This window comes from Lentibacillus persicus, assembly GCF_900112705.1.
GTDB classification, from domain to species: domain Bacteria; phylum Bacillota; class Bacilli; order Bacillales; family Amphibacillaceae; genus Lentibacillus; species Lentibacillus persicus.
Map to the genome: position 1 here is coordinate 230,687 of NZ_FOMR01000003.1, position 115,343 is coordinate 346,029.

The 115,343-nt window shown below is 42.5% G+C and carries 114 protein-coding genes, 3 tRNA genes, 1 other RNA gene, 1 pseudogene and 1 other annotated feature (2 of these 120 running past the window's edge); of the genes and pseudogenes, 86 read left to right on the plus strand and 33 right to left on the minus strand.

Going from position 1 to position 115,343, the window contains the following annotated elements:
* The 7 genes from walK to BMZ22_RS05555 form a co-directional block, all read right to left on the minus strand.
* Nucleotides 1-508, minus strand: partial view of a cell wall metabolism sensor histidine kinase WalK gene (walK, locus tag BMZ22_RS05525; RefSeq protein ID WP_090082802.1) — the start only. It extends 1,313 nt beyond the left edge of the window; 508 of the gene's 1,821 nt are visible here — the first part of the coding sequence; its start codon is at nt 506-508; its stop codon lies beyond the left edge, outside the window.
* Between the two features lie 9 nt (nt 509-517).
* A complete protein-coding gene (yycF, locus tag BMZ22_RS05530; protein WP_090082805.1) occupies nt 518-1,222 on the minus strand; it encodes a response regulator YycF in 705 nt (234 codons plus the stop codon).
* A gap of 231 nt (nt 1,223-1,453) precedes the next feature.
* Nucleotides 1,454-2,740 carry an adenylosuccinate synthase gene (locus BMZ22_RS05535; protein ID WP_090082809.1) on the minus strand — a complete coding sequence of 429 codons (1,287 nt, stop codon included), beginning with the start codon at nt 2,738-2,740 and terminating at the stop codon, nt 1,454-1,456.
* A gap of 183 nt (nt 2,741-2,923) precedes the next feature.
* Nucleotides 2,924-4,297: a replicative DNA helicase gene (gene dnaB, locus BMZ22_RS05540; protein ID WP_090082812.1), complete on the minus strand. Its 1,374-nt coding sequence runs from the start codon at nt 4,295-4,297 to the stop codon at nt 2,924-2,926.
* A 46-nt stretch (nt 4,298-4,343) separates the two neighbouring features.
* Nucleotides 4,344-4,790 (minus strand): 50S ribosomal protein L9, encoded by a 447-nt coding sequence (gene rplI, locus BMZ22_RS05545; protein ID WP_090082815.1) that lies wholly within the window; start codon nt 4,788-4,790, stop codon nt 4,344-4,346.
* Nucleotides 4,787-6,760, minus strand: coding sequence for a DHH family phosphoesterase (locus BMZ22_RS05550; protein WP_090082817.1), 1,974 nt, complete (start codon nt 6,758-6,760; stop codon nt 4,787-4,789). The genes rplI and BMZ22_RS05550 overlap by 4 nt, the downstream gene beginning before the upstream one ends.
* Nucleotides 6,761-6,787: 27 nt before the next feature.
* Complete coding sequence (locus BMZ22_RS05555; protein ID WP_090082821.1) at nt 6,788-7,735, minus strand: YybS family protein; 948 nt, start codon at nt 7,733-7,735, stop codon at nt 6,788-6,790.
* A gap of 544 nt (nt 7,736-8,279) precedes the next feature.
* Here BMZ22_RS05555 and BMZ22_RS05560 point away from each other — a divergent pair.
* Genes BMZ22_RS05560 through BMZ22_RS05575 form a run of 4 tightly spaced genes read left to right on the plus strand, consistent with a single transcriptional unit; the run spans nt 8,280 to nt 10,816 of the window.
* A complete protein-coding gene (locus tag BMZ22_RS05560; RefSeq protein ID WP_245745225.1) occupies nt 8,280-8,714 on the plus strand; it encodes a DUF1189 family protein in 435 nt (144 codons plus the stop codon).
* An 11-nt stretch (nt 8,715-8,725) separates the two neighbouring features.
* On the plus strand, nt 8,726-9,502 hold the full coding sequence (gene modA, locus BMZ22_RS05565) for a molybdate ABC transporter substrate-binding protein (protein WP_090082828.1): 777 nt from the start codon (nt 8,726-8,728) through the stop codon (nt 9,500-9,502).
* Nucleotides 9,503-9,504: 2 nt separating this feature from the next.
* On the plus strand, nt 9,505-10,185 hold the full coding sequence (gene modB / locus BMZ22_RS05570) for a molybdate ABC transporter permease subunit (RefSeq protein ID WP_090082831.1): 681 nt from the start codon (nt 9,505-9,507) through the stop codon (nt 10,183-10,185).
* A gap of 13 nt (nt 10,186-10,198) precedes the next feature.
* On the plus strand, nt 10,199-10,816 hold the full coding sequence (locus tag BMZ22_RS05575; RefSeq protein ID WP_090082835.1) for an ATP-binding cassette domain-containing protein: 618 nt from the start codon (nt 10,199-10,201) through the stop codon (nt 10,814-10,816).
* 108 nt (nt 10,817-10,924) lie between these two features.
* On the opposite strand, the gene rpsR is transcribed toward BMZ22_RS05575, so the two are convergent.
* The 7 genes from rpsR to BMZ22_RS05610 all read right to left on the minus strand — a co-directional run bounded on the left by rpsR (nt 10,925) and on the right by BMZ22_RS05610 (nt 15,640).
* Entirely contained in the window at nt 10,925-11,155 is a 231-nt protein-coding gene (gene rpsR / locus BMZ22_RS05580; protein ID WP_090082839.1) for a 30S ribosomal protein S18, read from the minus strand.
* Between the two features lie 44 nt (nt 11,156-11,199).
* A complete protein-coding gene (ssb, locus tag BMZ22_RS05585; RefSeq protein WP_090083152.1) occupies nt 11,200-11,670 on the minus strand; it encodes a single-stranded DNA-binding protein in 471 nt (156 codons plus the stop codon).
* A gap of 14 nt (nt 11,671-11,684) precedes the next feature.
* Entirely contained in the window at nt 11,685-11,975 is a 291-nt protein-coding gene (gene rpsF, locus BMZ22_RS05590; protein WP_090082843.1) for a 30S ribosomal protein S6, read from the minus strand.
* 141 nt (nt 11,976-12,116) lie between these two features.
* Nucleotides 12,117-13,217 (minus strand): redox-regulated ATPase YchF, encoded by a 1,101-nt coding sequence (ychF, locus tag BMZ22_RS05595; RefSeq protein WP_090082848.1) that lies wholly within the window; start codon nt 13,215-13,217, stop codon nt 12,117-12,119.
* Between the two features lie 216 nt (nt 13,218-13,433).
* Nucleotides 13,434-13,631 (minus strand): DUF951 domain-containing protein, encoded by a 198-nt coding sequence (locus BMZ22_RS05600; RefSeq protein ID WP_090082851.1) that lies wholly within the window; start codon nt 13,629-13,631, stop codon nt 13,434-13,436.
* Nucleotides 13,632-13,645: 14 nt separating this feature from the next.
* On the minus strand, nt 13,646-14,527 hold the full coding sequence (locus BMZ22_RS05605; RefSeq protein ID WP_177183361.1) for a mechanosensitive ion channel family protein: 882 nt from the start codon (nt 14,525-14,527) through the stop codon (nt 13,646-13,648).
* Between the two features lie 102 nt (nt 14,528-14,629).
* Nucleotides 14,630-15,640, minus strand: a complete 1,011-nt coding sequence (locus tag BMZ22_RS05610; RefSeq protein WP_090082857.1) for a YkvI family membrane protein — start codon at nt 15,638-15,640, stop codon at nt 14,630-14,632.
* An 89-nt stretch (nt 15,641-15,729) separates the two neighbouring features.
* Between BMZ22_RS05610 and yyaC the strand changes: the two genes are divergently transcribed.
* A complete protein-coding gene (gene yyaC / locus BMZ22_RS05615) occupies nt 15,730-16,335 on the plus strand; it encodes a spore protease YyaC (RefSeq protein WP_090082860.1) in 606 nt (201 codons plus the stop codon).
* Between the two features lie 555 nt (nt 16,336-16,890).
* Here the strand turns inward: yyaC and BMZ22_RS05620 are convergent.
* The 12 genes from BMZ22_RS05620 to rpmH all read right to left on the minus strand — a co-directional run bounded on the left by BMZ22_RS05620 (nt 16,891) and on the right by rpmH (nt 28,661).
* On the minus strand, nt 16,891-17,595 hold the full coding sequence (locus tag BMZ22_RS05620; RefSeq protein WP_090082865.1) for a DUF554 domain-containing protein: 705 nt from the start codon (nt 17,593-17,595) through the stop codon (nt 16,891-16,893).
* Between the two features lie 24 nt (nt 17,596-17,619).
* Complete coding sequence (locus tag BMZ22_RS05625; RefSeq protein WP_090082869.1) at nt 17,620-18,771, minus strand: aminotransferase class V-fold PLP-dependent enzyme; 1,152 nt, start codon at nt 18,769-18,771, stop codon at nt 17,620-17,622.
* A 99-nt stretch (nt 18,772-18,870) separates the two neighbouring features.
* Entirely contained in the window at nt 18,871-19,710 is an 840-nt protein-coding gene (locus tag BMZ22_RS05630) for a ParB/RepB/Spo0J family partition protein (protein ID WP_090082874.1), read from the minus strand.
* On the minus strand, nt 19,691-20,464 hold the full coding sequence (locus BMZ22_RS05635; protein WP_090082877.1) for a ParA family protein: 774 nt from the start codon (nt 20,462-20,464) through the stop codon (nt 19,691-19,693). Before BMZ22_RS05635 ends, BMZ22_RS05630 begins: the two co-directional genes overlap by 20 nt.
* A gap of 211 nt (nt 20,465-20,675) precedes the next feature.
* On the minus strand, nt 20,676-21,536 hold the full coding sequence (gene noc / locus BMZ22_RS05640; RefSeq protein WP_090082879.1) for a nucleoid occlusion protein: 861 nt from the start codon (nt 21,534-21,536) through the stop codon (nt 20,676-20,678).
* A 273-nt stretch (nt 21,537-21,809) separates the two neighbouring features.
* On the minus strand, nt 21,810-22,526 hold the full coding sequence (gene rsmG / locus BMZ22_RS05645) for a 16S rRNA (guanine(527)-N(7))-methyltransferase RsmG (protein ID WP_090082882.1): 717 nt from the start codon (nt 22,524-22,526) through the stop codon (nt 21,810-21,812).
* 20 nt (nt 22,527-22,546) lie between these two features.
* Complete coding sequence (gene mnmG / locus BMZ22_RS05650; RefSeq protein ID WP_090082885.1) at nt 22,547-24,433, minus strand: tRNA uridine-5-carboxymethylaminomethyl(34) synthesis enzyme MnmG; 1,887 nt, start codon at nt 24,431-24,433, stop codon at nt 22,547-22,549.
* Nucleotides 24,434-24,499: 66 nt separating this feature from the next.
* A complete protein-coding gene (mnmE, locus tag BMZ22_RS05655; protein ID WP_090082888.1) occupies nt 24,500-25,876 on the minus strand; it encodes a tRNA uridine-5-carboxymethylaminomethyl(34) synthesis GTPase MnmE in 1,377 nt (458 codons plus the stop codon).
* 768 nt (nt 25,877-26,644) lie between these two features.
* Nucleotides 26,645-27,259 carry an RNA-binding cell elongation regulator Jag/EloR gene (gene jag, locus BMZ22_RS05665; RefSeq protein ID WP_090082896.1) on the minus strand — a complete coding sequence of 205 codons (615 nt, stop codon included), beginning with the start codon at nt 27,257-27,259 and terminating at the stop codon, nt 26,645-26,647.
* Nucleotides 27,256-28,014, minus strand: a complete 759-nt coding sequence (gene spoIIIJ / locus BMZ22_RS05670) for a YidC family membrane integrase SpoIIIJ (RefSeq protein ID WP_090082899.1) — start codon at nt 28,012-28,014, stop codon at nt 27,256-27,258. Before spoIIIJ ends, jag begins: the two co-directional genes overlap by 4 nt.
* 101 nt (nt 28,015-28,115) lie before the next feature.
* Nucleotides 28,116-28,460: a ribonuclease P protein component gene (gene rnpA, locus BMZ22_RS05675; protein WP_090082901.1), complete on the minus strand. Its 345-nt coding sequence runs from the start codon at nt 28,458-28,460 to the stop codon at nt 28,116-28,118.
* A gap of 66 nt (nt 28,461-28,526) precedes the next feature.
* Nucleotides 28,527-28,661, minus strand: coding sequence for a 50S ribosomal protein L34 (gene rpmH, locus BMZ22_RS05680; RefSeq protein ID WP_090082904.1), 135 nt, complete (start codon nt 28,659-28,661; stop codon nt 28,527-28,529).
* Between the two features lie 568 nt (nt 28,662-29,229).
* Between rpmH and dnaA the strand changes: the two genes are divergently transcribed.
* The 8 genes from dnaA (at nt 29,230) to BMZ22_RS05720 (ending at nt 39,589) form a co-directional block, all read left to right on the plus strand.
* Nucleotides 29,230-30,582: a chromosomal replication initiator protein DnaA gene (gene dnaA, locus BMZ22_RS05685; RefSeq protein WP_090082907.1), complete on the plus strand. Its 1,353-nt coding sequence runs from the start codon at nt 29,230-29,232 to the stop codon at nt 30,580-30,582.
* A gap of 195 nt (nt 30,583-30,777) precedes the next feature.
* Nucleotides 30,778-31,914 (plus strand): DNA polymerase III subunit beta, encoded by a 1,137-nt coding sequence (dnaN, locus tag BMZ22_RS05690; RefSeq protein ID WP_090082911.1) that lies wholly within the window; start codon nt 30,778-30,780, stop codon nt 31,912-31,914.
* A 173-nt stretch (nt 31,915-32,087) separates the two neighbouring features.
* On the plus strand, nt 32,088-32,324 hold the full coding sequence (gene yaaA, locus BMZ22_RS05695; protein ID WP_090083154.1) for a S4 domain-containing protein YaaA: 237 nt from the start codon (nt 32,088-32,090) through the stop codon (nt 32,322-32,324).
* A 12-nt stretch (nt 32,325-32,336) separates the two neighbouring features.
* The gene (gene recF, locus BMZ22_RS05700; RefSeq protein WP_090082915.1) at nt 32,337-33,449 is read left to right on the plus strand and encodes a DNA replication/repair protein RecF; all 1,113 of its coding nucleotides are present in this window, start codon (nt 32,337-32,339) and stop codon (nt 33,447-33,449) included.
* 16 nt (nt 33,450-33,465) lie between these two features.
* Nucleotides 33,466-33,744, plus strand: coding sequence for an extracellular matrix regulator RemB (gene remB / locus BMZ22_RS05705; RefSeq protein ID WP_090082918.1), 279 nt, complete (start codon nt 33,466-33,468; stop codon nt 33,742-33,744).
* 124 nt (nt 33,745-33,868) lie between these two features.
* On the plus strand, nt 33,869-35,794 hold the full coding sequence (gene gyrB / locus BMZ22_RS05710) for a DNA topoisomerase (ATP-hydrolyzing) subunit B (RefSeq protein WP_090082922.1): 1,926 nt from the start codon (nt 33,869-33,871) through the stop codon (nt 35,792-35,794).
* 80 nt (nt 35,795-35,874) lie between these two features.
* Nucleotides 35,875-38,373, plus strand: coding sequence for a DNA gyrase subunit A (gene gyrA, locus BMZ22_RS05715; protein ID WP_090082925.1), 2,499 nt, complete (start codon nt 35,875-35,877; stop codon nt 38,371-38,373).
* Nucleotides 38,374-38,713: 340 nt separating this feature from the next.
* Nucleotides 38,714-39,589, plus strand: coding sequence for an HD-GYP domain-containing protein (locus tag BMZ22_RS05720; protein ID WP_090082927.1), 876 nt, complete (start codon nt 38,714-38,716; stop codon nt 39,587-39,589).
* On the opposite strand, the gene BMZ22_RS05725 is transcribed toward BMZ22_RS05720, so the two are convergent.
* A complete protein-coding gene (locus BMZ22_RS05725) occupies nt 39,586-40,539 on the minus strand; it encodes a YaaC family protein (RefSeq protein ID WP_090082930.1) in 954 nt (317 codons plus the stop codon). The genes BMZ22_RS05720 and BMZ22_RS05725 overlap by 4 nt on opposite strands.
* 179 nt (nt 40,540-40,718) lie before the next feature.
* On the opposite strand from BMZ22_RS05725, the gene guaB reads away from it, so the two are divergent.
* From guaB to proC, 9 genes are all read left to right on the plus strand, one after another.
* Entirely contained in the window at nt 40,719-42,185 is a 1,467-nt protein-coding gene (gene guaB / locus BMZ22_RS05730; RefSeq protein WP_090082935.1) for an IMP dehydrogenase, read from the plus strand.
* Nucleotides 42,186-42,383: 198 nt separating this feature from the next.
* On the plus strand, nt 42,384-43,730 hold the full coding sequence (locus BMZ22_RS05735) for a serine hydrolase (protein ID WP_090082938.1): 1,347 nt from the start codon (nt 42,384-42,386) through the stop codon (nt 43,728-43,730).
* Between the two features lie 61 nt (nt 43,731-43,791).
* Nucleotides 43,792-44,676: a pyridoxal 5'-phosphate synthase lyase subunit PdxS gene (gene pdxS / locus BMZ22_RS05740; protein WP_090082941.1), complete on the plus strand. Its 885-nt coding sequence runs from the start codon at nt 43,792-43,794 to the stop codon at nt 44,674-44,676.
* A gap of 17 nt (nt 44,677-44,693) precedes the next feature.
* Nucleotides 44,694-45,284, plus strand: a complete 591-nt coding sequence (pdxT, locus tag BMZ22_RS05745; protein ID WP_090082943.1) for a pyridoxal 5'-phosphate synthase glutaminase subunit PdxT — start codon at nt 44,694-44,696, stop codon at nt 45,282-45,284.
* 33 nt (nt 45,285-45,317) lie between these two features.
* Nucleotides 45,318-45,535: a binding site (T-box leader), on the plus strand.
* Between the two features lie 91 nt (nt 45,536-45,626).
* On the plus strand, nt 45,627-46,904 hold the full coding sequence (gene serS, locus BMZ22_RS05750; protein ID WP_090082946.1) for a serine--tRNA ligase: 1,278 nt from the start codon (nt 45,627-45,629) through the stop codon (nt 46,902-46,904).
* A 563-nt stretch (nt 46,905-47,467) separates the two neighbouring features.
* Nucleotides 47,468-47,560: transfer RNA gene (locus BMZ22_RS05755), tRNA-Ser, on the plus strand.
* 198 nt (nt 47,561-47,758) lie between these two features.
* Nucleotides 47,759-48,265: an RNA polymerase sigma factor gene (locus BMZ22_RS05760; protein ID WP_090082949.1), complete on the plus strand. Its 507-nt coding sequence runs from the start codon at nt 47,759-47,761 to the stop codon at nt 48,263-48,265.
* Nucleotides 48,252-49,088: a hypothetical protein gene (locus BMZ22_RS05765; RefSeq protein WP_090082951.1), complete on the plus strand. Its 837-nt coding sequence runs from the start codon at nt 48,252-48,254 to the stop codon at nt 49,086-49,088. Before BMZ22_RS05760 ends, BMZ22_RS05765 begins: the two co-directional genes overlap by 14 nt.
* A 403-nt stretch (nt 49,089-49,491) precedes the next feature.
* Nucleotides 49,492-50,307 carry a pyrroline-5-carboxylate reductase gene (proC, locus tag BMZ22_RS05770; RefSeq protein WP_090082953.1) on the plus strand — a complete coding sequence of 272 codons (816 nt, stop codon included), beginning with the start codon at nt 49,492-49,494 and terminating at the stop codon, nt 50,305-50,307.
* Nucleotides 50,308-50,414: 107 nt separating this feature from the next.
* On the opposite strand, the gene BMZ22_RS05775 is transcribed toward proC, so the two are convergent.
* Both BMZ22_RS05775 and BMZ22_RS05780 read right to left on the minus strand, forming a co-directional pair.
* Nucleotides 50,415-51,098 carry a deoxynucleoside kinase gene (locus BMZ22_RS05775; RefSeq protein WP_090082956.1) on the minus strand — a complete coding sequence of 228 codons (684 nt, stop codon included), beginning with the start codon at nt 51,096-51,098 and terminating at the stop codon, nt 50,415-50,417.
* A 12-nt stretch (nt 51,099-51,110) separates the two neighbouring features.
* Entirely contained in the window at nt 51,111-51,758 is a 648-nt protein-coding gene (locus BMZ22_RS05780; protein WP_090082958.1) for a deoxynucleoside kinase, read from the minus strand.
* Between the two features lie 142 nt (nt 51,759-51,900).
* Between BMZ22_RS05780 and BMZ22_RS05785 the strand changes: the two genes are divergently transcribed.
* The 3 genes from BMZ22_RS05785 to BMZ22_RS05795 all read left to right on the plus strand — a co-directional run bounded on the left by BMZ22_RS05785 (nt 51,901) and on the right by BMZ22_RS05795 (nt 54,820).
* Nucleotides 51,901-51,973: transfer RNA gene (locus BMZ22_RS05785), tRNA-Arg, on the plus strand.
* Between the two features lie 243 nt (nt 51,974-52,216).
* On the plus strand, nt 52,217-53,932 hold the full coding sequence (gene acsA, locus BMZ22_RS05790; protein ID WP_090082961.1) for an acetate--CoA ligase: 1,716 nt from the start codon (nt 52,217-52,219) through the stop codon (nt 53,930-53,932).
* A gap of 372 nt (nt 53,933-54,304) precedes the next feature.
* Nucleotides 54,305-54,820 carry a type 1 glutamine amidotransferase domain-containing protein gene (locus tag BMZ22_RS05795; protein WP_090082963.1) on the plus strand — a complete coding sequence of 172 codons (516 nt, stop codon included), beginning with the start codon at nt 54,305-54,307 and terminating at the stop codon, nt 54,818-54,820.
* Nucleotides 54,821-54,865: 45 nt separating this feature from the next.
* On the opposite strand, the gene BMZ22_RS05800 is transcribed toward BMZ22_RS05795, so the two are convergent.
* Both BMZ22_RS05800 and BMZ22_RS05805 read right to left on the minus strand, forming a co-directional pair.
* A complete protein-coding gene (locus tag BMZ22_RS05800) occupies nt 54,866-56,155 on the minus strand; it encodes a glycoside hydrolase family 18 protein (RefSeq protein ID WP_090082967.1) in 1,290 nt (429 codons plus the stop codon).
* Between the two features lie 63 nt (nt 56,156-56,218).
* A complete protein-coding gene (locus BMZ22_RS05805; RefSeq protein WP_090082970.1) occupies nt 56,219-56,746 on the minus strand; it encodes a cysteine hydrolase family protein in 528 nt (175 codons plus the stop codon).
* Between the two features lie 68 nt (nt 56,747-56,814).
* On the opposite strand from BMZ22_RS05805, the gene tadA reads away from it, so the two are divergent.
* From tadA to rsmI, 24 genes and pseudogenes are all read left to right on the plus strand, one after another.
* Nucleotides 56,815-57,288, plus strand: coding sequence for a tRNA adenosine(34) deaminase TadA (tadA, locus tag BMZ22_RS05810; protein ID WP_090082973.1), 474 nt, complete (start codon nt 56,815-56,817; stop codon nt 57,286-57,288).
* 141 nt (nt 57,289-57,429) lie between these two features.
* Nucleotides 57,430-57,695: signal recognition particle sRNA large type (ffs, locus tag BMZ22_RS05815), an RNA gene on the plus strand.
* Between the two features lie 187 nt (nt 57,696-57,882).
* A pseudogene (locus BMZ22_RS05820) lies at nt 57,883-58,005 on the plus strand (response regulator transcription factor); the annotation flags it as partial.
* A gap of 171 nt (nt 58,006-58,176) precedes the next feature.
* Complete coding sequence (locus tag BMZ22_RS05825) at nt 58,177-59,091, plus strand: ATP-binding cassette domain-containing protein (protein ID WP_090082976.1); 915 nt, start codon at nt 58,177-58,179, stop codon at nt 59,089-59,091.
* Nucleotides 59,092-59,106: 15 nt separating this feature from the next.
* A complete protein-coding gene (locus BMZ22_RS05830; RefSeq protein WP_090082978.1) occupies nt 59,107-59,928 on the plus strand; it encodes an ABC transporter permease in 822 nt (273 codons plus the stop codon).
* A gap of 253 nt (nt 59,929-60,181) precedes the next feature.
* The gene (locus tag BMZ22_RS05835) at nt 60,182-61,114 is read left to right on the plus strand and encodes an ABC transporter ATP-binding protein (protein ID WP_090082983.1); all 933 of its coding nucleotides are present in this window, start codon (nt 60,182-60,184) and stop codon (nt 61,112-61,114) included.
* A gap of 12 nt (nt 61,115-61,126) precedes the next feature.
* Nucleotides 61,127-62,392 carry an ABC transporter permease gene (locus tag BMZ22_RS05840; RefSeq protein WP_090082986.1) on the plus strand — a complete coding sequence of 422 codons (1,266 nt, stop codon included), beginning with the start codon at nt 61,127-61,129 and terminating at the stop codon, nt 62,390-62,392.
* On the plus strand, nt 62,389-63,507 hold the full coding sequence (locus BMZ22_RS05845) for an ABC transporter permease (RefSeq protein WP_090082988.1): 1,119 nt from the start codon (nt 62,389-62,391) through the stop codon (nt 63,505-63,507). Before BMZ22_RS05840 ends, BMZ22_RS05845 begins: the two co-directional genes overlap by 4 nt.
* Before the next feature lie 158 nt (nt 63,508-63,665).
* The gene (dnaX, locus tag BMZ22_RS05850; protein ID WP_090083157.1) at nt 63,666-65,360 is read left to right on the plus strand and encodes a DNA polymerase III subunit gamma/tau; all 1,695 of its coding nucleotides are present in this window, start codon (nt 63,666-63,668) and stop codon (nt 65,358-65,360) included.
* Nucleotides 65,361-65,384: 24 nt separating this feature from the next.
* Complete coding sequence (locus tag BMZ22_RS05855) at nt 65,385-65,705, plus strand: YbaB/EbfC family nucleoid-associated protein (RefSeq protein WP_090082990.1); 321 nt, start codon at nt 65,385-65,387, stop codon at nt 65,703-65,705.
* A 100-nt stretch (nt 65,706-65,805) separates the two neighbouring features.
* Nucleotides 65,806-66,402 carry a recombination mediator RecR gene (gene recR, locus BMZ22_RS05860; RefSeq protein ID WP_090082991.1) on the plus strand — a complete coding sequence of 199 codons (597 nt, stop codon included), beginning with the start codon at nt 65,806-65,808 and terminating at the stop codon, nt 66,400-66,402.
* Between the two features lie 344 nt (nt 66,403-66,746).
* Nucleotides 66,747-66,965 carry a YaaL family protein gene (locus tag BMZ22_RS05865; RefSeq protein ID WP_090082994.1) on the plus strand — a complete coding sequence of 73 codons (219 nt, stop codon included), beginning with the start codon at nt 66,747-66,749 and terminating at the stop codon, nt 66,963-66,965.
* A 72-nt stretch (nt 66,966-67,037) separates the two neighbouring features.
* Nucleotides 67,038-67,301, plus strand: coding sequence for a pro-sigmaK processing inhibitor BofA family protein (locus BMZ22_RS05870; protein ID WP_090082996.1), 264 nt, complete (start codon nt 67,038-67,040; stop codon nt 67,299-67,301).
* Between the two features lie 165 nt (nt 67,302-67,466).
* A complete protein-coding gene (locus BMZ22_RS05875) occupies nt 67,467-67,658 on the plus strand; it encodes a sigma factor G inhibitor Gin (protein ID WP_090082999.1) in 192 nt (63 codons plus the stop codon).
* A 91-nt stretch (nt 67,659-67,749) separates the two neighbouring features.
* Nucleotides 67,750-69,168 carry an aminotransferase class I/II-fold pyridoxal phosphate-dependent enzyme gene (locus BMZ22_RS05880; protein ID WP_090083003.1) on the plus strand — a complete coding sequence of 473 codons (1,419 nt, stop codon included), beginning with the start codon at nt 67,750-67,752 and terminating at the stop codon, nt 69,166-69,168.
* A 13-nt stretch (nt 69,169-69,181) separates the two neighbouring features.
* Nucleotides 69,182-69,814: a dTMP kinase gene (gene tmk, locus BMZ22_RS05885; RefSeq protein ID WP_090083006.1), complete on the plus strand. Its 633-nt coding sequence runs from the start codon at nt 69,182-69,184 to the stop codon at nt 69,812-69,814.
* A 14-nt stretch (nt 69,815-69,828) separates the two neighbouring features.
* Complete coding sequence (locus tag BMZ22_RS05890; protein ID WP_090083009.1) at nt 69,829-70,158, plus strand: cyclic-di-AMP receptor; 330 nt, start codon at nt 69,829-69,831, stop codon at nt 70,156-70,158.
* Nucleotides 70,159-70,231: 73 nt separating this feature from the next.
* Nucleotides 70,232-70,672: a YaaR family protein gene (locus BMZ22_RS05895; RefSeq protein WP_090083011.1), complete on the plus strand. Its 441-nt coding sequence runs from the start codon at nt 70,232-70,234 to the stop codon at nt 70,670-70,672.
* Nucleotides 70,673-70,689: 17 nt separating this feature from the next.
* Nucleotides 70,690-71,679, plus strand: a complete 990-nt coding sequence (gene holB, locus BMZ22_RS05900) for a DNA polymerase III subunit delta' (RefSeq protein WP_090083014.1) — start codon at nt 70,690-70,692, stop codon at nt 71,677-71,679.
* Between the two features lie 4 nt (nt 71,680-71,683).
* Complete coding sequence (locus tag BMZ22_RS05905; protein ID WP_090083016.1) at nt 71,684-72,511, plus strand: PSP1 domain-containing protein; 828 nt, start codon at nt 71,684-71,686, stop codon at nt 72,509-72,511.
* Nucleotides 72,512-72,525: 14 nt separating this feature from the next.
* On the plus strand, nt 72,526-72,870 hold the full coding sequence (gene yabA / locus BMZ22_RS05910) for a DNA replication initiation control protein YabA (RefSeq protein ID WP_090083018.1): 345 nt from the start codon (nt 72,526-72,528) through the stop codon (nt 72,868-72,870).
* Between the two features lie 222 nt (nt 72,871-73,092).
* Complete coding sequence (locus tag BMZ22_RS05915; protein ID WP_090083021.1) at nt 73,093-73,839, plus strand: tRNA1(Val) (adenine(37)-N6)-methyltransferase; 747 nt, start codon at nt 73,093-73,095, stop codon at nt 73,837-73,839.
* Nucleotides 73,826-74,119: a GIY-YIG nuclease family protein gene (locus tag BMZ22_RS05920; protein WP_090083024.1), complete on the plus strand. Its 294-nt coding sequence runs from the start codon at nt 73,826-73,828 to the stop codon at nt 74,117-74,119. The genes BMZ22_RS05915 and BMZ22_RS05920 overlap by 14 nt, the downstream gene beginning before the upstream one ends.
* On the plus strand, nt 74,097-74,981 hold the full coding sequence (gene rsmI, locus BMZ22_RS05925; RefSeq protein WP_090083026.1) for a 16S rRNA (cytidine(1402)-2'-O)-methyltransferase: 885 nt from the start codon (nt 74,097-74,099) through the stop codon (nt 74,979-74,981). Before BMZ22_RS05920 ends, rsmI begins: the two co-directional genes overlap by 23 nt.
* Nucleotides 74,982-75,674: 693 nt before the next feature.
* Here the strand turns inward: rsmI and BMZ22_RS05930 are convergent.
* Complete coding sequence (locus BMZ22_RS05930; protein WP_090083029.1) at nt 75,675-75,953, minus strand: AbrB/MazE/SpoVT family DNA-binding domain-containing protein; 279 nt, start codon at nt 75,951-75,953, stop codon at nt 75,675-75,677.
* 545 nt (nt 75,954-76,498) lie between these two features.
* On the opposite strand from BMZ22_RS05930, the gene metG reads away from it, so the two are divergent.
* From metG to BMZ22_RS06055, 25 genes are all read left to right on the plus strand, one after another.
* Nucleotides 76,499-78,457, plus strand: a complete 1,959-nt coding sequence (gene metG / locus BMZ22_RS05935; protein WP_090083032.1) for a methionine--tRNA ligase — start codon at nt 76,499-76,501, stop codon at nt 78,455-78,457.
* Between the two features lie 73 nt (nt 78,458-78,530).
* Complete coding sequence (locus tag BMZ22_RS05940; RefSeq protein WP_090083034.1) at nt 78,531-79,304, plus strand: TatD family hydrolase; 774 nt, start codon at nt 78,531-78,533, stop codon at nt 79,302-79,304.
* A gap of 238 nt (nt 79,305-79,542) precedes the next feature.
* Nucleotides 79,543-80,781: a resuscitation-promoting factor gene (locus BMZ22_RS05945; protein WP_090083037.1), complete on the plus strand. Its 1,239-nt coding sequence runs from the start codon at nt 79,543-79,545 to the stop codon at nt 80,779-80,781.
* Nucleotides 80,782-80,918: 137 nt separating this feature from the next.
* On the plus strand, nt 80,919-81,488 hold the full coding sequence (rnmV, locus tag BMZ22_RS05950; protein ID WP_090083040.1) for a ribonuclease M5: 570 nt from the start codon (nt 80,919-80,921) through the stop codon (nt 81,486-81,488).
* Complete coding sequence (rsmA, locus tag BMZ22_RS05955; RefSeq protein WP_090083043.1) at nt 81,478-82,353, plus strand: 16S rRNA (adenine(1518)-N(6)/adenine(1519)-N(6))-dimethyltransferase RsmA; 876 nt, start codon at nt 81,478-81,480, stop codon at nt 82,351-82,353. The genes rnmV and rsmA overlap by 11 nt, the downstream gene beginning before the upstream one ends.
* Nucleotides 82,354-82,495: 142 nt before the next feature.
* Complete coding sequence (yabG, locus tag BMZ22_RS05960) at nt 82,496-83,380, plus strand: sporulation peptidase YabG (protein ID WP_090083046.1); 885 nt, start codon at nt 82,496-82,498, stop codon at nt 83,378-83,380.
* A gap of 243 nt (nt 83,381-83,623) precedes the next feature.
* Nucleotides 83,624-83,884: a biofilm formation stimulator Veg gene (veg, locus tag BMZ22_RS05965; protein ID WP_090083048.1), complete on the plus strand. Its 261-nt coding sequence runs from the start codon at nt 83,624-83,626 to the stop codon at nt 83,882-83,884.
* Between the two features lie 186 nt (nt 83,885-84,070).
* Nucleotides 84,071-84,238: a small, acid-soluble spore protein, alpha/beta type gene (locus BMZ22_RS05970; protein ID WP_090083051.1), complete on the plus strand. Its 168-nt coding sequence runs from the start codon at nt 84,071-84,073 to the stop codon at nt 84,236-84,238.
* A gap of 142 nt (nt 84,239-84,380) precedes the next feature.
* On the plus strand, nt 84,381-85,238 hold the full coding sequence (gene ispE, locus BMZ22_RS05975) for a 4-(cytidine 5'-diphospho)-2-C-methyl-D-erythritol kinase (protein ID WP_090083054.1): 858 nt from the start codon (nt 84,381-84,383) through the stop codon (nt 85,236-85,238).
* 69 nt (nt 85,239-85,307) lie between these two features.
* Nucleotides 85,308-86,114: a pur operon repressor gene (gene purR / locus BMZ22_RS05980; RefSeq protein ID WP_090083057.1), complete on the plus strand. Its 807-nt coding sequence runs from the start codon at nt 85,308-85,310 to the stop codon at nt 86,112-86,114.
* 176 nt (nt 86,115-86,290) lie between these two features.
* The gene (gene spoVG, locus BMZ22_RS05985) at nt 86,291-86,581 is read left to right on the plus strand and encodes a septation regulator SpoVG (protein ID WP_090083059.1); all 291 of its coding nucleotides are present in this window, start codon (nt 86,291-86,293) and stop codon (nt 86,579-86,581) included.
* A 318-nt stretch (nt 86,582-86,899) separates the two neighbouring features.
* Entirely contained in the window at nt 86,900-88,279 is a 1,380-nt protein-coding gene (gene glmU, locus BMZ22_RS05990; protein WP_090083061.1) for a bifunctional UDP-N-acetylglucosamine diphosphorylase/glucosamine-1-phosphate N-acetyltransferase GlmU, read from the plus strand.
* A gap of 15 nt (nt 88,280-88,294) precedes the next feature.
* Complete coding sequence (locus tag BMZ22_RS05995) at nt 88,295-89,248, plus strand: ribose-phosphate diphosphokinase (RefSeq protein ID WP_090083062.1); 954 nt, start codon at nt 88,295-88,297, stop codon at nt 89,246-89,248.
* 142 nt (nt 89,249-89,390) lie between these two features.
* Nucleotides 89,391-90,032 (plus strand): 50S ribosomal protein L25/general stress protein Ctc, encoded by a 642-nt coding sequence (locus tag BMZ22_RS06000; protein WP_090083064.1) that lies wholly within the window; start codon nt 89,391-89,393, stop codon nt 90,030-90,032.
* A gap of 123 nt (nt 90,033-90,155) precedes the next feature.
* A complete protein-coding gene (gene pth, locus BMZ22_RS06005) occupies nt 90,156-90,716 on the plus strand; it encodes an aminoacyl-tRNA hydrolase (protein WP_090083065.1) in 561 nt (186 codons plus the stop codon).
* 109 nt (nt 90,717-90,825) lie between these two features.
* Nucleotides 90,826-91,056, plus strand: a complete 231-nt coding sequence (gene fin / locus BMZ22_RS06010; protein WP_090083067.1) for an anti-sigma-F factor Fin — start codon at nt 90,826-90,828, stop codon at nt 91,054-91,056.
* 83 nt (nt 91,057-91,139) lie between these two features.
* Entirely contained in the window at nt 91,140-94,667 is a 3,528-nt protein-coding gene (mfd, locus tag BMZ22_RS06015; RefSeq protein WP_090083068.1) for a transcription-repair coupling factor, read from the plus strand.
* A 162-nt stretch (nt 94,668-94,829) separates the two neighbouring features.
* On the plus strand, nt 94,830-95,363 hold the full coding sequence (gene spoVT / locus BMZ22_RS06020; RefSeq protein WP_090083070.1) for a stage V sporulation protein T: 534 nt from the start codon (nt 94,830-94,832) through the stop codon (nt 95,361-95,363).
* A 189-nt stretch (nt 95,364-95,552) separates the two neighbouring features.
* Nucleotides 95,553-97,136, plus strand: coding sequence for a putative polysaccharide biosynthesis protein (locus BMZ22_RS06025; RefSeq protein ID WP_090083071.1), 1,584 nt, complete (start codon nt 95,553-95,555; stop codon nt 97,134-97,136).
* Entirely contained in the window at nt 97,136-98,587 is a 1,452-nt protein-coding gene (yabN, locus tag BMZ22_RS06030) for a bifunctional methyltransferase/pyrophosphohydrolase YabN (RefSeq protein ID WP_090083073.1), read from the plus strand. The genes BMZ22_RS06025 and yabN overlap by 1 nt, the downstream gene beginning before the upstream one ends.
* A 5-nt stretch (nt 98,588-98,592) precedes the next feature.
* On the plus strand, nt 98,593-98,850 hold the full coding sequence (locus tag BMZ22_RS06035; protein ID WP_090083160.1) for an RNA-binding S4 domain-containing protein: 258 nt from the start codon (nt 98,593-98,595) through the stop codon (nt 98,848-98,850).
* A gap of 55 nt (nt 98,851-98,905) precedes the next feature.
* Complete coding sequence (gene yabP / locus BMZ22_RS06040) at nt 98,906-99,205, plus strand: sporulation protein YabP (protein ID WP_090083075.1); 300 nt, start codon at nt 98,906-98,908, stop codon at nt 99,203-99,205.
* Nucleotides 99,202-99,801, plus strand: a complete 600-nt coding sequence (gene yabQ, locus BMZ22_RS06045; protein ID WP_090083076.1) for a spore cortex biosynthesis protein YabQ — start codon at nt 99,202-99,204, stop codon at nt 99,799-99,801. Before yabP ends, yabQ begins: the two co-directional genes overlap by 4 nt.
* Before the next feature lie 5 nt (nt 99,802-99,806).
* Entirely contained in the window at nt 99,807-100,187 is a 381-nt protein-coding gene (locus tag BMZ22_RS06050; RefSeq protein WP_090083079.1) for an FtsB family cell division protein, read from the plus strand.
* Between the two features lie 73 nt (nt 100,188-100,260).
* Entirely contained in the window at nt 100,261-100,650 is a 390-nt protein-coding gene (locus BMZ22_RS06055) for a S1 domain-containing RNA-binding protein (RefSeq protein WP_090083080.1), read from the plus strand.
* Nucleotides 100,651-100,796: 146 nt separating this feature from the next.
* Here the strand turns inward: BMZ22_RS06055 and BMZ22_RS06060 are convergent.
* A tRNA-Met gene (locus tag BMZ22_RS06060) sits at nt 100,797-100,870 on the minus strand.
* Nucleotides 100,871-101,528: 658 nt separating this feature from the next.
* Here BMZ22_RS06060 and spoIIE point away from each other — a divergent pair.
* The 12 genes from spoIIE to folB all read left to right on the plus strand — a co-directional run.
* A complete protein-coding gene (gene spoIIE, locus BMZ22_RS06070) occupies nt 101,529-103,979 on the plus strand; it encodes a stage II sporulation protein E (RefSeq protein WP_090083084.1) in 2,451 nt (816 codons plus the stop codon).
* 266 nt (nt 103,980-104,245) lie between these two features.
* Entirely contained in the window at nt 104,246-104,986 is a 741-nt protein-coding gene (locus tag BMZ22_RS06075) for a vWA domain-containing protein (RefSeq protein WP_090083085.1), read from the plus strand.
* Nucleotides 104,955-105,893, plus strand: a complete 939-nt coding sequence (locus BMZ22_RS06080) for a serine/threonine protein kinase (protein ID WP_090083089.1) — start codon at nt 104,955-104,957, stop codon at nt 105,891-105,893. The genes BMZ22_RS06075 and BMZ22_RS06080 overlap by 32 nt, the downstream gene beginning before the upstream one ends.
* Nucleotides 105,894-106,019: 126 nt before the next feature.
* Nucleotides 106,020-107,420 (plus strand): tRNA lysidine(34) synthetase TilS, encoded by a 1,401-nt coding sequence (tilS, locus tag BMZ22_RS06085; RefSeq protein ID WP_090083092.1) that lies wholly within the window; start codon nt 106,020-106,022, stop codon nt 107,418-107,420.
* Nucleotides 107,413-107,955: a hypoxanthine phosphoribosyltransferase gene (hpt, locus tag BMZ22_RS06090; protein ID WP_090083094.1), complete on the plus strand. Its 543-nt coding sequence runs from the start codon at nt 107,413-107,415 to the stop codon at nt 107,953-107,955. The genes tilS and hpt overlap by 8 nt, the downstream gene beginning before the upstream one ends.
* Nucleotides 107,956-108,137: 182 nt before the next feature.
* Nucleotides 108,138-110,171, plus strand: coding sequence for an ATP-dependent zinc metalloprotease FtsH (ftsH, locus tag BMZ22_RS06095; RefSeq protein ID WP_090083097.1), 2,034 nt, complete (start codon nt 108,138-108,140; stop codon nt 110,169-110,171).
* 178 nt (nt 110,172-110,349) lie between these two features.
* Nucleotides 110,350-111,132 (plus strand): type III pantothenate kinase, encoded by a 783-nt coding sequence (locus BMZ22_RS06100; protein ID WP_090083099.1) that lies wholly within the window; start codon nt 110,350-110,352, stop codon nt 111,130-111,132.
* Nucleotides 111,133-111,186: 54 nt separating this feature from the next.
* Nucleotides 111,187-112,068 carry an Hsp33 family molecular chaperone HslO gene (hslO, locus tag BMZ22_RS06105; RefSeq protein WP_090083101.1) on the plus strand — a complete coding sequence of 294 codons (882 nt, stop codon included), beginning with the start codon at nt 111,187-111,189 and terminating at the stop codon, nt 112,066-112,068.
* 16 nt (nt 112,069-112,084) lie between these two features.
* Nucleotides 112,085-112,987, plus strand: coding sequence for a peptidylprolyl isomerase (locus BMZ22_RS06110; RefSeq protein ID WP_090083103.1), 903 nt, complete (start codon nt 112,085-112,087; stop codon nt 112,985-112,987).
* Nucleotides 112,988-113,092: 105 nt separating this feature from the next.
* Nucleotides 113,093-114,019, plus strand: coding sequence for a cysteine synthase A (gene cysK, locus BMZ22_RS06115; RefSeq protein ID WP_090083105.1), 927 nt, complete (start codon nt 113,093-113,095; stop codon nt 114,017-114,019).
* 155 nt (nt 114,020-114,174) lie between these two features.
* Nucleotides 114,175-115,008, plus strand: coding sequence for a dihydropteroate synthase (folP, locus tag BMZ22_RS06120; RefSeq protein WP_090083108.1), 834 nt, complete (start codon nt 114,175-114,177; stop codon nt 115,006-115,008).
* Nucleotides 115,001-115,343: the 5' portion of a dihydroneopterin aldolase gene (folB, locus tag BMZ22_RS06125; RefSeq protein WP_090083110.1), read on the plus strand. Its footprint extends 29 nt past the window's final position; only the first 343 of its 372 coding nucleotides appear in the window; it begins with the start codon at nt 115,001-115,003; its stop codon lies beyond the right edge, outside the window. The genes folP and folB overlap by 8 nt, the downstream gene beginning before the upstream one ends.

Below are 115,343 nucleotides of genomic sequence, written 5' to 3' on the forward strand. Positions count from 1 at the left end.
GCGACGCTTCGATGTAAAGTGCCCCGACTTGAGTCTGTTCATCATCATATATTGGAACAACACGGCGGTAAATACGATTTCCATCCCTGTATACGTTGCCTTTATCTTCATCGCCAAATCGCAGAACGTTATTTATAAAATCATCTGTCGTTTTTTTATCAATATTGCTGCTCGACGTGTTGCTTGACGCAATAATGCGGCTTTGCATATTCACAACCCGAATTGTGTTGATGTCCTCTGTATCATTAACCCTTACGATATCCTGCACTTCCTGTGGCAGTGTCGGCTCATCATCATCTTCAGACCGTTCCTTACTGAAAGCTTGTTCGAGGTTTACTTCTAAAATACCGACACTGGCCTCCACTGATTCTTCAAAGTTCTCCCTCAGTTCAGTCTCCAGACCACGTACAAAGTACGTACTTATCACTTGAATCGTAATAAGCAGCAATAATATAAAAATAATGATAAATTTCAACTGGATCGACCGGAAAAAACCAACCTTATGCATTTGTGAAACCTACTCCTGTTCAGGATTACGCAAATAATAGCCAACGCCGCGCCGTGTTACGATCCACATCGGATTGCTCGGATTATCTTCTATTTTTTCCCTGAGACGCCGAATTGTGACATCAACCGTCCGGACATCACCAAAATAATCGTAGCCCCATACCGTCTCCAGTAAATGTTCCCGTGTCATCACTTGACCAATGTGACGGGCAAGATAATGAAGCAGTTCAAATTCACGGTGTGTAAGCTCGAGCTGTTCGCCATCGCGCGTCACGGCATATGCATCGGGATGGATGACCAGCCGTCCGACTTCAATATTTTTAGTTGTCTTAACGCCATCCTCAGGAATCTGCTGCTGTCTGCGCAAGTTTGCTTTGACGCGCGCAATGACTTCCCGATTACTGAAAGGTTTCGTGACATAATCATCTGCGCCGAGTTCCAGCCCGAGAACTTTATCAATCTCCGCATCCTTGGCTGTCAGCATAATAATCGGCATAAATTGCGTCTTGCGGATCTCGCGGCACACTTCATTGCCATCCTGACCCGGCAGCATGATATCCAGCAATATTAAATCAGGCGTTTCACTATTAGCGAGCTGAATGGCTTCATCGCCATCATAAGCGACAACAACTTCATACCCTTCCTTTTCAAGATTAAATTTCAAAATGTCAGCAATTGGTTGTTCATCGTCTACTACAAGTATTTTTTGTGCCATTTCATCACTTCCTTTTTCAAAGATTATCTATAAAGAACGATCGTATATCTATTTATATCATCATTTTTAGCAGGTGGTTTGAACCATCATTAATATAGAAACGTGTTACGCTTCCTGTGCTCTATTCTATCGTACTTTTGCTTAAATGTCTTATCTTAGAAGTAAATATCTGCGGAAGCTCAAAAAAACCCCCATCCCGGTTTTCGGAAGGAGGGCTTTTACGCTGCACATTTAGCTGTAAACACTTCGGACAATATTGGTCTGTGTGCGGTCGGGACCGACAGAAAAAATCGATAACGGAATCTCAGTCAATTGTGAAACACGTTCGAGATAATGCCTGGCATTTTCGGGAAGATCATGAATGCTTCTTACGTCCGTGATATCTTCATCCCAACCCGGCATTTCTTCATACACCGGCTCACATTCTGCCAGTTTCGCCAAGCTTGCAGGGAATTCGGTAATCGTTTCCCCTTTATACTTATAGGCTACACAAATTTTAAGCGTTTTAAGACCTGTCAAAACATCCAATGAATTAATTGTTAAATCGGTAATCCCGCTTACCCGCTGTGCGTGACGGACAACAACACTGTCAAACCAGCCCACCCGGCGCGGCCGTCCTGTCGTTGTACCATACTCATTTCCGGTTTCACGAATCGCCTCTCCAACGTCATCATGCAATTCAGTCGGAAAAGGGCCATCGCCTACCCGGGTTGTATAAGCTTTCGTTACACCGACGACATGATTAATTTTCGATGGTCCAACACCCGAACCAATCGTAACGCCACCGGCAATCGGGTTGGAAGACGTCACAAACGGGTACGTTCCCTGATCAATATCAAGCATTACACCTTGCGCGCCTTCGAATAGAACCCTGCGGCCTTCATCGAGCGCTTCATTGAGCACCACTGAAGTATCACAAACATATTGAGCCATTTGCTGGCCATATTCATAATACTCTTCCAAAATATCTTCAACCTGAATTGGATCAACTTCATAAACCTTTTCAAACAGACGATTTTTCTCTTTCAGGTTTTGTTCAAGCTTCTCACGAAATACGTCCTTATCAAGCAAATCCGCGATTCGGATACCGCTTCTCGCAGCTTTATCCATATAAGCCGGGCCGATGCCCTTTTTCGTCGTGCCGATTTTATGCTCGCCTTTATCTTCTTCCTGAAGCGCATCCAATTGCAAATGGTACGGCAAAATAACATGTGCACGGTTACTGATTCGTAAATTATCCGTTGATATATTCCGTTCATGTAAATAAGCAATTTCATCAGTAAATGCTTTTGGGTCAATAACCATTCCATTACCCAAAATACAAATTTTGTCATCAAAAAAAATTCCTGACGGGATCAAATGCAATTTATATGTTATATTATCAAATTTAATGGTATGGCCAGCGTTGTTGCCGCCTTGATAACGAGCAACGACTTCAGCATTCTGCGATAAAAAGTCAGTAATTTTTCCTTTCCCTTCATCGCCCCACTGTGTACCTACCACGACTACTGAGGACATAGCGCACCTCCAAGAATTCTTCATTATCTGTTTAACAACGTTATCTTATCAATAAAATAGAAACATGTCAAAACAAAACACGAATATTATATAGGTTTTTTAATTTAATGTTCGTTTTAAGTAAAGATAAAAAAACAGCTCAGTATCGATAAACCGAGCTGTATTCATCGCCTGCAAAATTTATCAAGCCTGGACAGGCTCTGGCGGCACGTCACTATCTGAATAGCGGTGGTCCAAATCAACAAACTTGTTATATTCTTTCACAAAAGCCAGTTCAACGTTGCCAACCGGGCCATTCCGCTGTTTGGATATAATGATTTCAATAATATTTTGTTTTTCGGATTCCTGGTCATAATAATCATCGCGGTATAAGAATCCGACAATATCTGCGTCCTGCTCAATACTGCCTGATTCACGTAAGTCAGACATCATCGGCCGTTTATCCTGCCGTGATTCTACTCCCCGGGAAAGCTGGGAGAGAGCAATCAAAGGCACATTCAGCTCACGTGCCAGTGCTTTAAGGGCACGGGATATTTCCGACACTTCCTGCTGTCGGTTTTCTTTAGAATTACCGCTTCCCTGGATTAGTTGCAGGTAATCGATCAATATCATCCCAAGCCCATGTTCCTGTTTTAACCGGCGGCATTTTGATCGTATCTCGCTGACCCGTATGCCGGGTGAATCATCGATGAATATGCCGGCATTTGACAGGCTTCCCATCGCCATCGTCAATTTACTCCAATCATCCGCTTCAAGCTTGCCCGTACGCAGCCGCTGCGCATCAATATTGCCTTCTGCACACAACATTCGCGACACAAGCTGATCAGCCCCCATTTCCAAACTGAAAATCGCAACATTTTCATCTGTATTGATGGAAACATTTTGTGCGATGTTTAAAGCAAAAGCAGTTTTACCTACCGATGGCCGGGCAGCAATGATAATCAGATCGTTGCGCTGGAAACCGGATGTAATCTGGTCCAGGTCTCTGTAGCCGGTTGGAATACCGGTTACATCGCCATCATGATTATGCAGCTGTTCAATATTATCGTAAACATCGATCAGGACATCTTTAATTGCTTTAAAGTTCCCGGTGTTCTTTTGACTGGATACTTCCAGAATATTTTTCTCAGCTTCATTTAACACTTCTTCTACATCGTCTTCAGAGGCAAAACCTGATGTAACAATATCTGTTGCCGTTCTGATCAGTCTGCGGAGCAATGCTTTTTCTTCAACGATTTTACTGTAGTAAACAATATTAGCAGCTGTCGGTACACTTCCGGCTAAATCAGAGAGATAACTGACGCCGCCTGCATCATCCAATTTTTTTTCGTTGGACAGCAAAGTTGTCACCGTAACTAAATCAATTGGTTCGCCTCTATCTGTCAACTTCAGCATCGTATCGAAAATCCGCTGATGGCTCGCACGATAAAAATCATCAGGCATTAAGCGTTCGGCAGCTGAGGATAGCGATTCTGGCTCCAGAAATATAGCACCAATGACGGCCTGTTCTGCTTCAATATTATGTGGCGGCACACGATCGTTCCAAAGTTCGCTCATCATCTCCCCCCTTTAAAGAGAAAGCTTACTCGATAACGCACTTTTATCATTTCTCCTCGACATGGACTTTAATGGTGCCCGTAACCTCTGGATGCAGTTTTACCGGAACATCTGTATAGCCAAGTGTTCTGATTGGATTATCAAGCTCAATTTTTCGTTTGTCGATTTTATAATTATGATCTTTTTTCAGTGTATCGGCAATATGTTTTGACGTGATCGAACCGAAAAGCTGACCCGAGTCACCGGATTTTGCCTTAATTTCAACAGTTGTATTCGCAAGTTCTTTTTTCAGCAGTTCTGCTTCTTTCTTTTCCTCTTCGGCTTGCTGCTGTTCTTTCTTCTTTTTCGCTTCCAGTTTTTTCATATTTCCCTGGGTCGCTTCTTCAGCCAGGTTATTCTTCAGCAAATAGTTCCGCGCATAACCATCTGAAACGTTTTTCACTTCACCTTTTTTTCCTTGTCCTTTTACATCCTCTGTGAGTATTACTTTCATTCGGTTTCCCCTCCAGTGAAATATTCTTCTATTATATCCTTCAAAAATGCTTCTGCGTCTTCAATTGTCGTATCTTCAATCTGAGTGGCAGCATTTGTTAAATGGCCGCCACCATTCATTTTTTCCATAATCACTTGAACGTTGATATCACCAAGCGATCGGGCACTTATTCCAATTCGTCCGTCGCTTCGTTCAGAAATAACAAACGAGGCATTTATTCCGCTCATTGTCAGCAGTGTGTCTGCTGCCTGAGCAATAAGAACACCACTGTAATCCTCCCCGCTCTTACCTTTTGAAATAGCAATCATATTGCGATGGATTTCTGCACGTTCGATAAGCTTGCTTCGTTTAACGTAAACATCCAGATCTTCTTTCATAAAACGCTGCACAAGCACTGTGTCAGCACCTTTGGACCTAAGATATGAAGCAGCGTCAAAGGTTCGGGATCCTGTCCTTAATGTAAAGCTTTTCGTGTCAACGATAATTCCGGCAAGTAAAGCCGTTGCTTCCAGCATTTTCAGTTTCAGGTTATGCGGCTGGTATTCCAAGAGCTCGGTTACAAGTTCCGCTGTTGAAGAGGCATATGGCTCCATATAAACGAGCGTCGGATTTTCGACAAATTCTTCCGCACGACGGTGGTGGTCAATAATCACTTTGTACTCTGTTTTATTAAGCAGTCTTTCGTTGGCTACCATTGACGGTTTGTGTGTGTCAACAACTACCACAAGACTTCGGCTCGTTACCAATGCTTCTGATTCTTCAGGATCGATAAAATGCTGCCATAACTCTTCTTCCTCTTTCAACTCTTCGACAAGCCGATAAACACCCGTATCAACATCGTCAGGGTCAAATACAATGTAACCTTCTACATTATTCGCTTTAACAATATTTAAAATGCCTATAGCCGCTCCAATGGAATCCATGTCAGGGGACTTGTGTCCCATAATTATGACATTATCACTGCCCTGAACCAAATCCTTTAAGGCATGTGAAATGACCCGGGCCCTCACGCGGGTGCGTTTTTCCATAGGATTTGTGCGGCCGCCGTAAAAGCGCACTTTTCCCAGATCATCTTTTATGACGACCTGATCACCGCCGCGTCCCAGGGCTAGGTCAAGACTCGACTGAGCCATTTCTCCAAGCTCCGGCAACAGATTATCACCGAGCCCTATGCCAATACTTAACGTAATTGGTATATTATGCTCCGCATTTAATTCACGGACCTCATCCAATATGTCAAATTTCGCCTTTTCCAGCTGGTCGAGCGTTTCTTTCGTTAAAACCCCAATAAAACGGTCCTGTGATGTACGTTTTAAATAAATACCATAATCGTTCGACCAATTATTCAACACAGAGGTCACTTTCGAATTCAGCTGACTCTTAAGTGTATCATCCATGTTTTGCGTAATTTCTTCATAATTATCAAGAAAAATTATCGCAATCACGGTTTTCTCATAGTTATAGCGTGTTTGAATTTCAGATTGTACTGTCCGGTCTGATAAATATAACAACCGATCATCTTTTTTTAGTGTCACCCGAAAATGATAGCCATCAAGCTTAAGCCACATTTCTTCGTCATTTTCTTTTATCATTGAAGAAAAATCATCTGATAAGGCATTCAGCGATTTGCCTACTAATGTATCATCTTCAGCAAATTCATTCATATATGGGTTAGCCCATTCAATTTTATACTCTTCGTCGTATAAAATAATACCGATCGGCATCTCCAATAAGGCTTCTTCCCCGACCCGTTTTACACGATGGGAGAGTGTTGCGATATAGTTTTCGGTTTCGTGCTGCTTTTTTCTTTCATTGTAGATACTGTAATACAGCACACCCGCCAGGATTACGGTCAATACCAACCCGGCAGTCCACTGAAAGTACCATACAAATCCAAGCAAAATCACTGATACAGCGTAAGTGACCCACAGGTGACTGCTTAGTGTTGGTTTCTTTTGCTTATCCTCCATATAATCAGCTCCTACTTTAACTCCCACTTACTTCTTATCATTGGAAATCCGATCTCGCAATGCAAACCCTATATCTATTATACCTAACAGACGTACAAGGTAAAGAAAGATAAACGGGAAGAATAACGTCAGGACGACACTTGTGATAGGCAATGCTTTCGACATCTTCTTGGCATGAGCATAGAAAAATATAAAGGAAAAACCTTGCAGCGCCATTAATATGCCTGCAAGCATCAATACATTATTAACCGCCAGAAAAACGATTCCCGATGGATCCAGATCGAAAAAGGAAACGATTAAAGAAAAGAAATAAATCCATATTAACGATACCGGTAATCTCAGCGAACGAAACGGCGGGAAATGCAGTTGCTTCGTTTCCAGCCGGTTGATGACTTTATAACTGATCCATTGACTCATGAAAGCAAGCGACAGTGCCACAAGTGCTATCCATGCAGGCAGAAGATCTGTCAGCATACCCATTTGTTCTGTCACCATATTCAGCTGATCCTCCGACAATTCACCCAGACCAAATTGCTCCATCGCTTCCCGGCTCATCGTAATTGACTCGTGTACCATAGCGTCAATTTCATTTACCAGGTTAACCTGAAAAGCATATTGGCTGAAAACAAAGATAAACACTAATCCGATGACAAAACCAATTGTTCCCCGTGCCCATGTTTCATACGGTGAAAGCTTTCTATAAACAGCACTCCCAATCATAATACCTCCAATTCCCATTAGTACAGGAATCGGCAAGGAGAAAATGGAAGTAAGCAATGATGATAAAATTACAGCAGCTATCAGCATGACAATTGATGGCTTCCAGTCATATCTGGAAGAAAATAAAATGAAGGGGACAGGCAGCAGGAATGTAGCGATTAATGTGATAACAGGAACAAAGGCTGAAATCAGCATTAATATCATAAAAACTGCTGTCAAAAGTGCACCGTCTGTCAGTTGTCTTGATTGATTCATTAATTGCACCCTCTTCAGTTAATTAGAAACAGTACCCCGGCAATGGTTAATATAAATCATCGCCTCGTTGTTACATGATAACATGATTTAAACTGTAATTGGTATTTGAAATAATGGAAAGACTGCACAGATTACCAAGCGTTCTACGTTACCGGAATATTCCCCGGGAAATATTTTCGGGAAATTTGTCGATTATTTATTTTTCACGTAATAGTCATAGTCAATGTGTGCCATGAACGCTATTTTTTATTATAATGAAACTATCACGTATGTAATGATCGATAACACGCCGAAGTACGGTGGGTAACTGTCCCTAAATGTCCGATTCTGTTCGGGCCCGCAGGACGCGGGTTACAAAGGCGTTGCCACAGGACAAGGAAAACTGCGACAGCGATACATCGAAAAAGAAAAAGAGCTTTTTTTTCGAGGATGTTGCAAACTTAGCCTTTGTTCCCGTTTTTGTATGATTTTATATCCGGAGTTGAAGTGTGTGGTTTTGTTACAAACATTTATTAAAAGTTTAAAGTTGCCGAATAAGCAAGCTATGTTTAAATTAAACCGAATTGGCATGGACATCACCGTTGTATATCTGTTTATACTGTTGCTGCTTGTTTCAGCTCCCTCACTGGTTAATCAGCTGACGAGCAGCGACAGTGCGGGTACAGTAATGAGCCTGCCATTTTTTCTCATCTACTTTTTTATCTTTTCTTATTTGCCGTTAACGATTGCTGTTTTTATATATATTTCACTGCTTTCTTACGCCGGGACAGGCATAGCAAAATTGCTGAGGCGCAAGATTAGATTTTCAATTCTGTGGAAGCTGAATGCTTATACAACAACGATCCCATTTATTCTTTATTCGATTATAGCATTTTTCTTTTCCATTACTGATGCATTTTTAGTATTATTCATCCTGTATTCATTCATTTTTATGTTTAAGATGATTACCGTTTATCCAAAACGAAAAAAACGACCATAGGAGTTTTATTCATGCGCTATCTCATAACTTGTTTTCTGATTGGTTGTGTACTCATAACAGCTGGCTGCTCAAGCCAGGAAAGTTCCGGTAATAAGGAAATACTTGTCGCTTCTGCTTCAAGTCTATCTGATACGCTTTCAGAATTAAAACGCGAATTTGAGTCGGAAAATCCGAATATAACATTAACATTAAATTACGGCTCCAGCGGAAAATTGGCCCAGCAAATCAGACAGGGGGCTCCGGTTGATTTATTTCTCTCAGCTAATCAATACTGGATGGATGAACTGGCTGAAGCGGATAGAATTATACCCGATTCACGCATCGACTTTATCCAAAACAAACTTGCTGTCATTTCAAGCCAAGGCACTTCCTACTCAGTAAACGCAATATCAGATCTCCCGACGCTTAATACTGAACAAATTACACTTGGCGATCCGGAGACAGTACCAGCCGGGAAATATGCTGAACAGGCATTACGTGAAAGTGGCGTGTGGGAAGAATTGCAAAATAAATTTGTCTTTACAGCAAATGCCCAGCAAACACTTACATATGTTGAGTCAGGCAATACCGAAATTGGCATTGTTTATGCCAGTGATCTTGAAAGGTCTGATTTAGTCAATGAACTTTTAGCAATTGATGCGAATTTGCACGAACCAATCCATTACCCTGCTGCGGTTGTCGAATCCAGCCAAGTAAAAGACGAAGCTAACAAGTTTATTCAATTTTTACAGAGTGACAAGGCACAGGCTATTTTACAGAAATATGGATTTACGCCTAAAGGGGTATAAACATGGATTTAACACCACTGTTTTTGTCTTTGAGGATAGCCGGAATCGCGACCATCGTTGTATTTGTTACCGGTGTATTTTTAGCCAGAGTTATTACACGCAGCCAATTTCCCGGGAAAAGAATCGTTGAATCGGTATTGATGCTGCCGCTCGTTCTGCCGCCTACCGTGGTCGGGTTTGGCCTGCTTTATCTGTTCGGTACAAATGGGCCCATTGGAAAATTACTTTTGCACTGGTTCGATTTTCAGGTTGTCTTTACCTGGACAGGTGCGGTTATTGCGGCTGTCGTTGTCGCATTTCCTTTGATGTATCAAAGTGCAGCCGCCTCGTTTCAAAAATATGACCATAATATTGAAAATGCCGCCCGTACAATGGGAGCGTCCGATTGGCGGATTTTTTGGACGATTTCTTTCCCGCTTGCATGGCCCGGGTTGCTTGCCGGACTCGTTCTTACATTTGCGAGGGCGCTCGGTGAATTTGGTGCAACCCTCATGGTTGCCGGCTACATTCCGAATAAAACAGAGACAATTCCACTTGCAATCTATTTTGCAGTCGAATCCGGGAATAGGGATATAGCATTGTTTTGGGTAATCAGTATTTTAATAATCGGATTCGCAGCTATCTTATGGCTGAATTGGTGGAGTGAACGAAACATTTTACGTTTTTCAAGTGATGACTTATAGGCGGGGATTAAAGATGCTTTCAATCAATATTCAAAAAAACCTTCAAGCCTTTATGCTGGATGTTCATTTTAATGTTAAGAGTGAAATTGCTGTTTTATTCGGGCCATCAGGATCCGGAAAGACAACCGTCCTGAACTGCATAGCCGGTCTGACACATCCTAATGTGGGTCAGATTACACTGAATCAGCGTGACTTTTTTCCGAAGAAGGGCAAACCCGTCCCCGCAGCCAAACGCCATATTGGATATGTTTTCCAGGATTATGCCTTATTTCCTCATATGACTGTGAAGAAAAATATTCAATACGGCCTGAAAGATCATCATTTAATGGATCGGCTTACAGACATGATGGGAATCGATCATTTGCTTGATAAATACCCTCATCAGATATCCGGAGGGGAAAAACAGCGCGCTGCCCTTGCACGAGCTCTGGTCACTAAGCCTGATGCTCTGTTGCTGGACGAACCCTTTTCCTCCCTGGACCACGAAACCAAAACCGAATGTCAGAATGAATTGTTGGAGCTTCATAAATTATGGCAAATCCCGGTCCTTCTTGTAACGCACGATAAAGAGGAAGCAAGCATACTGGGGGACCGCTTATTAAGAATAGATAAAGGAAAGCTTGTCACTTAAAAAGACGACCAAAGCGTTGTGTTTAACAGAGGAGATCCCGGACTGATTTATTGTTCCGGTAAATTAAAAAAACCGGTCCACATTGAAGTGAACCGGGTTTTTTAACGTTTACTCAGAAACATATGGCAATAATGCCATTTGACGAGCACGTTTAATTGCTATTGTCAATTTACGCTGATATTTTGCAGAAGTTCCTGTCACACGGCGAGGAAGGATTTTTCCACGCTCTGAAATGAACTTTCGCAATAGATCAACATCTTTGTAATCAATGTGTGTAATGCCGTTCGCTTTAAAATAACACACTTTACGACGTTTTGCGCGACCGCGACGAGCTGCCATTTATAACCCTCCTTCTAATTTTAGCCGAAATGTTATCTCAGCCTCTAGAATGGTAAATCATCGTCTGATATGTCAATAGGTTCTCCATTATCTTTGAATGGATTGTCATTCGTTTGGGTTTGATTTGACTGGTTCTGATTTTGGTTCTGGTTTGGCTGGAATCCTGATGACTGCTGATCTCTTGGTTGAGATGACCCTTTCGATTCCAGGAACTGAATATTATCTGCAACAACTTCAGTTACAAAGACAGTATTTCCATCCCGTCCTTCAAATGAACGTGATTGAATCCGGCCATCAACACCAATCATGCTGCCTTTTTTCATGTAGGTTGCCAAATTTTCAGCGGCTCTCCGCCATACAACACAATTAATAAAGTCAGCGTCACGGTTTCCCTGCTGATTGGAAAATGGGCGGTCAACTGCAATCCTAAAGTTAGCGACTGCCACGCCATTTGGTGTATAACGCAAATCAGGATCCCTCGTTAGTCTGCCAACGAGTACGACACGATTCATCAGAACCACTCCCTATTTTATTGATCTTCTTCTCGAATAGCCATATGACGGATTATATCGTCAGAAAATTTAGCTTGGCGATCAAATTCATTAATAGCATTTTCATCACCCCTGAAATTGATAACGACATAATAACCATCACGATAATCGTTGATTTCATATGCAAGACGGCGCTTGCCTTTTTCATCAACTTTTTCAATTTCCGCCCCGTTATTCGTCAGAACATTGCTGAAGCGCTCAATTAAATTTGTTTGAGCTTCCTCTTCGATGTCCGGGCGGATGATATACATGATTTCGTATTTTCTCATCCGTTACACCTCCTTTTGGTCTTAGCGGCTCTTTTTCAATGAAAAGAGCAAGGAGTAATATTAAGTTCATTACTCACAATGGTGTATTATATCAAAATATCATATGAAAAACAAGCATTCGAGAGATCCTGATTTGATACGTTAAACATTGAACCGGAAATGGATAACATCGCCGTCCTGGACGATGTATTCTTTGCCTTCCAGCCGGACATTCCCTGCTTCACGTGCCTTTACCATTGAGCCGGCACTTACCAGGTCTTCGTATGAGACCGTTTCCGCCCGGATAAAACCACGTTCAAAGTCGGTATGAATGATGCCAGCTGCCTGCGGGGCTTTCATCCCTTTACGGAAAGTCCATGCGCGGACTTCAGGCTCACCTGCCGTAAAGTAAGTTCCCAGTCCCAGTAGGTTGTAGGATGCTTTAATCAGCTGGTCAAGGCCGGCTTCAGCAATTCCTAAATCATCGAGAAACATTTCTTTCTCTTCGCCATCCAGTTCCGCAATTTCTTCTTCAATTTTTGCACAAATGACAATGACTTCAGCATTTTCTTTTGCGGCGTAGTCTTTTACCTTTTGGACGTGTTCATTTGAGTCGGAATCCGTGACATCTTCTTCGCTCACATTGGCTACGTACAATGCAGGTTTACTCGTTAGCAAATGAAGATCTTTTACCAGTTTCCACTCGTCATCTGACAGGTCCAAGGCTCGTGCTGGTTGTTCTGCTTCAAGACCTTCTTTCAATTTTTCCAGCAGATTATACTCTGCTACAGCTTCCTTATCTTTCTGTCTGGCCATTTTTTCAACCCGCTGGAGACGTTTATTTATTGTTTCAAGATCTGCAAGGATCAGTTCCAGGTTGATGGTCTCAATATCATCAAGCGGTTCCACTTTACCGGAAACATGGGTAATATTGTCATCCTGAAAACAGCGGACAACCTGAACGATTGCATCTACCTGGCGGATATGGGATAAAAACTGGTTGCCCAGCCCTTCTCCTTTACTTGCACCTTTCACAATCCCGGCAATATCGGTAAACTCAAATGTTGTTGGGATTGTTTTTTTCGGGTTTACCAATTCAGTTAATTTATTTAAGCGGTCGTCAGGGACTTCCACGATCCCCACATTTGGATCGATTGTTGCAAACGGGTAATTCGCTGCTTCAGCGCCCGCTTGAGTGATGGCATTAAATAGTGTCGATTTGCCAACGTTTGGAAGTCCGACAATTCCTGCTGTTAAAGACATGTCAACTTTCACTCCTTAAGGATTCCATTCATATGAACGCGTCAGTCATACCAATTATAGTTACAAGCTTCTAAAATGACAAGCAAATAAAAAGCCAAAATGAGCCCTTAAAACCTCTCATTTTGGCAGGGTTATGTCATATAATTCATTTTCTCTGTTTTCAGCGGTTTATAAAACGACACTTTAAAGCATATGAACATTATTTTGGAGAAATTTTTAACTTTCAGCTTTATCGATGATTTTTTTCATTTTTTTCGTAAACTCTTTCCGAGGAATCATAACGCTATGATCACAACCAAGACATTTGATCCGGATGTCCATCCCCATTCGGATTATTTTCCAGCGATTTTCGCCGCATGGGTGTGGTTTTTTCATTTCTATAATATCATTCAATTCAAAATTCTTATCCACCATACCATTTTCCTCCCTTACATTTCACGCTCTGAATCAATTTGCAATGAATTTGGTTCCTCATTTCTGGAATACATGACAAGACGTGGTGAAGGAATTTGTATACCCTGTTTAAATAGTTCGTCTTTGATTTCTTTGCGAATATTTCGGGAACCTTTCCATTGGTAGGAAGGCAGCACTTCAGCGATAACCCGAAGGACAAAATGCGACGACTCCAGCGCTTCCACACCGAAGACTTCAGGTACTTTAACAATTTCCTCATATTGATCGGGCAGCGTCTCAATAATATCCTCAATAATGGCTGCCGCAGCTTTTACATCATTTTCATACGGTATATTCACATCAACAACAGCCAGCCCATTATGAACTGAATAATTTGTGACTTGGGTTACATTGCCATTTGGGACAACATGCTGTTCACCGGTCCAGCTTTCAATCTTAGTCGTGCGTATCCCAATCTCCTCAACAAAACCTTCTACACCCGCCGTAACAATGTAGTCGCCAACCGAGAATTGATCCTCAAAAATAATGAAAAAACCGGAAATAATATCCCGGACCAGGTTTTGAGCACCAAAGCCGATCGCAAGTCCCGCTACACCCGCACCGGCGAGCAATGCACGGATTTCGAGACCAAACGCCCCGTCAAGCACCATAATAAACGCAATGAAATAAACGGTATATTTCATCGTGTTTTGAATTAGCTTTTTAATCGTCACTTCACGTCTTTCCGTGATGCGCAGCGGACCGCGGGATCTGCTGTCAAATACCCTCGCAATAATATTGTTGCCAACCCGGATAACAATTACCGCTATGACCATTATCAGAATCGCTTGTATGACTGCGGTACCAATACTCACCCAAAGTTCAGGGCCTGTTATGTACTCCCATAAATCACTCATTTGATTACTAAAAAAACTCACGATTATACCTCCGCCATGATACTATAAACAATTTTACAATAAGCGTTTCATTATGGAAAGAAAAGCGACATTATAAAACTTTCATTGTTTATTCCACAGCGGGTATAAAAGCAGTCGTGTTAAGACATATAAATTCAAAATGCCATATACCGGATATATATAGTTAATCAACGTGGAAAATCCCACCGTCGTCATAGGCACCATGGCTGCTACACTCAATCCGGCCAAAAGCCATATCGGAACATTCCACATGTTCTGCAAACGGGAAACAATCCCCAGGATCCCCGAGGCGGCTGTTGTAAATATTGCAAACCATAATAATATCGACATAAAAATAAGAATCTCAACCGGATAGCGATTCAGTATAGCAAATAGTGGTATTTCATATAATAAAAGTTCATCAGCAATCTGTATTAAACTGCTATTATAAATGAAGGAGATAAAGCCTAAGATCAGCCCGCTCCCGATTGCGGCTATATGTATCTCTGTTTTTGTTTTAACTTTGTTGCCGATTGCACCCAACACAGCAATCAAAGGTAAAATATTTAAGGCTGTAAAAGGAAAAGCGGCTGTCCAATTCCGCTGACCGTGCAGATCAGACATTATACTTATTTCTTGATCACTCATAAACAACAATAATATATAGAGAAGTCCGCCAAGCAATAAAGGCAATACAAGCTGATTCATCGCCAAAAATCCGCTGATATCTCTCATAAATAAGAGGATTAAACTGATGGCAATAGCCAGAACACCCCACCAGTATGATAGATCAAATGCTTGTCCAGTGGCACCGCTTCCTGCGATCATAATCACAGTCGTCGTGGATAAATACAAAAAAATCATAATATCATATAGCTTTGTCAGCTTGTCTCCTACAATATCGCGAAGAACCGGTAAATAGTGGCTTGATTGCTGACGGAAGCTTACATCCATAATCACATAGCAGCTTATCGAAAAAAATATCGTAAATAATAAAATTGCCAGACCGCTTTCGTGTCCGAAAAATTGCCATAGCTCTCTGCCTGATGCATAACCTGCTCCAATTGTTGTGCCAATAATTAAAAACATCCATTTCAAACCAGCACGAATCATAACTTCTCCTCCATTATCGTTATACAGACATGTATAGTTTGATAATTTTTTCCGTATACTAGTATCAATATGTTTGTGGAGGAAAAGCTATGAATCTAATGAACCGATTGGTCACAAAAAAAGAGAAAATTAAACTCAGATATACGGAGACGACGCTGAAGGAACAAATGAACGAGCGTATTCTTTCCTGGCTGCCGTCAGAGCCACATGAGTATATCATTGTGTGTATTGGAACAGACCGATCAACCGGCGACGCACTTGGTCCATTAACCGGCACTTACTTATCAGAGTTGAAACCTAAGCACCTGCATGTATATGGTACACTTTCAGACCCTGTTCATGCTGTCAATATAGAAAACAGAATAAATAAAATTTACAACAAGCACCAATCTCCTTTTACAATTGCGATTGATGCTTCATTAGGCAAATCTGCATCGGTAGGTCACATTATAGCCGATGTCGGGCCGCTCTCTCCCGGAGCAGCACTGAATAAAAAACTGCCCGCAATTGGGGACATTCACATAACCGGTGTTGTCAATATTAGCGGGTTTATGGATTATAATATTTTACAAAATACAAGACTCTTTGTTGTTGTCGAAATGGCACAGATCATTGCTTCTATACTCGCAAATATCGATCAGAAACTGACGTATGCCAATACACCTCGTTCAGATCAGGTTTTTATAAGAGACTGAGACAAAACCGAGTTTTCTCTAAGGCTTTTTTCTAAACTTTGTTGTTTTTTATTTTCGCAGTCTCCATAAACTGCGAACTAACTTAAAATTTGAGCTGGTGCGTCGTCCACCGCTACGGAAATACACGCCGCTTTCCGCGGGCGGCTGGTGAGCCAACTCGTGCCAAGGCACTTCGTTGTCTCACCTATGCCTATGCTCCCGCAGGAGTCGGCGTGTATTTCCTTCGCTGAGGTTGTTTATTCAATACTGCCAACGAATATTCAGTGAGCATTTTTTTAGCGCAGTCAATATGCGTAGACTCCAAGGGATGCGCACGTGTCCGAAGACCCCGCAAGAAAGCGGTAGGGTTCAAAGGCTAAGAACGCCACGTCAATAGCCAACGCCTATGTGACCAACATCATGTTGGCCCGAGGCCGTGCCCATGGAAAGCGAAGTATATTGCCGGAGCGGACTTCAGCACTTAGCGACAATTAGAAGGAAGAATTTACACTGTGTCGCAGTTTACATCCAGTACGAGACGGATATCAACAATTTATGCGAAAACAATCTCTTCTCCTAGAATAACAAATAGATATAATAAACGATTCCAACTGTCAATATTGATGGTAGAAGATTGCCCACTCTGATCTGAATAATTTTTAACAAATTAAACCCAATTGCTACAATCATTAAACCGCCTACTGCCGTCAATTCACCAATAAGCCCATTTAAAAAATCTTCGGGCACCCACTGATTGATTTGTGTTGCAAGCAATGCAATTGAGCCTTGATAAAGAACAACCGGGATGACCGAGAATATAACACCGAATCCGAGCGTAGTTGTTAACACTAACGCGACAAAGCCATCTATAACACCTTTTGTTATAAGCACTTCATGATCACCCCGAAGGCCGCCATCCAGTGCCCCAATAACCGATAAGGCCCCTATTACAAAGACGAGAGAGGCTGTTATAAAACCCTGGGCCACACTAATATCGTCAGTTGAGGTAGTAAATTTACCACCAATCCAATCACCCAGCCTATTAAGTCCTTCCTCGAGGTGAATAAACTCCCCGATAATAGCACCTGTTAATAAGCTTAACAAAACGACAATAATGGCTTCAGTTGACAATGCCATCTGTAAACCTATCAAAATAACCGCCAGACCGATTCCATGCATGACGGTTTGCTTATATCTTTCTGGGATATTAGTGAAAAATAATCCGATCAGACTGCCTGCAATTATACATACGCCGTTTACAATTGTACCAAAAAGCGCCATAATTCCATCTCCAATTGTTTTTCTCTATAGAAGTTTATATGATCCTACAATTTCATGAATGGCCTCTAAAAACCGGTCAACTTCTTCGTCTGTGTTGTATTTGCTCAAACTTGCCCTGATGACACCCTGAGCCGTTGTGTTAAGCGCTTCATGTGTTAACGGACTGCAATGGAGTCCTCCCCTGACGGCTATATCATAATGGGAATCCAAAACCATTGCTATTTCCTGCGACGGAACGTTCAGCACGTTAAATGCCACAATCGGCATGTTTTGCGGGTTTTCCGAGTTGGCATAACAGTGCACACCATCAATCTCCTGCAGACTTTTTGCAAGTCGCTTGCATAAGATTGTTTCACGTGGAACATTTCTGTCTTTTCTTTTTTCATAAGAAGTAAAGGCGGCATTTAAACCAGCAATTCCAGGTGTATTCAAAGTGCCAGCCTCCAGTCTTTCCGGCCATTGCGATGGTTGATCAGGGGTCTCTGAGAAACTGCCTGTACCGCCATGGTTGACTGGATTTAAATCAAGGTCACCATTTACAAGAAGCATACCGGTGCCCTGTGGCCCCAACAGCCCTTTGTGCCCTGGAAACGCGAGCATATTAATCTTCATTTCCTGCATATTAATTGATAGGTGGCCGGCTGTTTGTGATGCATCAACTAATAATGGGATATCGTCCTTAACATTAGCAGCCACCCTTTCAATGGGAAGAACACTGCCAGTAACGTTCGAAGCATGGGTCATTGCGATTAGCTTTGTTTCTTTAGTAACTGCTCGATTTACTTGTTTAATAAATTCGTCGTCGTCGTAATTCCACGATACATAAGTAACATTAACACCATATTGGTTTTTTATGTATTCAAGAGGTCTTCTAATTGAATTGTGCTCAAAATTACTGGCTATAACATGATCCCCCGACGACCAAGGCAACCCCTTAATTGCTTGATTCAAGGCGGCTGTTGCATTCGGATAAAACAATGCCTTTTTAGGATCGTTTATACCAAAAAGGGTTGCAGCCGTCTCACGTGTTTGCGAAACAATGTCAGCAGCCTTCCGTGCCAGTTGATGACCACCGCGGCCGGGATTCGCTCCAATTTGATTGACAGCTTCAACCATCGCTTCCCCCACTTCCGGAGGCTTTGGGAAAGATGAGGCAGCCTGATCAAAATAAATCATATATTTCACCCCGCTAATAGTTGCTTATATAAACAAAAAGACTGACCGTATTGCCATACACGTTAAGTCAGTCTTCCAATTTATAAAGGTCCATTTTAACTACTTTTCCAAAGAATCCATGATACGCTCAAGATCCTCATTAGAATAAAACTCGATTTCAATTTTCCCTTTGCGCTTTCCTTTATTAATCGATACAGCAGTTCCAAGACGCTCCTGCAGAACTGATTCCCGTTCCTGCAAAAAGATATCTTTTTTAGGTTTTTCTTTTTTCTTCTTCGGTTTTTCATTCATTTCAATGATAATCTGCTCAACCTGACGCACATTCAAATTTTCCCGTTGAATTTTATCTACCAACGGAATGATTTTGTCCTTATCTTTCACACCAAGCAAAGCTCTTCCATGCCCCATCGATAGTTCGCCATTATTAATATGTGCAGTCACTTGCTCTGGTAAAGAAAGCAACCGGACAATATTGGCAATATGTGATCTGCTTTTACCTAAACGTTTTGATAATTCATCCTGTGTTATACCAAGCTCATCCATCAAATTTTTATAGGCATGGGCTTCTTCAATAGCTGTCAGGTCTTCACGCTGCAAGTTCTCTAATAAGGCAACTTCCATCATCTTGTCATCTGTTAAATCTTTGACAACAGCTGGAAGTGTTTCCAATTCAGCCTCTTTAGCTGCACGAAAGCGCCTTTCACCGACAACGATTTCATAGCCTTTAATGCTCTTACGAACAATTAATGGCTGTATAATACCATATTCCAAAATCGAATCTTTTAATTCCTCAATAGCATCCGCATGAAATGTCTTTCTCGGCTGATAAGGATTTGGCCGGCATTCATTTACCGGTACTTCCTGTATGACATCATCGCCCTTTTCTTCCAATTCAGGCGGAAAAAACGCATTGATACCTTTACCCAACCCTTTCGCCATTGTTTATCACTTCCTTTGCTAATTCGAGATATACTTCAGCACCCTTCGATTTAGGGGCATATGTGATAATCGGTTCTCCATGGCTTGGCGCTTCGCCTAAACGTACATTTCTTGGGATGATTGATTGATAAACTTTATCCTGGAAGTATTTCTTAACTTCTTCAATAACTTGAATGCCAAGGTTCGTCCTGGCGTCAAGCATCGTTAGCAAGACACCTTCAATCATCAATGTCTTATTTAAGTGTTTTTGCACTAACCGAATAGTATTTAATAATTGACTTAATCCTTCCAGGGCGTAATATTCACACTGCACCGGAATTAAAACTGTATTGGATGCTGTAAGTGCGTTAATTGTAAGCAGCCCAAGTGAAGGCGGACAATCAATAATAATGTAATCATATTCATCTTTTAAGCTTTCCAGTGCTTTTTGCAATCGGATTTCACGTGAAATTGTCGAAACTAATTCGATTTCCGCACCTGATAGCTGAATTGTGGCAGGTATTATGTCTAAATTGGCAACTTCTGTTGGTACACAGACCTCTTCCGCAGGCAAATCCTCAACTAAGACGTTATAAATGCACTGGTCCATATCAGCTTTACTGACGCCTAAGCCGCTTGTCGCATTACCTTGTGGATCAGTATCAACAACTAAAACTTTATTATTCAGATGAGCAAGCCCTGCGCTCAAGTTTACCGCTGATGTTGTTTTTCCTACGCCACCCTTCTGATTTGCAATGGCCATAATTTTTCCCATGCTGTCACCTACCTCAAATCTATAGTTATAATTCTACCACTTTTTTGGAATTTACGGCTATAAAACACTATTTCATTTAAAAAGTATACTAACCTTCTAAAGAGTGGCTGATGTGATTTGTATGATTAAACTATTTTAGGATTTAAAAACCACCACTCATCTTATCCAGCAAAGATGAATGGTGTCTTAAATGATAATATAATACGATATATCAGTTCTTTTTAGGTATTTTAATTGTTATTTGATAAAAGTCATCAAGGTCCTCTTCATCTGTTTCCACATCAATTCCTGTGTCAGAAACCATATTCAAGGATTGACGAATCGTGTTCATAGCAATCCGTACATCTTTATTAACACCTTTTCGTTTAGGTGTTTTTTTGGCCGGTTTTTTATCTGGCTGATTCAATTTCTCAATATGTTCTTCGGTCTGTTTCACATTCAAATCTTTGCTCAGTATAAGTTCCAGCACTTTCAGCTGTATTTCCGGATCACTTACTTTAATGAGTGCTCGTGCGTGTCTTTCAGTTATTTGTTTATTTAAAACAGCCTGTTGAACCTCATCAGGCAGTTTTAACAATCTAATTTTATTGGCTATGGTGGATTGATTTTTGCCCAGGCGCTGTGCTAATGCTTCTTGTGTCAGGGAATGGAGTTCAAGCAAGCGTGCATATGCATTTGCTTCTTCGATAACCGTTAATTCTTCACGCTGGAGATTTTCAATTAAAGCCACAGAAGCAATTTCGGTATCTGTCATTCCGCGAATGATTGCAGGGACTCTCTCCCATTCAAGTGATTGTGCTGCACGCCACCTGCGTTCACCTGCAATCAACTCATATTTGTCTTCATCCTCGAGTTTACGGACGATAATCGGCTGAATCATCCCATGTGTATGGATTGTTTGTGCCAGTTCTTCTATTTTTTCTTCATTAAATACTGATCTTGGCTGGAATCTATTAGGCTCAATTTTTTCTAATGGAAGTTCAGTTACTTCATCCGGATGGTAACGCTCTTCCTCCTGAGAAGTATCATTTTTGCCGCCCATTCCAAAAATTCGGTTCAATGGACTCACCACTCCCAAACACCACCTTTACATACAAGCTCTTTACCGATAGGACGCATTCCACTAAACAAAAATTAAAAATGTTTCACGTGGAACATTTTATCTGGAATTCTATTTTATTAAACCAATCATATTTCCATAGATTAAAAACTGACTTAGCGAAAACGTGCTGAGAAAATTCTATCTTCATTCTATCATATAAATGACTTAATGAGTATCAAATTATAATCAAAAAGAAGTGTTATAGAGGAGTTGCTTTAATTAGCTGTTTGACTGCTGCGTTATTCAGCCCAATGGACTTTTATTTGGCAAGCCTGGCTTTCTTGGGTATTTTTTAGGCGTTATACGTTTTTTATGTATTTTAATAATTGAACGTTCACTGTTTTCTTCGGGTAATTGAAACGTATGTGTTAATTCCAATTGGCCGCCCAATATTTCAATAGCTTGCTCAGCATCATGTAATTCATCATGAGCCTGAGACCCTTTCATCGCTAGAAACAGACCGTTCTTTTTTGTCAGCGGAAGACATAACTCACTTAATACTGACATTCGAGCCACAGCTCTGGAAATCACAATATCAAATGTTTCTCTGAATTGTTTATTTTTACCAAATGATTCTGCCCGGTCATGATGAAACGCAACATTTGTCAGACCGAGTTGAGCAGCTAGTTGATTCAAGAAATTAATTCGCTTCTTAAGCGAATCAACAATTGTGATTTTCAACTCAGGAAAACATATTTTAAGCGGGATACTGGGGAAACCAGCCCCAGCACCCACATCACAAATTGACACGTTTCCGAAAAAGTCTTCATAAAAAGCCGCTGAAACAGAGTCATAAAAATGTTTTAAATAGACATCTTCTTCTTTCGTTAAAGTGGTCAGATTAATTTTTTCATTCCACGCCACCAATATCTGATAATAATCTGCAAATTGCTCTTGTTGTTTTTCATTTAATTCGATACCTTGTTCACGTAAGGCCTTTACAAACTGTTCCGGTTTCATGAATAATTTATCTCCTTAAATTAATTGGCTACACGAGCAATTTTACCCTGTTCAATATAAACAAGCAAAATGGAGACGTCAGAAGGATTGACCCCGGCTATGCGGGAGGCCTGACCTACTGAAAGCGGACGCACCTTTTTAAGCTTTTCTCTCGCTTCATAAGCAATGCCGTCAATATCATCGTAATCAATATTATCAGGGATCTTTTTATTCTCCATTTTAAGCATCTTTTCCACTTGTTCATTCGCCTTTTTGATATAGCCTTCATACTTAATTTGAATTTCAACCTGCTCTTTAACGATGTACGGCAGGTTTTCATCATTTTCAATAACGCTTTCCAGCATTGCATAAGTGACTTCAGGCCGTTTTAACATATCATACGCTTTGACCGCTTCTTTCAACGGTGTGCCATTTGCTTTTTCGAGCATCGCCTGTACCGGTTCTTCCGGTTTAAGAATGATTTTATCAAGACGTTTTTTCTCTTGTTCGACAAGGCGTTTCTTTTCCATAAATTGATTATAACGTTCTTCTGTAATCAGCCCATAGTCATAAGCTATTTCAGTTAAACGCATGTCAGCATTATCATGACGCAATAAAAGCCGATATTCCGCACGTGATGTGAGGAGACGGTACGGTTCTTTTGTTCCTTTAGTAACCAGATCATCAATCAGTACACCAATATATGCACGGGATCTGTCAAGGATCAGTGGTTCTTTGCCAAATAATTTAGCGGCCGCATTAATTCCAGCCATAATACCTTGTGCTGCAGCTTCTTCATAACCCGATGTGCCATTAATTTGGCCAGCAGTAAAGAGTCCTGGAATATTTTTTAATTCCATTGTCGGCCAAAGCTGTGTCGGTACAACAGCATCATATTCGATAGCATAACCGCCACGCATGATTTCAGCATTTTCAAGTCCAGGAACGGTTTTGACCATCTCATGCTGAATATCTTCCGGCAGTGACGTTGAAAGGCCCTGAACGTATACTTCTTCTGTATCTCTGCCTTCAGGCTCTAGGAAGACCTGATGACGCGGCTTATCATTAAATCGCACAATCTTATCCTCAATGGACGGGCAATAACGCGGTCCTGTACCACGCTTCATACCCGAATACATAGCAGATGACGACAGATTATCGTTAATGATCTGATGCGTTACTTCATTCGTATATGTCAGCCAGCATGGAATTTGATCTGTTATATATTCCGTTGTCTCGTATGAAAAGCTCTGCGGTTTTTCATCGCCAGGCTGAATTTCCGCTTTCGAATAATCGATCGAATGACTGTTCACCCTTGGTGGTGTACCTGTTTTAAAACGGGTAATATCCAATCCAAGATCTTCAAGGTTTTCTGAAAGTTTAATGGACGCTCGCTGATTATTTGGACCACTCTCATATTCGAGATCACCCATTAATACTTTACCCCGCATAAACGTACCCGTGGTAACAATCACCTGCTCGGCATAATAAGCGGCTTTTGTTTCGGTGATAACACCTTTACATACACCATCTTCCATAATTAATTCATTAACCATGCCCTGTCTCAATGTCAAATTCTCCTGATTTTCAAGGACATGTTTCATCTCTTTAATATAAAGCGGTTTGTCAGCTTGTGCTCTTAACGCTTGCACTGCCGGGCCTTTTCGGGTATTCAGCATACGCATCTGAATGTGTGTTTTATCAATTACTTTACCCATGACACCGCCAAGTGCGTCAACTTCACGAACGACAATGCCTTTGGCTGGCCCGCCCAATGACGGATTACATGGCATAAAAGCGACCATATCAAGGTTCAATGTCAGCATCAATGTTTTCGCGCCCATTTTAGCGGCTGCAATACCAGCTTCCACGCCTGCGTGACCGGCACCAACGACAATAACGTCATAACGTCCTGCATTATATACCATTTTTTCACCCTTTCTATTTTTGGTGGTATCATTTTAAACTTCATTATCTTACTTACGGCGATTCAATTACTTTCCTAGACAAAACTGCGAGAAAAGCTGGTCAATCAGGCTGTCACTGGCAGTGTCGCCAATAATTTCACCTAAAAATTCCCATGTGCGGGTCACATCAATTTGAACGATATCAAGCGGCATTTCCATTTCAAGACTTGCCACCGCATCTTCCAATGCTTGTTTAGCTTGTTTAAGCAACTGGATATGACGGATATTGGAGACGTATGTCATATCCCCTGTGTCGATATCACCAGAGAAGAACGTATCTGCAATAGCTGACTCCAATTCATCAATGCCCTCTTCCTTAATTAAAGAAGCAGAGATGACCGGCTTGCCGTCAGCCAGCGCTCTAACGCGTTCCATATCAAGTTTTTGCTCGAGATCAGTTTTATTAACGAGAATAATATAATCAAGACCCTGAACGGCTTCAAACAGTTTCTCATCTTCGTCGGTCAGTTCATCATTATAATTTAGAATAAATAAAATAAGATCGGATTCTTTCAATACTTGGCGTGAGCGGTCTACACCAATTTTTTCAACAATATCCTCCGTTTCACGAATTCCAGCGGTGTCAACAAGACGCAATGGAACACCACGGACATTGACATATTCCTCAATCACATCACGTGTTGTTCCGGGTACTTCAGTAACGATTGCTTTATTTTCCTGCACCAGTGTATTCATTAATGACGACTTTCCGACGTTCGGCCGTCCAATAATCGCTGTTGACAGCCCTTCGCGAAGAATTTTTCCTTGCTTGGCGACCTCCAGCAGGTGTTCAATTTCAGCATGAACTTCTTTCGACTTTTTTCGCATCATCTCGTGTGACATTTCTTCAACATCATCATATTCAGGATAATCAATATTCACTTCGACGTGTGCAACTGTTTCCAGCAATTCTTGCCTGAGCCGCCCGATTAATTCAGAGAGTCGTCCATCCATTTGTTTCAGGGCTACGGACATTGCTTTATCGGTTTTAGACCGAATCAGATCCATAACTGCTTCAGCCTGTGATAAGTCAATACGTCCATGCAAAAATGCGCGCTTTGTAAACTCACCTGGCTCTGCGATTCGTACACCTTGTTCCAGAACAATTTCCAGCACTCTGTTCACCGCAACCATTCCGCCATGACAATTGATTTCAACAATATTTTCACGGGTAAATGTTTTAGGCGCTCGCATAATTGTAACCATAACTTCTTCAGCAACATCATTTGTTTGTGGATCAATAATTTTTCCATAATGGATCGTATGTGAATCAGCTTCAAGCAAATTCGTTCCCTGGAACAAATTAGCTGTCACACGAATAGCCTCTGATCCGCTCAGCCGGACAATTGAAATGGCTCCTTCACCCATCGGTGTGGATATCGCCGTAATTGTATCTGTTTCCATCTATTTCACCTCCATCATACCCTGTATTTTTCATCTATATTCAACGTATTTTATTAATCAGTCAACAATATAATAGAATATCACAAATTCAATTAAAAATAAACTTATCCACAGTGTTAATATTATACAAACGAACCCTTTTATTATCCACATGTGGGTAAAAGAGTATTGTTGCTTTTTTATCATTACAATTTCCATAAACTGCGACGTAAAGTTTGATTGGATCGTTTGGGAAACTTTCTTGAGACGCAGCTGGAATATACTCGCTTTCCGTGGGCTCCCCACGAGCCTCCTCGTGAGCAAAAACCGCTCACTGCGGGGTCTCTTAGGCTCGCTGTCCCACAGGAGTCTCGCATATTCCAGCTGCTTACGTGAGTGTTTAAATAACGTTGCATTACTCGTTAAACAGACAAAACTACAGTAAGCACTTTTTAGCGCAGGCAATATACGAAGACTCCAATGGGAACAGCACGCGTCCGAAGACCCCGCAAGAAAGCGGTCTTTGCTTTCTGAGGAGGCTGAGGCCGTGCCCATGGAAAGCGAAGTATATTGCCGGAGCGATTTCAGAACTTAACGACAATCAGAAGAAAGAATTTTCACTAGTTCGCACTTTACATCCAGTGCGAAGAAAATAACATCAATCTATGTGAAAACAGTCTTAACTAAAGTTTGACCAATTAATACAACCTGACCACTCCACCGCAATAAATTTCACCAAAAACTAACAAAAAAAACCCCCTAAAATGGAGGTTTTTTTGTTAATACCAACTATGGTGTTATAATGATGCGGCGGTGGGGTTCTGCCCCATCTGAATGGGTCGAAACCCGGCTGTTCTGCTGTAATACATTATGAATAATTTTACGTTCGAATGCAGGCATTGGTTCAAGGGCGACTTCTTTGTCATAACTCAGTGCTTTATCCGCCATTTTGTTGGCCAATGCTTCCAACGTTTCCTTTCTTCTTTCGCGGTAACCTTCAGCATCAACTGTAACACTGTAGTACTGGCTGCCATCTTTATTAATTGCAAGCTGAACTAAATATTGAATAGCATTCAACGTCTGACCACGTTTTCCAATTAAAACCGCAATCTTCTCACCGGATAAGTCAAATGTTACATGATTTTCAACGACTGTAGTCGACACTTCAGCTTCTACATTCATATTCTGAATAACTTCTTTTAGGAATGTTTCCGCTTCTTCTACTTGGTTTTTTAATACTGAAACTTTTACAAACGCACGCTTTGAGCCAAATACGCCCAATAACCCTTTTCTGCCTTCATCGATTACTTCAACTTCAACATGGTCTCTTGTGGTGTCTAACTGCTCTAATGCTGATTGGACCGCCTCGTCAACCGTTTGTCCACTAGCAGTTATTTCTCTCACTTTTTGTCTCCCCCATTTTTATTCATCATTGGCTTTCGAATGAAAATCGTTTGGGCAACCATGAACACATTACCGACAACCCAGTATAAAGCTAATGCTGCCGGGAAGAAAAATGCAAAGACGGTAATCATGATCGGCATAACATACAGCATGACCATCATTTGCGGGTTTTGTGCAGCAGCGCTTCCTGCCATCATTAGTTTTTGTTGTAAAAATGTTGCTGCACCGGCAATCAACGGTAAAACGTAATCCGGTGAACCCAGCTCAAACCACAGAAAATTATGCGTCTGAATCGCCGGTGTCCGCATGATGGCATGATACATGGCAATCAAAATCGGCATTTGCACGAAAATAGGCAAACAGCCTGCGAGCGGGTTAACACCATGCTTCTGGAACAGCTGCATCGTTTCCTGCTGAAGCTTTTGTTGTGTATTAGCATCTTTTGATGAATATTTCTGCTGCAATTCTTTAAGTTCAGGCTGGATATCCTGCATCGCCTGAGAACTTTTCAGCTGTTTAACGTTCAACGGCAACAGAATCAAACGGACAATTATCGTAACGAGTATAATCGACAAGCCGTAGTTTTCATTAAATAAATCAGCAAAATAAGTAATTACTTGTGACAACGGCCATACAAAATATGAATTCCAAATTCCTTCACTTTCTGAATCGATTGGCTCGTTTATTTCCATACATCCAGAAAGGAGCACCACTAACCCGATTAAGGTTATGAGCAGCCAAACCTTTTTCCGCAATTTATTTCCTCCTAACAAGCAAAAACAACCTATGTATAAAACCTAGTAGCTATTTTACCATTAAATCAATAGAAGATTCCATATATAATCAAAAAGCAGAGCTATTTTTTCACAAACAGCCTTTGTTTTGTCAATAAATGAACTAAGCTTTTTTTCACTTGATGAAAATCCATCTGGCTCGTGGGATAACGGGCAATGATTATAATGTCCTTCGTTGGCTTAATACTATCTTCAAGCTCCAAAAAGGCTTGTCGCAAATACCGCTTTATTTGATTGCGCATAACTGCATTGCCTATTTTTTTACCGACGGATAATCCAATACGAAAATGTTCCTGGCCCGGCTTTTCTATATAGTATAGAACAAGCTGCCGATTTGCAAATGACTTGCCATTTTTAAAAACATATTGAAATTCCTCATTAGCCTTTATCCGATATCTTTTTTTCAAAAAAATCACCTTCAGACATTATATCCCCACAATAGTGGAAAAAAGACCACTGATAATGTCAGTGGTCTAGGCAGACAATACTTTTCTTCCTTTACGGCGACGGCGCTTCAACACCTGGCGTCCGTCTTTTGATTTCATACGTTTGCGGAAACCATGAACTTTTTTCCGCTTACGGTTATTTGGTTGAAATGTTCGTTTCATTTATCTTACACCTCCCTGAGGAATTACAAACACCAAAATTACAAAATTAAGGCAGTCTAGGTCATTATAATGAAAAACAAATAGCTGTGTCAACTTCCTTTCTAAAATAATTATCCACAATTATTATTGAGTCCATTTAACTTCCATTTTTTTATGTGCACAGAAATATCGACAAATTACTCACAAAATATAGTGGTGTGGATAGTTATTGTCTACAACGGGTTGAAATTGTGGATAAGTGTCGAAAACCCGTTGCACAATGCAGTTTTTTTTGGTATTATATTTGTGCTCTATCATGTGTATAACATATTTAACTCTCATATTTTTCCACAGACTGTGGATAATGTGTGGATACATTTATTCACCTCTGTTTATTGATTTATCAACAAAAATGTGGATAACGTTCACAACAAGCGTTATATTATGAGCTGACAACATTCATCATCCACAACCTTATAAGGCACATTTTTTTAAACAAAAACCTTTCCACCATTCATTTCCTTCATAATATGAATGACCGGGAAAGGGTTTTTCTATCATCTATTAAATCCGAAAGGGGTGAAGCGAGTTGGAAAACATCCAAGAATTATGGGATGCGACATTGGAGAAAATTGAAGAAAAGATATCGAAACCGAGCTTTGATACCTGGCTCAAAAATACCAAAGCCGATTCTTTAAGTGATGACACACTGACTGTCATGGCACCAAATGAATTTGCCCGCGACTGGCTTGAAGGAAGATACACAAGTTTAATTAATGAAATTTTACTCGAAATAACCGGAGCCAATCTTTCTACTAAATTTATTATCCCTGATTCCCAGGCACCTGAAGACACCACACTTCAAACACAAAAAAAAGTACCGTCAGGAAACGCCAATGGCAAAGGTGATCAAACGAAAACCATGCTGAATTCCAAGTATACGTTTGACACATTCGTTATCGGGTCAGGCAATCGTTTTGCCCATGCCGCATCGCTTGCTGTTGCCGAAGCACCGGCAAAGGCCTATAACCCACTCTTTATATATGGTGGTGTCGGGCTTGGTAAAACACATTTAATGCATGCAATTGGTCATTACGTTCGAGATCATAATCCCGAAGCAAATGTCGTTTACCTTTCTTCAGAGAAGTTTACGAATGAGTTCATTAACGCAATCATGGACAATAAAGCCACCCAATTCAGGAATAAATACCGTAATGTCGATATTTTATTAATTGATGATATTCAATTTATAGCGGGAAAAGAATCAACCCAGGAGGAGTTTTTCCATACATTTAATGCGCTGCATGAAGATAATAAGCAAATTATTATTTCAAGTGATCGCCCACCGAAAGAGATTCCGACACTTGAAGATCGGTTGCGCTCCAGATTTGAATGGGGACTGATCACGGATATTACTCCCCCTGATTTGGAAACACGCATTGCTATCCTGAGCAAAAAAGCCAAAGCAGAAGGGCTTGATATCCCAAATGAAGTCATGCTGTATATCGCAAATCAGATTGATACCAATATTCGCGAATTGGAAGGTGCTTTAATTCGAGTGGTCGCTTATTCTTCACTTGTGAACCAGGATATCGACGCATCACTTGCAGCAGATGCATTAAAGGATATTATTCCAAGCAATAAACCGCGCACGATTACAATCCACGGCATTCAGGAAGCTGTCGGTGAAAAATATAATGTGAAATTAGAAGACTTTGCAGCAAAAAAACGAACTAAATCAATTGCTTTTCCAAGACAAATCGCTATGTATCTGTCACGGGAACTGACTGATTTTTCTTTGCCTAAAATTGGTGAAGAGTTTGGAGGAAGAGATCACACTACCGTCATTCACGCACACGAAAAAATTGTTAAGCAAATGGAAAACGACACAATCCTGGATCAGGAAATTGAAGAATTAAAAGAACAACTGAAATCTTTTTAAATGATTATTCACAGTTATGAACATGTGAATAATGTGAATAAAGCACCCGCACTTATAAACACGTTTTCCACATGTGAACAACTTTTAATTCGCATAGTTAATAGAGATATCCACAAAATCACAGGCCTTATTACTATTATTACTATATTTTATTAATAAATAATAACTCTATATGCAAAAAGGAGATCAAATTTCATGAAATTTATTATTCAGCGTGAAAAATTAATCGCCAGCGTGCAAGATGTCATGAAAGCCATTTCGCCGAGAACGGCAATTCCCATCCTGACAGGATTAAAACTCGAAGCTTTAACAGACGGTATTACGCTAACCGGAAGTGACTCTGATATTTCAATCGAATCATTTATCCCCGCTGAAGAAGATGGGATGGTCAATGTCGAGCAAATCGAAGAGGGAAAAATTGTTTTACAAGCCCGTTATTTTTCAGATATTGTCCGCAAATTACCCGAAAAACAAGTGGAGATTGAAACAGACGAAAGTTTTAATGTGACCATCAGGTCGGGAAAAGCAAAGTTTAATCTGAATGGACAAGACGCCAGTGAGTATCCACAGCTTCCGGAAATACAAACTGAAAACAGTTTTGAAATTCAGTCTGATTTGCTTAAAAATCTTATTAAGCAAACCGGCTTTGCTGTGTCCACTATGGAAACAAGACCGATTTTAACCGGTGTTAACATTAAAATTGAAAATGAGACTTTAACCTTTACGGCAACCGACAGCCACCGGCTTGCTTCTAGACATATACCGCTCGCGGGTGTGAACCTTAATCTGGCCAACATTGTAGTACCAGGCAAAAGTTTGACTGAGCTGAATAAAATTTTAGATGATAAAGGCGAGAATGTTGAAATCAGTGTCGCGAACAATCAAATTTTGTTTAGAACAAAACATTTGAATTTCCTGTCAAGACTTCTCGATGGAAATTATCCTGAAACATCACGCTTGATCCCGGATAAAAGTCAGACTGTCATCCATGTGAAAACGAAAGAGTTAATCAATACGATTGATCGTGCTTCACTGCTTGCAAGAGAAGAGCGGAACAATGTTGTCAAATTGACCACGAAAGAAAATGCGTTATTGGAAATTACGAGTAACTCACCGGAAGTCGGTCAAGTAGCAGAAGAAGTTTCCAGTGAATCGGTAGAAGGTGAGGATCTTAAGATCTCATTCAGTTCAAAATACATGCTTGATGCATTAAAAGTGATGGAAAATGATGAAGTTATCATTGAATTCACCGGTGCTATGCGGCCATTTATTATTAAGCCGGCAGGCGATGATTCAATGCTGCAATTAATTTTGCCTGTCAGAACATATTAAGCAAAACACGATCCATCAGGACTTCGAATTTGGAATGTTTCCTGGTGGATCTCCTCGTAGGTCTTATTATGCTATTTACCGCTATTTAAGTAAGATTCCTTTCTTTAACTATAAATCTTTAGTAAAATAGATAAGAAGTATAATTGAACGTCACTATTATTGAAAAAAGTCTGGTGATCAAAGTGCAGGAACCTGAAAAAATAATAATCGAAACGGAATATATTCCCCTTGGCCAATTTATTAAATTGCTGAATATAATGGACTCAGGCGGTATGATCAAAGCTTTTCTGAAGGATGAAGGAGCTCTTGTCAATGGTGAACATGAGCATAGGCGAGGACGAAAACTTTACCCGAATGATGTCGTTGAATTAGAAGGCATTGGGGCTTATATTGTCGCGAAAGATCACTGACGGTGAATTTTCATGAACATTGAACATCTGCAATTGAAAAACTACCGAAACTACAACGACTTGGATATTAACTTCAACGATAAAATCAATATAATTATCGGTGAGAATGCTCAAGGCAAAACCAACCTTATGGAAGCCATCTATGTGCTTGCTTTTTCGAAATCCCATCGCACGCCAAAGGAAAAAGAACTTATCCAATGGGAGAAAGAGTATGCTAAAATAGAAGGCAGGGTAACAAAGCGCAAGCAAACATTTCCACTTGAAATTACTTTGTCATCGAAAGGCAAAAAAGCAAAGTTAAATCATCTTGAACAAAAAAAATTGAGCGAGTATATTGGTGCCTTGAATGTCGTAATGTTTGCTCCTGAGGATTTGTCACTCGTCAAAGGTGCGCCACAGATGAGAAGGCGTTTTATCGATATGGAACTTGGGCAAATACAGCCGACATATATTTATCATCTTGGCCAATATCAAAAAATTTTAAAACAGCGTAATCACTTACTGAAGCAGCTGCAGCGCTTTGAAAAGCAGGATCGGACAATGCTCAGTGTGCTTACGGAGCAGTTGAGTCAGCATGCCGCCATATTGGTGGAACGACGGTTTGGCTATCTTGATATGCTGCGTCAATGGGCAAGTTCAATTCATTATGGTATAAGCCACCGGACAGAAAACCTGGAAATCAGCTATTCACCAACGATAGAGGTATCAGAAACGACTGATAAGGAAAGACTGGAAAGTATCTATACCAATAAATTCCATGAACTGCAGGAAAAAGAGATTGACCGTGGGACAACGTTAATTGGGCCTCACCGGGATGATATTACGTTTTATGTTAATGACAAAGATGTTCAGACGTATGGTTCCCAAGGCCAGCAGCGTACTACCGCCTTATCAGTGAAACTTGCAGAGATAGAACTTATTTACAATGAAGTCGGTGAATACCCGGTTTTACTTCTTGATGATGTGTTGAGCGAGTTGGATAATCACAGGCAATCTCATTTATTAGACACAATTAAAGGTAAAGTCCAAACGTTTGTGTCCACGACAAATATTGATGGCATCAACCATGAAACGCTAAAAGAAGCGCAGATGTACAAGGTAGATAAAGGTATGGTGGTTATGTGATTGGGGGAAGATTCAGATGTTTATTCATATAGGCAATGATAATGTCATTCAATCAAAAGATGTCATTTCCATCATTGATCACAGTGTCGTGACGTCATCAGGCACAATGGAAAAATTAATTGAAAACAACACAAAACAACAAAAAGTATTTGGACCAACTGACGAGGCAAAGTCAGTTGTTGTTACGAGTGAGCAAATTTATTTCAGTTCACTGTCGGTATCGACTTTGAAAAAACGAGCAAGTATGATTTCAACAATCAATAAACTTGAAGATTATTCCGATGAAATTGAGTAGCTGAAGAGTCTAAACTGATGAATTAACTCAGAGTCTATTCGCTTTTAAATAACTATTTTCAAAGTATATGAAAAATCAGGTCTCCTTAATTGACTTGATTTTTCCAGGAAACGTAGGTGAAAAGATGTCCGCAGAAGAAAGAATTACAGGGAATCAAGGTTACGGTGCTGATCAAATTCAAGTGCTTGAAGGACTTGAAGCGGTACGAAAGAGACCCGGCATGTACATCGGCACAACGAGTGAACGAGGTCTGCATCATCTTGTTTGGGAAATCGTCGACAACAGTATAGACGAAGCGCTGGCGGGTTATTGTGACAGAATTCAAATCATTATCGAAAAAGATAACAGTATTACTGTCAAAGATAATGGACGCGGCATTCCTGTTGAAGTTCAGAAGAAAACCGGAAGACCGGCACTTGAAGTTATTATGACAGTATTGCACGCCGGGGGTAAATTCGGTAACGACAGTTATAAAGTCTCCGGCGGCCTTCATGGTGTAGGTGCTTCTGTTGTCAATGCGCTTTCAAGCAATCTTGATGTCTATGTTCATCGGGACGGAAATATTTATTACCTTGGCTTTGAAAAAGGTGTCCCTCAGGGTGAGATTGAAATAGTTGGCGAGACGGAACATACCGGAACAAAAACGCAATTTAAACCGGATACCGAGATTTTTACTGAATCAACGGAATTTGATTTTGATACGCTTGATCAGCGTGTGCGGGAGCTGGCATTCCTGAATAAAGGGATTACCATTTCCCTCGAGGATAAACGTACTGATGAGGAACCGGTTGAATACCATTACGAAGGCGGTATCAAGTCTTATGTTGAATATATAAACCGCAACCGGGGTGTGCTGCATGAGCCCTTTTATTCTGAAGTTGAAGAGCAGCAGATTATGGTCGAAGTCGCTATTCAGTATAATGATGGGTTTGCCAGCAGTATTTTTTCCTTTGCGAACAATATTCATACCCATGAAGGGGGAAGCCATGAAGCTGGCTTCAAATCAGGGCTTACGCGAGTTATTAATGATTATGCACGCAAAAACGGCATGTTCAAGGAAAATGACCCTAACTTAACCGGTGATGATGTCAGGGAAGGTTTAACTGCAATTATTTCAATTAAACACCCCGAACCGCAATTTGAAGGACAAACAAAGACAAAGCTTGGTAACAGTGAAGTGAAAAGAGTAACCGATGCAGCGTTCAGCGACAGCTTTTCCAAATTTTTATTTGAAAACCCGGATGTAGCTAAAGTCGTTGTTGAAAAAGGGCTGATGGCATCGCGTGCGAGAATTGCAGCGAAAAAGGCACGCGAGCTAACCCGGCGTAAAAGTGCGCTCGAAGTGTCAAACTTGCCCGGCAAACTGGCAGACTGTTCGTCACGGGACGCAAGCATCAGTGAATTGTATATCGTTGAGGGGGATTCTGCCGGAGGTTCAGCCAAGCAAGGGCGGGACAGGCATTTTCAGGCAATCCTCCCATTGCGCGGAAAAATATTAAACGTTGAAAAAGCACGTCTTGACAAAATATTATCCAATAAAGAAGTACGGGCCATGATTACCGCCCTTGGAACAGGTATCGGCGAAGAGTTTGATATAACGAAAGCCCGTTATAATAAAGTGGTTATTATGACCGATGCAGATGTGGATGGCGCTCATATCCGCACATTATTATTAACCTTCTTCTACCGCTATATGCGACCATTAATTGAATATGGCTATGTCTATATCGCTCAGCCGCCGTTATATAAAATCCAGCAGGGAAAAACGGCTCGTTATGCTTATGATGATAAGGCAATGAAGCAGATACTGGAAGAACTTCCAAAATCACCGAAGCCGGGGCTGCAGCGTTATAAAGGTTTAGGTGAAATGGATGCAAAACAGCTTTGGGAAACAACAATGGACCCGGACACACGCACATTGCTTCAAGTAGGGCTGACAGATGCTATAGATGCAGATCATATTTTTGATATGCTGATGGGTGACAAAGTTGAACCACGACGGAATTTCATCGAAGAAAACGCCCAGTATGTGCAGAACCTTGATATATAAAAAATTACCGGCAGAAAACAGAGACTTTAAGTCAGGATGGCAGAAATACCGACTTAAGGAAGATTTGGAGGTATTTGTAAATGGCGGATGAACATCGTCCCAACGTTCAAGAAATAAACTTAGGTCAGGAAATGCGCACGTCTTTTCTTGATTATGCCATGAGTGTCATCGTTTCACGTGCATTGCCCGATGTTCGTGACGGCATGAAACCTGTGCATCGAAGAATTTTATATGCAATGAATGATCTGGGCATGCACGCCGACAAAGCATATAAAAAATCAGCCCGAATTGTTGGTGAAGTTATCGGTAAGTACCACCCGCATGGGGATTCAGCAGTATATGAAGCCATGGTGCGCATGGCTCAGGATTTCAGCTATCGTTACATGCTTGTGGACGGACACGGCAATTTTGGTTCAGTTGACGGTGACTCTGCAGCAGCGATGCGTTACACAGAGGCCCGCATGTCCAAAATCTCGATGGAATTGCTGCGGGATATTAATAAAGACACCATTGATTATACGGATAACTATGATGGAACCGAACGGGAGCCGGTTGTTTTCCCGGCCAGGTTTCCAAATTTGCTCATAAACGGCGGTGCAGGGATTGCTGTCGGGATGGCCACCAATATACCGCCTCATAACCTTGGTGAAACGATTGATGCAGTATTGGCTGTCAGCAAGGATCCGGAAATTACGATCAGTGAATTAATGGAAAATTATATTTATGGTCCTGACTTTCCGACTGCCGGCCAAATTTTGGGCAGAAGCGGCATTAAGAAAGCATTTGAAACAGGCAAAGGCTCAGTAACCGTGCGTGCCAAAACACATATTGATGAACACCCGAATGGCAAGTCAACAATTATTGCAACTGAATTGCCTTACCAGGTCAATAAAGCACGATTGATTGAGAAAATTGCAGAGCTCGTCCGTGATAAACGGATTGATGGCATAACCGACCTGCGGGATGAGTCAGACCGTAACGGTATGCGGGTTGTCATTGAAATTCGACGGGATGCTAATCCGAATATCGTCCTGAATAATTTATATAAATATACAGCTTTACAGACAACATTTGGAATCAATATGCTTGCGCTTGTTAATGGAAAGCCGGAAGTGTTAACAATTAAGCAGTGCCTTGAACACTATCTGGACCATCAAAAAGAAATCATTAAGCGCCGAACCGCTTTTGAATTGCGTAAAGCTGAGGCACGTGCCCATATTCTGGAAGGGCTGCGAGTGGCCCTTGATAATCTGGATGACGTTATCTCGATTATTCGTAATTCAAAAACGACAGATATTGCCCGCGAAAGTTTGATGGAGAATTACGACCTGAGTGAAAAACAAGCGCAGGCAATACTCGACATGCGTCTCCAGCGGCTGACAGGATTGGAACGCGAAAAAATCGTCAATGAATATAATGACTTGCTTAAGCAAATAGAAGAATTGAGAGCTATTTTGGCAGATGAAGAAAAAGTTCTTGATATTATCCGGGAAGAACTGACAGAGATTAAAGAAAAATATAATGATGATCGCCGGACGGAAATCATCTCCGGCGGGGCGGATTTTATTGAAGATGAAGACTTGATCCCGGAAGAAAATGTCGTCATCACCCTGACACATCAAGGCTACGTGAAACGTTTGCCTGCATCGACATACCGGACGCAAAAACGCGGTGGCCGGGGCATTCAGGGTATGGAAACAAATGAAGATGACTTTGTTGAACACTTAGTATCAACGTCGACGCATGATACTGTTCTCTTCTTCACGAATAAAGGAAAAGTCTATCGTGCAAAAGGATATGAAATTCCGGAGTTCAGCCGTACAGCTAAGGGCATACCGATTATTAATTTATTGCAAGTAGAAAAGGATGAATGGATTAACGCTGTCATTTCCGTTTCCGAATACAGTGAAGATTACTATTTGTTCTTTACGACAAGACACGGTTTGGCCAAACGTACAAAGCTGTCACAATTTGCCAATATACGCAAAGGCGGGTTGATTGCTGTTGGTCTGAAAGATGAAGATGAATTGATTTCAGTCAGACTGACAGATGGGACAAAACATATCATGATGGGTACGAAAAACGGATATCTTATACGCTTTCCGGAAGAACAGGTACGTTCGATGGGAAGAAACGCAGCTGGTGTCCGTGGTATTTCACTGCGTGGTAATGATGAAGTTGTTTCCATGGAAATATTGGATGAAGGTGTGGAAGTGCTTCATGTGACCAATAAAGGTATGGGAAAACGAACCCCTGAAGAGCAATACCGTATTACAAACCGTGGCGGCAAAGGCATTTTTACGTGCAAACTGTCCGACGACAATGAAGTTGTTGCGGTTAAAGCTGTTACAGGTGACGATGAGATTATGCTTATAACCGTTGCGGGCGTTTTAATTCGTATCCCCGTTGAAGGCATCTCCCAGACGGGACGGAATGCCCAGGGTGTCCGTTTGATCCGGTTGAATGAAAATGAAGAAGTGGCGACGGTTGCGAAAGTTGATAAAGATGAAGATGAGGAACTGGAAGCTGACGATGCTGAAGAAAGTGAATCCAGCTCTGAGGAAGATCAGGAAACTTAATGAATGCACAGTTTAGTTTAATGAGGCTGGGACAAAAGGTTTAAAGATAAATGAAAAGACGAACGATAATTAGGAAAGGAAGCGGGATACGCCGCTCCGGAAATATGCTTCGCTTTCCGCGGGCGGCTGTTGAGCCAACTCGTGCCAAGGCACTTCGTTGTCTCACCTATGCCTCTCTTCCCGCAGGAGTCTCCGCAAATTTCCTCCGCTAACCTTAATTATAGTTCGTCTTTTATATTGGATATATAAGTTATGTTCCAGCCTGATTTTAATCACGGAAGCCAAATCAAAGCGAAGAAGCATTCAGGGTAAAATAAGAATTGTCGAAGGGGGGATTTTTTTGCGTATTGACGTATTTCAGCTGGTGCCGGGCTGTGTATTGTTAAACGATATAATCGGCAAAACAAATAAAGTAATCATCCCGAAAAACACGATATTAACCGAGGAACATATCACTGTTATACATAAATTTCTGGTTAAAACCATTGATGTCTCAGAGAAATTGGCTGATGGCACACTTTTTCAGCCTGACATTAACCGTCACCCTGAAGAAAATCCCACAATGGAAAGTGCCCTTCCTGAATCATTTAAATATCAATACCGAAAGACAGTGCTGGTCTATGAAAAACTTTTTAAAAACTGGCAGAATGGCGCTCCATTTGATATTGCCCACGTTCGTCAGTTATTTATACCTCTGTTGGAAATGACAGAAAATATGAGCCAATCTGTTTTTACACTTTATCAGCAATCTGAAAAAGATATATTTCATCGAAGCGTCTCACTGGGCGTTTTATCGGCCTTTTTGGCGAGACAAATGGGTTATCGAAAAGGTGAATGGGTTCAAGCCGGCTTGGCAGGCGCCTTATGTGATTGTGGCCTTTCAAAGCTGGATGAGGGGGCTGAAAACCACCCTGTCTATTCATACCGGATGATCGAAAAAGCCCCTGTTCTTACAGCAGCAGTCAAACTGGCAGTTCTGCAGCATCATGAACGATTGGATGGCTCCGGCTACCCGCTTGGCTTAACAGGCGAAAAAATTCATAACTTTTCACGAATTGCAGCGCTTTGTGACGAATACTTAAAGGCGGTATTTGAGAATGATCAGCCGCTTTCTAAATTTGTTGAATCCTTGCAAAATGAACGGTCAGCGAAATTTGATGAATCTGCTGTCAAGATGCTTGCTGCCAATCTGACAAAATTCAGCAGTTCGCCTTAGTATTTTTGAAGAAGAAGATTTTCCACGAGGATTGGAATCTTTTCACACGTGATGTTTAAAAAAGCATTAATAAACGGATAATCCGCGTCCGGCTTAGCTGTCAGCAGTTCCCCCCACCATTCGGATTCGTAGCGGCACAGCATGCTGAGATTATATAAAAGCAAATAGTGAACCATAATCTCAGAAATTGGAAAAAAATTTTCGCGGTGCATGGGAAAATAAATATCACTGCTTGCCGACGCAGTGAAAAACGGGCTGTTATGAGCGGGCTTGAATGGCGCATCCAAATCAAGCGTGATGCTCGATTCTGATATTTCCGAACGCTGTATAGCCGGCAAATAAGGTTTAATACGTTTAATAAAAGCGTTGGCTGTTAAGTGATAGCCGTCGAGTATTGATCCAGGAAACGCTATTTGTGTCGTACCGATGCGACCGATAGCAGCCATTTTATCTTGCCGGTTGAACTTAAAAAGGGATGTCATCTCCGGTATTAAAGACAGCAGCCGTTCCATTTTAATTTTTTCAAACGGTGACTCCTTAATGGCGAATAAATAATGGGTGAAATAAGGATAAAGACCGTGATGCTGGATTTTCACTTCATCGTTTAAAAACGTATAATCTTTCTTTTTGCGTTTTCTGCTGGAAACACCATGAGCTAAGACTGCAGTTGATTCCGGATAATTAGGTCTGACAGTTAACAGCGCCCCCTTCAACAGATGCACCATCCCATAAAAAAACAGCATTGGCTGAAGCAGTGTTTCCATTCTTTTGCCATTCTCGTAAAAGCGGACACCATGATCCAAATAGTGAATAAATGACTGGCTGTTCTCAAAGCTTTTGAACGTGGCATTTATACCATTAATGTTTTTATAGCAATCATTTAAATACTGCTGTGCGGTTTGCTGTGACTGAAGATAAGTATAAAATCTCTTTTCAGTTTGATCTCCCATAAAGGCTCCTCATTTTGTACAGAATTTTCCCAATAGAATTTCTTTTATGATGTGTTTGTTATTGTATTGAAAAAGCTGTTTCGTTGGCGTATTGTAAATAACAATAGAAAGACATGTATAGTTTGACCAGCTTTTAATAGATTACACATTCTGCAATAATTTAAATGGGAGGATGAGACATGCGCGAAGATAAATTTGCCAAAGAAGGGCTGACATTTGATGATGTTTTGTTGATGCCCGATAAGTCAGAGGTACTGCCTAATGAAGTCAATGTCAGGACAGCGTTGACTGAAAAAATTACACTTAACACACCTCTCTTGAGTGCCGGGATGGACACAGTCACTGAAGCAGATATGTCAATCGCTATGGCCAGACAAGGCGGTTTGGGAATTATCCACAAAAATATGTCAATCGATGAGCAGGCGGAGCAGGTTGATCGGGTAAAAAGGTCGGAAAGTGGTGTCATTACAAATCCGTTTTTCCTCACACCGGAACATCAGGTTTATGATGCTGAACATTTAATGGCAAAATTCCGCATTTCCGGCGTCCCGATTGTTAATACGATTGATGATCAAAAATTAGTTGGAATTTTGACGAATCGTGATTTGCGCTTCATTCAAGATTATTCGACAGTCATCAAAGATGTGATGACAAGCGAAAATCTGGTGACAGCCCCCGTGGGGACCACACTGGAAGAAGCCGAGTATTTACTCCAGGCGCACCGGATTGAGAAGTTGCCTCTTGTTGACAGTAATGGTTATTTGAAAGGTTTAATCACGATTAAAGATATCGAAAAAGCCATTGAATTTCCAAATGCTGCCAAAGATTCAAAAGGAAGGCTTCTTACAGGTGCTGCTGTTGGTGTGACAGGAGACGCCATGACACGTATTGAAGCCCTTGTCGCATCGGGTGTAGATGTGATTGTCATCGATACTGCTCACGGCCATTCAGCCGGTGTGCTTGCGAAAGTTCGTGAAATCAGAGAAGCTTATCCCGACCTGGACATTATTGCCGGAAATGTCGCCACAGGAGAAGCGACTGCAGATTTAATTAAAGCTGGTGCATCAGCGATCAAAGTCGGTATTGGTCCAGGGTCGATTTGTACCACACGCGTTGTGGCAGGCATTGGTGTTCCACAGATCACAGCCGTCTATGATTGTGCTGTGGCTGCTGCTGAATTCGGTGTTCCTGTCATTGCTGATGGCGGTATAAAATATTCCGGTGATGTTGTTAAGGCAATTGCAGCAGGAGCCCACGCTGTTATGCTTGGCAGTATGTTTGCGGGTGTAGCGGAAAGCCCTGGCGAAACGGAAATATTCCAGGGCCGCCAATATAAGGTATACCGCGGAATGGGGTCCGTTGGAGCTATGAAGGCAGGCTCTAAAGACCGTTATTTCCAGGATGCAGAAGACGCCAAAAAATTGGTCCCTGAAGGAATCGAAGGGCGAACTGCCTATAAAGGGCCACTCGCTGACACTGTTCACCAGCTGCTTGGCGGCTTGAAAGCAGGTATGGGCTATTGTGGAACAGCTTCCATCGATGCTTTGCGCGAGGATGCCCGTTTTATTAAAATTTCTAATGCAGGATTAAGAGAAAGTCATCCGCATGATGTTCAAATCACAAAGGAAGCACCGAATTATTCGTAAGGTCAAGCTGGCTGTCCATTGGTGGCATTATAGTCAATCGTACCTATGAAAGAATTAATAGATAGGGCTTTTCCCTGTCTATTTTTTCTCTGTCTTTTATGATAAAATATTTAAGGTGTAAAAAAATAATATAAGTATTATTGTAAAATCTGATATAAAGACAATCGTCTTTTCATTTACAGGGTGGAGGTAGAGAAAGTGAGATACAACTTAAAGAAAATCGTGCCGCTATTACTTGTTACAGTGGTAATGCTGTCAGCCATTGCAATTCAGCCCAGTTCCGTAAATGCTGCAGAACCGTTAGATATTGAGGCTGAATCGGCTATACTGGTTGATAATGAAACAGGAAAAATCGTTTACGCGAAAAACCCTGACATGGCACTGCCTCCAGCTAGTATGACCAAAATAATGACTGAATATCTTGTACATGAAGCTATTGAGGAAGGTCAAATCAGCTGGGATACGACAACACAGATCAGTGACTATGCCTACAGCATCTCTGCGGATACATCATCTTCGGGGGTAGGTTTAGAACAAAATAAAGACTATACCGTTAAAGAATTATATGACGCCATGGCAATCAATTCGGACAATGCCACAAGTATTGCGTTAGCTGAGCTTATTGCAGGGTCTGAAGGCGAATTTGTCAAGATGATGAACGCCAAAGCAGAAGAAATGGGCATGACCGATACAGAATTTGTCAATTCCACCGGTCTTGCAAATTCATCACTCGGTGACAACGTGCCGGAGGGGACTGACCCCAACGCTAATAATTTGATGTCAGCCCGTTCATCCGCTCTTTTGGCGTACCGTTTAATCAACGATTACCCGGAAGCACTCGATGTAACCAAAATTCCGTCGGCTGAATTTGAAGGCGAAACAATCACGAACTGGAACTGGATGTTGAAACACGGTGAAGAATCCAGTTCACTCCAGCAATTCCATTATGAAGGCATGGACGGACTGAAAACCGGTCATACAGACCTTGCAAAATATGGTTTTACCGGAACAGCTGAGCGCGACGGGAACCGTTTTATATCTGTTGTTATGAAAGCAGAAAGTATGGAAGCACGTTTTCAGGAAACCGCCAAGCTATTGGATTATGGCTTCAATCAATTTGAAAACCAGGAAATCTTCCCGGCAGGTTATCAGCTGGAAGATAAGTCATCAATTCCTGTCTTAAAAGGTAAAGAAGACAGCGTTCAAGTTGCCACAGATAAAGCTTTTACCGCACCGGTTAGAGGTGAACAGGCAGACAATTACGGTGTGGAATATCAATTCAGTGAAGATGCAGTGAATGAGGATGGCGAAATCACTGCCCCGATTGAGAAAGGTGAAAAAGTCGGCACTGCCGAGGTGACTTATAATGGTGACGATGACGGTTATGGCTATATAATGCCTGATAAGAATCCTAAACAAATTAATTTGGTGACACAGAGTGCCGTTGAAAAAGATAATTGGTTTATGCTGACCCTTGGGGCAATTGGGAACTTTTTCACAGACATTTTCAGTACAGTCGTTGATACAGTAAAAGGCTGGTTTTAATAACAATTCATGCAAGCTTGCAATTTAAAATATACTGCTAACAATATATAGGGGGAAAAACATGGGAAATACAGGAACAGAACGCGTTAAACGTGGAATGGCGGAAATGCAGAAAGGCGGCGTCATTATGGACGTTGTCAACGCAGAACAAGCAAAAATAGCTGAAGAAGCCGGCGCAGTGGCCGTTATGGCGCTTGAGCGGGTGCCTTCAGATATTCGAGCGGCCGGCGGTGTAGCCCGTATGGCGAGCCCGGAAATCACTGAAGAGGTCATGAATGCCGTCTCAATTCCCGTTATGGCCAAAGGACGTATCGGGCACATCGTAGAAGCGCGTGTGCTGGAATCGATGGGTGTTGATTATATTGATGAAAGTGAAGTATTAACCCCGGCTGACGAGGAATATCATTTGAAAAAATCGGATTATACAGTACCGTTTGTGTGCGGCTGCCGTAACCTTGGAGAAGCAGCACGCCGTATCGGTGAAGGTGCCTCGATGCTTCGTACGAAAGGTGAACCAGGTACTGGCAATATTGTCGAAGCTGTCCGGCATATGCGCCAGGTTCAGTCTGAAATCAGAAAACTGACATCGATGTCAGACGATGAAGTTATGACGTTCGCCAAAGAGATCGGTGCGCCATATGAATTGCTCCTGGAAATTAAAGAAGAAGGCCGCTTGCCGGTGGTTAACTTTGCAGCAGGCGGTGTGGCAACACCGGCTGATGCCGCGTTAATGATGGAGCTTGGCGCTGACGGTGTATTCGTCGGATCGGGTATTTTTAAATCAAACAACCCGGCGAAGTATGCTAAAGCAATTGTTGAAGCAACAACCCATTATACGGATTATAAGCTGATTGGAGAGCTTTCCAAAGATCTTGGCACAGCCATGAAAGGGATTGAAATTGGCACGTTGGAAGGACAAGACCGCATGCAGGACCGCAGTGAATAGAAAGCAGGGTGACTGATATGAACACAATTGGTGTACTGGCATTACAAGGTGCGGTACGTGAGCATATACGTGCAGTGGAGGAAACTGGCGCAGTCGCGCTTGAGATTAAACGTAAAGAACAGCTTGAAGCGATCGATGGTTTGATTTTGCCCGGTGGCGAAAGCACAACGATGCGACGGCTGATTGACAACTATGATTTTTTTGAAGCGATTCAGACTTTCGGCAAGCAAGGAAAGCCTGTTTTTGGCACTTGTGCCGGTCTGATTTTAATGGCAAATGAAATAGAAGGACAGAATGATGCACATTTAGGTTTGATGGACATGAAAGTTGCACGCAATGCTTTTGGCCGTCAGGTGGCAAGTTTTGAAGCAAGTCTGGATGTGACCTGTTTCGGTGAAGTGTTTAATGCTGTATTTATACGTGCCCCTTATATACTTGAGTCAGCGCCGAATGTGGAAGTGCTTGCAACCTATCAAAACAAAGCTGTAGCAGCTAAACAAGGCCATTATTTGTGTACGGCTTTTCATCCCGAACTGACAGACGACAACCGTTTTATTGAATATTTTGCGCAGATGGTGGAACAATCAAAACAGACACTTGCATCATAAAGCGAAATCCGATAATATTAACATTAATAAATTGCAACAGTCGTGAAAGGAATTAGTAACGTGCATGCTTTTTTCAGAGAGTCGGTGGCAGGTGAGAACCGGTATAAGCAGCATGTGAATCCATCCTTGAACTGGTTTGCTGAAATGCAATAGGCAGGCCCGGCTAGACGCCGTTATCGTACTCAAGCCGGAAGCGGGTTTTTCCGCTTCAACAAGGGTGGCAACGCGGGAAAAATGCTCTCGTCCCTGATTATTGATCAGGGGCGGGAGTTTTTTATGTGAAAGTATCTAGCTTCAATCGGGAAAAACTCACAGCACAAAATTATAAAGGAGGAATCCAGCATGCTGGACATGAAATACTTACGGAATAACTTTGCAGACGTAAAAGAAAAACTGGCTTACCGCGGTGAAGACTTGTCAGAACTGGAACGATTCGGTGAATTGGATGAAAGGCGCCGAACGCTAATTTCCGAAACAGAAACATTAAAAGCTGAACGGAATGAGGCATCGAAACAAATATCTGTTTTAAAGAAAGAAAAAAAAGATGCAGAGCCGGCGATTAAGGAAATGCGGGAAGTCGGAGCAAAAATTAAAGCGTTTGATTCAGAGCTGAAAGAAATTGAAGAAACGCTGGAGACCATTATGCTCTCGATACCAAATATACCGCACGAAAGCGTCCCAATCGGGGAGGACGAGGATGATAATGTGGTGGCCCGTGAGTGGGGCGAATTGCCAACATTTAAGTTTGAAGAAAAGCCACATTGGGATATAGCAGCTGATTTGGACATTATTGATTTTGAACGGGCAGCCAAAGTTACCGGAAGCCGCTTCGTATTTTACAAAGGACTTGGGACGCGGCTGGAAAGGGCATTAATCAGTTTTATGATGGATCTGCATGCTGATGAACATGGCTATACGGAGATGATGCCTCCACAAATTGTAAACCGCACAAGTTTGACGGGCACGGGTCAGCTGCCTAAGTTTGAAGAAGATGTTTTTAAGCTTGAAGAGTGGGATTACTTTTTGATCCCAACGGCTGAAGTTCCGGTTACGAATTTTCACCGTGATGAAATTCTTGATACGGACGCATTGCCGAAAAAATATGCTGCTTACAGTGCCAATTTTCGTTCGGAGGCTGGTTCTGCAGGACGTGATACGCGTGGTTTAATACGGCAGCATCAATTTAACAAAGTTGAACTCGTCCACTTTACGAAACCTGAAGATTCTTATGACACGCTGGAAACACTGACAGGCGATGCTGAAACAGTTCTCAAGCGCCTGAACCTTCCATACCGGGTTATGAGTATGTGTACCGGTGATCTTGGTTTCACAGCTGCCAAAAAATATGATATAGAAGTGTGGATTCCAAGCCAGGAGACGTATCGGGAAATTTCGTCGTGTTCCAATTTTGAAGATTTCCAGGCAAGACGTGCGGGTATTCGTTTCCGTCGTGAATCAACCGGCAAACCAGAGTTTGTGCATACGTTAAATGGCTCAGGACTTGCTGTTGGGCGGACGGTTGCAGCTATTCTGGAGAATTACCAGCTAGAAGACGGTTCGGTCGTTATCCCGGAAGTTCTGCGGCCTTATATGGGTGGAAAAGAGATGCTAACGGCTTAAGGCAAATGAAAAAGACCGGATGAGAACCTAGTGGATTTCATTACCTATCGCAACTCTTAAAAATGTAAGCAAAAATGACTGTCAAAATGAAGGTTGATTTGATAGTCATTTTTTATATATGAAGGGGGTTTTATGTAAAAATAGAGGTAAATTTGTATGGCAAATGCATCCCAATTCACATGCATACAATAGCTATTGTACCCATATATTTTCTGTTACAAATTAGTATGTAATTTGTTGTGCATTTTTGATGGAAAAATCATCAAATTAAACGTTATTTGTTTACTGACTTTTAGTGTATTCTGAATATTTATGGTAAAATATATGTAATACAGTTAATTAGATAGAGAACATATTAGAAGCTGTCTATCTTGCCTGTATTAGTTAATTAAAGGAGAGATAAAATGGTTGAAATATTAATGTTAGTTGCTGCAGTTACTTCCTGTATAGCAGTTGGTTTTTTATTTAGTGACAAAAAAGAAAAAAATAAATGAAACAATGTTGCTAAGACTATTGTTGACATCTGTAACCAGACATGTTAAATTTATTTTTGTCGTCAACATGGAGGTATACCCAAGTCTGGCTGAAGGGATCGGTCTTGAAAACCGACAGGCGGGTCAAACCGCGCGGGGGTTCGAATCCCTCTACCTCCTCCATACATTTTAATTCGCATAAATTGGAGATATTAGGAAAGCGCCAAAACCGTTACATTTGTAGCGGTTTTTTTATTATACAATGAATGTTACATACGTTATTAAATGGCAAATCTGTTATATTTAGTTGATTAACCTGTAATAAATGACATTAAGATTCGTCTAATAAGTAAGAAATGCCTGAGAAGAGGAGGCTGCTTAATGGATGAGGAACTAATTACAGATTGGTTTGATGCCTATGCTGATGATATTTACAGATTTCTTATCTACTATATGTCCACGACTGATGTGGAAGATATCGTTCAGGAAGTTTTTATAAAAGCCATCGACCGTTATGACTCATTTAAAGGTAATTCAAGTCCCAAAACATGGCTGATATCCATTGCCCGCAATTTGGCTATTGATGAAGCCCGGAAGCGGAAACGGAAAGATTGGCGCAAGTTGATTAAAACGTATGAGTATAAAACCGAAGCATCCCCGGAAGAAGACCAATTAGTCACGGAAACACGAACACAAATACACCAGGCAATCTCAACATTGAAGCAAGATTACCGGGATGTCGTCATTCTGCGGGGAATTGAAGAAATGACGGTGGCTGAAACGGCCAATATTTTAAAATGGCCGGATACGAAAGTACGCGTCACATTTCATCGTGCATTAAAAGCTTTAAAAACGAAAATAGAGGAGGGCGGTTATGAATTACAATGACGAGGAATTGCAAAAGGAGTTAAAAAAATTGAAATCATCTCATTCATTAAACCCTCAATCAAAAGAATCGATGAAAACGGCCATTCAGAAACAAGCGAAAAAGAAGCGTGCACGGTCGAAGCTAAAGCGCTCTGCAATTTGGTTTTCCACGGCGGCTGCATTGATGATAGGTGCTGGTCTGCTGTTTAATACACTTAATAGCTCGCAGTCGGTTATGCCGTTTGAGGATCATAATCAGACCGAATATAACGACACTTCTGAGGAACAAAAAGAGATACCCGCCGAAAGTGGTGAAGATGAAGGTACGGAAGAGTCAACGGCACCTATGTCAGATCCTGAGACCGCTCAATCCTTGACGGTAAATGAAGAAGGCACCGAAACCGGGACAATTATGCTTGAAGGCATGGAAGAAGAGACAACGTTTACCAATTATACGCTCGAACCTTATGGTATTAAGTATCAACTGACTGAACTCTTCAGCAGTTATGATGTAAACAATCAGACTGTAACGCATTATAATGATGCCAACAGCGTGTCAATGAAATTGGAAGTGGTGGAAGATGCCAACTTGGATGATGTGGTTTCTGAAGTTCAATCCGAGTATAGCGATGTTGCGAGTGAGACGGGGACACCAGCTGAGACGCCGCCTGGGGAAGAAAATCCGTTCCGTGGCGTCGGTCAGCACTTTTCACAGTCCCCTCAAGGTTATTATATCTATCAAATTGATGAAAACGTGCTCGTTATCCAATACGAGTATCCACTCGAAGCCGGGGATGGTATGGGACCACGTCTGCTGGCACTTCGTGAATCGCTCACACATTAATGAATCTCTTATCAGGCTTTCGCCAAAAACTTGGGTGAAGGCCTCATTTTCACTTGACAATTGAAGCTTTAACAGGTATATTACTTAAAAATAGTAATGCACACGACAGCTAATTATATAAAATAAAATGAAGAAGAGGTCAGTAGCAAAATGCTTCCCGAAAGAGAGTGGAATTCACCGGCTGAGAGATTCCACAGGGTACAGCCTTTGTGAACCCTGCCTTGGAGTTGTCAGCGTCAACCTGACCGCAGGCTTGCTGCGTTATCATAAACAAGTGGGCATGCCTGGCATGTCAACAAAGGTGGTACCACGGAAACACCCCAAGTCCGTCCTTTTGCAGGATGGATTTGGGGTGTTTTCTTATTTCATTCGATTTTTTGAGACATGTAAAGGAGCGATTAAGATGATTGAAAAAATGGCATTTATCGGTGCTGGCTCAATGGCTGAATCCATTTTGACCGGAATTTTAAATAGCGGATTTCTTCCAAAAGAAAAAATATATATTACGAACAAGTCTGATAAAGAGAGACTGGCGTTTCTTGAAAATGCATATGCCATTCAGAATAATAATGATAAACAAGCAACAGTGGAAGGTGCTGATGTCGTTATTGTTGCCGTCAAGCCTTATGATGTGGAAGCGGCTGTGTCTTCAATCAGTGACTGTCTTACGCCGAATCAGCTGCTGATTTCAGTCGTTGCAGGTGTCTCAACCGATACGATTTCCAGCTTTATCGGCAAAGATATTCCGGTTGTGCGTGCGATGCCGAATACATCATCAGCCGCCGGTCAATCAGCTACAGCTGTAGCCCGGGGACCACATGCCAATGAGCAGCACCTGGAAACCGCATTGGCACTATTTAATACGATTGGAACAGCAACTGAAGTATCAGAGAGCGATATGCACGCGGTAACGGCCATATCAGGGAGCGGACCTGCTTATGTCTATTATTTAGTCGAAGCGATGGAAAAAGCGGCAGTGGACGCCGGACTGGACCAGGAAACGGCACAAGATTTGATTACGCAAACGATTGTCGGCGCCGGGGAAATGCTCAAAACATCGGGACTTGAGCCTTCAAAGCTTCGCGAAAATATAACGAGTCCCGGCGGCACAACGCAAGCAGGTGTTGAAGCGTTGAGCAAACACAACTTTCAGGAAGCAGTCGAGCGGTGTGTGGAAAGCGCCCGAAACCGTTCAATTGAATTAGGACAGAAAATGTAAAACTAAAAATCAGTAAAAATTGCAAAAAGCCATATGACGTTTCAAATGAAATAGCAGTCATATGGCCCGATTTATACAAGCACTTGCTTTTTGGAATGCTATAGACGTTATTTAATGCTTTCCCGTGTTTTCCATTTGCGTGATTGCTGGATAAAATGACCAATTTTTTCCATTACCGGTTCAATTGATTGTTCTTGCTCGAGTAAATCGTAGTCGGAAATGTCGATACGCAAGATCGGACACGCATTAAAATTATTAATCCAATCTTCGTAACGGTTATACAGTTCTTCCCAATAGGAAATTGAAGTATTTTTCTCCATCTCACGTCCGCGATTATGGATACGTTCCATAACGTGGTCAAATGACCCTTCGAGATATATTAATAAATCCGGATGAGGAAAATAAGGTGTCATCACCATTGCTTCAAACAGGTTGGTGTATGTCTCATAATCTGTTTTCGACATCGTGCCGTTTTCATAGTGCATTTTGGCGAAAATGCCTGTGTCCTCATAAATTGAACGATCCTGAATAAAGCCCCCGCCGTACTCGAATATTTTTTTCTGTTCTTTAAAGCGTTCTGCGAGAAAATAAATTTGCAAATGAAAGCTCCAGCGTTCGAAGTCATCGTAAAATTTCCCGAGGTATGGGTTTGTATCAACTTTCTCAAATGATGTTTTAAAGTTAAGCGCATTGGCCAGGGCTTTTGTCATCGTTGATTTGCCGACACCGACAGTCCCGGCAACCGTAATAATGCTGTCATGCGGAATCTGGTATTTATCACGTAAATTCATGTTTCTTCCCCTTTAATGTTTGGATACTGTTTTGTGGTCACACATTTGCTGTTTCACCAGATTAATGATGGTTTCAAGATCGTCCTGGTGTTTAACAAAATCCATTTCATCACCGTTAATACGGAGGACCGGTATGTCAGGATGAAGCATCTCGAATTCATTCATATAGTTTTCGTAATCCCGGGCGAGCTGTGACAAGTAAGAAGGTTTAATGTTTTGTTCAATATCCCTGCCGCGAAGCCTGATCCGTTCCAAAACTGTATCAAGACTGGCATGTAAGTATATCATTATATTTGGCACCGGCATATCTTTTGTTAATATATGATAAATTTGCTCGTATTTATCAAATTTGTCCGGCTGCAGTGTACGTTTAGCAAAAATCATGTTTTTGGAAATATGGTAATCGGCGATAACCGCTTTATTTTGGTTCAAATATTTCTGTTCAATATCTTCCAATTGCTTAAATCGATTGCATAGAAAAAACATTTCGGTTTGAAAACTCCATTCCTCAATATCATCGTAAAATTTTCCGAGAAACGGGTTTTCTTCGACAATTTCTTTTAACAGGTGGAAGTCAAAATGGACAGAAAGTTTCTTTGCGAGTGATGTTTTTCCAATCCCAATAGGCCCTTCAATAGCAATAAACGGGACGTGTGGCATAACTTTTCCTCCAAGCAGTTTAAGTCACTTTGGATATTGTAGCACAGAAAAAAGGCCACTTCCATGCAAAATTGAACTCTGCCTTTTCATTCAGCGCGAAATTTTGTATAATGTTTATTGTGCTTATTTTCCTAAACGTCATGCCCCCGTAGCTCAGGGGATAGAGCAACAGCCTCCTAAGCTGTGTGCCGCAGGTTCGATTCCTGCCGGGGGCGTTAAAACCAGCAGTAGCATCACATTTAGCAGCGATATATCGACCCTTGCTTGCAGGTACAGGCGAGGGTATTTTTATATTTTAATTAAGAGGGTTTCGATTAAAATACTTTAAAATTGTCACAAAATGTTCTAAAATAGTTGATAGTTACCGAAATGTTTATAAAATTTCATAGTTTCTACAATTACAATTTTATTCAAGCGATTTTGCAATCGTTTACAAATTTTAAGATGAGGTGATAGAAATGGATATGCAGCGAATACCTGCACAAGAGGGAAAATACAATCTGCAAAACTATGAAAGCATGCGTAAGACGTTTTCATGGGAAGATATGAAAAAACATTTCAGCTGGAATGAGACGGGAAAAGTTAACATGGCATATGAAGCAATTGATCGCCATGCCGAAAATCCCGCTAAAAAAGATAAGGCTGCCTTATTGTATTCATCACCCGATCGGGAAGAAACAAAAACATTCAGCGAATTAAGCAAGGAGAGTAACCAGTTTGCGAACGTCTTAACCAAATATGGCGTCGAAAAAGGCGATCGCATTTTTATGTTTTTACCGAGAAGTCCTGAATTCTATGCAGCTTTCTTCGGTATTTTAAAAACAGGCGCCATTGCAGGGCCATTATTTGAAGCATTTATGGAACAAGCAGTCCGTGATAGGCTCGAGGACAGTGAAGCAAGTATGCTGGTTACTACACCGGATTTGCTTGAACGGGTGCCGCAGAATGATTTGCCTGACCTTAAAAAAATTATTCTTGTCGGTGAAAACAATGAATCCTCCGACAAATATATTGATTATCATCAGGAAATGAAAGAGGCTTCAACGGACTTTAATATTGAATGGGTTGACCTTGAGGATGGTATGCTTATTCATTATACGTCCGGCTCAACTGGTAAGCCAAAAGGTGTTTATCACGTGCATAACGCCATGATTCAGCATTATGCAACAGGCGAGTGGGTACTGGATTTGCAGGAGGATGATGTTTACTGGTGCACGGCCGATCCGGGCTGGGTAACAGGGACGAGCTATGGTATTTTTGCCCCTTGGCTCCATGGTGTAACAAACGTTGTGCGTGGCGGCCGCTTTAGTCCGGATGCCTGGTATGGCACGATCGATAAATATAATATATCAGTCTGGTACACAGCACCTACTGCACTTCGAAAGCTTGTCAGTGCCGGGGAAGATGCCGTGAAGAAGCATGATCTTTCATCATTGCGTCATGTCCTCAGTGTTGGGGAGCCACTGAATCCGGAAGTTATTACGTGGGGCTTGCAGGCGTTTGACCTTCGAATTCACGACACGTGGTGGATGACAGAAACCGGTGCGCAGCTTATTGTTAACCTGCCAACAGAGGAAATCCGTCCGGGCTCAATGGGTAAACCAATTCCGGGAATTGAAGCATCGATTGTAGATAATGAAGGCAATGAAGTGCCGCCAAATCAAATGGGCAACCTGGCAATTAAATCGCCTTGGCCTGCCATGATGCGGCAAATCTGGAAACGTCCGGAAAAATACGAAAGCTATTTTATTAATGGCTGGTATGTATCCGGTGACAGTGCTTATAAGGATGAGGACGGCTACTTCTGGTTCCAGGGACGGCTTGATGATGTTATCAACACATCCGGTGAACGTGTCGGACCATTTGAAGTTGAAAGCAAGCTGATCGAACATCCTGCTGTTGCTGAAGCCGGTGTGATTGGTAAGCCCGATCCCGAGCGTGGTGAAATCGTTAAAGCGTTCATTACCTTAAACGACGGTTATGAAGAATCAGAGGAACTGCTTGAAGAGGTACGGCAGTTTATTAAGACTGGACTCAGCGCACACGCTACACCGCGTGAATTGGAAATTAAAGACGCCATCCCGAAAACACGAAGCGGTAAAATCATGCGCCGTCTGCTGAAATCGTGGGAGCTGGGTCTGCCAACCGGCGATACCTCAACATTGGAAGAATAATAGAATTAAATATTTTATAGCAAGAATGAGACCGGGAGATAATTGAAAAGAGCATTGTGAAAGACGAACGATAAGTCAGGTTAGCGGAGGAAATATGCGTAGACTCCTGCGGGAACAGAGGCATAGGTGAGACAACGAAGTGCCTTGGCACGAGTTGGCTCAACAGCCGCCCGCGGAAAGCGGAGCATATTTCCGGAGCGGTGTATCCCGCTTCCTTTCCTAATAATCGTTCGTCTTTTTATGACTTTTAGAAATTTTTTTCTTAGCCTCATTCGTTTTATATGCGTTGGGTTTTATGGTAACTACTTACGTTTTAGTTCACACCTTCCCGGGTAGAATAATTTTGAAGCATTTCTTAAAGGAGTGATGACAATGGCTAAAATAGCAACTGTCATAACAAATATGTTTGAAGATGTTGAATATACAGATCCGGCAAAGGAATTCAAGGATGCCGGCCATGAAGTCGTGACAATTGAAAAAGAAAAAGGAAAAACAGTAACCGGCAAAAATAAAGAAGCTGAAATAACCATCGATGAATCGATTGATGATGTAACCGCAGATCAATTTGATGCATTATTCATCCCGGGCGGTTTTTCGCCGGATCAACTGCGCGCTGATGAACGGTTCGTTAAATTTGCTAAACAATTTATGGATGCAGAAAAACCGGTATTTGCCATATGCCATGGTCCGCAGCTGCTGATTACGGCAAAAGCATTAGAAGGACGCAAGGCAACAGGCTTCACTTCCATCCAGGTGGATATGGAATACGCTAAAGCAAACGTACAGGATGAGGAAGTTGTCGTTTGCAATAACCAGCTTGTGACAAGCCGTCAGCCGGATGATATTCCTGCGTTTAAGAAAGAATCACTAAAATTATTAAGCGCGTAATAATAAATCCCCCTTTTCGCTCTTACAGCGGAGAGGGGGATTTTATTAATCCAATTTTGTGATCGTAAAATTATCCTGCAGGAGAAGCCAATTTTGCGGGAAGGCCAGCCCTAATTTCCAATAACTGATACCGAGCAGGTTTAATTCTTTAATCATATCAAATTTTGCCTGTATCGAGCGGGCGTCTTCAAACCATACCTCATGATTTGCCCCTTGGGAATCCGTGTAAGTATAGAAAGGTGCTTGGGCTGTCGTGTCGTATTCAATGCTTACATTTTGCTGGCGGGCTCGTGCAATTGCCTGCTGAGGACTGAGTGCTTCGGCAGGGTCGCCGCCTTCGGTAAACGGGAGTGTCCAATCGTAGCCATAAAGGTTTTGGCCGAGCAGTATTTTTTCCGGCGGCATAACGCTTAATGCAAAATCAACAACTTTCCGCACTTCATTTATAGGGGAAACAGCCCTTGGCGGCCCGTAGCTGTAACCCCATTCATAGGTCATCAGCACCACGAAATCAGCAATTTCACCATGCGTTGCATAATCGTGCGCTTCGTACCATTCACCTGTCTGTTCCGCACTCGTTTTAGGCGCCAGCGCGGTGGACAGCATTAAACCTTCTTCCGATAAACGCTGTTTCGCTTTGCGCAAAAAATTATTGTAAGCTTCACGATCTTCGGGCGGCAGAAATTCAAAATCAAAATGAACATCGCTGAAACCGATCTCTTGGGCCACGTTGACGATACTATCAAGCAGCGTATTTTGCACGGCCTGGACCGTCAAAATAATATGGCCAAGTTCTCTGCTGAACTCCCCCTCTTCAAGGTTCGTGATAACGAGCATCAACGCCGTATTCTGATTACCGGCAATCTGTACAAAGTTATCCAGAGGCGGAGCTGAAAGCGTTCCGTCACGATTTACCTGATAGCTGAATGGAGCAAGATAAGTGAGGTAAGGTGTTGTTTTTTCAGCTGAGTTTATGAGCGTCTGGGATACTTCGCCGCCTAAAGGTTCGATATAGGCGTTGGATGTGATGTCAGGTTTTGTCTGCTCGGGAATATAAAGCCGGGTCCCCACAGCTAGTACCCCTTCTAATGGAATATTATTGATCTGTGCAAGTTGATCAGCTGTCATGCCAAATTGCTGCGAAATCGAAAATAAGCTGTCGCCCGGCTGTACAAAATAAAACTGCCCAACGATAGGAATGACGAGTGACTGACCGGGCACAAGGTTATTCGGGGTGTCGAGCTCGTTGGCATCGATTAAAGCTGTGGGGGTGGTGCCATATAAATCGGCTATTTGATAGAGTGTGTCGCCTTGATTGACCACATGAATCTGCAATAAAATCCCTCCCTTTAAAATCATTTCTCTTCTACATTATGACTTTAAAGAAGGGGATATTACTTAGATAGGTTCTATGGAAGCATTCATTACTGAGCGCATGAGGTATAGCGCGTATTCGGTACCCTCTTTTTCTTCAGAGGCCATACAATTTTCCGGGATGTGCATCGAATACTTATGCATATAGGCATCTTTTGCTGTAAATAAAATACAAATATCGCCGGCAATGCCCGCCATGATGAGATGTGTTTTTCCGAGATCATTCAACAACGTGTGAAGCGGTGTCTCGAAAAAAGCTGAATGTTGCGGTTTAATCAGAAAATAATCCGACTCATCCGGTTTCAAAGCCTGAATGATATGTTCGTTTCCGCTATACTGGCAATGCTCAATAATTTTGCGAAAATCGGCTTGCCACAGATCGTAGTGATCGTTAACGTAAATGATAGGCATATTATTATCTTTGCCAAATTGGCGAAGTTTTTTCAATCCAGGTAAAATATCATTTGTATGCTGAAGCAAGTTTTCTCCACCATCAAAGTCAAAATCGTTTATAATATCAACGAATAGAATAGCACTGTTGTGAATATCCATTTCAGTTGCCCCTTTCTTCCTATTAGTTTTTCCTTTATAGAAAAATTCAAACGTCAAGAGGTGTTTAGATGGAAAAAAATACGGCTTATATGCAGGCAGCAATTGACCAAGCCAAAAAAGCCGAATCGCTGAATGAAGTGCCAATCGGGGCTGTTGTTGTTTATCAGGATGAGATTATAGCTTCCGGGTACAATTTAAGGGAATCGTCACAAACGACCTTGTCACATGCAGAGCTGATTGCAATCGAAAAAGCAAACCAAAAGATTGGCAGCTGGCGTCTTGAAGATTGTACATTATATGTCACACTTGAACCGTGTCCAATGTGTGCAGGAGCGATTGTGCAGTCACGGATTGAACGGGTAGTGTTCGGTGCTCCTGACCCAAAGGCAGGCTGCGCAGGCACGCTTATGAATTTACTTCAAGATGACCGCTTTAATCATCAGGTTGACGTTGCAGGTGGTGTTCTGGAAGATGAATGCAGTGCGTTGCTGACAGATTTTTTCCGAAAGCTGCGTCGCGGAAAACAGCAGCCCGACCGTTGAAGCTTTTTCCTGTATGGAGGCAATTGCCACAGCAATTACTGGTAGTCAACACTATCTCAAATCATAAAAAATATCTGTGAATTTTATCCACCCTATAATTATTATTGCATTTTGCACGCATAGTAAGTATAATAAATATTGCCGTGCTAAGCGGGGAGGTAGCGGTGCCCTGTACTCGCAATCCGCTATAGCGAGGCTGAATTCCCATTCGAGGTCGGATGTCTGTAAGGTCTGCCTCAAGGGATTGGTGTTGACGCCCAGGTCCTGCGCAACAGGAACCCATGAACCCTGTCAGATCCGGAAGGAAGCAGCAGTAAGTGGTCATTCTTGTGTGCCGCGGGGAAGCCTGAGCCGAGCCATGAACTTGGGTAACGCTTATGGACGTTCGATCAACAATGGGTGCACGGCTTACATAATGAGGAAAGACTGCATCAATGTCGAAAGCGACAGTTGAGGCAGTCTTTTTTTCGTATAAATGCCGTTAGTCATATATTTTTTGTTATAATTTTAATAATTAGGATTTTATTAAAACTACCGGAAAGAGGGCGCTTTTGCTGCTTTATATAATGCTTTCTGTCGTTATATGCGTGCATGGAACTCTATCTATCTATCGGCACAGTCAAAAATTATTTGACACAGATTTTGCAAAAGACAGGGTTGCGCGACCGTACGCAATTAGCCATTTATGCGGTGAAGCATCATATTATTGATGATTAATAGGTCATTAATCAGCTAACCTCAGCTAAAGAAATTCAAAGGATAGTGTTTATTGCTTTATAGGGGGCTACCTCGCCCCAATTATTCAGGAGGGACAAAAACAAGGTTTGAGTTAATATCGTACATAAGGGCACTGATATAAGACAGCGTAGCAAAGAAGGGGGATCAGCATTGATCGAGATTAATAATTTAACTAAACGCTATAAATCGTTTCAGGCTGTCAACAACAGCAGTTTTAATGTGGAAAAAGGCGAAATTTTCGGGTTTCTCGGGCCGAATGGGGCAGGTAAAAGCACGACAATCAATATTTTATCCACTATGTTGCAGCCTACGAGTGGGACGGTCACAATAAATGGTTATGATGTCATAAAACAGCAGAACCAGGTGCGGGAGAGCATCGGTATAATTTTTCAGCAAAATACGCTGGATGAAAAACTGACCGCGAAGGAAAATTTAATGCTGCATTGCAAATTCTATGGTGTGCCCCGTGCTTCTCGTAAGCACCGAATTGATGAGGTGCTGGAAATTGTCGATTTACAGGAAAGCATAAATACGTTAGTCGAAAAATTTTCCGGAGGCATGCAGCGCCGCTTGGAAATTGCCCGCGGGCTGCTCCATTATCCAAAAGTACTATTTCTTGATGAGCCGACAGTGGGGCTTGATCCACAAACGCGTGCTCATGTCTGGGAATATATTTTAAAGTTGAAAGAAAAAGAAAATATTACCATGTTCCTGACAACCCACTACCTGGATGAAGCAGAAATCAGTGATCGTATTGCTATTATGGATCAGGGTGAAATTATTGCGATTGATACACCAAAACGGTTAAAACAAAAGATTGGCGGCGACATTATCGAAATTACAACAAGCGACAATGAAGCGGCCATGAAGGAAATCGAAAATAACTTCAATGTCGTGGCGTTATCGCTCAAAGACGATGTCATCTACTGCAAAGTGAAAAACAGCGATGCGTTTGTTTCCGAATTCATCAAAACGCTAAAGACACCGCTAACTGGACTGGATATTCGGAAACCTACATTAAACGATGTTTTTCTCTCATTTACGGGGCGAGAAATCAGAGATTAAGAGGAGGGATGATTGATGGAAGGTATTATCGCCATTTGGCAGCGGGATATTATCAAGTTTTTCAGAGACCGGCCCCGGATGGTCGGATCTTTTTCCATGCCTATTTTGTTTCTGGTGGTTTTCGGCATCGGGATGGGCGGTTCGATGGAATCATTAGTTAGTGCGGGGACCAATGCGCAGAATTTCAATTATACAGAATTCATTTTCCCTGGGATCGTGTCAATGACCTTGTTGATGACATCAATTTTTTCATCGCTTTCAATTATACAGGACCGTGATTTTGGTTATATGCGTGAGATACTTGTGTCACCGGTGTCCCGGGTGAATATTGCAATTGGCAAAATGCTTGGCTCAGCTTCTGTCGCTTTATTGCAAGGTGTCATGATGTTTGTGCTTCTCCCTGTGCTCGGTATAGGAATTGATTTGGTTTCATTTTTCCAGGTACTTCCGGTAATGTTTTTGATGGCTTGTGCCTTCTCGTCGTTGGGTCTGCTCGTAGCGAGCCTGCTCAACTCTATGCAGGGATTTCAACTTGTAGTAAATATTTTTGTTATGCCGATGATTTTTCTATCCGGCGCCTTATTCCCACTAAATAATATGCCTGGATGGGTCAATTTTCTTGTCACATTGAACCCGGTCACCTATGGAGTTGATCTAATGAAACATATTATGATCGATGTGGAAAGCCTTAATGCAGCTGTGAGGGAGGAAATGGGTCTCAATCTTACATTCTTTGGTCAGCCTGTAACCATTACCGGTGAACTTTTCTTCTTGCTGGGATTTACAGCCGTTCTGATTTTGCTTGCTACCTTAAGTTTTAGACGAGCAAACAGTTAAGTGATTTGTGCCACGAACCGATTCCTCGTGTCAAACCCCCGTTAGTCGAAGCGGCCCGCGGAAAGCGAAGCATATTTCCGCAGCGGGGTGACCGCTTCCCTCCCCCATAATCGTTCCTCTTTTCTAATCTCCTTTTCTCTATGTCAGGCATAAAATGACCTCCGTCACATTACAAAGTATAAATTTAGTGACTTGAGGCTGTATGCATCAACCAGCACGCCGGTGTACACTAAAATCACAGGAGGCGGTTACGATGATTGAGTTGGTGGGTTTAACAAAGAAGTTTAAGCATAATGAAGCAGTCAAAAACCTGAATATGTTTATTGAGAAAGGTGAAATAGTAGGCTTGCTCGGCCCTAATGGCGCGGGCAAATCAACGGCTATTTCAATGATGGCATCACTTTCAGAACCGACGGGCGGTGATGTGAGATTTAATAACAACAGTATTTTGAAAAACCCCGCTCCATTACGGAAAGTTGTTGGCATGGTACCGCAGGAAATCGCTTTGTATGACGACTTAACAGCAGAAGAAAACATGCAATTTTTCGGGCGGATTTACCGTTTGAGAGGGCAGGTATTAAAACGGAAGATTGATGAAGTACTGGAGCAGATCGGTTTAAGTGAACGCCGTAAACAAGTGGTCAGGAAATTTTCCGGCGGGATGAAACGGCGTCTGAATATTGGAGTAGCCATGCTGCATGATCCGGAACTTCTAATTATGGATGAGCCGGCTGTTGGTATTGACCCGCAATCACGCAATTATATTTTGGAAACGGTTAAGCGATTAAATGAAGAAAGACAGATGACCGTTCTTTACACGAGCCACTATATGGAAGAGGTGGAATATCTTTGCGACCGTATTTACATTATGGATCAAGGGAATTTGATTGCATCCGGTACAAAAGAGGAAATCAAGCAGATTCTTTCCGCTGAGAAGACGATTTCCATCAAAACTAACCGGCTGAATGATCGATTTCTTTCTCTGTTGGAAGAATCCCCGACGATTAATCAAGTGGTGGCAGGCGAAAAAGAAGTAACAATAACGGTACCAAAAGAAATTAATATGTTTCCGAAATTAATTAACCTTGCCGAAAAGGTTGAACTGGAGCTGCGTTCAGTTGAGGTTAAAACACCAACCCTGGAAGATGTGTTTCTTCATCTGACAGGTCGGGCGCTCCGGGATTAGGGATGAGAAAATATGATTTGGCAAATCATGAAAAAACAAGGCCTTATGCTTTTCAGGAATCCTGTCCAGTTGCTTTTATTGGTGGGGTTGCCCCTAATCCTGATCGCTATACTTGGAACCGCGCTAGGGGGCACTATGAATGGCGAGTCCAGTCCGATTGATGTAAAGATTGCATTTGTTGACCATGGCAATGAACAGGGGCAGATCGATCGGTTTATGAATGACCTCGAATCGGAATTACCTCGTGAGGCGGTGGAGGGAATTCAGGAAGGCACCAGTGAATTAAAGCCGGTCAGCACCTTAAGAGAAGATGTCTTAGGCAGTGAAAATGTCAGCGAAATAGTCGACGTACAGGATGCAGCGCCAGCTGAGCTTGGAGCACTAAAGAATGACGACAGTTACACTGCAATAATTGAAGTGCCGGAAACATTCACATATAACATGCTCGAATATATGGTGCTGGATAAACCGGAGCAGCCGAAATTGAAAGTAACGCAAAATGAAACACGAGAAATCGGCGTGTCTGTTGTTAACGCAATTCTGGAACAATATCAGGAACAGTTTACGTTAGGCATGTTTTTAAGCAAAAATGGTATTGATGCTGGCACGCTTGAATTGAATGAATATGCTTCAACAGGTGAGGTGACAACAGTCAATCAAAAAAATCCGGTAACGGCAAAGGGCTATTACGCTGTCGGAATGGTCGTTATGAATGTTCTGTTTCTTGCTTCTACCATTGGCTCAATTGCATTTCATGAGAAAAAAACGCATGTCTTTGACCGTATCATTCTTGGCAATATGTCTCATTGGGTTTATTTCACAGGTGTTTTGTTGTCAGGTATGATTTTTGGCTTTTTTCATCTTTTGATTGTTTATGGTTTTGCTTGGGCAGTATTTGGCATTGCTTGGCCAAACCTCTTGGCATTTTTAGTAGTTTCGCTCGTGTATGCAATGGCAATCGGCGGTATAACAGTCTTATTGACTGCTATCAGCTATCGTATTAATTCGGAGGTCATTACGAGTTTTTTCTCAGGAATATTGGCAACGTTAATGGCATTTTTAGGCGGAAGCTTTTTCCCGATAGGCAATTCCTCTGAATTATTGCGGACGATCGGCAATTTAACACCTAACGGAGCTGGCATGTCAGCTTATATCGGCATTTTAAGAGGCGATGATATTTCTGAAATCGGCATTCACCTGCTCTTTCTGATTATTTTTGCGTTGACAGCCATTGTTTTCGCTGTCATCAGCTTTCCAAAAAGGGGGATATCAGGATGACTGGCATTTTACTATCAAAATTAAAACGATTTATCCGAAACCCCTTTATATTTATTATTTTCACGGTTATGTCGATCGGGTTTGCTTTAATTTTAGGCGGTTCAAATTTAGAGGGAAGTATTCAGGTCCCTGTTTATACAGCAGAGGAATCAGTGAAGGATGCGGCAGCTGAAGAGGCATTATCTGAAACGGAAAAAGTAGCCTTCAAATGGATGGACAGTAAGCAAAGAGTGGAAGAAGAAGTATCAACCGGGCGAGCAGAGGTAGGGGGTATTCTCCGGGAAGATGACTTTCAATTGATTGTAGGGGTGGATTCACCCAATGCCGGAACCATTGAACAGATGATCCAGAGAGCTTATACAAAAAAAGCTCAGCGGGAACAAATTTTAGAAGCGGCACGCATTTCGGGCAACATGAATAGTGAGGCTGTATTGAAAAAATTGGATGAAGCGCTGGCCGAACCGGTATTTTTCATTGAAAGAAGCCATTTTAACAGCTCGGATGATTTTGAGTTTAATAGTACATTGCACACGTTGTTTGGTTTCACACTATTTTTTGTCATATACACGATTGGCTTTAATGTGCTGCCAATCCTGACTGATAAAAAGGATGGTCTGTGGGACAGAATGATACTGGCGCCTGTTCGGAAATGGGAAATGTATGTGGCCAATTTAATCTACAGTTTCTTTGAAGGCTATCTGCAAGTCGTGATAATCTTTCTCGTGTTCCGTTATATCGTTGGCGTTGATTTTAATGGAAGATTTGCAGAATCGTTATTGTTTTTGATTCCATATATATTTGCAATTGTGGCATTGTCCATCCTGATAACCGGAATCGTTAAAAATGCGCAGCAGTTTAATGCCGCACTGCCGATTGTTTCGGTCAGTATGGCTATGATTGGTGGTGCTTTCTGGCCGATAGAAATCGTGGAATCGGAAATTCTGCTTGCTTTATCCAATGTAATTCCGCTGACGTATGGCATGGAGTTATTAAACGGTATCGCGGTGTATGGCTATCCATTGGAAGAACTGTTAATTTCGATCAGCGTTTTAATCCTGATGGGAGTTACATTTACAGGCGTTGGCATCCATTTAATGGAACGAAGACATGTGTGAATAAGGGGCTCGTTGCACAATGCAGCGAGCCTCTGTGTTTATTTGCAATCCTCTTCACATTCACCCCTGATATCGAGTATAATTTAGATAGAATAATCATGCGCGTTCAAAAAGATCATTTTCTTTTCAAACAGCTGCATAAAGGGGAAACCTTCATTATGACCTACCAGGCACTATACCGTGTATGGCGGCCCAAGACGTTCGAGGATGTTGTCGGCCAGGCACACATTACCAAAACACTGCAAAATGCGATTGTTCAGGAAAAGTTTTCACATGCCTATATTTTTTCCGGTCCGCGGGGGACGGGGAAAACAAGTGCTGCGAAAATTTTTGCGAAGACGATTAATTGTGAACATGCCCCTGTTAAAGAAGCGTGTAATGAATGCGCATCCTGCCGCGGTATCCAAGATGGGTCGATTAATGACATTATTGAAATGGATGCCGCATCGAATACGAGTGTTGAAGATATCCGGGAAATTCGGGAAAAAGTAAAGTATGCAGCAAGCACTGTTCCTTATAAAGTTTATATTATCGATGAGGTCCACATGATTTCAACAAGCGCGTTCAATGCGCTTTTGAAAACTCTGGAAGAGCCTCCTCAGCACGTTGTTTTTATTCTGGCAACTACCGAGCCTCACAAAATTCCGCTGACAGTAGCTTCAAGATGCCAGCGTTTTGACTTTAAACCGATTTCGAACAAATCAATCGTCGAGCGGATGCGGACCGTGATTGAAGCAGAACAAATCGCTGTTTCGGATGAAGCATTGGAAACTGTCGCACTTGCAGCAGAAGGCGGTATGCGGGACGCACTCAGTATCCTTGATCAGGCAATATCATACAGTGATGAACAAGTTGAGCTGGAAGATGTCCTTGCTGTGACAGGTGGTGTGGCACAAGGGATTTTGACCGACGTTGTTCAGGCTATGCATGGCCAGGATGTGCAAAAAGCTTTATCCCTGCTTGATGAGTTGATTCAGAATGGGAAAGACCCGGCACGCTTTGTCTACGATTTGATTTATTTTCTGCGTGATCTGTTGCTGTACAAAAGCGCCCCGGCACTTGACGATATTCTGGAGCGAGCCATGGTGGATGAGCCGTTCAAACAACTTGCTGAGACGGTCTCCGAGGACTGGATTCAGGGCGCCATCACGCATCTTAACCAGTGTCAGCAGGAAATTAAATGGACAACAAGCCCCAAAGTATTTATCGAAATTGCAATACTCACGATTACGAGAAAAAATACGCAGCAGGAGGAAACGCAAAATGCTGCTGATTCAGAAGCAGTGACAAGGCTTGTCGGCAGACTCGAACAGCTTGAGAAGGAATTGACTGCGTTGAAGGAATCACCTGCAGCAGCACGGCAGCCAGCAGCTCCGGCAGAACCGAAACGGGCAAAATCACGAACGGCAAAAAACAGTTATAATATCCCTTATGACAAAATTCGGAGCGTACTTGATACCGCCGAACGGCCGATGCTTAAAGAAGTGCAGTCACAATGGGCTTCATTTTTAACTAAACTTAAATCGACAAGCGCCCCGGCACATGCTACAATACAGGACAGCAAACCTGCCGCAGCATCAGAGGATGCGTTAGTCGTCCAATTTAAATATGAAATTCATTGTTCGCTCTTCCTGGACAATCGGGAGACAGTGGAGTCGGTGCTGACAAGTGTGAGCGGCCGTAATTGGACGATTATCCCGATACCTGCAAAGGATTGGCAGGAGTTGCGTAACGAGTATATAAACAAGCAGGACCATTCTGAACAGCAAGAAAGCGGTCAGAAAGAGGATCCGCTGGTGGAAGAAGCGCGAAAACTGGTTGGCGATGAACTGCTGGAAATACACGAAGAATAGATTACGTTTTAGGAGGCGTTTTTTATGAAAGGCAATATGAATAACATGATGAAGCAAATGCAGAAGATGCAGAAAAAAATGATGAAAGCTCAGGAAGAACTGCATGAAATGACATTCGAAGCGTCAGCTGGAGGCGGCATGGTAACCGTCGTTGCAAATGGTAAAAAAGAAATTACGGATGTGCAGATTTCAGAAGAAGTCGTAGATCCAGATGACGTTGATATGCTGCAAGACCTTGTTTTGGCTGCTACAAATGATGTCATTAAACAAATTGAAGATAAAACAAATGATACAATGGGAGAATTTACAAAAGGGATGAATCTGCCTGGAGGCGGCATGTTTTAATTCCCGATCAAAAAATAAAGAAAGACCTTGTATGAAAAACATCGGCACGCGCTGGAACGAGGCGAATGCCGAGTTTTTCTAATGGGAGGCATAATAACAGATGTATTATCCGGAACCGATTTCCAAATTGATTGACAGTTTTACAAAATTGCCAGGAATCGGTCCTAAGACGGCAGTCCGACTGGCATTCTATGTTTTAAATATGAATGACGACGACGTTATGGAGTTTGCCAAGTCACTGGTAAACGCAAAGCGTGAATTGACACACTGTTCAACATGCGGTCATATCACCGACCAGGATCCGTGTGCGATTTGTCAGGATACTTCAAGGGACAGTTCAATTATCTGTGTGGTACAGGACCCAAAAGACGTTATCGCTATGGAGAAAATGAAAGAATACAATGGGAAATATCACGTCCTGCATGGTGCCATTTCTCCTATGGATGGGATAGGCCCAGAGGATATCAATGTGCCTGATTTAATAAACCGTTTAAAAGATGAAGGTGTCGAAGAACTCATTTTGGCTACAAACCCTAATATTGAAGGCGAAGCTACCGCTATGTACATTTCCCGGCTGGTAAAACCATCGGGGATTAAGACAAGCCGGATTGCACATGGTTTGCCGGTTGGCGGCGATTTAGAATATGCAGATGAAGTAACCCTCTCAAAAGCCCTGGAAGGCAGAAGAGATCTTTAAAGTGAATCTTCAATCAGTGGGGGTTTTTCCCACTGATTGTTAGATGAACGAATCGGACATTTACTGGCAGTTGATCCCCCACCTAATCTTCATCGTATACGCTAACATTTGAGGTGGGGATCTTACTGCCAGTTACATGCGGGATAAAGTGAATCTTCAATCAGTGGGAGTTTTTCCCACTGATTGAAGGGGAACAAAGGCTAAGTTCGCAACGTCCTGTTGCAACGCCTTTGTGACCTGCATCGTGCAGGCCCGAACGAATCGGACATTTATGGACAGTTAGCCGCCGTTCTTTGGCGGGTTACTGCCCATTACATGCGGGATAAAAAGAGATAGGAGAAAATATGGGGAAAAAAAAGAGAAAGCGGGAAGTGGACAAGCAGCTATTAGATTCACTTTTCGCCATCGAATATGAATGGAAGCAAATTCAATCAATTTTGAATAAAAGCATCGAATCGACAGAAGATGGGTTTTATAAAGAGAATCTTGCTCGAGCTAAGTACTTGTATTTACTCAAGGAAGCCAAACATCGAAAAATCAGGGCCACGCGGTTTTATCAATAGATCTTAGTTCTTTTTCCGTTTTCCTTTTCATAAATAAATAGAAAGGGACAAGGGAAAGGAGTGCTATGTTCGTTGAGTTCAACACTGGTTATTTCGATTATGGTCGTGTTAATCGTCATTCTATTATTTGTAGGGGCTCCTGTTAAACCAATGCGGTTTATTGCCAATAGTACCGTTAAATTGGGAATCGGAATCTTACTTTTATTTTTTCTGAACGTGTTTGGGGGAGCCGTCGGTCTGCATATACCAATCAACCTGTTCACAGTAATTGTATCCGGTTTTTTAGGTATATTTGGCTTGGGCTCGCTTGCTGCTATTCATTTATTTATTCTGTAGTTGAAAAATCGTTCCAGGCCCCATCTTTTTAAAAGTGTAAAGAGATAAGCTATTGAAGCATATACTTTTATTGAGAAGCGGTTATAAAAAAGTTTAAAAGATAACCAGTTTTGCGTGTATAAATTTCGTTAGATTAGGAGATACTAAGCTAACGGAGGTGGGGACATGGAACAAAAAATAATGATGGAACGTTGCGGAATTTGTGAGGAAGAAAAAGAACGCGGAATCCATTTATACAAACTATTTATTTGCTGTGAATGTGAAAAAAATATGATTCACACTGAGCCGCGGGAAGAAAAATACCGTTATTATTTGCAAAAATTAAAGAATATGAATCAGCCAACACTATATTCCTAGTCATTCAGAGTCCGCTGTGTAAAAGTTTGCAGCGGTCTTTTTTAATGCATTAACATACAAGTAGATTAACCGTAAAGAGGGTGGGAAAGGTATGAGCCGGAATCAGAAAAACACACCTTTATATACCATGTTAGAAAATTTTACAGCCAGCCGCCCTGTTTCATTCCATGTTCCTGGGCATAAAAACGGGAACATAATTCCGTCTCAGGGAAAGGAAGCATTCAAATCTCTTCTACAGTTGGATTTGACAGAACTATCCGGTCTGGATGATTTGCATGCACCCCATGGCGTCATCAAAGACGCACAGGAGCTGACTGCCGAGCTGTTTGAAGCGGACGCCAGTTACTTTTTAATTGGCGGCAGCACCAGTGGTAATTTGGCAATGATCTTATCGGTTTGTTCACCAGGAGATGAGATGATTGTCCAGCGAAATAGTCATAAGTCAATTTTTAACGGACTGGAATTGGCTGGCGCAAAGCCTGTCTTTGTTGCCCCTGAATTCGATGAGGCTGTTCATCGTTATACAGCCCCCGGTAAGGACTCGATTAAACGGGCGTTGGACAGGCATCCGAGGGCTAAAGGTGTGGTCCTCACCTATCCGGATTATTTTGGGAGAACTTACGGATTAAACGAAATGATTCAACTCATTCATGAATATAATATACCAGTGCTGGTGGATGAAGCGCATGGCATCCATTTTTTCTTGGACGATTCTTTCCCGGAAGCAGCACTTGCGATGGGGGCGGATGCGGTAGTACAATCAGCACACAAAATGGCACCGGCCATGACGATGGGGGCATTTTTGCATACACAATCAGAACGCATGTCAAGCAGCCGGATTGCGCGTTATCTTCAGATGGTGCAGTCAAGCAGTCCATCATATCCGATTATGGCTTCCTTGGATTTGGCACGTTCGTTTCTGGCACACTTGACCTCTACCGATTTGCGACGCATACTGAATAGCGCTGAAGAAGTTCGTGACATACTGAAAAAAGGTGACTTGTGGCATATCGTGCCGGGGGATGATCCACTTAAAATAACACTTCAGGCAAAATTGGGCGTTCCGGCTGAGACAATAGCCGGATTGTTTGAACAGGAAGGTATTTACCCGGAGCTTGCAACGCATAATCAGCTATTGCTGGTGCATGGCCTGGCCCCTTTTAATCAAATGAAACGACTGGAAAAAGCAGTCGGCCGCATCAATGCACAATTAAAAAATATCCCGAATCATGATATAATAGATACAAACAATCTTTTTAAAGAACGTATCACTGAACTTGAATTGGATTATTTTACGATGAATCAGCGCAATTCGATCCAGGTTCCTTTAAGAAAAGCGGAAAACTGTATAGCAGCAGAAGCTGTCATACCTTATCCGCCCGGCATACCATTCGTGTTGAAGGGTGAGCAGATTACCCGCAATCATATTGAAATCATTGAACAGTTCATGCAGCAGGGTGTAACAATCCAGCATAGAGATATAGAAGAAGGAATAAGCGTTTTTTGTTAAAGGAGTAAGCGCCATGAGTGGATATTTCATAACATTTGAGGGTGGTGAGGGTTCAGGAAAATCCACCATACTGAAATCAGCTGAACAAAAACTTGCCGATTCAGGGTTTGACGTTTTGACAACAAGAGAGCCCGGCGGAATCGAAATAGCCGAAAAAATTCGTGAAATCATTTTAAACCCCGAACATACGGCAATGGATGCCCGTACTGAAGCGCTTCTTTATGCGGCGGCACGGAGACAGCATTTGACTGAAAAAGTGCTCCCGGCCTTAAGTGAAGGCAAAATCGTATTATGTGACCGGTTTGTTGACAGCAGTCTTGCCTATCAGGGATTTGCCCGAAAACTGGGCATCGAGGAAGTGTTTGCTGTTAATAAATTTGCGATACAGGACCTTATGCCGGATAAGACACTGCTTTTTGATATTGAACCAATAAAGGGGCTTAACCGGATTGCAGCGAATAAAGACAGAGAAAGAAATCGCCTGGATATGGAAAATATTCAGTTTCATGAAGATGTTTATGAAGCCTATCAACTGCTGGTTGCAAAATTTCCGAACCGTATTAAAGTTATTAATGCTGATCAGTCATTCGAAGATGTTGAGTCAGAAGCAGTTAACTATATTGATACGATTTTAAAAAACAGGTAAAGGAGGGTGAGACCGTGAAGTTACTCATTGCAGTTGTTCAGGACAAAGACACTAACCGTGTTCTTGACGCTTTGGGCGAAGAAAATTTTAAAATTACCAAACTTGCAACGACAGGCGGGTTTTTAAAGGAAGGAAACACAACATTGATGATTGGCTGTGAGGATGACTATGTCGATCACGGACTGAACGTCATTAAGGATAATTGTTCTAAACGTGAACAAATGGTGGCACCGATATCACCAATGGGCGGCAATGCTGATTCGTATATTCCAAAACCCGTTAAGGTTGAGGTCGGTGGGGCTACTGTATTCATCCTGCCAATTGAACAGTTTATCCAGTTTTAGAAGCTGTTAAAAAGCAGCAGCCGGGTTAACGCTGCTTGGCACAGTATCAGCAGAAGGAAGGGGGACTGGCCTGATGAAGATTAATCCGAAATTACAATCACAGATTGATACAACAAATAAAGCGCAGCGTGCTCCTGCAGAGAGCCGCTCACCATTTAAAGAAATGGTCCAGTCCCAGACACTTCAATTAAAGCAGCAGGAAATCCGTCAACTGATGAAGAATATTGCGATACAAGGGGATAAGCTTGCGCGTTACCGGTCTGCCCGGGATTTAATTAAATTTAAGCGAATGATAAAGCATTTTTTGCAGGAAACCGTACCGAATGGATTCGCATTGCAAAAATCTCATAATTATAGAATGGACGGGGGAAGTCAAAAGTTGACCATCCTCAGACAAGTGGATGATAAACTTGCTGAGTTAACGGAAGAGATCATGAACGAAGAAAGAAAAACCGTGGATTTATTAGGCCTTATCGGGGAAATCAAAGGTCTTTTAGTTAATTTATATACATAGTCAAAAGAGGGAAACGAATGAAAACATGGTCTGAAACAGCGGAAGTCCAGCCATTGGCAAGCAGAATCATTACGAACAGTATTCAAAAAGACCGGCTTTCCCATGCATACTTGCTCCAGGGCGAGCGTGGAACAGGAAAAGAAGCTGTTGCTTTATTATTGGCAAAGTCTCTTTTTTGCACGAAAAGATCCGGGGTGGAGCCTTGTCAGGAATGCCGTGATTGCAATCGGATTGAGTCGGGCAACCATCCTGACATGCATTGGATTGAGCCCGATGGCCAATCGATTCGAAAAGAGCAGATTGAATATCTGCAAAAAGAATTCAGCTACTCAGGTCTGGAGTCCGATCAGAAAGTGTATGTCATTAAAAGTGCAGAAACGATGACTGCCAACGCCTCAAACCGTCTGTTAAAGTTTTTGGAGGAACCTTCCAAAAAAGCAACCGCCATCTTGATGACTGAAAACAGCTCCTCTATTCTCCCGACAATTCGTTCGCGTTGTCAGATGATTGATTTTAAGCCTCTTAACCCGCAAGCATTTCAGCAGCAATTGGTTGAGCATGATGTGTCTCGTTCAAATGCTGTCTTAATAAGTGCCTTAACCAATAACCTGGATGAAGCAATCGCCTGGAGTACTGATGATTGGTTTGCGCAAGCGCGAAAATTAATGGTACAATTAATAGAAACGTTTTCGTCAAATCAAAACGACGTTTTTTTATTTATACATCAGAAATGGCTGCCGCATTTCAAAGAACGAACACAGCAGGAACAAGGGTTGGATTTACTGCTGCTCGGCTTTAAAGATATACTTTTTTATCATTTAGGCAAGACGAAAGATTTGGTCGTTTTTGAGCAAAATGATACAAGGATTGAAAACCTGGTGATGTTCTTCTCACAGGAAAAATTACTGGACAACTTAAATAAGCTGCTTGATGCCAAACGAAAACTCAAGCAAAATGTTAACCCGACACTTGTGATGGAGGAACTCATCATTCAAATACAGGGGTGAGAAAATGGTAGAAGTAGTAGGAATCCGTTTTAAAAAGGCGGGTAAAATATATTATTTTGATCCAGGCAATAATAATATCGCACGCGATGATTATGTTGTTGTGGAAACAGTACGCGGCGTTGAGTTCGGCAAGGCTGTCATTACAGAGCGACAGGTGGATGAGGAAGATGTTGTGCTTCCGCTTAAAAAAGTCATTCGTGTGGCAAACGAACAAGACAAACGCACAGTTGTTGAAAATCACGATCTTGCTGAGAAGGCTTTGGCAGCGGGTACCGAGAAAATACACGAACACCAGCTGGATATGAATCTGGTCGAAGTTGAATATACATTTGATCGCAATAAAATCATCTTTTACTTCACAGCAGAAGGCCGAGTGGACTTTCGCAACCTGGTCAAAGATCTTGCTGCAGCATTTAAAACCCGGATTGAACTGAGACAAATTGGTGTGCGCGATGAAGCCAAAATACTGGGCGGAATTGGACCATGCGGCAGAATGCTTTGCTGTTCAACATTCCTGGGTGACTTTGAGCCCGTTTCAATAAAAATGGCAAAAGACCAGAATTTATCATTGAACCCCGCGAAAATCTCCGGATTGTGCGGCCGTCTTATGTGTTGCCTGAAATACGAAAATGATGATTATGAAACAGCTAAACGCGAACTGCCGGATATTGGTGAAAAGGTTAAAACGCCATATGGTGAAGGTAAAGTATCGGGTTTAAACATTTTGGAGCGGGTGATTCATATTCAACTCCCTGAAAATGAACGGGAGATTGAATATACATTGGATGAAATGATTGATAAGGGGATTATCACTGCACAAGCCACAGAATAGTGGGGTGAACAAGCGTGTCAAAACGAGAGATTTTCGACCAGGTTTCGGATATGGAAAGCCAAATTGGTGAACTGTACGAACAACTTGGCGATTTGAAAGGTAAATTAAGCAGTCTTTTAGAGGAAAAGCATCGCCTGGAAATGGAAAACCACCATTTGCGCAGCCGTTTGGAGCAGGCAGATGACGATTTTAAAGAAAATAGAGCAGTAAATGCAACCAGCAATATACCCGGTGAAGGTTATGATAACTTGGCTCGGCTATATGAAGAAGGATTTCATATTTGCAATATCCATTTTGGCACGCCAAGACAGGAAGAAGATTGTTTGTTTTGTCTGGAATTTCTTAACAAAACGAAATAATGTAAACAATAGAGACTGGGATACAACCTATATATCAACGTTAATGACGAACTATAAGTAGGGTTAGCGCTTCGGAGGCTCACCAGCCGCCCGCGGAAAGCGTAGCATCTTTCCGCAGCGGCGTCCCCCGCCTTCCTTACTGATTATAGTTCGTCTTTTCTCTAACTATAAAAACTTTTGTCCCAGCCCCTTTAATTTAATCAGATAGGATGGAAGACGGACATGGTAAAGCTTTACGACGATGAGCGAATTGATTATTTGCTGGCGGAAGACACAATGCATATCATCCAGAGTCCGGGGGTGTTCGCTTTTTCGCTTGATGCCGTTTTACTTGCTCATTTTGCCTATGTGCCAATCAGAAAAGGGCGCATTCTTGATTTATGTACGGGCAATGGCGTGGTGCCTCTGTTGCTATCGCGCCGGACGAATGCATCGATTACAGGCGTTGAAATACAGGAAAGGCTTGCTGATATGGCTGCGCGCAGCGTGGAATTGAATGAATTGGCGAATCGCTTAACGATGATTCATGGGGATTTAAAGGAAATGAAGGCACACCTTGGGCACAGTTCGTTTGATGTTGTCACATGCAATCCGCCATATTTTCCGACGCCGGCTGCCACAGAACATAACGCAAACAATCATTTAACAATTGCGCGGCACGAAGTTTATACGACACTTGAAGATGTGGTTAAAGCATGTAAGCTGCATGTAAGGCCGGGCGGGAAAGTTTCCATGGTTCATCGTCCGGGAAGGCTTGTTGATATCATTACATTATTCCGCCAATATAAGATTGAGCCAAAGCGCCTGCAGTTCGTATATCCTAAACGTGGGCGGGAATCCAATATGCTTTTGATTGAAGGCACAAGAGATGGTAATGCTGATTTAACGATTTTGCCGCCGCTTTATATTTACAATGCGGATAATACTTATACGACTGAAGCAGAGGAGATTATTTATGGAAAACGATGAACATGTTGTTTATATTTTAAAATGTGCGGACGATACGCTATATACCGGCTATACAAATGATTTGGAAAACCGTATTAAGATGCATGAAGAGGGAAAAGGTGCCAAGTACACACGCGGCCGGGGCCCATTTAAAATTGTCTTCAGAGAAAATTTTTCAACGAAGGAAGAGGCGATGCGCCGGGAGCATGAGATTAAACAGCTGACACGCAAAGGCAAGGCCCAACTTATCCGGGACAAGTTGAAAGAAGTGATGGACTTTGAAAATTCAAAAGAGCTTTAGCGATCAAAAAGCGAGTACAGTTTATGTTGTGCCCACACCCATTGGAAACCTGGAGGACATAACGTTCCGCGCCTTGAGGACATTAAAGGAAGTTTCTGTTATCGCGGCGGAAGATACACGAAACACAAAAAAATTGCTCAGCCATTTTGAAATTTCAACGCCTCTTATCAGTTACCATGAGCATAATAAAGAAAATCGCACCCGACAATTGCTCGAGCGCCTGGGACAGGACGAGTCGATTGCGGTTGTCAGTGACGCGGGCATGCCCGGTGTATCAGATCCCGGCTATGAATTAGTACAAGGAGCAATCGACTCTGAATACCCGGTCGTGGTTTTGCCCGGAGCCAATGCCGCGTTATGTGCACTTGTAGGCTCTGGTCTCTCCACGGATGAATTTTTGTTTTACGGTTTTTTGCCGCGGAAGAAAAAAGATAAAGAAGCTGCATTGGAGCGATTGAAATACAGTCAGGCGACCCTGCTATTTTATGAATCGCCATTTAGAGTGAAGGATACGCTGAAAATGCTCAAGAACCATCTTGGCAATCGCCGTATGACAGCAGCGCGGGAGCTGACGAAAAAATTTGAGGAATATGTCCGCGGTACAGCAGAAGAGCTTACGACCTGGGCAGAATCCACGGATTTAAAAGGCGAGTTTTGTCTGGTCGTAGAAGGCGCCTCCCCGTCTGAGGCGCAGGAGAATGATTTGTGGTGGAGCAGTCTTTCAATCGTTGATCACGTTGATTATTATATAAACAAAGAAGAACTTTCGAGTAAAGAGGCTGTCAAACGCGTAACAGAGGAGCGCCAAATGGCCAAACGCGATGTCTATCAAGCCTACCACATTGATCAGAAAAAACAGTAACATGCTTTCAAAAGCAGTTACTTCACAAAACCCATAAACTGCGAACTAGTTAGTGCCCCGTCCACCGCTTCGGAAATACACGCCGCTTTCCGCGGGCGGCTGGTGAGCCTCCTCATGCTTCGCATTGCGGGGTCTCACCTATGCCTTTGCTCCCGCAGGAGTCGGCGTGTATTTCCTTCGCTGACAATTGCTCACTGAAGTTTAATATGTTTTATAATCAGTGATGGAACTTACACACTTGTATCAGCAGCTGGGATATGCGAGACTCCTGTGGGACAGCTAACCAAAGCGACCCCGCAGTGAGTGGTTTTTGCCCACAAGGAGGCTCGTGGTGAGCCCACGGAAAGCGAGTATATTCCAGCTGCGTCGCTAGAGAGGCAAATGAAATTTTCACTGTGTCGCAGTTTCCATCAATTATAAAGGTTCAGGGACAACCAAAAAGACGGCTGACGTTGGAATACCAAAGCGTCAGCCGTCTTTCGCACTTTCAGTGGTTTTCTTCCGCATGTAAAGGACACTAACCCGCCAAACAACGGCGGCTAACTGTCCTTAAATGCCCGATTCTGTTCGGGCCTGCACGATGCAGGTCACAAAGGCGTTGCAACAAGATGTTGCGAACTTAGCCTTTGTTCCTCTTAATCAGCGAAGGAAAGCACTTCACTGATTGAAGATTCACTTTATACAACATTCTGGTTATTTGTGTAATCGTGATTGCAGTTCTTCAATGAGCTTTTCTGCTCCATCAGGGCTTAGCGTTATTCTTCCGTCTGCCAATGAGAAATTTTCATCTGATATCTCACCGGTTATTTGACACATCATACTAGGTGTATGTTTTTTCAATACAACCTTGTCATCATCAATGTAAATCTCCAACTCATCTTTCACGTTGATGTCAAGTGTCCGACGCAGTTCGATTGGAAGAACAACCCGCCCTAATTCGTCAACCTTTCGCACAATCCCGGTTGATTTCATCTCTTCATTCTCCCCTCTTAGGCTTAGATACGCAACTGCTATAAAAAGTTTTTCGCCATGTTTCGACACTTACTTATGGAATATAGTACCAACCATCTATAAGCGTGTCAACAAATTTATGCAATAAAATAGAAATAAATTCGAAAATTAACTTAACTAAACAAATGCTGCATTTTTTGATAAAATAACGTCTGTCAGAAATGTTTTAAATTAATGCCATATAATATGTGAAAAAAGCTTGTGATTGGAAAAGCTGTTAAAAAGCGCTACAATAGAACTCATCCCGCATGTAATGGACAATAACCTGCCAGAAGACGGTGGGCTAACTGTCCCTAAATGTCCGATTCTGTTTATCTAACAATCAGTGGGGAAGAACGCCCCACTGATTGAAGATTCACTTTATCCCGCATGTAATGGACAGTAACCCGCCAGAAGACGGCGGTAACTGTCCCTAAATGTCCGATTCTGTTCATCTAACAATCAGTGAAGAAACCCACTTCACTGATTGAAGATTCACTTTATGAAATTAGGAGGTAAGTAAGCTGATGCCAAACGATAAGAAAACATTCTATATAACTACACCAATTTACTATCCGAGCGGCAACTTGCATATCGGGCATGCATACTCGACAGTTGCCGGTGATGCAATGGCGCGTTACAAACGTTTACGCGGATATGATGTCATGTACCTGACTGGAACCGATGAACATGGCCAAAAAATCCAGCGTAAAGCAAACGATAAGGGAATGGAGCCGCAAGCGTACGTGGACGATATTGTCAGCGGAATTCAGGACCTTTGGAAAAAATTAAAAATAACCAACGATGACTTTATCCGAACAACTGAAGACCGTCATAAAACGATTGTTGCAAAAATATTTGACCAGCTTGTTCAGCAAGGTGATATTTACCTTGATGAGTATGAAGGCTGGTATTGTACATCGTGCGAATCTTTTTTCACCGAACGCCAGCTTGATGACGGCCACTGTCCGGATTGCGGGGCCGAAGTTGAGAAAGTGAAGGAAGCGTCATATTTCTTCAAAATGAGCAAGTATGTGGACCAGCTTTTAGCATTTTATGAGGAGAATCCGCAATTTATCCAGCCGGAAACACGTAAAAATGAAATGCTGAATAATTTCATTAAACCCGGACTGGAAGACTTGGCAGTTTCCCGCACGACATTTGACTGGGGAATAAAAGTGCCCGGTGATCCGAAACACGTCATTTATGTCTGGATCGATGCGTTGTCGAATTATATTACAGCATTGGGCTACGGCAGTGACGATGACACACTCTATCAAAAATATTGGCCGGCCGATGTTCATCTCATGAGCAAGGAAATCGTTCGTTTCCATACAATTTACTGGCCGATTATGCTGATGGCGTTGGACCTGCCGCTGCCAAAGAAGGTATTTTCTCATGGATGGATTTTAATGAAAGACGGCAAAATGTCCAAGTCAAAAGGAAATGTTGTTGATCCGGTGCAATTGACCGATGTATACGGTCTTGATGCACTGCGCTATTATTTGCTGCGTGAAGTCCCGTTCGGTTCGGATGGCGTATTTACACCGGAAGGGTTTGTTGAACGTACCAATTATGATTTAGCAAATGACCTTGGTAATTTATTGAACCGGACGATTGCTATGATCAGCAAATATTTCAATGGCGAGATGCCCGTTTATCGAAAAGCTGAGACTGAAATAGAAGAATCACTTGAACAGCTCCAGCAGGACACCATTCAGCGGGTGGAAGAAGCAATGGAGAATATGCAATTTTCAGTAGCACTCTCTTCATTATGGCAGCTGATCAGTCGTACCAATAAATATATAGATGAAACGGAACCGTGGAAACTGGCCAAGGATGAAGCAAGCCAGGAACGGCTCGGTAACGTGATGGCACATCTTGCTGAATCCTTAAGGAAAATAGCGATTATGCTGCAGCCATTCCTGACCGAGGCACCTGAAGAGATCTTCGCCCAGCTAGGTGTTAAAGACGAAACGCTGAAAGAATGGGACAGTGCCCGGGAAGATGGTCGAATAGAAGCGGGGACTGCCGTCCAGAAGGGGCAGCCGATCTTCCCGCGTCTTGATGTCGATAAAGAAGTTCAGGCGATTAAAGCCATGATGCAAAAATCATCTCAAGCGGGAAATACTGAAGAAACGCAAGCCCCGGAGCAAAAAGACGAAATTGCAATTGATGACTTTATGAAACTTGATATGCGGGTTGCTGAAGTTCTGAAAGCAGAACCAGTGAAAGGTGCCGATAAATTGCTGAAGCTGCAAGTGGATACCGGCCGTGATAAACGACAAATTGTGTCCGGCATTGCGGAACACTATAAACCTGAACAACTCGTTGGCAAAAAAGTTATCTGCATTACGAATCTCAAACCGGTAAAACTCCGTGGAGAAATGTCAGAAGGAATGATTCTCTCCGGAGAAGATTCAGACGGCAAGCTCGCCCTGGCTTCCGTTGAGCAAACGCTGCCAAATGGTTCGGTCGTAAAATAAATAAATAGTATGAAAAGGAAAAGGGTCAGCTCCAGCCGAGTTTGGCCTTTTCCTATGAAAGGAAGCGTGCTGTATGTTATTTGATACCCATGTACACTTAAATGCGGACCAATTTTTGGAGGATCGGGAGGAAACGATTCAGCGTGCATTCGACACGGGCGTAAAATACATGGTCGTTGTCGGATTTGATCGAAAGACAATTCCGCTCGCGATTGAAATTGCTGAGCAATATGACACGATCTATGCTGCTGTCGGCTGGCACCCGGTTGACGCAGTCGATATGACCGAGGACGATCTGACTTGGATTGAGGAATTGGCGTCACATCCGAAAGTAGTGGCAATTGGTGAAATGGGCTTGGACTATCATTGGGATAAATCGCCAAAAGATAGTCAAAAAGACGTATTCCGTAAACAAATTGCTTTAGCGAAGAAAGTCAACATGCCGATTATTATCCATAACCGTGAGGCAACAGAGGATATTCTGCAGCTGCTGCAGGAGGAAAACGCAAAAGAAATCGGCGGGATTATGCATTGTTACAATGATTCCGCTGAATATGTCCAGACAATATTGGACATGAACTTTTACGTTTCACTCGGCGGTCCGGTCACGTTTAAAAATGCGACTTTACCAAAAGATACTGCAGTTGAAGTGCCGCTTGATCGCCTATTGGTTGAGACGGATGCCCCCTTTTTGGCACCTCACCCGAACCGCGGCAAACGCAACGAGCCGTCTTACGTAAAACTCGTAGCTGAGAAGATTGCTGAACTGCGCGGCATGTCTTTCGAGGAACTTAGCCGAATTACAACAGAAAATGCATTGACCTTTTTTAATATCGGCAAAAAATGATAAAAAACATTACTGAAGAGCCTGGCGGGACAGCCAGGCTTTTTGTGTGCCGTAATATTTAAAGATTTCAATTTTAATTGATCGTAACAATTCTGATGCAACAACGCTTTTAAAGGGTTCTGAAATACAATGGTTATTTTTTGTAATTCAATTGTAAACAACTCGTAAACGAAATTAAGTTGTAATCACATATGACTGTTATTATAATCAAAGGCGCAGTGAAAGGAGGCAAAATAGCATGAAAATTTTTTCAAAGCTATTGCCAAACTCAACCCGGAATTGGATTCTAACCGGCGTTGGTCTGCTGGCACTGATTGTTTTCACCGGTTTTATCATCGTGGAAACAACCAAGGCAGAAGTGGTCGTAAAGGACAATGGAGAAAAAGAAACCATCCAGACCCACGCAGAAACTGTAAAAGAACTGCTTGATGAAACAGGGATCACCTACTCTCAACATGATGAATTATCTCATAACATAGACGCACCAATTGAAGACGGAATGAATATTACATACAAAGAAGCGCAGAAGGTTACGGTTGTCGTGGATGATGAGGAAACGGACTATTATACAACACGTGATAACCTCCAGGAATTTCTGAATGAAAAAGACATCAGTGTTTCGAAACATGATGAAACGTCCCATGAAAAGGATGCGACAATCAGCGATGGAATGGAATTCACAGTTGATAAGGCATTTCAAGTAACCATTAATAACGGTGGGGAAAAAGAAAAAGCCTGGACAACTGGAGGCACCGTGGGAGAACTTCTGGAAGAAAATAATATCACCATTGATGATGATGACAAGTTGAAACCCGCAAAGAAGAAAGCAGTGTCCAAGGATAACCCGATAACGGTTACACGTGTCGAAAAAGAAACGGATGTCGTGAAGGAAAAAGTTGATTTCCAAGTAGAGGAACGTGAAGACAGCAGCCTGGAAAAAGGGAAAAAGAAAGTCATATCCGAAGGCCGGGAAGGTGTCGTTGTAAAGGAATATAAGATAACAAAAGAAAACGGTGAACAAGTGAGCCGTGATTTGATTGATGAAGAAGTGGAACAGGAAAGTAAAAACCGTGTCGTCGCAATCGGAACGAAAGAAAAAAAGCAGGAAGCAAGTCTGCGGACAGTCTCCAGTGAGAAAAGCAACAGTCAACGTAACGACAATAGTAAGGAGAGCAGCAATTCAGGCGGCAACGTGATGCACATGAATGCCACTGCTTATACGGTCGACTGTGTTGGTTGTAACGGCAGCGGGGTTACAGCAACCGGCATCAACTTACGGGAGAATTCGAAAGTTGTATCAGTCGACCCAAATGTTATCCCACTGGGTTCCAGAGTCTGGGTTGAAGGATACGGGGAAGCTGTCGCCGGCGATACGGGCGGCGATATAAAAGGAAACCGGATTGATCTTCACTTTAAGTCAAAAAGCCAGGCTTTAAATTTCGGTCGAAAAACAGTAAAAGTTAAGATCCTTAATTAAGGCGAGTTGCATCAAGGCGTATGCGTTAAAAATAGTGCTTTGATTAGCTGATGATAAAATGCTCCTGCCATGATATAGTGGTAGGAGCATTATTATATTTCGCTGAATGAAGCCCGTATGTGAGAAGGGGAATGATTTTGAAGGTAAAGGAAGTTATTGTTGTAGAGGGACGCGATGACACAGCTAAAATAAATCAGACTGTTGATGCGGATACTATTGAGACGAATGGGTCAGCTGTTGGTAAGTCCGTTATAGAACAGGTCAGGCATGCACAGGCTAAACGTGGTGTTATTATTTTTACTGATCCGGATTACCCCGGCAGCCGCATTCGGCATATTATTGATCAAGCCGTCCCGGGGTGCAAACATGCATTTTTGCCGCGTGATGAGGCGTTGGCGAAAAACCCCGATCATAAAAGTCTTGGTATTGAACACGCTTCTGCTCAAGCGATTAAACACGCGCTTCAGGGCGTTTATTCGTTGTCTGATGAATCCTATTATGAGATTGAACGAGAAGACCTGATTGCGGCAGGCCTGATAGGCGGTGCAAATTCACGTACACGGCGTGAGCGCCTCGGTGAACTGCTGCAAATTGGGCATACAAACGGCAAGCAGCTGCTGAAACGGCTGACGATGTTTCAAATTACTCGAAACCAGTTTGAGGAAGCTATGAGCCAGGTTCTGCAGGAGGAAAATAATGACTGCTAAATGGATTGCAACCCCTAATCGAACAAGGGAGATACTTGATACGTACAACATCTTTTTTAAGAAAAGCCTCGGCCAGAATTTCATTATTGATGTTAATATCCTGAATAATATTATTCAAAAAGCCGGCATTGATAAAAACGCCGGTGTCATTGAAATAGGGCCCGGAATCGGTGGCCTCACCGAACAATTGGCTGTCAATGCAGATAAAGTGCTGGCATATGAAATCGACCAGCGGCTGCTCCCGGTGCTGGAAAATACGCTGAGAGCTTATGAAAATATTCGCATTGTTCATCAGGATATTCTGGAAGCAAATGTGAACGAAATGGTAAAGCAGTTTTTCTCATACGAACAGCCGATTCATGTCGTTGCTAACCTTCCGTACTACATAACGACCCCAATATTAATGAAATTGCTGCGGGAAAGTTTGCCGGTAAATAGTTTTACAGTTATGATTCAAAAAGAGGTAGCAGATCGAATGGCAGCTGAGCCAAATAGTAAAACGTATGGATCCCTGTCGATAGCTGTGCAATATTATACCGAGGCAAACGTCGTTATGCACGTGCCAAAAACGGTCTTTATGCCGCCCCCCAATGTTGATTCAGGCGTGCTGAAATTAACACGGCGACAGAAACCCCCTGTTCAGGTTGATGACGAAGATTATTTCTTTAGCATTGTCCAGGCTTGTTTTGCGCAGAGACGTAAAACATTGCGGAATAATCTCAAACAGCATTTTAAAACCGCGGATAAAGTGAAGATATCCGAGGCATTGGACAAAGCCGGTATTGATGGTGCCAGACGTGGTGAGTCTTTGACAATGCAAGAATTAGCGGTTTTGGCTAACACATTTTATCAGCTATATAAATAAACGTTCGGCATTCGCTATATTTCTGCGGATGCTTTTTAATTTATTACTTAAATAAGCACTTCTTAGGCACAGTCACTCAGCTGTTTGCATAGCCTATCGTTAGAGATATATTAATTCCTGACATAGGCTGTGGGGTGGCGTTATGAGCTTTTCACCAGGTGAGCGTGTCACACGAAAATCACACAATCATGATTTACTGTTTCGCATCTCATCCATTACAGGCGATACAGCAATATTGCACGGGGAAGATATTCGTCTTGCGGCAGATGCTCCTTTGGATGATTTGGTCCATGTTAAAGCAAAAGACTTAGCGAAGCGCAAAGCGAAAGAGAAAGAACAAGTGGAGTTTTCTTATCGATTGTTCAGCCAGGATTACCGACTTATGAAGGAAAAGCGTGAGTATGAAACGGGTGATGGCTACCAGCATACAGCTGGTTATTTTCAATTGCCGTTAAGAGTTCTGCACGTCGATGGTGATCAAACATACCTCCGAAAATGTATGGAATTGTATCGAAGAGTTGGTCTGCAAGTTCAAGGTGTCCATATGCTGGAAAAAGAAATGCCTGATAAAATCGGAGAACTAGTCGATAAAATAAACCCGCATATTATCATTATCACAGGTCATGACGCTTTCTCCAGAAATAAAGGTTCGAAAGACGATCTCAGGGCTTACCGCCATTCAAAATATTTCATTGAGACTGTGGAAATTATCCGACAAAAGAATCCGCGGCTTGATGAATTGGTTATATTTGCCGGCGCCTGTCAATCTCATTTTGAATCGCTTATTCGTGCAGGGGCAAATTTCGCCAGCTCACCTTCCCGGATTAACATTCACGCCTTGGATCCGGTTTACATTGCGGCCAGAGTTGCTTATACGCCATTTATGGAAAAAATCGGCATATGGGAGGCGCTTCGTAATACACTGACTGGAGAGAAGGGTTTGGGCGGTGTTGAAACAAAGGGGCTTCTGCGAGTGGGTATGCCGCATACCCCTGAAGATGAGGATGATAATGATCAGTTAACATAAATTTGGCTGACTTTTACTATCGCCCGCATCTCTGTAGATCGGGCGATTAGAATGGTGATTTGCATCGGGTTTTTAGTGATGGTACTCAGCACATACATATTTTGTTAACAATTCGCCATAATATAAAAAGCCAACCAAAATATTAATGTTGACATTAAAAAAGCTATGCTGTTATAATATAGAGTTTTATTTGACTATTATACAAGCATGTGCTATTATGGAATGTGAGTGAGGTGGAGTATAGTGGCGAAAACATTAGTCGAAATTAAGCAAGGTCTTGAATGTCACGTTGGCCAGCGGTTGCGGCTGCGAGCTAATGGAGGCAGAAGAAAAACAATTGAACGTTGTGGTATATTGGCAGAAACCTATCCCTCTGTCTTTATTGTTGAACTGGATCAGGACGAAAATGCATTCGAACGTGTTTCTTACAGCTACGCCGATGTGCTGACCGAGACAGTGGAGTTAAGTTTTCAGGATGAACAAGCAATGATAGCCGAGCAGTAAACACGCGTTTGCTGCTTTTTCGTTCAGGTTGTTTTTACAGTTTGAGAAAATGCTGAAATAATATGCAAGCCCTCCCTGCCTATAAAAAATTTCCTTTTCTGTATACTTATTACGGGTGTTTATTTGATGATTAGGCAAATACTATAAGTGTCGTAACCACTCTTAAAGGAAAGGGGATATTTCTTCATGAGCAGACGCAGCGGTGCAATGTCGAATCATTTGAAAGAAGAAATTGCTAAAGAGTTAGGGTTTTACGACACGGTTCAAAAGGAAGGCTGGGGCGGTATCAAGGCAAAGGATGCCGGTAACATGGTGAAACGGGCAATAGAAATGGCTGAGCAAAATATGAAGTAACGTGAGGGCGAACCCGTATGGCGGGTTTGCCCTTTTTAGCTTGTGCTCGATAGTGTCTTTTGATTATGGTACAATTTGCTATAAGTTTATATGACGGAAGCAAAGCAAATCTAAATCCCTTGAGTGTAAAGTGGGTGTTGAGATGGTTTTATTCGAGCGGGCGCCGGCGAAAATAAATTTATCACTTGATGTACTGGGAAAACGTGAAGATGGTTTTCATGAAGTAGAGATGATAATGACGAGTGTTGACCTCGCCGACAGGGTCGAGTTATACGATATTAATGATGATAAAATAGAGGTTTCAACTGATAATCAATATGTCCCAAATGATGAAGGAAACCTTGCATACAAGGCTGCACTGGCTTTTAAAAATACATACCGGCTGCACCGGGGGATTCGTATTAATATCCAGAAAAACATTCCTGTCTCAGCAGGACTCGGGGGAGGCAGCAGTGACGCAGCAGCTGTTTTGCGCGGTCTTAACCGCATGTGGTCCGTCGGTGTCTCGCAGGCTGAACTCGTTGAATTCAGTTCGGAATTGGGTTCAGATGTCCCTTTTTGTATTACAGGAAATACAGCGCTTGGTACAGGGCATGGTGAAAAAATACGTACACTGCCCTCACCCCCGCCATGTTATATTGTGCTCGCTAAGCCCGATATTGGCATTTCAACACGGCATATCTTCCCAAGAGTTAACATGGATACTATCCCGCACCCGGACACAGAGGCTGTCATTCAATCATTGGAAGAAAAGGATTTTGATAAGTTGTGCCAGCATAGCGGCAACGCCTTGGAGGATGTAACGTTTCCGTTATATCCGGAAGTGAAACAGATTAGGGATAAAATGCTTGAAACAGGAGCGTCGGGTGCATTGATGAGCGGAAGTGGACCTACTGTTGCAGGTCTCACCCGACATTTCAGCAAGGCAAAGCGTATATATAATGGTCTGAGGGGATTTTGTAATGAAGTTTATATCGTTCAACTGCTCGATCGACGGTAGAACTTGATAGAACACGTATAATAATGATATATTTAACTATAACATTCGGATATAAGTGAGAGGTGACATATGAAGAGAAGCGATCGATTAGTTTCGTTAACAAATTACTTTTTAGAAAATCCCAGAAAACATACATCTCTCCCATTTTTTAGTGAAAAGTACGCTGCGGCAAAATCTTCTATCAGTGAGGATCTTGATATCGTTGACCGGGTGATGCGGGAAGAAGGCCACGGTCATTTGCAAACAATCCCCGGCGCATCGGGTGGTGTCAGCTTTATACCTGATTTTTCTATGGAGAACGGCAATCAGTTCATCAATGAGCTTTGCTCGAGATTACAGGACCCCGCCCGAATTCTTCCCGGCGGCTATTTATATATGAGTGATGTGCTGGGCGATCCTCAAATGGTTAATAAAATTGGACGGGTGCTGGCATCGGTGTTTTCTGACCGGCCGATTGATGCAGTGATGACGGTAGCGACAAAGGGTATTCCGCTTGCTTATGCAACGGCCTCAGTTTTGAATGTCCCCGTAATTATTGTCAGGCGCGACCCCAGGGTAACAGAAGGGTCGTCTGTCAGTATTAATTACGTGTCAGGATCATCGCGGAAAATCCAGACGATGGTGCTGCCGACAAGAAGTTTGCATGAAGGTGCCAATGTTTGTATCATTGATGACTTTATGAAGGCGGGCGGGACGATTAACGGAATGATTAGCCTCGTGAAAGAATTCAATGCCAACGTAGGTGCCATCGGTGTGCTTGCAGAAGCTGATGATGAAGAAGATGAACGTGTTGTCGAGAATTATACGTCGCTTGTAAAAATCACTAACGTGGATATTAAACAAGAAACAATTGAAGTCCACCCGGGAAATTACTAGGAACTCCTGAAATTTTTAACATATCACCAGCCTAATCGCTTCGAAATTAAAATGATTTGTTGTTTATTTTAAGATAACGCGATATTTTCTAAATTTTTTTCGTGGACAGGCAGGAATTCTTGAACTTTTGTTGAATTAGGGTAATAAGTTCAGAATGGAAAAGGTGGTGAAACATCATGGAGGTAACAGACGTCAGACTGCGCCGCGTCAACACAGAGGGGAGAATGCGAGCGATTGCTTCGATTACCATGGATGAAGAATTCGTCGTGCATGATATTCGAGTGATTGACGGCAATAATGGTTTGTTTGTGGCTATGCCTTCCAAACGGACCCCTGATGGTGAGTTCAGGGACATTGCTCACCCAATCAATTCTAATACTCGCGGTAAGATTCAGGATGCAGTATTAGAAGAATACCATCGTGCCGGTGACACAGAGGAGAAATACGAAGAAGCCGGTGCATCCTAAATTACCGTTTCAAACAAGAGGTCTAATCTGCTCTACAGGTTAGCCTTCTTTTTTGTCTTTTTTTAACGTTAAAAATCAGCCGGAAATAAAAAAGTTGAAATACCTCATTAAGCATACTCCTGACAGCCATTTCCTCTTTCTGCAAACATTAAATTTGTTGAAATAAGCCCATTTTTAAGATATATTCATAATGGATATACAGTGAAACTACCATCAGAGGGAGTATTTCTCCAAACTGATGAATCGGGTATTGAGGGACAGTTAGCCGCCGTTATGCGGCGAGTCAGTGTCCTTTATATAGTGAAATGGAGGCTCTTTATGGCTAAACGTTACGCAGTTATTTTAGCTGCCGGAAAAGGGACACGAATGAAGTCAAAACTATATAAAGTGCTTCATCCGGTTTTAGGGCGCCCGATGGTCCAGCACGTAATTGATCAATTAAAGCCTGTTCACCCTGATAAAATGGTCACAATCGTCGGCCATGGCGCAGATGAGGTGGCCGAGTATATTGGTGAAGACAGCGAAACGGTATTGCAGGAAGAACAACTGGGGACAGGCCATGCGGTATTGCAGGCGGAAGATCTTCTTAAAAATGAGGAGGGCACGACGATCGTTGTCTGTGGCGATACCCCATTAATTACACATGAAACATATCGGGCGCTTTTCGACCATCATGAAGAACAAGGCGCAAAAGCGACCATTTTAACTGCAAAAGCGCCGGACCCTAAAGGTTACGGTAGAGTGATTCGTGACGAGCAAAATCAAGTGAAACGGATCGTTGAACATAAAGACGCATCCGGCAGCGAACTAGGCGTTGATGAGATTAATACAGGCACTTATTGTTTTGATAACAAAGCACTTTTTGAAGCATTACAGCACGTATCGAATGATAATGTCCAAGGTGAATATTATTTGCCGGATGTCATTGAAATACTCCAAAACCGGGATGAGAAAGTCAGTGCATTCCAGACAGCAGACTTTGAAGAAACGCTGGGGATAAATGATCGTGTTGCTCTGGCGCAAGCAGAAAAGTCACTTAAAAAGCGGATTAATGAACAACATATGCGTAATGGCGTCACACTGATTGATCCTGACAATACTTATATCAGCCCTGAAGTTGTTATCGAACCAGATGTCTTAATCCATCCGGGTTCAGTTATTAAAGGACAAACAACTATTAAAGCTGATGCCGAGATAGGCCCTTATTCCGATATTGAGGATTGTGTCGTTGGAGAAGGAACCACTGTCAGACAAAGTGTTGCTAAAGATAGCCAAATAGGAGATCGTGTCCAAATAGGTCCTTATTCGCATATACGTCCTGAAGCAAAAATTGGCAATGAAGCAAAAGTCGGCAATTTTGTTGAAGTGAAAAAAACGTCTTTAGGTGAGAATAGCAAGGTCTCTCATCTAAGTTATATTGGAGACGCAGATGTAGGCAGAAATGTAAATATCGGGTGTGGTACGATAACTGTCAATTACGATGGCAAAAATAAGTATCTGACAACGATCGAAGACGATTCATTTATCGGCTGCAATTCCAACTTAGTCGCTCCTGTAACTGTCGGAAAAGGGTCGTATGTTGCTGCAGGTTCAACCATAACAAAGGATGTGCCTGAAGACGCGTTGTCGATTGCCCGTTCCAGACAAGCAAATAAAGAAGGTTATGCTTCACGAATCAGAAATCAAAAAAAAGACTAATGGAGGGTTAATTTTATGGCATCTGGCTATAAAGATTCAATGCTGAAGGTTTTTTCATTGAACTCGAACCGGGAGCTGGCAAAAGATATCGCAGAGCATATCGGTACAACACTGGGAGAATGTACAGTATCCGAATTTAGTGACGGGGAAATCCAGATCAATATTGAAGAGAGTGTTCGCGGCAAGGACGTATATGTTGTACAATCGACGTCATCGCCGGTTAATCAGCATCTAATGGAGCTGCTGATTATGATTGATGCCTTAAAGCGCGCCTCGGCCAGATCGATCAATATCGTCATGCCATATTATGGTTATGCCAGACAGGATCGGAAAGCACGTTCAAGAGAACCGATTACGTCCAAACTCATTGCCGACTTGCTTGAAACGGCCGGTGCTGACCGGGTCATCACACTCGATTTACATGCCCCGCAAATCCAAGGATTCTTCGACATCCCAATCGATCATTTGCAAGGTGTGCCGATTTTGGCGAATCATTTTGAGAAAATGGAGTTTGAGGATATTATTGTTGTTTCCCCGGACCATGGCGGGGTGACACGGGCCAGAAAGATGGCGGATTATCTGAAGGCCCCAATCGGGATTATTGATAAACGTCGCCCGCGTCCGAATGTTTCAGAAGTCATGAACATTGTTGGGAATATTGAAGGGAAGACGGCCATCCTGATCGATGATATCATTGACACAGCCGGAACCATAACGGCAGCTGCCGATGCATTGGTGGAAAATGGTGCTAAAGAAGTTTATGCATGCTGTACGCATTCAGTGTTATCAGGACCGGCGCTTCAGCGTATAAATGATTCCAAAATTAAGGAATTGGTTGTAACGAACTCCATTCCACTTACCGAAGACCGTAAGAGCGATAAAGTGACCGAATTATCTGTTGCACCGCTGATTGGTGAAGCGATAACCCGTGTGCATGAACTGAAATCGGTAAGTATTTTGTTTGACTAATTGTCATACTGTGTGTTTATGATTGAGTGTGTTTTGTGAAAAAACGTGAAATATGTTTTAATAGAAACGTTACTGAGAAATTTATGTGCCGTATGAATCCTGGTATAGACTCAGGTTGTTAAATAATGGAGGGTGATTAAGAATGGCAGTAACATTAAAAGCAGCAAAACGTGAAGACCTCACGAAGTCTGCAACAAAGCAGATCAGACTGAATGGTGAAGTACCATCAGTTGTTTATGGTAAAGAGGAAGACCCTAAAGCTATTTCGGTTAATAGCATTGAATTAGTTAAAACGGTAAGGGATGAAGGCAGAAATGCAATCATCTCACTTGATATCGACGGCGAAAAGCCGGTAGACGTTATGCTTCATGAGTATCAAATCGAACCGATGAAAGATGAGTTAATTCACGCGGACTTCTACGTCGTCAATTTGAAACAAGAAATGGACGTTACGGTAGCATTGAACCTGGACGGCGAACCAGTCGGTGTTAAAGACGGCGGCGTTCTTCAGCAACCATTGTATGAGTTACAGGTACGTGCAAAGCCGGCAGATATCCCGGAAGTCATTTCGGTTGATGTTAACGAGTTGCAAATTGGTGACACGATAACTGTTTCCGATTTGCCAAAGGCTGATCTTTATGAAATTACGGAAGACGACGATACGACCGTTGCAACGGTTGTTCCGCCGGATACAGTGGAAGATCTTGAAAGTGAAGAATCGGATGAAGGGGCAGAACCGGAATTGGTTGATGCTGAGGATGACGACGAAGAAAAAAGTGAATAGCAGCAACCCTTCTAATATAAACCCTCCTAGTCAGCAGTCATTAGGAGGGTTTTGCTTCATTGACAAAGTGGTTTGGTCACTCAAAGCACAACCTATAACATCCAGCATAAAGGAAGTAGCCAAATGAAATGTATCGTTGGCCTGGGCAACCCAGGGAAAAAGTACAGTCAAACACGGCATAATGTCGGCTTTATGGTGATAGATGCATTGGTCGGCCGTCATAACTGGAATTTAAAAAAAGATAAATTTAACGGCCAATCAGTCGTGGAAACCGTTGATGGTGAAAAAATAGTCCTGTTAAAACCGCAGACATATATGAATCTTTCGGGTGAATCAGTTCGGCCGCTGCTCGACTTTTATCAAATAGAACCGGAGAATATGCTTGTCATCTATGATGATCTTGATCTTCCGGCAGGGAAAATTCGTTTGCGTCAAAAAGGCGGTCACGGGGGCCATAACGGTATTCGGTCTATAATTGACCATACGGGTACTAAAGAGTTCAAACGCTTGCGTATTGGGATCGGCAGGCCTGGTACGGCTATGCCTGTGGTCGACTATGTATTAAAACCATTTTCAAAAGAACAGCGGGAAGATGTAGCTGCAAGCATTGAAAATAGTGCCGATGCATGCGAAAAATGGATTCAAGCGCCATTTGATGTCGTGATGAATGACTTTAATCGTTAAGCCGCTTTATGACAAGAATGCTCCGAACATTCCTGTATAGCCTTTCTGTATAAATATAGACGTTTCGGATAAACTTTAGAATACCTAAGTTTATTCGAGGAGGTAAATTATGCCGATAGTCTATAAATGCAGACACTGCAACCAGGAGATAGGGAAGCTGGATCAGCGAATGGTCGATACCTCAATGCTCGGGTTGGATCAATTATCAACTGAGGATAAACGTGATATGATTAGCTATGAAGTGAATGGCAATATAACAATCAAGTCCATCTGTGAAAGTTGCGAAGAATCGTTAGGCAGTCACCCGCATTATCACGAACTGGACTATTTTATACAATGAGATAATATATATCAGGTAAAAAGCTTTGGTTCGCTGTAGAGTTGTTAATCAAGGCATTTTTGCACGTAAACAGGTGGGGAAATATGAACGGAGTACATGATTTTTTACGGTCGAATGAAGATGTTGCATCAATCATTGACGGCATATCAAACGGTATGAATGAACAGCTTGTGGCAGGGCTTTCCGGGTCTGCCAGAAGCCTTTTTGTGTCTGCTTTGAATGATTCTTTGGAAAGGCCTGTCTTGCTTGTCACCCATCAGCTTGTCCAAGCACAACAGCTCTATGATGATTTGACAGCATTTTTAGGTGAAGATCATATTTATTTGTACCCGGTTAATGAACTGATTGCCTCGGAAATCGCAGTAGCGAGCCCTGAACTGAAGGGACAGCGGATAGAGGCATTAACAGAATGGTCCCAAAAAGAGTCAGGGATTTTAATTGCTCCAATAGCAGCTCTCAAGCGTATGCTGCCACCGACCGATTATTGGAAAAAATATCAGCTCGATTTTCAGACAGAACGGGAAATCGATGTAGAAGCGTATTTGTCGCGTCTGGTTGACATGGGTTATGAGCACGCTTCAATGGTTTCAAAACCAGGGGAGTTCAGCCGCCGTGGGGGTATTATTGATATTTATCCGGTAACCGAGACGTATCCGGTCCGCATTGAATTATTTGATGACGAAATCGATTCCATCCGTTTTTTTGATGCCGGCAGCCAGCGATCATTGGACAAGCAGGAAGCCATTACGGTCGGTCCGGCTACTGAAATGCTGCTGACGGAAGAAGACCGATTAAGAGCTGCTCAGCGTCTGGAAAATGCTTTGGCTGAGTCGCTGAGAAAATTGAATAACGCTGAAGCGAAAGAAACGCTTGCAGAAACCATCGAATATGATATTGATCGGCTTAAAAATCTGGAGCATTTTCAGGAATTGTATAAGTATATTGGCTTTCTTTATGATAAGCCAGCTAGTCTGCTAGATTACTTGCCTGAAAACGGGATGGTTGTTCTCGATGAAATGAGCAGAATCCAAGAAACGGCAACAAGCCTTGATGCAGAGGAATCAGAATGGTACAGCACGCTTCTGGAAACGAATAAAATGGTTCGTGACAGCCGTTTCTCATTTGATTGGAATACCGTGTGGAATAGCATCACCCCACAGCGTGTTTACATGTCAGTCTTTTTGAGGCACATTCCGAACACCCAGCCGCAAAATATCATTAATTTATCGACCCGTACGATGCAGGAATTTCATGGACAAATGAACTTATTTAAGAATGAGCTTAAGCGCTGGGAAAAAGGTGACTTCTCGGTAGTGGTCCTGGCCCCGGATGAAGATCGCGCTGAAAAAATTCAGTCAATATTCATGGATTACGCCATTGAAGCCGATGTTGTCAACGAACTCGAATTGCCAGTCAGAAGGCCGACCATAACCGTTGGCGAAGTCAGCAACGGCATTGAATTCCCAATGCATAAGCTTGTACTGGTGACCGAAAATGAGTTGTTTAAAAAGAAAACGAAACGACCACGTAAGAAACAGAAGATATCAAATGCTGAACGCATCAAAAATTATCAGGAATTAAAAGTGGGCGATTACGTCGTTCATGCCCACCATGGCATCGGCAAATATTTGGGCATTGAAACACTTGAAATGAATGGTCTGCATAAAGATTTCATGCTGATCAAATACTCTGGTGACGATAAATTGTACGTGCCAATTGACCAGATTGATTTAGTCCAGAAGTTTGTTGCATCAGAGGGGAAAGAACCAAAACTGTATAAGCTGGGCGGCAGTGAGTGGGCGAAAGTCAAACGAAAAGTCCAGTCCAACGTGGAAGATATTGCCGACGACCTGATCGAACTTTATGCTGAGCGTCAGGCCAGAAAAGGTTATGCGTTCAGTGAAGAATCAGAGATTCAGCAAGAGTTTGAAGCGGCATTCCCATATGAAGAAACCGAGGATCAGCTGCGCTGCATTGCCGAGATTAAAGCGGATATGGAAAAAGAACGACCGATGGACCGTCTGCTGTGCGGAGATGTTGGTTACGGAAAAACTGAAGTGGCTATCCGGGCAGCATTCAAAGCAATAGCGGACGGCAAACAAGTCGCTTTATTGGTGCCGACAACTATTCTGGCTCAGCAACACTATGAAACAATTCAGGAAAGGTTTCAAGATCAGGCGGTTACCATTCGAATGTTGAGTCGGTTCCGCACGCGAAGCCAGCAAAAAGAAACAATTGAAGGGATTCAAAAAGGTAAAGTCGATATCGTCATCGGAACGCATCGTCTGCTGTCCAAAGATGTTACGTACCGCGATCTCGGTCTGCTTATTGTGGATGAAGAACAGCGGTTTGGTGTGAAACATAAAGAGAAGATTAAACAGCTGAAATCGAATGTTGACGTTCTGACGTTGACGGCAACGCCGATTCCACGAACATTGCATATGTCAATGCTTGGTGTTCGTGATTTGTCGGTTATTGAGACACCGCCGGAAAACCGATTCCCGATTCAAACGTACGTTATGGAGTACAATCCCATTTTTGTGCGGGAGGCCATTGAGCGTGAGATGGCGCGCGGGGGACAAGTCTTTTTCCTTCATAACCGGGTGGATAATATTGATAAAGTCGCCAGAGATCTCGGTATGCTGGTGGATGATGTACGTATAGCCGTTGCCCATGGCCAGATGAATGAAACCGAACTGGAAAGCATTATTTTTGGCTTTTTGGAAGGTGAGTATGATGTTCTTGTCAGCACAACAATTATCGAAACAGGTGTTGATATTCCGAATGTCAACACATTAATCGTGAATCAGGCAGACCGAATGGGACTCAGTCAGCTTTACCAGTTAAGAGGAAGGGTTGGCCGCTCCAATCGGGTGGCTTATGCCTACTTCACGTATCAAAAAGATAAAGTGTTGAGTGAAGTTGCAGAGAAGCGTCTCGAGGCGATCAAGGAATTCACAGAGCTGGGGTCCGGTTTTAAAATTGCGATGCGTGACTTGTCCATCCGCGGTGCCGGTAATTTGCTCGGTGCCCAGCAGCATGGATTTATTGATTCGGTCGGTTTTGATATGTATTCGCAAATGCTGAAGGATGCCATTGAAGCCCGGAAATCAGGCAAAAAACTTGATGAAGTTGAGACGTTTGAGCCTGAATTGTCGTTAACGACAGACGCTTATATTCCAGATTCATATATCGATGATGAGAAACAAAAAATCGATATCTACAAACAATTTCAGGCAATCGCATCCGAAGAAGATATTTTAGAACTTAAAGATGAACTGATCGATCGGTTCGGTGATTATCCGGAAGAGGTTGAAAATTTGTTTGCTGTCTCATCACTGAAACGACATGCTAAACAGCAACGCGTCGAGTCAATCAGTGAAAAATCAGGGAAAATCGAGTTGCTTGTGAGCACACAACGCAGCCAGGAAGTTGATGGCTCGAAGCTATTTGAACTGGCTAATCAATTCGGACGCGAAATCCAGCTTGGGACAGAAGGCAATAAATTGAAAGTGCTGTTTAAATGGTCACGAAACACGAAGCACAAGCGGTATGAGTTACTCGAGGACTTTATCAGCCAATTATCACACGTCGACAGAGCAGCAGGATAGCCTTTGAAGCAGAGCCTTACATAAGATGATGCAGCCTAAGTTTTATGATCTTATGTATAGTTCTTTAAGGATGATTTATACTAAACCCACAACTGGTGTTTTTTTCTATAAAAAATTACATACACCAGGTATAATCATCGCAGAAAGTGAGGCTCCCCAGAGATGAAGGCAACAGGAATTGTACGACGTATTGATGATTTAGGAAGAGTTGTTATTCCAAAAGAGATAAGACGAACATTGCGTATCCGCGAAGGTAATCCACTGGAAATATTCGTTGACCGTGAAGGGGAAGTTATTCTAAAGAAATATTCGCCAATAAATGAATTAAGCTCGTTTGCTAAAGAGTATGCTGAAGCGTTATTTGATTCGCTTAATTATCCGGTGCTTATTTGTGACCGTGACGAGATTATCGCTGTGGCCGGTGAATCCAAAAAAGATTATTTAAATAAAAGCATTGGTGAACAGCCTGAAAAGACGATGGAAGAACGAACGATGATGTATGAGACGGAACAGACAAACGCTGAATTGATCCAGGGGCAGGAAGAACAGCTTGATTCCTACTGCATCAGCCCGATTATTGCGAATGGTGATCCAATCGGCTGTGTGATGCTCTTTTCCAAAGAGGGAAAGTTTAGTGAAGTCGAACAGAAATCAATCCAGACAGCATCAAGTTTTCTGGCTAAACAAATGGAATAACAAGCTAACTCAAAAATGGGTTTTCCATCCAAAAAGTGTCATTTTCAAATGGCACTTTTTTTTGGCATGTAGCGCGAAATCCATCCCATTCGACAGTCATTACATCTGACTTGGGCGGGTTTATGCTATAATAAAGTGTGTTACTGCAAGTTATATGCGACGAAAACGGTTCAGCGGAGAAAGGCGTTTATGATGAGGGAAAGCGAGAACAATAAATTGGTAAAAGGTGCTTTATTGCTGACTTTGGCAGGATTAATCAGCAAGCTGTTAAGCGCAGGTTATCGGATACCGCTGCAAAATTTGACCGGTGATATGGGGTTCTATGTTTATCAGCAGGTCTATCCATTTCTCGGAATCGCTATGATGCTTGCACTGTACGGGTTTCCAGCGGCTATTTCGAAAATGACAGCTGAAATGGAGGAGAATGGACAAGGCTTTTCATTTAAAAGTTTCTACATACCAGTCATTTCACTGCTTTCAGTAATGGCGGTCAGTATATTTTTGTTCCTGTTTTTTAATGCGGCGTATTTGGCGGCGTGGGCAGGTGATAGCAATTTAACATCTGCGTACAAATTAACTTCGTTTATTTTCTTACTGCTCCCATTCACCGCTTTAATGCGCGGACTGCTTCAGGGACGACAGTTTATGCAGCCAACAGCTTATTCCCAAATAGGCGAACAGCTGATACGGGTGACACTGATTATAACGGCTGCTGTGTGGGTTTATATTAATCATGCTGCTGTATACATAATCGGCCAAGCTGCTGTTGCCGCTGCAATAATTGGCGGCTTGGCTGCGATTGTTATTTTGGTTTTTTTCTTCCGCCGTTATAAACCGGCTGTATCAGGCAACTTTACAATCCCATGGGAGTACTACGTGAGGACGCTGGTTATTCTGGGAACTGCTGCTGCGTTAAACCATATGGTACTGATTATTATTCAATTTGCTGATACGTTTACATTGATCCCATCGTTACAGGAGTATGGTTTCACAAAAACGGAGGCGATGAAAGCAAAAGGCGTCTTTGATCGCGGCCAGCCGCTTGTTCAGCTGGGAACGGTAGTGGGTTCATCGTTCGCGTTAGCGTTAATTCCGGCAATCTCTGCTGAAAAGTTAAGGCAACACCCCGTCCCTCTCACGCATTCGATCCGAAGTTCGCTATTGTTCAGTTTTTATTTGGCGGCCGGAGCAACAATCGGATTAATCATTATTTTTCCGGAAACCAACCGATTGCTTTTCCTGAACGAAAACGGGACCGGCCCGCTCCGTATCCTGGCGATGGCTGTTTTCCTCAGTTCAATCGGTATAACCACTTCTTCGGTTCTGCAGGGGCTCGGTTACATGAAGCGAACGGCTCTCTTTGTCGGGGTTGCTTTTTTAGTCAAATGGATTGCCAATCAAGTGCTGGTGCCTTTCTGGGGGATAAACGGGAGTGCTGTGGCAACGGTTGTCAGTTTAGCTGTCTTTGCTTTGTTAACCATTATGCAATTAAGGCGAAAGCTGCCGTCACTCAGCCCCAGAAAACATATAAACTGGCCGGCCTTTGTTCTGGCGGCATCAGGGATGACTTTCTTTATAGCAGCTGCCGATTATTTCACGGGTACCATTGCTTCAAGGTTTGGCCTGTTGATGTATGTTATGGTGACAGCAGTCGCAGGTGCTATAATATACGTGACGCTGCTGTTACGTCTTAAGGCTTTCAGTGAAGAAGAATTGGCAATGCTTCCTTTTGCAGGCTTATTGATTCGAATTCATAAAGCGAGGGATCGTTAATGCAAAATAAAATCGAAATTATTGGACTCGGCGCCGGTGACCTGGATCAATTATCATTGGGCATTTATAAAAAACTGACCAGCCGTACAACCGCTTTATATGTGCGTACGGCTGATCATCCGGTTATAAGGCAATTAGAACAGGAAGGTGTTTCATTCCAGGCGTTTGATGACATTTATGAAGAACGTGCACATTTTCAAGATGTGTATCAGCATATTACCGATTCACTGCTTGAAAATGCCCGGCATGACACGATCGTTTATGCTGTGCCCGGCCATCCGATGATGGCGGAACAATCCGTACAGCTTTTATTGAATCAGGATGCGATACCGGTCGAAATTATTGGAGGTCAAAGTTATCTTGATGCGCTGTTTTCTTCTCTTCGAATAGATCCGATTGATGGCTTCCAATTTGTGGATGGAACCGGATTTACGCGAAGGCAGCTCAATTACCGGCAGCATGTTATATTCTGCCAGGTGTATGACCAGTTTATTGCTTCTGATGTTAAACTGACGCTGCTGGAAGATTTGCCGCCGGATTACACGGTAAAAATTGTGGAAGCAGCGGGCAGCAGTGGAGAAAGAATCACCGACGTACCTCTTGGACACTTGGACCATGCCTTCTCCGGGGTTAATAACCTCGTTTCTGTTTATGTCCCGCCTGTGCCGGAGGAGCTGCTTCACCATACTTTTACGAATCTACGCGAGGTAATTGCGGCATTAAGAGCGCCGGATGGGTGCCCCTGGGATCGCGCCCAGACTCATGAATCGTTACGTGAGTATGCAATTGAAGAAGTCTATGAATTAATTGAAGCCATTGATAATGAAGACGATGATGGCATTGTGGAAGAATTGGGCGATATGCTGTTGCAAGTGATGCTGCACAGCCAGATAGGTGACGATAACGGCTATTTTACAGTTGATGACGTTATTCGCTCGATAACCGATAAAATGATCTACCGGCATCCGCATGTATTTAAAGAGCAGTCAGTTGAAACGGTTGAAGATGTTTATAAAACGTGGGACACCTTGAAAAAGGAAGAAAAAGGGCATCAGCGACGCTCCGTGCTTGATGGTGTTCCGGCCGGTCTCCCGGCATTGGCTAAAGCCTATAAACTTCAGAAAAAAGCCGCCAAAGTCGGTTTTGGCTGGGATGACATCCATGATATATGGAAAAAGCTGGAGGAAGAATTGGAAGAGGTCCACGAGGCTATTAACTTAAAAACGGAATCTGAAATTGAAGAAGAACTTGGCGATGTATTATTTGTATTAGCCAATATATCACGCTATTATAAACTAAATCCGGAAATAGCTTTGAATGGGACAAACGCGAAATTTATGTCGCGGTTCTCGCATGTAGAATCAAGCCTGGAAGAACAAGGGAAAGATATCAGGCAAGCCAGCCTGGAAGAGATGGATGGTTATTGGAATCAAGCAAAAAGAAATGAGTGATGAAAATGCGTCTTGATAAATTTTTAAAAGTATCACGGCTTATTAAACGTCGGACATTAGCAAAAGAAGTGGCCGGCCAGGGCCGCATAACCGTTAATGGCAATCCCGGCAAAGCATCGACGGTGTTGTCGATTGGTGATGAAATCGTTATTAAATTTGCCCAAACAGTTGTGACAATTGAAGTGACTTCATTAAAAGACACCACCAAAAAAGGTGAAGCTGAAAACTTATATAAGGTGATTAGTGAAGAGGAAGTGAATTAGGTTCTATACTTGTCCCTTCTGTCATAAATTAATAATGACAAGGAGGGTGAATTGAATGAATTATTATGAACAACCGCCCATTAACCGGACGGAGGTAAGCCACACTGTTAAGATTGATAATCGGAAGGATCTGGAGATAACCGGTGTCAAGCAAGTCGACAGTTTTGACAATGAAGAATTTCTGCTCGAAACACAAATGGGTTATTTAATTATCCGCGGACAAAACCTGCAATTAAAAAACTTGGATGTTCATGAAGGTCTCGTCACCATAAAGGGTAAAGTGTACGAGCTCTCCTATGTTGATGAACATTACCAGGAGAAGGCTAAAGGCTTCTTTAGCAAGCTATTCAAATGACACTCAGCGTACAGTTTATAACGATGCTGTCCATGACAGCCGGCGGATTTTATCTTGGTATTGCATTGGATACATTCAGACGTCTTGCGGTTTTTTGGAAGCAGCGCGTGTTATTGGTCTATTGTATGGAAATAGGTTTTTGGCTGGCCCAGACTTTGCTGTTATATTATGTATTATTTCGGGCAAACAGCGGGGAACTGCGCTTCTATGTGTTCCTTGCCCTTTTATTGGGCTTTTCAATGTATAAGGCACTGGCTGCCAATTTTTATAAGACGCTGTTGGAACATGTTATTCGGGCGATTGCGGCTGTCTTCCGCTTTATAGAACGTTTAGTCATTATTTTCATTATAAAACCGATAAAGTTTATTCTTCAGATGTTTTTGGCGATTATAATTTTTATCGCAAAACTGCTTTGGGAAATACTCCGATATAGTGTTATAATTGTATTCACCCCGGCAGTTTGGCTTTATCGGCGCATTTTTCAGATATTTCCTGAAACAATTCAAAAAAAACTACACAAAGTTGCAGGAATTTATAGTACAATAAAGAATAAATGTAAGAAATGGCTAAACGATAGGAAGGCTAAAAGGAGGTAGAGCGATTGCCTTTGAAAAAGAAAAACGTTGCACGATTAGATTCGAACTATATGCAGCAATACGATGCCTACATAGAAAGACAAAAAAGAAAAAAGCAGCGACTCATACGCCGGCTCGTATTATTTTCAATTGCAACAGCGATAGTTCTTGGCAGTTTGGCAACTTACCATTTTAATCAGCGTGCGCTTCATCAGGAAAAAGAGGAGCAATATGAACAGCTGCAGAATGAGATGGCGGTACTTGAACAAGAGGAAAAGAATCTGAAGGAAGAAATTAATTTGCTCAGTGATGAAGAATATGTGTTGGAGATAGCCCGAACGAATTATTTTTTCTCAAAAGAAGGCGAATTAATTTTTAATATTCCTGATGACAAGCCCTCTTATTGACACACTTTTACACTACTGGCTATAATATATAAGAAGTATACTTTTCAAAATTCTAAGGAGGAGCACTTTTTTTATGTCAATCGAAGTAGGCAGCAAGCTGCAGGGAAAGGTAACCGGTATTACTAATTTTGGGGCATTTGTTGAGATTGAGGAAGGCAAGACAGGGCTTGTTCATATTAGTGAGGTTGCCGATAGTTATGTAAAAGACATTAACGAGCACTTAAGTGTAGGTGATGAGGTCACCGTTAAAGTGATCAATGTCGAAAAGGATGGCAAGATTGGTCTATCGATCAAGAAAGCAAAGGATAAGCCACCACGTCAGAAGAATAACAACAACCGTCAACGGTCAGAATCGTTTGAGTCAAAAATGAACAAATTCCTCAAAGACTCCGATGAACGTATGGCCTCTTTGAAAAAGCACACGGAATCCAAACGCGGAGGTCGAGGTGCTAAAAGAGGATAGCAGTTTGCTGTCTATGAAAAATTGATAATAAATAAATTCCCCAATATATAAAAACAGGTGCCGATAAAATTCGGCACCTGTTTTTATATGTCGGAAAAATTATAGATAATGCAGAGGGTTTAAGATATAAGCCTCATATCAATTAGTGGCGGCGGAGGGGATCGAACCCCCGACCTCACGGGTATGAACCGTACGCTCTCGCCAGCTGAGCTACACCGCCAAATTCAGTCACAAAAAATATAATACAATACGACAGACGCTGTGTCAATAAAAAAATTTTAAAGCAGCTTTTTCTAAAGGATAGCCTGTGACGCAAAATGCTTCGTTGATTTCCGTTCCGGCCAGTCGCTTTCCGCGGGCACGGCTTCAGCCTCCTCGCGGAAAACCGCCGCTGCGGGGTCTTCAGGCACGTGCTTTTCCCGCAGGAGTCGACTGGCCTCCACTCCAATCAACATCACAAGAGAGGGTTGATTGCATGATTATAAAGCACGAAACAGCGGAGGAAATACGCGGAGACTCCAGCGGGAGGAAAGGCCTCGGTGAGACCCCGCAGTGCGTCAGCACGAGGAGGCTCACCAGCCGCCCGCGGAAAGCGGAGCGTATTTCCGGAGCGGTGTTATCGCACACGAATTTTTCAGTATGTCGCAGTTCACATCAACTGGCTTAATGAGCAGCAACGAAATCCTATCAATATATTAGCTTTTTTGAACAAGCCTTATACAAAAAGATACATCAGTAAACAGAATGCGGAATCTTATGTAGAAAATCGCTTGTCCACTTAGAAAGCAGTCGAACGATTTTTTGGAAACGCTCTGTTGTTTTGACAAAAAAACAATGCATCATGTGGTTTAATGTTTGGCAAGAAGGAGTGGTAGCGTATGATTAATTCAATTCCAGGAGTGGAATCTAAAACACTCGGCATGAAGCAGGGCTTATTTCAAAAACATCGTTTGCGATTATCAGCACAGCTAAAAACATTGCTGTTTGAAAAAGGCTTGCTTTTTATGCTTGTCGGTTTTTTGCTTGGACGGGCCATCATATTATCGGTGGTGTCACCGTTTGCCGTCGCTTTTCTGGCAGCCATCTGGATGATACATAGGGACAAGGCACCTAAAGTTATGCTAGCCGCGTTGGTTGGCGCGTTGAGTTTTTCTATGGTACATGGTGGATTCATCGTTCTCGCCATGATCACGTTTGTTCTATTGGCAGGGCTTTTTAAAAATGCCGGAAAACAGCATTTGCTCATACCGCTGTTTGTATTCATTTCAACAGTATCGCCCAGGCTGTTTACGTATTCACTATGGGGGCAGCTTTCCTCATATGAATGGATGCTTATACTGGTTGAAGGGGTTCTGGGTACTGTCCTGGTATTAATCTTTATGCAAAGCATTCCATTATTATCACCCCAACGTTTCAAACCCACGCTTAAAAATGAAGAAATTGTATGTTTGATTATTCTTATCGCCTCTATTCTTACAGGAACGATTGGCTGGGAATTATATAATGCATCTATTGAGCAGATATTTTCCCGTTACTTTGTCCTGCTTCTATCTTTCGTTGGTGGTGCTGCAATAGGCTCAACAGTGGGCGTTGTCGCGGGCCTTATATTATCACTTGCCGATGTAGCCAATTTGTATCAGATGAGTTTGCTTGCATTCTCCGGCTTACTCGGCGGACTGCTTAAAGAAGGACGCAAAGTGGGTGTCAGTATTGGTCTATTGGTCGGAACATTTTTGGTTGCCATTTACGCTGATGCCGCAAGCATTGTGCCGTCACTTACAGAGACATCGCTTGCAATTGCCCTGTTTTTGGTTACGCCATCCGGTTTAATAAAAAAATTGTCCCGCTATATACCCGGTACTGAGGAACACACACATGAGCAGGAACAATATTTGCAAAAAGTCCGGAATGTAACAGCTAAGCGCGTTGAACAGTTTTCTGATGTATTTGAAGCATTATCGAAAAGTTTTTCCTCGGCGGAAGATGTGAAAGAAGACAGTGTGAATGCCAGACGTGAAACGGACTATTTTCTCAGTCAGGTGACCGAGAAGACGTGTCAATCGTGTTTTATGAAAGAACGGTGCTGGCAGCAGCAATTTGATAAAACGTACAACTTAATGGAAGACTTAAAGGATGATTTGTCTGAAGGGAACGAGCCGAACCGTAAATCGGTACGCGAGTTTGAAAATCATTGCGTTAAATCGCGCAAAGTGCTGGATACAATGCAAGAGGAAATTTCATTTTTTGAAGCCAACAAGAAGCTGAAAAAACAAGTGATCGAAAGTAAACAGTTTGTATCAGATCAGCTGCAGGGTGTCTCAGAAGTGATGGATGATTTCGCCAATGAGATACTTAAGGAACGTGAACATCATGAGAAGCAGGAGTTACAAATTATGAATACACTAAAAAATATGGGGATCGTGCTTGAGAAGCTTGATATTTACCGGCTGGAAAAAGGAAATATCGATATTGAGATGACACTGTCTTTTTATGATTATCGCGGTGAAGGTTCCAAACTTATCGCACCGGTTTTATCCGATATTTTGAATGAAATGATTATCGTAAAGAGAGAAGAAGTGTCGCCATTTCCGAATGGGTACTGTCAGCTGGTGTTCGGATCGGCAAAAGAGTATGTAGTAGATACCGGCATTGCCAGCGCTGCAAAAGGCGGCGGGTTGGTATCAGGCGACAGTTTCCGGACAATTGAACTCGGTGAGGGCAAATATGCGATGGCTATCAGTGATGGAATGGGAAATGGCAGCCGTGCAAAAGAGGAAAGTGAAGAAACGCTCCGATTGCTTCAGCAAATTTTACAGACGGGGATCCCTGAAAGTGTTGCGATTAAGTCAATCAACTCTATCCTTTCCTTAAGGACCGCTGAGGAAATGTACGCCACATTGGATCTTGCGGTGATTAATCTCCATAATGCCGCTGTTAAATTTCTGAAGATTGGATCAACACCCAGTCTTATTAAACGTGGAGATGAAATCATAAAGGTTGAAGCAAGCAATTTGCCGATGGGCATTATTCAGGAATTTGATGTTGATATTGTCGGGGATCAATTAAAATCAGGTGATATTTTAATTATGATGAGTGACGGTATTCTGGATGGTCCCAAACATGTCGAAAATGTTGATATGTGGTTGAAACGAAAAATTCGCAATATGGAAACGGACGACCCTCAGGAAATAGCAGACTTAATATTGGAAGAAGTTGTCCGAACAAGAGAGGGGATGATTGAAGATGACATGACAGTTGCTGTTGCCAAGGTGTCTAAAAATGCCCCACAATGGACATCCATCCCGGTTTATACCGACGAAGCCCAATAAGCTTATTTTAAAAGGGGGATGAAGGCTCGGTTTCAAGAGATTGGGACATAACTTCTGAATACAATATAAAAGGCGAACGATAAGGTAGGTTAGCGAAGCATATTTCCGGAGCTGTATATTTCCGCTCCTCTCTACCTGTTATCGTTCGTCTTTTCATTTATGTCTTTTATCCCAAGCGCTTTTTTGTTTGGCCGCTTTGACTCTTTCGGGTATAGAATGCGGGTTTTCTGGCGAGGATGGTAGTGATTGTAAGGGAGGAATGACAGGTGAAAAAAGGGACGTTGAAACAGATTTTGCTAATAACAGATGGCTGCTCCAATAAAGGCGAAGATCCTGCCGTAACAGCTGCGCTTGCAAAGCAGCAAGGCATTATCGTCAATGTTATTGGAATTCTTGAAGATGACCAGACCGAAAGCCCTGATGGTCTTCGGGAAGTTGAAGACATAGCCAACTCCGGAGGCGGCATCAGTCAGATTGTTTATAAACAAGCGCTCGCTGAAACCGTTCAAACCGTTACAAAACAGGCAATGACCCAAACACTGCAAGGCTATGTTAATCAGGAATTGAAACAAATCCTGGGTCCCGGACAGAGTCTGGAAGAAATAGAACCGGAAAAACGGGGCGAAATTATGGAAGTTGTAGAAGATATGGGTGAAACATGTGATTTGGAAGTGCTGGTACTGACAGACACAAGCGCAAGCATGTATGATAAGCTTCCAACGGTCAAAGAAGCATTGATCGATTTGTCAATCAGCCTGAACGCCCGTATTGGCCGCAATCGGTTCTCAATTTTCAGTTTTCCCGGAAAACGTAAAGATATTGAGAATGTGTTGGATTGGGCGCCTAAACTTGACTCAGTTTCAACCGTTTTTCCAAAACTGACAAGCGGCGGTATTACACCGACGGGACCAGCGATACGAGCTGCGGTATATCAATTCGGCAAAAAAGGGTTATTGCAAAATTTGAGGGATGAAGATGGGCCAGGCATGGAACAAGCAGAGTATTAGCATAAGACCGGGAACTATTGTAACCGGAAAATGGCATCGACATCGCTACGTCATCAAACGCGAGCTTGGGAAGGGTGCAGTGGGCACTGTTTATTTGTGTGAACGAAATGGTAAATATGCAGCCTTGAAAATTAGTGAAAACAATACATCTATGACAGTCGAAGTGAACGTGTTAAAATCACTTGCAAAGGTCCAAGGCAGCCGTCTGGGACCTTTTTTGCTGGATGTTGATGACTGGGAGGTTTCACGAAATACCAGGTACACGTTTTATGTGATGGAATACTTAAAAGGTGAGTCGCTGCGCAGTTTTATCGGCCGTCGCGGCCATGAATGGACCGGAATATTCATGCTGCAATTGCTTGAGGACCTTGATTATTTGCACAGGGCGGGCTGGGTATTTGGGGATTTTAAGCCTGAGAATTTAATTGTACTTTCAGATCCTCCAAAAGTGCGCTTCATTGATGTCGGCGGAACAACGCAAATGGGGCGTGCAGTCAAAGAGTATACCGAATTTTTTGACCGCGGCTATTGGGGGCTAGGATCACGGCGAGCCGAACCCGGTTATGATTTGTTTGCATTAGTCATGGTCATTTTAAATATATATTACCCAAAGCGGTTTGAAAAAGGTCCAAACCCGAAGGTCACACTATTTAAGAAACTTAATGACATCAAACACTTGCGCTTGTACAAAGGGTGTCTGAAAAAAGCACTGATGGGCGAATACCGATCTGCTGAAGAGATGCGCCAGGCGTTATTAAGCGCGATTAAGAATACCTCTGGGGAAAGGACATCAACAAGAAGTGCGAACCGATCAGCTGCAACTGGCCCTTTTTTTGCGGAAGTAAGCGGCATGACAATTGTTGCACTCGTTTACTATTTATTTTACCTGATTATTCCATTTGAATAATTAGTGACACTTTGTCATGTCATGAAATTGTGGTAGAATTAAGAGCGTGATATCAAGTAGTTGCGCCGTTGAAAAAGTCCTTTTTAACGCATCTTTAAACACGTATCTGTAAAGAAAGGGAATTCGATGGAAAATACCGTGCAAGCGTTTGTTAATCGTCATCAGCTTATTAAACAAAACACCACAATTTTAATCGGCGTGTCGGGTGGTCCGGATTCGATGGCGCTGCTCCATTTTTTATGGCGTTTTAAAGATGATTGGAACTTAAGGCTGATCGCTGTGTCGGTTGATCATCAGCTGCGAGGAACAGCGTCTCAAGCTGATGTCGATTATGTCCGTGACATGTGTGAGAAATGGAATCTCGAGTTTGTCAGTACCTCGCTGAATGTGCCTGCCTACAAACAAAAAAGGCAACTGGGAACACAAGTTGCTGCCCGAGAGCTTCGATACCAATTTTTTGCTGAACAGATGAATACATACCAGGCTGATTATTTGGCGCTTGGTCATCACGGTGATGATCAGGCTGAGACGATGCTGATGGGGTTTGTTCGTTCGGCCAGTGTGAGGTCATTGGCGGGAATGCCGGTGAAACGGGACTTTGCTTCAGGGGAAATTATCAGACCGTTGTTATGCGTCACAAAGGAAATGATTGAAAGCTACTGCACTGAACATGCCATTATTCCAAGAAGAGACCCGTCAAATGAAGATGACAAATATACACGGAACGATTTTCGCCATAATATACTTCCTTTATTAAAAGAAAAGAATCAGAACTTACATCGCACACTTCGTCATTTAAGCGAATCACTCCAGGAAGATGATACATATTTACAGCAGGAAGCTATTAAAATGGCGGAAAATGTTGTCACATTTGGTAATGCTGACAGTGGCCTCTCGTTTGATACAAATGTATTTAAGGCGTATCCGCGTTCTTTACAAAGGCGGTGCTTTCATCTACTATTGAATTATCTGTATGGTGAAAAGCCACAGACAGTTTCGTACGTACATGAGGAGCAGTTTTTAAAAGTGCTGCAAACTGATCATGGTCATATTGAAATTAATTTTCCAAATCGGTTAAAGCTTGTGAAGTCATACACGACCATGTCATTTTATTTTATGAAGGATTACATACAACCGTCTTCCTATCATGTGATTATGGATCCCCCCGAAGAAATTGTGCTGCCGACTGGCAAGGTCATTTCTTCCAGTATTATCAGCGAACCTCACTTAGAAGGGGGAGCTATCTTCGTCTGCCAAAGAGAGGCGATTGCTCTCCCGCTGCACATTAGGACCCGAAAAAAGGGTGATCGCATGAGGTGGAAAGGATTAAACGGGAGCAAAAAAGTAAAGGATATTTTCATCGACGCAAAAGTTCCATTAAATGAAAGGGATATATGGCCGGTGGTAACGGACAATAACGGTGAAATTCTTTGGCTGCCCGGTTTGAAAAAGGGGACGCCTGCTGAAAGTGGCGCAAACGGCGATTATATTCAATTAAAGTACGGGATGGAGGAAAAGCATGCATAACGAAATTGAAAAGATATTGATTTCTGAAGAAGAGATTGCTGCCAAATGTGCCGAGCTTGGTGAGCAGCTTACAAACGAGTATGATGGAAAGTTCCCTTTGGCTATCGGCGTATTAAAAGGGGCGATGCCATTTATGTCCGATATTTTGCGGCGGATTAATACGCATCTGGAAATGGACTTTATGGATGTCTCAAGTTACGGTGGCCAGATGCGTTCTTCAGGTGAAGTAAAAATTGTGAAAGACCTGGACACTAAAGTTGAAGGCCGTGACTTATTGATCATTGAAGATATTATTGACAGTGGTTTGACATTGAGCTATTTGGTGGATTTATTTAAATACCGAAAAGCGAATTCCATCAAAATTGTGTCATTGCTTGATAAACCTTCCGGCCGTACGTCTCATATAAAGGCGGATATCGTTGGTTTCGAAGTGCCAAATGAGTTTGTTGTTGGCTATGGGCTTGATTATGAAGAAAAATATCGAAACTTGCCATACATAGGTGTCTTGAAACCGGAAATTTACAGTGGGAAATAAATCTCTTGGTTAAAGGGATATCGTGTCACAAAAGTGTCATATATTCCAGGTAGGGCATGAATATCGAAATGTTGCCCCAATAATGGTTTCACCCCTGAGCAGCTGAGTACAATTAGTTGTGTTTGCGCTTTTTAATATGGTACTATTGTTTGTAGTTTTTCCCGCTTGGGAGGAGGTAAGGAATGAATCGAATATTTCGTAATGTCATATTTTATTTACTAATATTCTTAGTCGTCATTGGCGTCATAGGAGTATTCAACGGACAGAATGAACAAAGAGAACAATATAATGTCCAGCAATTCATGAATGCATTAAATAGTGGAGAAATCGACGAAATGACAATGCAGCCGGCTAACGGCATCATGCGTATCACCGGGAGCATAAGCGGCGGTGAAGAGTTTATCGCTCAGGTTCCAGATACGACAGATATTGTCACACAGATAACTGATCAGGCTCAGGAGCAAAGTACGCTCAACGTAGCGGAAGAAGAGCAACCAAGCGGCTGGGTTACATTTCTGACGACGATTATTCCATTTCTAATATTAGGGCTGTTTTTCTTCTTTATTTTGAGTCAGGCACAAGGCGGCGGTGGCGGCCGTGTGATGAACTTTGGCAAAAATAAAGCGAAAATGTATTCAGAAGAAACGAATAAGGAGAAAGTCCGGTTTAAAGATGTAGCCGGAGCAGATGAGGAAAAGCAGGAACTCGTGGAAGTTGTTGAATTTCTGAAAGATCCACGCAAATTCGCATCAGTCGGTGCCCGTATACCTAAAGGTGTGCTGCTGGTAGGTCCGCCGGGAACTGGTAAAACATTGCTTGCCCGTGCAGTGGCCGGGGAAGCCGGAACGCCATTTTTCTCAATCAGTGGTTCTGACTTTGTTGAGATGTTTGTAGGTGTCGGTGCATCCCGTGTGCGTGATTTATTCGAAAATGCCAAGAAAAATGCGCCGTGTATCATATTTATTGATGAAATCGATGCGGTTGGACGTCAGCGTGGCGCCGGTCTCGGCGGTGGACACGATGAACGTGAACAGACATTGAACCAATTGCTCGTTGAGATGGATGGTTTTGGTGTCAATGAAGGCATCATTATCATTGCTGCAACCAACCGTCCGGATATTCTTGACCCGGCGCTGTTAAGACCGGGACGTTTCGACCGGCAGATTACCGTTAACCGTCCGGATGTCAAAGGACGTCAGGAAGTACTGAAAGTTCATGCAAAAGATAAACCATTGTCTGAGTCGGTTGATCTTAAGACAATCGCAATGCGTACCCCAGGCTTTTCCGGTGCCGATCTGGAAAACCTGCTGAACGAAGCAGCGCTCGTAGCTGCGCGGTTTGATAAAGAAAAAATCGATATGGAAGATGTCGATGAAGCAATCGATCGGGTGATTGTCGGGCCTGCTAAGAAGAGCAAGGTTATATCAAAAAAAGAACGTGATATCGTTGCTCACCATGAAAGCGGCCATACGATTATCGGCAAGGTGCTCGATAATGCGGATGAAGTCCATAAAGTCACGATTATTCCACGCGGGCAGGCAGGCGGTTACGCTGTCATGCTTCCAAAAGAAGATCGTTCGTTCATCACAAAACCGGAATTGTTCGATAAGATTACCGGCTTGCTGGGCGGCCGTGTTGCGGAAGAAATAATGTTTGGTGAAGTGAGCACCGGCGCCCACAATGACTTCCAGCAGGCTACCAACATTGCACGCAAGATGATTACCGAATACGGTATGAGCGATAAAATTGGCCCGCTTCAATTTACAAGCGGCGGCGGCGAGGTTTTCCTTGGCCGTGATATCCAGAATGAACAGAATTACAGTGACACGATTGCGTATGAAATTGATAAGGAAATGCAAAACTTTATCAATTACTGCTATGATCGTGCCAAGCGAATTCTTACCGAGCATAAAGATAAGCTGGAACTAATGGCTCAGACACTGCTTGAAATTGAAACATTGGATAAAGGCCAGATTAAGTCCTTGTTTGAAGATGGCGTGCTTCCGGAACCTGTAGAATCTGACAGCCCATCGGGTGACCAAACGGATTCGGGGAAACAGGATGACGACGTAAAAGTTAACATTCAGCCTAAATCAGATGAAGAAGCTGAGCCTGAATCATATGAAGAGGCCAAAACGAAGGCCGAAGAAGAACGTGAACAAGAGGATGAAGACAATCAAGACACATCTTCTGAATCGGATGAAAAGAAAGATTAAATTCTTATATGCAAAAAGCCTCTCATGAAAGTGAGGGGCTTTTTGTTTGGAATCACCCTGTCGCTGTGCCGCATTTTAAAAGGACGTGCTAAAATTTTTAAGTTTTTCTACTCTTTATCGCGCATTGTTTTATGCTATAGTAAAAAGATAGAAAAGGAATAGGAAGGTTTGGTCATAGATGCTTTTTGTGTTGGATGCTGGAAATACAAACACCGTTCTTGGTGTTTTTGAAGAGGATACATTAGTTCATGAATGGCGCATTAAAACGGACCGGCATAAAACGGAAGATGAGTTTGCTGTTTTAGTTAAGTCATTATTGGAGCATGAGAATATTTCATTTTCGAATATTAACGATGTCATTATATCTTCTGTTGTACCGCCGATGATGTTTGCACTGGAAAAAATGTGCACAAAGTATTTTTCTCTGGAACCAATGGTGATTGGAAAATCATCGGTTGATCCCCATTTGAATATGGTTTATCCAAACCCAAAGGAAATTGGGGCTGATCGGATAGTGAACGCAGTAGGTGCAATCGAAGAATACGGGGCACCTTTGATTATCATCGATTTTGGGACAGCAACCACGTACTGCTATATTAATGATGAAAAAGCTTATTATGGCGGTTTGATCGCCCCGGGAATTCTGATCTCTATGGAAGCCCTTAACAACAAGGCATCAAAACTTCCAAAAATAGAGATACAGGCCCCCGAAAATGTTATAGGCAGTTCAACGGTTGAAGCGATGCAGTCGGGTGTTTTTTATGGATATGTCTCGCAGGTGGATGGGACTGTCAATCGGATGAAACACGAGATGGGAACAGACCCGACAGTCATAGCTACCGGCGGATTGGCTTCGCTATTGGCCGAAACGTCAGAAACGATTGATTATGCAGACAAGCAGTTGACATTAAAAGGACTTCAACTGATTTACAAGAAGAATAAACAACTGAGAGATATGTAGCATGAAGTGTTCAGATGAAAGGAACCATCTTTTACAAGGAGATGAACAGCTAAGATGAAAGATTATTTAGTAAAAGCAACCACTTACGACGGAGCAGTCCGCGCCTACGCGATCACGTCGACAAATACAATCAAAGAAATGCAAAGAAGACAGGACACATGGGCTACCGCCTCAGCTGCCCTCGGCAGAACCATGACCGTTGGTGCAATGATGGGGGCAATGCTGAAAGGTGATGACACGTTAACCACAAAGCTTGAAGGAAACGGCCCGATTGGTGCGGTTATAGCTGATAGTGACGCTACGGGCGATGTGCGCGGCTATGTAACAAATCCGCATGTTGATTTTGAGTTAAATGACCATGGCAAGCTGGATGTCAAAAGGGCAGTTGGCACCGAGGGGACACTCAGTGTGGTCAAAGACCTGGGGATGAAAGAACATTTTACCGGTCAGGTTCCGATTGTCTCCGGTGAAGTGGGCGAAGACTTCACCTATTATTTTGCCAACTCGGAACAGACCCCTTCTGCAGTTGGAGCTGGGGTCCTCGTTAATCCTGATCACAGCATTTTGGCTGCAGGCGGGTTTATCGTTCAAATGATGCCTGGAGCCGATGAAGAAGTTATCGCCCGCCTCGAAGAAAAGATTCAATCATTTCCGGCAGTTTCCACGCTGGTCAGAGAAGGTAACTCACCAGAACAAATGCTGGAGCGTTTGTTCGGAGAAGAGGAAGTTACAATTCATGGACGCTTGCCTGTCCGCTTTCAATGCAAATGCTCGAAGGAACGTGTTGAACGGGCTATACTCGGGCTGGGTAACGATGAAATTCAGAACATGATTGATGAAGACCATGGTGCAGAAGCGACGTGTCATTTTTGCAATGAAGTTTATCGTTTAACGGAAGAAGAGCTGGAAACACTTAAAGCATCTGCAGAAGACTGATCGAAAGGAGCGGCCGATGAATAGGAACCTTCTCTTAGCCTTTGTTGCAATTTTATTGATAACCAATATTATGACACTTATTTTTTGGCGTCAGGGTGACATGGTATCCCTTGACGAAAATGACACGAAAATCAACCAGAAGGATCCTGTGGCCGCTGTTGGGGACCAAGCCATTTCATATGAGGAATGGACAGCTTCATTACGTGCAAACTATGGTAAGAAACAGCTTGAAAAATTGATAAATCAGCGAGCGGTTGAGCAGCTCGCTGCGAAAAATAACATCACCATTGACGAGAAAGTCATCGAAAGGGAACTTGCGCTCTTACGAACAATGCAGGGTGTTATGACTGAAGAAGAAGCCAATCAAAAAGAACAAGAATGGCGCAGGGCTATCATCTACCGTTACCAGTTGCAGGCGCTGCTTACCGATGATGTTGATATACCCGACGAAAAAGTCCGGACACACTATGAAGAATTTCAGGATCAATATAATGTTCAGGCAACAACACAAATTTCGCATATTGTTGTCGAGGATACTGAAACGGCAGAAAAAGTGCATGAGGAACTTGAGAATGGTGCTTCGTTTGATTTGCTCGCCCGCGAATATTCAATTGATGAAGCAACAAAAAGTGACGGCGGTTATTTTGAATTCCTCGTAAATTCAAGTCAATTTTGGCCTGAGGGATATTTGGACAAAACAAAAGAAATGGATGAGCGAACTTACAGTGAACCGTTTAGAGTCAATCAGGGTGTTGCTATTATTTATCTCCACCAAAAACTCCCGGCAATTATGTTTGAGTATGACGAAATTAAACCATATATAACGCAGGAACTGGCAATGGACGAGCTGGGGAATGAATTATCGGCTGATCCTTTATGGAACGAGTTGAACATTGACTGGATTTATAAAAAGGAATAAAGCAGAGCAGAAAGCCCAATTCTGTTTAACGATTGACATTTTTTCAATTTCAACGTATATTAAACTCAAATCCTATAAAAGTACTAGGAATTGGGAGGGCTCAATATGAGAGTAGCTGACAATATTAATGGCCTGATAGGCGAAACACCGATTGTGAAGTTGAATCGTACGGCTGAAAATGACAGTGCAGACATTTATGTGAAACTCGAATTCATGAATCCGGGAAGTTCCGTCAAAGACCGAATTGCTTTGTCCATGATTGAGGCTGCTGAAAAAGAAGGAAAGTTAAAAGAAGGCGATACCATTATTGAACCGACAAGCGGCAATACCGGTATCGGTCTGGCAATGGTCGCGGCAGCAAAAGGTTATAAAGCGCTACTGGTCATGCCTGACACAATGAGTAAAGAGCGTCGTAACTTATTGCGTGCTTATGGGGCTGAATTGATCCTCACTCCCGGAGCGGATGCTATGAAAGGTGCGATTAAAAAGGCGGAAGAACTGCAGAAAGAACATGGTTACTTTATGCCGCAGCAATTCAGCAACGAAGCTAATACAGAAGTCCACGAGCGCACAACCGGCCAGGAAATTGTAAAGCAAATGGATGACGGACTTGATGCTTTTGTTTCCGGAATCGGCACCGGCGGTACGATTACTGGGGCTGGCAAAGTTCTGAAAAACCATTTCGATAACATTAAGCTTTATGCGGTTGAACCGGATGATTCTGCTGTTCTTTCCGGAGATTCGCCAGGTCCGCATAAAATCCAGGGTCTTGGCGCAGGGTTTGTGCCCGACATTCTGGATACTGAGATTTACGATGAAACGATTCGAATTACGAATGATGAAGCTTTTCAGACATCCCGTGAAGTGGCCAAAAATGAAGGAATTCTCGGCGGTATTTCGGCTGGTGCTGCCATTGCTGCAGCGAAGAAAGTTGCTAAGCAATTAGGCAAAGGGAAAAAAGTACTGGCAGTATTCCCTGACAACGGTGAGCGCTACCTGTCCACACCGCTTTATCAGTATGACGAAGAATAGGCAATCGCCGATAAAAAGGATTGGTGCCGGAGAAGTCTGGTGCTAGTCCTTTTTTTAATGCTGTGATAGGATAAACATTTAGAGGGTAAGGCGCGAAAATTTAATAACCAATTGTTAGTGGATGAGCTGCAATGGGCTGTAAAGGAAGGTGCGTAATGGAATTAAGAACATCTGGACGAACGTACAATTTGAATGACCGGACGCATATTATGGGAATCCTGAATGTGACGCCTGATTCGTTCTCCGATGGGGGAAATTACACCGATATTGACAGAGCGGTGGAACAGGCTGTTTTGATGGAAAGGCAAGGCGCAGATATCATTGATGTTGGCGGTGAATCGACAAGACCTGATCATGACCCGGTCTCAACCGAAGAAGAACTCGAGCGGATTTTGCCGGTTATCCGGGCACTCAAAGCCAAACTATCAATCCCCATCTCCATTGATACATATAAAGCTGAGACGGCGCGCCAGGCAATCGAGGCTGGTGCTGATATCATTAACGATGTCTGGGGAGCCAAACGCGAACCTGAAATAGCAGAAGTAGCAGCTTCAAACGGGACGCCAATTATATTAATGCATAACCGGACAAATATGGATTATTCCTCCCTCATCGATGATATGAAACAGGATTTGCGGAAGAGCATCGATATTGCGTTAAAAGCCGGGGTACCCGAGGAATACATTGTGCTTGATCCCGGTATCGGTTTTGCTAAAACCTCCGCTGATAATTTACAGGTAATGAACAACCTTGAAAAATTCAATGAACTGGGTTATCCGCTGCTTCTGGCTGCATCACGTAAATCCTTTATCGGAAAAATTTTAGATCTGCCGCCGAACGAACGAGATACTGGGACTGGCGCAACGACATGCCTTGGCATATCGAAAGGCGTCCAAATTGTCCGTGTGCATAATGTGAAGCTGCATGTTGAGCTGGCTAAAATGATGGATGCGATGCTTAATAAGCAAGGAGGAATTTCGCTTGGATAAAATTTTGCTGAACCAAATGGCTTTTTACGGCTATCATGGTTTGTTTCCTGAAGAAACCAAACTTGGGCAGCGTTTTTTAGTCGACGCCGAGTTAATGCTTGATTTAAAAACGTCCAGCCGTTCAGATGATATGAACGATTCCATTGATTATGGCGAGGTTTATAATGTAATTAAAGAAGTCGTGGAAGGTAAACCGAGGAACCTTGTTGAAACAATCGCTGAACAGATTGCAGATGAATTATTCCGAACGTTCAATTTACTGGAAGCGTGCAGATTAAAAGTTACTAAGCCTGACCCGCCGATTGCAGGACATTATCAGTCTGTTGCAGTCGAAA

Excerpts from the sequence above, each read along its gene's own strand:
- yycF (WP_090082805.1), bottom strand. The coding sequence starts at position 1,222 with ATGGCACAAAAAATACTTGTAGTAGACGATGAACAACCAATTGCTGAC.
- BMZ22_RS05535 (WP_090082809.1), bottom strand. The coding sequence starts at position 2,740 with ATGTCCTCAGTAGTCGTGGTAGGTACACAGTGGGGCGATGAAGGGAAA.
- dnaB (WP_090082812.1), bottom strand. The coding sequence starts at position 4,297 with ATGAGCGAACTTTGGAACGATCGTGTGCCGCCACATAATATTGAAGCA.
- rplI (WP_090082815.1), bottom strand. The coding sequence starts at position 4,790 with ATGAAAGTAATACTCACAGAGGATGTAAAAGGACAAGGAAAAAAAGGT.
- BMZ22_RS05550 (WP_090082817.1), bottom strand. The coding sequence starts at position 6,760 with ATGGAGGATAAGCAAAAGAAACCAACACTAAGCAGTCACCTGTGGGTC.
- BMZ22_RS05555 (WP_090082821.1), bottom strand. The coding sequence starts at position 7,735 with ATGAATCAATCAAGACAACTGACAGACGGTGCACTTTTGACAGCAGTT.
- BMZ22_RS05560 (WP_245745225.1), top strand. The coding sequence starts at position 8,280 with ATGTTTAAATTAAACCGAATTGGCATGGACATCACCGTTGTATATCTG.
- modA (WP_090082828.1), top strand. The coding sequence starts at position 8,726 with ATGCGCTATCTCATAACTTGTTTTCTGATTGGTTGTGTACTCATAACA.
- modB (WP_090082831.1), top strand. The coding sequence starts at position 9,505 with ATGGATTTAACACCACTGTTTTTGTCTTTGAGGATAGCCGGAATCGCG.
- BMZ22_RS05575 (WP_090082835.1), top strand. The coding sequence starts at position 10,199 with ATGCTTTCAATCAATATTCAAAAAAACCTTCAAGCCTTTATGCTGGAT.
- rpsR (WP_090082839.1), bottom strand. The coding sequence starts at position 11,155 with ATGGCAGCTCGTCGCGGTCGCGCAAAACGTCGTAAAGTGTGTTATTTT.
- rpsF (WP_090082843.1), bottom strand. The coding sequence starts at position 11,975 with ATGAGAAAATACGAAATCATGTATATCATCCGCCCGGACATCGAAGAG.
- ychF (WP_090082848.1), bottom strand. The coding sequence starts at position 13,217 with ATGTCTTTAACAGCAGGAATTGTCGGACTTCCAAACGTTGGCAAATCG.
- BMZ22_RS05600 (WP_090082851.1), bottom strand. The coding sequence starts at position 13,631 with ATGGTGGATAAGAATTTTGAATTGAATGATATTATAGAAATGAAAAAA.
- BMZ22_RS05605 (WP_177183361.1), bottom strand. The coding sequence starts at position 14,527 with ATGAGTGATTTATGGGAGTACATAACAGGCCCTGAACTTTGGGTGAGT.
- BMZ22_RS05610 (WP_090082857.1), bottom strand. The coding sequence starts at position 15,640 with ATGATTCGTGCTGGTTTGAAATGGATGTTTTTAATTATTGGCACAACA.
- yyaC (WP_090082860.1), top strand. The coding sequence starts at position 15,730 with ATGAATCTAATGAACCGATTGGTCACAAAAAAAGAGAAAATTAAACTC.
- BMZ22_RS05620 (WP_090082865.1), bottom strand. The coding sequence starts at position 17,595 with ATGGCGCTTTTTGGTACAATTGTAAACGGCGTATGTATAATTGCAGGC.
- BMZ22_RS05625 (WP_090082869.1), bottom strand. The coding sequence starts at position 18,771 with ATGATTTATTTTGATCAGGCTGCCTCATCTTTCCCAAAGCCTCCGGAA.
- BMZ22_RS05630 (WP_090082874.1), bottom strand. The coding sequence starts at position 19,710 with ATGGCGAAAGGGTTGGGTAAAGGTATCAATGCGTTTTTTCCGCCTGAA.
- BMZ22_RS05635 (WP_090082877.1), bottom strand. The coding sequence starts at position 20,464 with ATGGGAAAAATTATGGCCATTGCAAATCAGAAGGGTGGCGTAGGAAAA.
- rsmG (WP_090082882.1), bottom strand. The coding sequence starts at position 22,526 with ATGAAACCGGAACAGTTTGTAAAGGCCTTACGTGAACAAGGTATCGAA.
- mnmG (WP_090082885.1), bottom strand. The coding sequence starts at position 24,433 with ATGGTATATAATGCAGGACGTTATGACGTTATTGTCGTTGGTGCCGGT.
- mnmE (WP_090082888.1), bottom strand. The coding sequence starts at position 25,876 with ATGGAAACAGATACAATTACGGCGATATCCACACCGATGGGTGAAGGA.
- rpmH (WP_090082904.1), bottom strand. The coding sequence starts at position 28,661 with ATGAAACGAACATTTCAACCAAATAACCGTAAGCGGAAAAAAGTTCAT.
- dnaN (WP_090082911.1), top strand. The coding sequence starts at position 30,778 with ATGAAATTTATTATTCAGCGTGAAAAATTAATCGCCAGCGTGCAAGAT.
- recF (WP_090082915.1), top strand. The coding sequence starts at position 32,337 with ATGAACATTGAACATCTGCAATTGAAAAACTACCGAAACTACAACGAC.
- remB (WP_090082918.1), top strand. The coding sequence starts at position 33,466 with ATGTTTATTCATATAGGCAATGATAATGTCATTCAATCAAAAGATGTC.
- gyrB (WP_090082922.1), top strand. The coding sequence starts at position 33,869 with ATGTCCGCAGAAGAAAGAATTACAGGGAATCAAGGTTACGGTGCTGAT.
- gyrA (WP_090082925.1), top strand. The coding sequence starts at position 35,875 with ATGGCGGATGAACATCGTCCCAACGTTCAAGAAATAAACTTAGGTCAG.
- BMZ22_RS05725 (WP_090082930.1), bottom strand. The coding sequence starts at position 40,539 with ATGGGAGATCAAACTGAAAAGAGATTTTATACTTATCTTCAGTCACAG.
- guaB (WP_090082935.1), top strand. The coding sequence starts at position 40,719 with ATGCGCGAAGATAAATTTGCCAAAGAAGGGCTGACATTTGATGATGTT.
- pdxS (WP_090082941.1), top strand. The coding sequence starts at position 43,792 with ATGGGAAATACAGGAACAGAACGCGTTAAACGTGGAATGGCGGAAATG.
- pdxT (WP_090082943.1), top strand. The coding sequence starts at position 44,694 with ATGAACACAATTGGTGTACTGGCATTACAAGGTGCGGTACGTGAGCAT.
- serS (WP_090082946.1), top strand. The coding sequence starts at position 45,627 with ATGCTGGACATGAAATACTTACGGAATAACTTTGCAGACGTAAAAGAA.
- BMZ22_RS05760 (WP_090082949.1), top strand. The coding sequence starts at position 47,759 with ATGGATGAGGAACTAATTACAGATTGGTTTGATGCCTATGCTGATGAT.
- BMZ22_RS05765 (WP_090082951.1), top strand. The coding sequence starts at position 48,252 with ATGAATTACAATGACGAGGAATTGCAAAAGGAGTTAAAAAAATTGAAA.
- proC (WP_090082953.1), top strand. The coding sequence starts at position 49,492 with ATGATTGAAAAAATGGCATTTATCGGTGCTGGCTCAATGGCTGAATCC.
- BMZ22_RS05775 (WP_090082956.1), bottom strand. The coding sequence starts at position 51,098 with ATGAATTTACGTGATAAATACCAGATTCCGCATGACAGCATTATTACG.
- BMZ22_RS05780 (WP_090082958.1), bottom strand. The coding sequence starts at position 51,758 with ATGCCACACGTCCCGTTTATTGCTATTGAAGGGCCTATTGGGATTGGA.
- acsA (WP_090082961.1), top strand. The coding sequence starts at position 52,217 with ATGGATATGCAGCGAATACCTGCACAAGAGGGAAAATACAATCTGCAA.
- BMZ22_RS05795 (WP_090082963.1), top strand. The coding sequence starts at position 54,305 with ATGGCTAAAATAGCAACTGTCATAACAAATATGTTTGAAGATGTTGAA.
- BMZ22_RS05805 (WP_090082970.1), bottom strand. The coding sequence starts at position 56,746 with ATGGATATTCACAACAGTGCTATTCTATTCGTTGATATTATAAACGAT.
- tadA (WP_090082973.1), top strand. The coding sequence starts at position 56,815 with ATGGAAAAAAATACGGCTTATATGCAGGCAGCAATTGACCAAGCCAAA.
- BMZ22_RS05830 (WP_090082978.1), top strand. The coding sequence starts at position 59,107 with ATGGAAGGTATTATCGCCATTTGGCAGCGGGATATTATCAAGTTTTTC.
- BMZ22_RS05835 (WP_090082983.1), top strand. The coding sequence starts at position 60,182 with ATGATTGAGTTGGTGGGTTTAACAAAGAAGTTTAAGCATAATGAAGCA.
- BMZ22_RS05840 (WP_090082986.1), top strand. The coding sequence starts at position 61,127 with ATGATTTGGCAAATCATGAAAAAACAAGGCCTTATGCTTTTCAGGAAT.
- BMZ22_RS05845 (WP_090082988.1), top strand. The coding sequence starts at position 62,389 with ATGACTGGCATTTTACTATCAAAATTAAAACGATTTATCCGAAACCCC.
- dnaX (WP_090083157.1), top strand. The coding sequence starts at position 63,666 with ATGACCTACCAGGCACTATACCGTGTATGGCGGCCCAAGACGTTCGAG.
- BMZ22_RS05855 (WP_090082990.1), top strand. The coding sequence starts at position 65,385 with ATGAAAGGCAATATGAATAACATGATGAAGCAAATGCAGAAGATGCAG.
- recR (WP_090082991.1), top strand. The coding sequence starts at position 65,806 with ATGTATTATCCGGAACCGATTTCCAAATTGATTGACAGTTTTACAAAA.
- BMZ22_RS05865 (WP_090082994.1), top strand. The coding sequence starts at position 66,747 with ATGGGGAAAAAAAAGAGAAAGCGGGAAGTGGACAAGCAGCTATTAGAT.
- BMZ22_RS05875 (WP_090082999.1), top strand. The coding sequence starts at position 67,467 with ATGGAACAAAAAATAATGATGGAACGTTGCGGAATTTGTGAGGAAGAA.
- BMZ22_RS05880 (WP_090083003.1), top strand. The coding sequence starts at position 67,750 with ATGAGCCGGAATCAGAAAAACACACCTTTATATACCATGTTAGAAAAT.
- tmk (WP_090083006.1), top strand. The coding sequence starts at position 69,182 with ATGAGTGGATATTTCATAACATTTGAGGGTGGTGAGGGTTCAGGAAAA.
- BMZ22_RS05895 (WP_090083011.1), top strand. The coding sequence starts at position 70,232 with ATGAAGATTAATCCGAAATTACAATCACAGATTGATACAACAAATAAA.
- holB (WP_090083014.1), top strand. The coding sequence starts at position 70,690 with ATGAAAACATGGTCTGAAACAGCGGAAGTCCAGCCATTGGCAAGCAGA.
- BMZ22_RS05905 (WP_090083016.1), top strand. The coding sequence starts at position 71,684 with ATGGTAGAAGTAGTAGGAATCCGTTTTAAAAAGGCGGGTAAAATATAT.
- BMZ22_RS05915 (WP_090083021.1), top strand. The coding sequence starts at position 73,093 with ATGGTAAAGCTTTACGACGATGAGCGAATTGATTATTTGCTGGCGGAA.
- BMZ22_RS05920 (WP_090083024.1), top strand. The coding sequence starts at position 73,826 with ATGGAAAACGATGAACATGTTGTTTATATTTTAAAATGTGCGGACGAT.
- BMZ22_RS05930 (WP_090083029.1), bottom strand. The coding sequence starts at position 75,953 with ATGAAATCAACCGGGATTGTGCGAAAGGTTGACGAATTAGGGCGGGTT.
- metG (WP_090083032.1), top strand. The coding sequence starts at position 76,499 with ATGCCAAACGATAAGAAAACATTCTATATAACTACACCAATTTACTAT.
- BMZ22_RS05940 (WP_090083034.1), top strand. The coding sequence starts at position 78,531 with ATGTTATTTGATACCCATGTACACTTAAATGCGGACCAATTTTTGGAG.
- BMZ22_RS05945 (WP_090083037.1), top strand. The coding sequence starts at position 79,543 with ATGAAAATTTTTTCAAAGCTATTGCCAAACTCAACCCGGAATTGGATT.
- rsmA (WP_090083043.1), top strand. The coding sequence starts at position 81,478 with ATGACTGCTAAATGGATTGCAACCCCTAATCGAACAAGGGAGATACTT.
- yabG (WP_090083046.1), top strand. The coding sequence starts at position 82,496 with ATGAGCTTTTCACCAGGTGAGCGTGTCACACGAAAATCACACAATCAT.
- BMZ22_RS05970 (WP_090083051.1), top strand. The coding sequence starts at position 84,071 with ATGAGCAGACGCAGCGGTGCAATGTCGAATCATTTGAAAGAAGAAATT.
- ispE (WP_090083054.1), top strand. The coding sequence starts at position 84,381 with ATGGTTTTATTCGAGCGGGCGCCGGCGAAAATAAATTTATCACTTGAT.
- purR (WP_090083057.1), top strand. The coding sequence starts at position 85,308 with ATGAAGAGAAGCGATCGATTAGTTTCGTTAACAAATTACTTTTTAGAA.
- spoVG (WP_090083059.1), top strand. The coding sequence starts at position 86,291 with ATGGAGGTAACAGACGTCAGACTGCGCCGCGTCAACACAGAGGGGAGA.
- glmU (WP_090083061.1), top strand. The coding sequence starts at position 86,900 with ATGGCTAAACGTTACGCAGTTATTTTAGCTGCCGGAAAAGGGACACGA.
- BMZ22_RS05995 (WP_090083062.1), top strand. The coding sequence starts at position 88,295 with ATGGCATCTGGCTATAAAGATTCAATGCTGAAGGTTTTTTCATTGAAC.
- BMZ22_RS06000 (WP_090083064.1), top strand. The coding sequence starts at position 89,391 with ATGGCAGTAACATTAAAAGCAGCAAAACGTGAAGACCTCACGAAGTCT.
- pth (WP_090083065.1), top strand. The coding sequence starts at position 90,156 with ATGAAATGTATCGTTGGCCTGGGCAACCCAGGGAAAAAGTACAGTCAA.
- fin (WP_090083067.1), top strand. The coding sequence starts at position 90,826 with ATGCCGATAGTCTATAAATGCAGACACTGCAACCAGGAGATAGGGAAG.
- mfd (WP_090083068.1), top strand. The coding sequence starts at position 91,140 with ATGAACGGAGTACATGATTTTTTACGGTCGAATGAAGATGTTGCATCA.
- spoVT (WP_090083070.1), top strand. The coding sequence starts at position 94,830 with ATGAAGGCAACAGGAATTGTACGACGTATTGATGATTTAGGAAGAGTT.
- BMZ22_RS06025 (WP_090083071.1), top strand. The coding sequence starts at position 95,553 with ATGATGAGGGAAAGCGAGAACAATAAATTGGTAAAAGGTGCTTTATTG.
- yabN (WP_090083073.1), top strand. The coding sequence starts at position 97,136 with ATGCAAAATAAAATCGAAATTATTGGACTCGGCGCCGGTGACCTGGAT.
- BMZ22_RS06035 (WP_090083160.1), top strand. The coding sequence starts at position 98,593 with ATGCGTCTTGATAAATTTTTAAAAGTATCACGGCTTATTAAACGTCGG.
- yabP (WP_090083075.1), top strand. The coding sequence starts at position 98,906 with ATGAATTATTATGAACAACCGCCCATTAACCGGACGGAGGTAAGCCAC.
- yabQ (WP_090083076.1), top strand. The coding sequence starts at position 99,202 with ATGACACTCAGCGTACAGTTTATAACGATGCTGTCCATGACAGCCGGC.
- BMZ22_RS06055 (WP_090083080.1), top strand. The coding sequence starts at position 100,261 with ATGTCAATCGAAGTAGGCAGCAAGCTGCAGGGAAAGGTAACCGGTATT.
- spoIIE (WP_090083084.1), top strand. The coding sequence starts at position 101,529 with ATGATTAATTCAATTCCAGGAGTGGAATCTAAAACACTCGGCATGAAG.
- BMZ22_RS06080 (WP_090083089.1), top strand. The coding sequence starts at position 104,955 with ATGGGCCAGGCATGGAACAAGCAGAGTATTAGCATAAGACCGGGAACT.
- tilS (WP_090083092.1), top strand. The coding sequence starts at position 106,020 with ATGGAAAATACCGTGCAAGCGTTTGTTAATCGTCATCAGCTTATTAAA.
- hpt (WP_090083094.1), top strand. The coding sequence starts at position 107,413 with ATGCATAACGAAATTGAAAAGATATTGATTTCTGAAGAAGAGATTGCT.
- ftsH (WP_090083097.1), top strand. The coding sequence starts at position 108,138 with ATGAATCGAATATTTCGTAATGTCATATTTTATTTACTAATATTCTTA.
- BMZ22_RS06100 (WP_090083099.1), top strand. The coding sequence starts at position 110,350 with ATGCTTTTTGTGTTGGATGCTGGAAATACAAACACCGTTCTTGGTGTT.
- hslO (WP_090083101.1), top strand. The coding sequence starts at position 111,187 with ATGAAAGATTATTTAGTAAAAGCAACCACTTACGACGGAGCAGTCCGC.
- BMZ22_RS06110 (WP_090083103.1), top strand. The coding sequence starts at position 112,085 with ATGAATAGGAACCTTCTCTTAGCCTTTGTTGCAATTTTATTGATAACC.
- cysK (WP_090083105.1), top strand. The coding sequence starts at position 113,093 with ATGAGAGTAGCTGACAATATTAATGGCCTGATAGGCGAAACACCGATT.
- folP (WP_090083108.1), top strand. The coding sequence starts at position 114,175 with ATGGAATTAAGAACATCTGGACGAACGTACAATTTGAATGACCGGACG.